The following is a 112,573-nucleotide window of genomic DNA, read 5'->3' as shown; positions in this document are numbered from 1 at the left end:
CAGTCCGTCGGCGAGCGCGAGCAGGGCGTCGCGTCGGTCTCCGCCCCCGTCCGCTCCCCCAGCGGCAAGGTCATCGCCGCCGTCTCGGTCTCCGGCCCCCTCGAGCGACTCTCGCGCCAGCCGGGCCGCATGCACGCCCCGGCCGTCCTGGCCGCCGCCGAGCGCCTGTCCGAGTCGCTGCGCCGCGCCGCCGCGGAGTAGCGGCCGCGCCCCCCGCGGGGGCTCAGCCGCCCGGCGTCGGCCCGCCGGCGACCCGGCCCTCCGCCACGGCGGCGAGCAGGAGCGCGGCGAGCGTCTCGCCGTCGGGGACCTCGCCCGCGGCGACCATCCCCAGCAGCTCGGCCCACGGCACGGCGCGCACCTCCGAGATGCCCTCGACGGCCTGCTCGACACGCTCGGGCGCCGGGCGCAGCCCCCGGGCGAGGAAGACCCGGCCGGGGGCACGGCAGACCCCGTTGAGCGAGGTGACGGGGCCGAGGTCCCGCCAGTGCTCGGCGACGAGCCCGGCCTCCTCCCCCAGCTCGCGGCGGGCCGCGGTGAGCGGGTCGTCGTCGTCCGCGCCGCCGGCGGGCACCTCCCAGCCGGGGCCGGTCGTGTAGCGGTCGCAGCGCACCAGCACCACCTCGTCGTCGTCGGTGATCGCGACGACGATGACGGCGGGGCTGCGCAGCTCCACCACGCCGTACGTCCCGGGCGTGCCGTCCGGGCGCACGACCTCGTCCTGCGTCACCACGATCCACGGGTTCTCGTGCACGACGCGGCCGGACACGCGCTGCCACCCCCTCGTCGGGCCCGGCATCAGAACAGCGCCCCCTGCTCGAGGTCGAGCAGCGCCTGCTTGCGCTCGACGCCGCCGGCGTACCCCGTCAGCGACCCGTCCGCGCCCACCACCCGGTGGCACGGCACGACGACGGGGACGGGGTTGCGCCCGTTGGCCAGGCCGACGGCGCGCGAGCCGTGGCCGGTGAGCCCGAGGGCGCGGGCCACGGCGCCGTACGACGTCGTCGCGCCGTAGGGGATCTCGGCCAGCGCGGCCCAGACCTTCTGCTGGAACGGGGTGCCGACGGGGGCCAGCGGCAGGTCGAAGCGGGTGAGGTCGCCCGCGAAGTACGCCGCGAGCTGGGCCGCCGTCTCGACCAGCACCGGCCGGTCGTCGTCGCGCCCGGGCGCGTCCTCGGGCGCGTCCTCGGGCGCAGCCCCGGGTGCCGCCCCGTCCGGCCGGGGCGGGCGGACGACGGCGGGGAACGGCGCGAACTCGATCGCCGTCACCGCCCCGTCGTGCTCCACCAGGCGCAGCTCGCCGATGGGCGAGTCGACCACGGTCCACATCTCAGGGTCCTTCCTGGCCGGCGTGCACCGGCGGCATGAGGGTGTTCCACAGGTGGAGCAGCGCCGAGGAGCGCCAGGGCCGCCACGCCGCCTCGACCTCCGTGGGCACGACGGCCGGGTGGCCGCGCGCCAGCAGCACGCGCCGCACGCCCACGTCGGTGGGCAGGAAGACGTCCGGGTCGCCGAGGGCCCGCATCGCCACGTAGTCGGCCGTCCACGGCCCGATGCCCGGCAGCGCCAGGAGCGCCGCCCGCGCCGCGGCCCGTTCGGCGCCGCGGTCGAGGCGCACCTCCCCCGTGGCGAGCGCCGTGCCGAGGGCCACGAGCGCGCGCCCGCGCGCCCGGGGCATCGGCAGCTCCTCGGGGTCCAGGGCCGCCAGCGCCGCGGGGTCGGGGAACAGGTGGGTCAGCCCCGGTACGACGCCCCGCAGCCCCGCGGGCAGCTCCCGGCCGTGGGTGGCGACCATGCGTCCGGCCACGGTGCGGGCGCCGGCGAGGCTGACCTGCTGGCCGATGACGGCCCGTGCCGCGACCTCCGCCCCGTCGACGGCGCCCGGCACCCGCAGGCCCGGGGTCGCGTGCACGAGGTCGCCCACGACGGGCGCGTCGGCGAGGTGGGCGTCGCTCGCCACGGGGTCGGCGTCCGCGTCGAGCAGCCGGCGCACCCGCTCCAGCGCCGCGGTGGTGTCGCGCAGGTCCGTCAGCCAGACGCGCAGGGGCACCTCGGCGACGGCGCCGGGGCCGCCGGGCACCGGGGACAGGTCCACGGCGAGCACGGCATCGCCGTGGGGCAGCCGCAGCGTGCGCGCGTAGGTCGCGCCGTGGACGACCTCGACGCCCGGCACGAGGTGGGCGTCGAGGAAGCCGAGCAGCTCGGGCGCGGCGTACGGCGTGCGCACCGCGACGCGCAGCCGCAGGGGCTCGACGACGCCGTCACCGCGGGGCCCGCCGGCGCCGGCCTCATCGGGACGCGCGCCCCGCGCCCGCCCCCGGCCGCGCAGCTCACCGGGCGTGGCGGCGTACACCTCCCGCACGGTCGCGTGGAACTGCCGCACGCTCGAGAAGCCCGCGGCGAACGCGACGTCGGTGACCGGGAGGTCGGTGGTCTCGAGCAGCACGCGCGCGGTGCGGGCCCGGCGCGCGCGGGCGAGCGCGAGCGGACCGGCACCGAGCTCGGCGTTCAGCAGGCGCGTGAGGTGCCGCGGCGTGTAGCCGAGAGCGGCGGCCAGGCCCTCGACCCCCTCGCGGTCCACCACCCCGTCGCCGATGAGCCGCATGGCCCGCCCGGCCACGTCGGCCGCCACGTCCCAGCCCGGGCTGCCGGGCACCGCGTCCGGCAGGCAGCGCTTGCAGGCCCGGAAGCCGGCCCGCTGCGCGGAGGCCGCGCTGGGGTGGAAGGACACGTTCCGGTACGCCGGGGTCCGCGCCGGGCACGAGGGCCGGCAGTAGATGCCCGTCGAGTGGACGGCCGTGAAGAACATGCCGTCGAAGCGGCCGTCCCGGCTGCTGGCCGCGCGGTAGCAGACCTCGGGGTCGAGGCCGGCGGGGGCGGGGCGGTCGGTCGGCACGCCCTCCATCCTGCCGCAGCGCGCCGACCCCGGCTGGCGGGAATCGGACACGGCAGCGGCCGCGCGCGGACGGTCAGGCGGAGCGCAGGCGCGTGTCGAGGTTGGCGAGCAGCTCGCCGTGGATGCGCTTGAGCCCGGCCGGCGCGAAGGTCCGCTCGAAGAAGCCACCGATGCCGGTGGCGCCCTCCCAGGTGGTGGTGGCGACGACCGCGCTGCCGCCGGCGGCGGGGGTGACCCGGAAGGTGGTGACCAGCGTCGAGTTGCGGTCCTTCTCGACGACCGTGTCGGCGGTGGTCTCGACGTCGGCGACCACGTGGCGCACGCGCTTCTTCGTGGCGTGCAGGTGCCAGGTCGCGACGGTGCCGGCGCCCGTGCCGCCCTCGGTCACGGCGTAGTCCGTGTAGTGCTCGGTGAGGATCGCGGGGCGCGTCTCCCGGTAGTCGGCGAGGGCCGCGAGGACGGCCTCCGGCGGGGCGGCGACGGTCGACTCGGCGGTGGCGGTGACTCGGGACACGGGGACGCACCTTCTCGTTCGTGACGGGGACGGACCGCGCCAGCCTAGTAGCGGCGCCGAACGGTTCCGGAGGTGACGAGAGGCCCGGGAACGGCGAAGGGCCCGGTCGGATGACCGGGCCCTTCGTGCCTGACGTACCCCCGACCGGATTCGAACCGGCGCTACCGCCTTGAGAGGGCGGCGTGCTAGGCCGCTACACAACGGGGGCGTGTCCTTCGGTGAGCCTCGCGGCTTCCCTCTGGCGACTCGGAGACTCTAGCGAAGCCTTCGTCTCACTCAAAATCCGGGCCCTGCGGCCCGGATCTCGCTGGGATACTAGGACTCGAACCTAGACTAACTGGACCAGAACCAGTCGTGCTGCCAATTACACCATATCCCATGGTCAGGCCCCTGATGGGGCCGAGGAGAGACCATACACGCGACCCCGGGACCTGATCAAAACGGCCGAGTCCGCGGCGCGTGCGAGCCCCATGCTGCGGTGCACCAGCACGGCCAGGCCGAGGTAGACGAGGGTCTGCGTGAGGGTGATCGGCAGGGTCAGCCAGCTGCCCCCGGTGGGCGTCAGCACCTCGTCCATGTCGCCCGCCGCGAGCGCGAGACCGAAGGCGAACCAGTTGTTCATCACGTGCATCGCGATGGCGGCCTCGAGGCCTCCGGTGCGGATCACCAGGTAGCCCGCCATCACCCCGAAGGCGAGCCGGTCGAAGAACACCGGCGGGCTCTGCGCCCCGTGGGCCAGCGCGAACAGCACCGCCGGGACGACGATCGCCACCGCCGTGGCGACCCGGGCCGAGGAGAACAGGCCCCCGACGACCTGGGTGAGGTAGCCGCGGAACAGGTACTCCTCCCCCGCCGCCTGGAACGGGGTCACGAGGAGCACCACGAGGAGGAAGTTCCGGGTGGTCTCCGTGAAGGCGTTGAGCGAGCCCGCCTCGGTGCCGTCGGGCACCGCACCCGGGTCGAGGGCGGCGACGAGCACGGAGACGAACATGCTGGCCAGCAGGGCCACCACCGACAGGCCGGCGCAGGCCAGGAAGTAGCCCCACCGCATGCGCGGCGCCACCGACGTCGTCCAGCGCGGCCTGAGCCCGTGCAGGTAGCGCGTCACGAGCCACACGACCGGCGTCAGCAGCGCCAGCGTCGAGAGCAGGTAGGCGAGCGAGAGCGGCGTCACCGCGTCGAGCGACAGCATCTGGTCGACGCCGTCCCCCACGTCGGCGCCGACCACGGCGAGGCCCAGCGCGAAGAGCGCGAGCGTCACCATCGAGAGCACGAGCACCATCGAGATCGCGGCGACGACCACGCCGACGACCGGGCGCCACCAGCCGCGGTCACCCGCCCGGTGCAGCCGGTGGTACTCCAGGGGCGGGTACGCCGCGGCGAACTCCTCCCCCGACAGCGTCCTCGCCCCCGCCGGGGCGGCCGGACCGGTGACCGGCACCGACGCGCCCGAGCCGGGCTCCGGCCCCGACGGGTGGGGATGCGGGTACGACGGGCCGGGACCCGGGGGCGGCGGACCCGGGGGCGGCGACGGGTGGCTCATCGCTCCAGCGCGCTCCGCAGCCGTGCGAGGCCGCGCTCGCGACCCAGCAGCTCGAGCGACTCGAACAGCGGCGGGGAGACGCGGCGTCCGGTCACGGCCACCCGCACCGGGCCGAAGGCGTTGCGGGGCTTGAGGCCCCGGCCCTCCACGAGGGCGAGGCGCAGCGCCTCCTCGATCGCGACGGTGGTCCACTCCTCCAGGGGCTCGAGGGCGTCGTACGAGGCCTGCACGACCGCGAGGCCGTCCTCGGTCAGCACCTTCTCGACGTCGGCGGGCTCGCGAGTGAAGGCGGCCTCGTCGACGAGGAGGAAGCCGAGCATGTCGACGACCTCGGTCAGCTTGTTGATCCGCTCGGCCACGAGCGGCATGGCGCCGGCCAGCAGGGCGGCCTGCTCGGGCGTGGGCGGGTCGGCGACGAGCCCGGCCCCGACGAGGAACGGCACGCACCGCTGCGTCACCTCGGGCACCCCGAGCATCCGCAGGTGGTCGCCGTTGATGGCCTCGCACTTCTTCAGGTCGAACCGCGCGGGGTTGGGGTTCACCCGGCTGATGTCGAACGCGTCGACCATCTCGTCGAGCGTGAAGACGTCCCGGTCCTCCGCGATGGCCCAGCCCAGCAGCGCGAGGTAGTTGAGCAGGCCCTCCGCGAGGAAGCCCTGGTCACGGTAGGCGAGCAGGTGGGCCTCGGGGTCGCGCTTGGACAGCTTCTTGTTGCCCTCGCCCATCACGTAGGGCAGGTGGCCGAAGCGCGGCGTCGTGCCGTTGCCGACCCCGACGGCGGCGAGCGCGTCGTACAGCGCCACCTGGCGGGGCGTCGAGGACAGCAGGTCCTCGCCGCGCAGCACGTGGGTGATCTCCATGAGCGCGTCGTCGACCGGCGCGACGAGGGTGTAGAGCGGGTCCCCGTTGGCCCGGCACAGGGCGTAGTCGGGCACGAACTCGGTTTCGAAGGTGATCTCGCCGCGCACGAGGTCGTCGAACGTGATCGAGCCGTCGGGCATCCGGAACCGCACGACGGGGGCCCGGCCCTCGGCGCGGAACGCCGCGACCTGCTCCTCGGTCAGCTCGCGGCAGAACCCGTCGTACCCCATGACCTTGGACCCGGCGGCCTTGCGGCGCGCGGTGACCTCGTCGCCTTCGCAGTAGCAGTCGTAGGTGTAGTTGCTCGCGCGCAGCCGGGCGAGGACGTCGCGGTAGATCTCGCTGCGCTCGCTCTGGCGGTACGGCGCGAACGGGCCGCCGATCTCGGGGCCCTCGTCCCAGTCGAGGCCGAGCCAGCGCAGCACCTCCAGCAGCGAGGTGTAGGACTCCTCGGTGTTGCGGGCGGCGTCGGTGTCCTCGATGCGGAACACGAACGTGCCCCCGGCGCCGTGGCGGGCGTGGTGGCGCGCGAACGCCCAGTTGAAGAGGGCCGTGCGGGCCAGGCCGACGTGCGGGCTGCCCGTCGGCGACGGCGCCATGCGCACGCGGACCGGGCGGTCGCTGGCCAGGGCGGGGGTCGTGCTCATCGGGAGACCACCTTGTTCGTCAGCGCGCCCAGGCCGTCGACGACGACCTCGACCTCGTCGCCGGGGAGCATGGGACCGACGCCCTCGGGGGTGCCGGTGAGGATGAGGTCGCCGGGCAGGAGCGTCATGACGCTGCTGACGTGGGCGACCAGGGCGGGGATGTCGAAGATCATGTCGGCCGTCGACCCGTCCTGCACGACGTCGCCGTTGAGGAAGGTGCGCACGCGGCGGCCCTGGCTGAAGTCGTGGGGGTCGAGGTCGGTCTCGACCCACGGGCCGACCGGGCAGAACGTGTCGAAGCCCTTGGCCCGCGTGAACTGCACGTCGCCCTTCTGCAGGTCGCGCGCGGTCACGTCGTTGGCGATGGTGTAGCCGAAGATGACGTCGGTGGCCTTCTCGGCGGGCACGTCGCGGCAGATGCGCCCGATGACGACGGCGACCTCGCCCTCGTACTGCACGTTCGTCGACTGCGACGGGTAGGCGATCGCGTCGCCCGGGCCGATCACCGAGGTGTTGGGCTTGAGGAACATCAGCGGCTCGCTCGGCACGTCGTTGCCGAGCTCGGCGGCGTGCGCGGCGTAGTTGCGCCCGATGCCCACCACCTTGCTGCGGGGCAGCACCGGCGCGAGGAGTCGCACGTCGGCGAGCCGGTGCTCCTCGTCCAGGAGCTTGATGCCGACGTAGAGCGGGTCGCCGGCGAGGGCCACGATGGTGGCGTCCTCGGCCAGCTGGCCGTGCTCGTCGAGGTCGCCGGTGACGACGCCGTACTGGGGGTCTTCTGAGGCTGCGAAGCGGACGATGCGCACCCGGTGAGCCTAGCGAGGTCGCGCGGGCGTGCCGCACCGATGCCTCCCGACCCCCGGCCCGCGCCTACCCTGGCTCCTCGTGGAGGTGCTGGACCCGGACGAGCTGGCCCGTCGCCGCGCGGCCCACGAGGCCCGCGTCGACGCGTTCACCGCTCCCCACCTGGCCCGGCGGGCGGAGCGCGTGAAGCACCCGGTGCACGACTTCCTCTTCACCTACTACTCCCAGCGACCGGCGCAGCTGCGGCGCTGGCACCCGGGCGCCGGCACGGCCGTGGTCGCGGCGGCGGGTGCGCCGTACCGGGGGCTCAAGGGGTACGGCGAGCTCGACGTCCCCGGCCACCCCGGCGCCCTGGGGGTCACCGCCGACCACGTCGCGGGGCAGCGTCCCCTCCTCGAGGGGCTGCTGCGGCTGCTCCGGGCGACGGCCGCGCGCCCGCCGAGTTTCGGCTGCTTCGGGCTGCACGAGTGGGCGATGGTCTACCGGCTCACCCCCGAGCAGGTGCGGCACGCGGACTGGCCGCTGCGGCTCGGCGCGGCCGGCACCGACGCGGTCGTCGAGGGGCACAAGGTGGCGTGCTCCCACTTCGACGCGTTCCGGTTCTTCACCCCGTCGGCCCGGCCGCTCAACCAGCTCTCCCCCGCCGCCGACGACCGGCCCGCGTTCGAGCAGCCGGGCTGCCTGCACGCGGGGATGGACCTCTACAAGCACGCGTTCCGGCTGAGCCCGATGATCTGCTCCGACCTCGTCGCCGACTGCTTCGAGCTGGCCCGCGACATCCGCGAGCTCGACATGCGCGCCGCCCCCTACGACCTGCGCGACCTGGGCTTCGAGCCCGTGCCGATCGAGACGCCCGAGGGCAAGGCGACGTACGTCGCGGCGCAGCGCGCCTTCGCCGAGCGCGGAGCGCCGCTGCGCGCGCGGCTCATCGAGGAGTGCGAGCGGCTGCTGGTCCTCGACACGAACGCGGGTGCGGACGACCGCGCCCGTGCGTAGCGTCGGTGCCGTGCCCCCGCCCGGCCTCTCCTCCCCCGCGGACCCCGCCGACCGGGGCCTGCAGCAGTTCCACGCCGACGACGCGTTGGTGACCCGGGACGCCAGGCGCTACTGGCGCTCGGGCGGCTCCGTCGACGTCGGCTGAGCCGGGGCCGGGCCCGGGAACAGGGCCGCCGGGGATCAGGGGACGGGGAGGATCCCGTCGTGCCAGCCCTCGAGCGGCCCGTCGGCCGCCAGCACCCGCACCAGCAGGGACGGGTCGGCCGGGCCCGGCTCCGGCACGAAGGTCCACTCGGTGCGGGCGAACGCGTCGACCAGGCTGCCGCCGGGCGCGCTGGGCAGGTGGAGCGCCGAGGCCCAGACCTGGCGCACCAGCTCGGTCGCGGCCTCGTCGCCGACGTACGGCGGACGCTCCGGCCCGGTGAGCACCAGCTGCACCCCGGGGGTCCCGCCCCGGACGAGCCGGGCCAGGGTCGTCAGCGCCGGCGTCTCCCACCCGGTGGTGGCGTCGGTGAGCACCACCACGACGGGGCGCAGCACCTGCTCGTCGAGGGCGTCGAACGCGCCCGCCTCGCGGGCCGCGTCGACGAGGGCGGTGCGCCGCTCGAGGTCACCGAGCAGGCGCGTCAGGGCCTGCGGGGTCGTCACCGGCGGCGCGGCGAGACCCGCGGGCAGCCCGAACGAGCCGCGCGTGCGGGCGAGGTCGACGAGGACGAGGCGCGGGCGCCCGGTGCGCATCGCGAGGGCCGCGCGCACGCCGAGGAGCGCCGCCACCCGGTCGGCCGCGCCCTCGCCACCGTCGTCGGTGGTCACGAGCACGGGCCGGGCGGGGACGGGGAGCACCATCGGCAGCGCGAACTCGACGTCCGGCAGGCCCGGGACCGTGAGGTGTCCCGCGCGGTAGGCCCGGGCGGAGACCCGCGGCCCCGGGGGCCGGGCCGCCACCACGTCCCAGCGCGCGAGGGCGGCGGGGAACGTGCGCTCGAGCCCCTCCACCTCCGTGCGGAGGGTCGCGAGGTCGCGCACGTGCGCCTCCCGGGCGCGGGCGACGAGGTCGTCGCGCCGGGCCTGCGCCGCCGCGCGGGCGGCGTCACCCGCGGCGGACAGGCGCAGGGTCGGGTCGCCGACGATGCGCTCCAGCTCGGCCCCGAGGGTGCGGTCCGCGAAGTCCGTGCTCGACTCGTACGACGCGCGGCTGCGGGCCGTGTCCTCGAGCACCATCCCGACCAGCTGCGCCGCGCGGTCGGGTTCCAGGAGGTCGCCGGCGGGCGGAGGGGCCGGCGTGAGGGGCGGGGCCGCGGCGACCGGCGCGGGCGGCGGAGGCGGGACCGATGGCCGGGCCGCCGGGGCAGCCGGCGGCGCGACGGCCCCGAGGTGGGCACCGTGGAGCGCCTCGACGGCGGCGGGGCCTCCGCCGTACGCCCGACCGAGGGCGCGGACCTTCCACCCGCCGTCGCGGCGGTAGAGCTCGACGAGCGCCACGGCCGCGCCCGCGCCGACCGGGGCCGGCACGAAGCGGACGGCGACCACCCCACGCCCGTCCAGCAGGTCGACGGGCGCGTCGACCCCGTCGAGCGAGGCCACCATCACGGTGGTCACCGCGGCCGGCAGCGCCGTGAGGTCGAGCCCCACCGTGCTGCGCCCCGAGCCGACCGCCTGCCCGGGCACGACGCGACCGTCGGGCCCGAGCGGGAGGGCGACCAGGAGCGCGCCGGCCACCTCCGTGGCGCACCACGAGGAGCCCCAGACGGCGTTCTGCCCGGCCACCAGCGTCTCGGTCACCCCGGTGCTCCTCGGTGTCGTCGGGCCCGCGGGCGGGTCAGAGGTACTTCGTCAGGCTGGGGATCGCCTCGCCCGGCACCTTCGCGTTGAAGCCGTCGCCGATGGCCTGCATCTTCCAGCCGCCGCCCTCGCGGAACACGCGCGCCATCGCCATGGCCGTGAACGGCATGCCACCGGTCAGGGTGAAGCGCGCGAGCTCGCCGTCGGCCTGGTCGACGAGCCGGCAGAACGCGTTCTGCACCTGCTCGAAGGTCTGGCCCGAGTAGCTGGTGACGATGAAGACCAGGTTGTCGACGTGCACCGGCACCCGGGTGAGGTCGACCAGGATCGTCTCGTCGTCGCCGGAGCCGTCACCTGTGCGGTTGTCACCCTGGTGCTGCACCGAGCCGTCGCGGGTGACCAGGTTGTTGTAGAACGCCAGGTCGACCGGCTGCTGGCCGGCGAAGAGCACCACGGAGGCGTCCAGGTCGATGTCGACCTCGCGCGAGCCGAAGATGCCGCCCTTCTTGATCGGGTCCCAGCCCAGGCCCATGCGGACCACCGTCAGGGCCTGCCCACCGTCCTTCGTCAGCCGGACGCGCTGGCCCTTCTGCAGCGAGACCGGCGCACCCTTGCGGAGGCTGACCTCGCCGCCCTGGCCGCCGGTCGGACCGCCCTGGCCGCCCTGTCCGGGCTGGCCGGCGGGCTGGCCGCCGCCGTACGCCGGCGCGGGCGGCGGCGTCGGGGACCCGCCGTACGCGGGAGCCGCCGGGGGCGGGGCGGGCGGGGTGGTGGGCGCGCCCCACGAGGGGGCGGCCGGCGGGGTGCTGCCGCCGAAGGCCGGGGCGGGCGGCGGGGTGCCGTACGACGGCGCCGCGGGCGGCTGCTGCGGGGCGGGGGGCGCAGGAGGCGCGGGCGCAGCGGGAGCGGCCGGTGCGGCGGGTGCGGCCGGGGCTGCGGGCGCGTCGTCGACGCTCACCCCGTGGTCGGCGATGAGGTCGCCGAGGCCGCCGTCGTACCCGCGACCGACGGCCCGGACCTTCCAGTCGGTGCCCCGGCGGTAGAGCTCGAGGGCCACGACGATCGTCTCGCGGTCGAGGCCCGTCATCGGGAACTCGGCGACGGGGCCGGTGTCGGCCGAGACGCGCGCGACGGGCTGGCCGACCTGGCCGAAGACCTTGCCGTCGTCGTCGAGCGAGGTGACCAGGCGCACGGCGTGCACGTCGGCGGGCACGGCGGCCAGGTCGACGTCGACCCGCCACTGTCCGCCCCCGGTCGGCGGCACGCAGGTCACGCCCGGGCCGCTGGGCTGGTTGTAGAACACGAAGTCGGCGTCGGTGCGGACCTTGCCCGCCTCGGTCACGAGGAGGGCCGAGAGGTCGGCCGCAGCGGCGACGTCGACGGTCACGGAGACGCGGGACACGGCGAGCGGCGCGTTCCCGCCCTTCGTCAGAGTGATCACGGAACGCGAATGTATCCGAACCCGGCTGATCTCAACCCTGCTCGGACGGATCCGTCAGGCGGCGCTGCAGCTCGACGTCCCGCTCGACGACCCGGAACCCCATCTGCTCGTTGACCGCCAGCATGGGGGCGTTGTCCGCGGCGTTCCAGGTGACGACCTCGGTCGCGTCCGGCCACACCTCCTGGGCCCGACGCAGGTTGGCCACCTTCACGGCGACCCCGAGGCGGTGACCGCGGTGGGCGGCGTCGACGATCGTGCTCCACTGCTGCAGCTGGTCGCGCCCGTCACCGCGCCAGAGCTCGGTGATCGCGACGACCCGTCCGCCTGCGTCGACGGCCGCGGTCGAGACGTTGCGCCGCCCCTGGCGCTCCGACTCGGCCTCGCGCTCGCGCCAGACCTCGACCGCCGGGGTCCGCGCCTCCACCTCGAGGCTCCCGCTGGGCGCCTCCACGTCGACGAGGGCGTCCATCCGCGCGTACCCCGCCACGAGGTCGTCGGGGACCGGCCCCTCCCAGGTGCGCAGGGTGTACGCCGTGTGGTGCGGCGCCGCGTCGGCGACCAGTCGGCCCAGGAGCGCGGGGTCCACCGGGAGTGCCACCCTGCTCTGCAGCCCGGCGAGGGCGACCTCGTAGCCGCGCGCCCGGGCGAACGGCAGCCCGCCGAGCGCGGCTTCCGCAGCCGCGTCGTCGCCGGTGTGGGCGTCGGCCTGCAGGACGTGGCGCCCCAGGTCGCGCACCGCGTCCTCCTGGGCCGCGGCGAGCGCCGTGCCGACGCCGTGGCGCCGCCAGCGGGCCGGCACCCACACGGAGACCGACGCGGTGTCGCGGTTGTCGAGCAGCGGGAGGGTGAGCAGGCCGGCGCCCACGACGGTGCCCGCCGGGGTGCCCGGGAGGGCGCCCTCACGGGCCCGGGCCGCCCAGGCGGTGCGCCGGGTGTGGGACGCGTCCGCGGTCAGGCTGACCACGAGCTCGTCGAGCCGCCAGGGGTTGGCCGTCGCCGCCCGCAGGTGCCGGGCCACCTCGTCGTACACGGCGTGCCACGCGGCCACGTCCTCGGACCAGGTGGGGGCGGTCGGGTCGAGGGGGACGACCTCGACGGCAGCGGCGCGCGTCATGGCCCGGGAGCCTAGGACGCGCGCCGCTGCGGGGTCGACGGGTTTTCGCCGGTCTCAGGCCCCGACGCCGCGCACCGTGACGGGGACGTTGCCCCGGGTCGCGCGCGAGTAGGGGCAGACCTGGTGCGCCTGCTCGACGAGGTCCTGCGCGGTGGCGTCGTCGACGCCCGGGATGGTGGCCGTGATGTCGACGGTCAGGGCGAACGACGTGGCGTCCGGACCGAAGCCCACCGCGATGTCGAGCGTCGAGCCGGAGGCGTCGACGCCGGCCTTCTTCGACACGAGCCCGAGCGCGCCCTGGAAGCACGCGCCGTACCCGACGGCGAAGAGCTGCTCGGGGTTGGTGCCCGTGCCCGGCCCGCCCGTCTCCTTGGGGGCGGTGAGCTCGAGGTCGAGCACGCCGTCCTCCGAGCGCGCGTGGCCGGAGCGGCCGCCGGTGACGGTGGCGCGGGCGGTGTAGACGATCTTGTCCGGTGTGTTGGTCATGGTGGCGACGCTACGGACCGACCGGTTGGGTGCGGGCGCACCCGGTGCGGCACCGGCCCGCCGGGTGCGGCACCGTGACCCCCATGACCACCGCGCGCCTCGTGCCCGTCACCACCGAGATGGACGGCGACGAGCTGGACGCCGAGGACGCGTTCCACCTGCTGCACCGCGTCGGGGTGCGCCGGCTGCTCGTCGACGCGTTCGTGCGGTTCCGGTACGGCGACGGGTTCAGCAGCAGCCGGGCCCTCGCCCTCCAGGCGACGCTGGCCGTGGTGCCCTTCCTGCTCGCCCTGACCGGGCTGGCGGCCGACCTGGACGCCGAGCGGCCCTCCCGGGTGATCGCGGCGACCGTGGACGCCGTCTCCCCCGGCGCCGCCGGGGACGACGCGCTGGTCGACGCCCTCACCCAGGCCGACGACGCCGACGGCGGTGAGGACCGGCAGGAGCTGGCGGGCGAGATCGCGCTCGGCGGCGGCCTGGCCTTCGCCCTGTTCTCGATGACCGTCGCGATGGCGCAGGTCGAGCGGGGCACCAACCGCATCTACGGCATCCGGCGCGACCGGCCCGCCCCCGCCAAGTACGGCCGCTCGGCCCTGCTGACCGCCTGCCTGGCAGGCCCGGTCGGCATCGGGTTCCTGCTCCTCGTCACCGGCCCCACGTTCGTGGAGGCGATGGCGACCGAGTACGGCTGGAGCGAGGCCGCGCAGACCACGTGGAGCGTCGGGCGCTGGCCCGTGGGGATCCTACTGCTGGTCGTCACCATCGCGGTGCTCCTCGAGCGTGCGCCGCGGCGGCGCCAGCCGGCGCTGTCGTGGGTCGCGTTCGGCTCGGCCGTGACGGTCGTGCTCGTGCTGGTGGCCTCCGGCGGCCTCGCGGCGTACGTCGGGGCGACGGGCTCGTTCAGCACCGTCTACGGGCCACTGACCGGCGTGATCGCCCTGCTGCTGTGGGCGCTGATGTCGGCGGGCGCGCTCTTCTACGGCGCCGCCGTCTGCGCGCAGATGGAGGCCTACCGCGCCGGCGAGCCCGAGCCGGCGTACGACGACCCGGGGCGTCCGCACGGCACGGTCGTGGCCGACTCGGACTGAGGTCCCTCCCCCGCCCGGACGCGCCGACTCCGGGCCCCCGTTCGGCACGGGGACCCGGAGTCGGTGGGTCGTCAGGTGCCTGCGGGCACCGGACGGTGGGTCAGCTCGTGGTCTCGGACTTCACGTTCTGCGCCGAGGACGCGCCTTCCTCCTGGACGTGCGTGGCCGCGTCCTGCGCGGTCTGGCGGACCTCCTCGACCGAGGAGGCGGCGCTGTCGCGCAGGCTCTGGCCCATGTCGGCGGCGGCGGCCTTGGCGTCGTCCACGAGGGGCGCCGCCTGCTCCTTCAGCGTGTCCGTGACCTGCGCCGCGGCGCGGGCCTCGACCTTGCTGGCCGGGATCAGCGCGGAGATGACCATGCCGAGGCCGAAAGCAGCCACACCCGCGGCGAGCGGGGCACCGTCGTACCGCTGCTGGGCGGTCTCGGCCGCCTGCGACGCGGCGTTGGAGGCGGCGTTGCCGGCGTCCTCCGCCCCGCCCGCGACCTTGTCACGGGCGTCGTTGGCGCCGCCCATGACCTTCTCGCGCACGCCCAGCACGCGCTGTCGGGCCGCGGCCTTCTTGCGGTCGACGATGGCGCTCGGGCTCACCTTGTCCTGCAGCTCGTCGAGGTCCGTGGCGAGGGCGCCGCGGGTCCGGGCGATCTCTGCGGTCAGCTCTTCTGGGCTCTGGCCCATGATGCGTCCTCCTTGAGGGTCTGCTGCGTCTGCGGCAGCTGGGGGTTGGCCTTCTTCAGCTCCGAACGACCGAGCGACGCCAGCACGGCGGCCGCAACGGCCCAGAGCAGGGTCGTGATGAGCGCGGCGAGCTCGATCGGCATCCAGTTGTCGAGCAGGAACATGAGCGTCAGGGACAGGAACACCAGCACGAGGTGACCCGCGACGGCGGCGCCGCCGAGCATCCCGGCGCCCTTGCCGGCCTGGGTGGCCTCCTGCTTCAGCTCCGCCTTGGCGAGGTCGAGCTCCTGCTTGACCAGCGTGCTGAGGTCCTGCGAGACGTCGCTGACGATCTCGCCGAGGCTCCGCTCCCCGCCGAGGCTGCGCTGGGCCGCGGGATCGTGGGGCGGGGGGTTGACGGGGGTGCTCACGCGGGCCCCTCGAGGCCGTCGCGGCGGCCGTAGCCGGCGGCGTTGGTGCCCATCGGCCCGTCGTCGTCGAGCGCGCGGCCCGGGTCGACCGTGCCGGGGGTCTCACCCGGCAGCGGCGGGAGCGGCGGGAGGCCCTGGCCGGGGTCGGCCACGTGCTGCGGGCGGGTGTCGCCGCCCAGCGGGTCGCTGCCGTAGTCCGGGCCCGTCACCGGGGTCGGGCTGACCGGCGGCGGCGGGTAGGAGCCGACGGCGCCGGGGGTCTCCCCGTAGCCGGGGGCCGCGTAGCCGGAGCCGTAGCCCGAGCCCGAGCTGTAGCCAGACGTGGGCGCGGCCACGGGAGCGACCGGCGTCGAGGGGGTCGACGAGGTGCCGGTGGAGCCCGCGTCGGGGGCGTCCTTGGCCCCGCGCACCACGCGGCCGGCGACGACGCCGGCGACCAGCGCGCCGAAGAGGAAGACGCCCGGGCGGCGACGGGCGAAGTCGCGCGCGTCGCCGAGGAGGTCGCTGGGCTCCCGACCGTCCAGGTAGGACTGCAGCGACCGCGTGCGGTCGGCGACCTCGCGGGCCGCCTGGACGGCGAGGCCCGAGCTGTCGCTCCGCTCGGCCATCTGCGACAGGTCGTCGCTGAGGGTGCCGAGGGTGTCGACCAGCTTGTCCCGCTGCTGCCGCGACTGGTCGTCGAGCTGCTGCGCGATCTGCTGGCGGGTCTCGCCTGCGAGCTGGCGCGTCTGGGCGGAGACCTCGGAGGCCACGTTCTGCGCCTCGTCCTTGGCGACGCCCGTGACGTGGCGGCCCTCGTCGACCGCGGTGGAGGCCGCGGCCTGGGCCTTCTCGGTGGTGGATGGGTCGGTCATCTGTTCCTCCTGGGTGGTGGACACATTCGGTTCCTGCCCTGCGGGGCGGTGGTGCTCCTCCGCAGGTGGGTGGGCGACGTCCTGTCGGAGGTCGTCACCCGGGGAGGCGGCGTCGCGCGTGCCGCGATTCGAGCTGGGTGTCAGTGCCGGACGACGGCCCGGTCGACGCGGTCGTGGTAACGGTGGCCGACCTTGCCGCCGAGGAAGGCGGCCAGCAGCGTGCCGAGGACGACCGCGAGCGCGGTGATCACGGCACCGATGCTGATGTCCTGCGTGGAGATGGGGATACGCGGCAGGTCGACGCGGTCGAGGATGTTGTACTGCGAGCCGAACACGGCGCCGGCGACCACGGCCGCGATCGTGACGACCAGGCCGATCACCCACACGCCGATGCCCTGGCGACCGCCGTCGAAGCGCGACATGCGCCCGGCGACGTAACCGCCGGCGTAGTAGCCGATCAGCAGCACGACCAGCAGCACGATCGCCGCAGCCACCCCGATGGTGCCGCTCTCGCGCTCGGCCTCGGTCTGCGTGATGCCGGTCGAGGACCCGACGGCCGCGACGACGGCGCCGACGATGCTGGTGAGCAGGATGGCCACGGCCACGGCCACCAGCCACCCGAAGAAGCACGCGCCCAGGTTCAGGCCCGCGAACCGCTCGCGCGCAGCGGAGTCGTCGACGGCGGTGCGACGCCGCTCCTGCACGGCGTCGAAGCTGGTCGCGCCGCCTGCCTCGGCCTGCCGTTCGTGCTTGTGGTGTCGTGTCACGTCGTACTCCTTCATGGATGCCGAGACACCTACCGGTTACCCGTTCAGCGCGGTTCAGCCGATCGGCCACCCGTTTCGTCCGTGTTTCGAAAATCCGTGCGGATCCCGTTCCGGCCACGGGGCAGGGGTACCGGGCCCGGTCAGCAACGGGGACCTCGGATCAGGAGAACCAGATGCTCAACGAGAACCAGGCACGCGACGCCATCGGCACCACCGCCTACACGCGCGACGGCGACAAGATCGGCAAGGTCGGTCAGCTCTTCCTCAACGACGCCACGGGCCAGCCGGAGTTCGTCACCGTCAACACGGGGCTGTTCGGCATGAAGGAGTCCTTCGTGCCGGTCACCGACGCGACCCTCGACGGCGACCGCCTGACGGTGCCGTTCACCAAGGACCAGATCAAGGACGCCCCCTCGATCGACGTCGACGGCGGCCACCTGGACGAGGCCGAGGAGGCCCGTCTCTGGCAGCACTACGCGGGCCACAGCGGCGGACACGCGGGCCACAGCAGCGAGCACGCGGGCGACGGCGGCGAGCACGCCGGCCACGCGGACACCACCCGGACCGCGGACACCGCCGCGGGTACGGCGGGCACCCACCACGACGAGACCGCCGTCCGCCACACGGGCGGTCACGACACCGACGCCACGACGGGCCGGGGCGCGGTCGGCCACGACACGTCGGGACGCACCACCGACGAGGCCATGACGCGCTCCGAGGAGCACGTCGAGGTCGGCACCACCACGCAGCAGACGGGCCGCGCGCGGCTGCGCAAGTACGTCACCACCGAGCACGTCACGCAGACGGTGCCGGTTCGCAAGGAGCACGCGGTGCTCGAGACCGAGCCCATCACCGACGCGAACGCCGGTCAGGCCCTCGACGGCCCGGCCATCTCGGAGGAGGAGCACGAGGTCGTGCTGCACGAGGAGAAGCCCGTCGTGCAGAAGACGACCGAGCCCGTCGAGCGGGTCCGCCTCGGCACCGAGACGGTCGTCGACGAGCAGACCGTCACCGAGGACGTCCGCAAGGAGCACGTCGAGGTCGAGGGCGACGTGGACGACCGCCGCCCCTGACCGCCCCCCGCACGAACCACAGGTGCCCCCGTCGGTCCGACCGACGGGGGCACCTCTGCGTGCGGCTGCCGGGTCCGGCGGCCGTCGTGCGGCTAGGTCAGCGACAGGCGCCGACGCACGACCTCGGCGAGCCGGTCCGCGACGTCGCGCGCCTCGGCGTCGGTGGTCGCCTCGACCATGACGCGCACGAGCGGCTCGGTGCCGGAGGCCCTCAGGAGGATGCGGCCGGAGTCGCCCAGCCGCTCCTGCTCCGCGGCGACCGCCGCCTGCAGCTCCTCGTCGTCGGTACGTGCCTTGTCCACGTCCGGCACGTTCACCAGCACCTGCGGCATGCGGGTCATCACCCCGGCGAGCTTCGCGAGGCTCTCCCCCGTGACCGCCATCCGCTGGGCGACGTGCAGCGCCGTGAGCAGCCCGTCGCCCGTCGTGGCGTGGCGTCGCATGACGACGTGGCCCGACTGCTCGCCGCCCAGCACACGACCGGCGGCGTTCATCTCCTCCAGCACGTAGCGGTCGCCCACCTGGGTGGCCGAGACCGCGATGCCGTGCTCGGCGAGCGCGCGGGTGAAGCCCAGGTTGCTCATCACCGTCGCCACCACGGTGTCGCCGGCGAGCTCGCCGGCGTCCTTCAGGGCGACGGCCAGGACGGCGAGGATCTGGTCCCCGTCGACGACCTCGCCGTCGGCGTCGACCGCGAGGCAGCGGTCGGCGTCGCCGTCGAGCGCGAACCCGGCGTCGGCGCCGTGCGCGAGCACGGCGGCGCGCAAGGGCCCGAGGTGCGTCGAGCCGCAGCCGTCGTTGATGTTGAGCCCGTCGGGCGAGGCGTGGATGGCCACGACCTCGGCACCGGCGGCGCGCAGCGCCGCGGGACCGACCTCGCTGGCCGCGCCCTCGGCGCAGTCGAGCACGAGGCGCAGCCCGCTCAGCGACGTGCCGAGCGTGCCGGCGAGGTGCGCGACGTACTGCTCGTGACCGCCCGGGTACGGCGTCACGCGGCCGACCGCGGCACCCGTCGGGCGCTGCCACGGCTCCCGCAGGCGGGCCTCGATGGCCCGCTCGAGGGCGTCGTCGAGCTTGACGCCGCCGCGCGAGAGGAACTTGATGCCGTTGTCGGGCATCGGGTTGTGGGAGGCCGACAGCATGACGCCGAGGTCGGCGTCGAGCGCGTCGGTCAGATGGGCCACCGCAGGGGTCGGCAGGACGCCCAGGAGCAGGACGTCCACGCCGGCCGACGCGAGGCCGGCGACGACCGCGGCCTCGAGGAACTGCCCCGAGACGCGCGTGTCCCGGCCCACGACGGCCAGCGGTCGGGACCCGTCGCGGTGGGAGAGCTCGCCGGACTCGGCGAGCACGTGGGCGGCAGCAACGGAAAGGTCCAGGGCCAGCTCAGCGGTGAGCACACCGTTGGCCAGGCCCCGGACCCCGTCCGTGCCGAAGAGTCGCGTCACGAAGGAAGACGCAGGACCGCGATCAGCGCTTGCTGAACTGCGGAGCCTTGCGGGCCTTCTTGAGACCGGCCTTCTTGCGCTCGATGACGCGCGCGTCGCGACGCAGCAGACCGGCCTTCTTCAGCGAGGCGCGGTTGGCGTCGACGTCGACCGCGTTGAGGGCGCGGGCCACGCCGAGGCGCAGGGCGCCGGCCTGACCGGTGATGCCGCCGCCGTGGATGCGGGCGATGACGTCGAAGCGGCCCTCGAGCTGGATCGTCGCGAACGGCTCGTTCACGACCTGCTGGTGCAGCTTGTTCGGGAAGTACGAGTCGAGCGTGCGGCCGTTGATCGTCCAGACGCCGGTGCCCGGCACGATGCGGACGCGCGCGACGGCCTGCTTGCGTCGGCCGGTGGCCGCCGCCGGGGCGATCGTGGCGATGCGCTCGGGAGCGTCGGCGCTGGGGGCGCTCTCGCTGCTGTAGGCGATGCCCTGCTCGTTGACCTCGAAGGTCTCCTCGACCTCGGTCTCGGAAGTGCTCACGGTGTTCCTCACTGATCCTGGGAAGTACGGGGGTGCGCGATGGCGGTGTCGGTGGAGGCCAGCGTCACTGCGAGATCTGGGTGATCTCGAAGGGCTTGGCCTGCTGGGCGCTGTGCGGGTGCTCGGGGCCGGAGTAGACCTTGAGCTTCTTCAGCTGCTGCCGGCCGAGGCGGTTCTTGGGGAGCATGCCCCACACCGCGTTCTCGATCGCCTTGCGCGCGTCCTTCTCCAGGAGCTCACCGATGGGGGTGGCCGTGAGGCCACCCGGGTAGCCCGAGTGACGGTAGGCGACCTTCGTCGTCTTCTTGTTGCCGGACAGCGCGACCTTCTCCGCGTTCACGATGACGACGAAGTCGCCCGTGTCGGCATTGGGGGCGAACTGCGGCTTGTGCTTGCCGCGCAGGAGGTTGGCCGTCTGGACGGCGAGGCGGCCGAGGACCACGTCGGTCGCGTCGATGACGTGCCACTCACGCTGGATGTCAGCGGGCTTCGGGGCGTACGTACGCACGATGAGCCTTCTTCTCGTTCGTCGGTCCCCGGCAGGACGTCCCTGCCGGGTGGGTGGAACCACGTCCTCTGACGAACACGGCCCGGCTCGACCCACGCAGGTGGGCCGTCCGGATCTGCACCGGGGTCGTCGTTCCCGGACGGATCCGGGCGACCTCGACGCGGCAGGGGACGCGACCGACAAGAATACGCAGCCCCGCGGGAGGGGGTCAAAACGACCGCGACCCTCCGTCGTACCGGTCGGTAGCCGACCCACCCCGACGGGCGTGGGGAACGAGGGCTAGGTTAGGCGACGATCCCATCCGGCAGGGTGCACCCCCGGGCGCGCCCGCCCGACCCGACGAGGAGTCGACGTGACCGACGCAGGAACTGCGGGCGCCTCCCTGACCATCCGTGACAACCGCACGGGTCAGGAGTACGACGTCCCCATCGTCGACGGCACCATCCGCGCCGCCGACCTGGGCAAGATCAAGACCGACGACGAGCAGCCCGGCCTGGCGGTCTACGACCCCGGGTTCACCAACACCGCCTCGTGCCGCAGCGCGGTGACCTACATCGACGGCGACAAGGGCATCCTCGAGTACCGGGGCTACCCCATCGAGCAGCTGGCCGAGAGCTCGACGTTCCTCGAGGTCGCCTACCTGCTCATCCACGGCGAGCTGCCCACCAAGGAGCAGTACGACGCGTGGGAGCACGAGATCACGTTCCACACGTTCGTCCACGAGAACGTCAAGTCGCTGATGCAGGGCTTCCGCTACGACGCGCACCCCATGGGGATGCTGATGTCGTCGGTGGGGGCCCTCTCGACGTTCTACCCCGCCGCGCGCGACATCGCGGACCCGGCGAACCGGCACATGCAGATGGTCCGCATGATCGCCAAGATGCCGACGCTGGGCGCCTGGTCGTTCCGGCACGCGCAGGGCAAGCCGTACGTCTACCCGGACAACGACCTGTCCTACACGGCCAACTTCCTCTCGATGCTCTTCAAGATGAGCGAGGTGAAGTACGAGCCGGACGAGCGCCTGGTGAAGGCCCTCGACGTGCTGTTCATCCTCCACGCCGACCACGAGCAGAACTGCTCGACGAACGCGGTCCGCTCCGTCGGCAGCTCGCAGGTCGACCCGTACTCGGCCGTGGCCTCCGGCATCGGTGCGCTCTTCGGCCCGCTGCACGGCGGCGCCAACGAGGCGGTGCTGCGGATGCTCAAGCGCATCGGCAGCAAGGAGAACATCCCGGCGTTCATCGAGGGCGTGAAGAACGGCAACGAGCGCCTCATGGGCTTCGGCCACCGGGTCTACAAGAACTACGACCCGCGCGCCCGGATCATCAAGAAGGCCGCCGACGACGTCTTCGAGGTCACCGGGGTCAACCCGCTCCTGGAGATCGCGCTCGAGCTGGAGAAGATCGCGCTCGAGGACGAGTACTTCGTCAAGCGCAAGCTCTACCCCAACGTGGACTTCTACTCGGGCCTCATCTACGAGGCGCTGCAGTTCCCGCCGGAGATGTTCACGGTCCTCTTCGCGATCGGCCGCACCCCGGGCTGGCTCGCGCAGTGGGACGAGCTCGTGCAGGACAAGGAGCAGAAGATCGCCCGCCCGAAGCAGGTCTACACGGGCGACCGCGGTCTCACCTTCACCCCGCGCCACGAGCGCTGGGCCTGAGGCTCCGGCACCACCAGCACCCCACGGACGCCGTGCGGGGGCGGGCCACGGCCCGTCACCGCACGGCGTCCGCCGTTCCCGAGGGGGTACGGCGGAGCGCCTGCGGGCCGGCGGGGCGGGGCGGGCTCAGACCGGCGGGGCCGGCAGGGCCGGGAGCTCCGCCTCGGTGAGCCAGGCGTAGAGCAGGACGCCGACGTCGGCCCCCGTCGAGGCGGACGCGTGGGCGAGGAAGTCCTCCGTCGTGACGGAGCCGCCCCGGTGCTCGGCGACCCAGGAGCGCAGCAGCGCGAAGAACGCCTCGTCCCCCACCGCGCCGCGCAGCACGTGCAGCGCCAGGGCGCCGCGCTTGTAGACGCGGTCGTCGAACATGAGCTCCGGCCCCGGGTCGGCGAGCACGAGGTCCTGGTCCTGCTCGGCCAGCCGGGCGTGGTGGTGCTCGGCCCACCACGTGGCGCTCTCGTGGCCCGACTCCTCCGACCACAGCCACTCGCTGTAGCAGGCGAAGCCCTCGTGGAGCCAGATGTCGCGCCAGCGGGCGAGCGTCACGGCGTTGCCGAACCACTGGTGGGCCAGCTCGTGGGCGACGAGGCGCACCTGGTCCCAGTCCTCGGAGACGAAGTTCTTGCCGAACGTCGACAGGCTCTGGCTCTCGAGCGGGATCTCCAGGTCGTCCCCGGTCACCACCGCGGCGTAGGAGGCGAACGGGTAGGGCCCGAACCACCCCTCGAACGCGCGGACCATGTCGGCCTGGCGGCCGAAGCCCGCGTCGTACGCCGCGCTGCGCTCGCGGGCCGTGCCCTGGGGCACGGCGGAGACCAGCGGGACGGGGGCGTCGTGCTCGACGATGTCGTAGCGCCCGATCTGGACGGTGGCGAGGTAGGTGGCCATCGGCGCGTCCATCTCGTAGGTCCAGGACTCCCCGCTCCCCCGACGGCGCCGCTCCACCAGCAGGCCGTTGGACACGACCGTGTAGCCGGCGGCGGTGGTGACGGTGATGCGGTAGGTGGCCTTGTCGTCCGGCCGGTCGTTGCAGGGGAACCAGGTCGGGGCGCCGTGGGGCTGGCCCGCGACGATGACGCCGTCGGTGAGCTCCTCCCACCCGGCGTCGCCGTGGTGCTTCTCGACGAGGGGCTTCGGGCGGCCGCCGTACTTGACGACGAGGGTGAGCGTCGCGCCCGCCTCGACGTCGTCGCGCAGCTTCACCACGAGCCGGTCGCGCCGGGTGCTGAACTTCGCGGGCGGACGGCCGTCGACGCTGACCTTGGCGACGTCGAGGCCGGCGAGGTCGAGCACGAGCCGGTCGGTGGGCTCGAGCACCTCGACCTCGATGCGCGCCTCGCCGTCGAGCCGGTTGCCCTCGAGGCCGTAGGTCAGGTCGAGCGCGTAGGACCGCGCGCCCCAGGACCGGTCGCCGTGGCCGGGCAGGTAGTCGTCGGCGCTGGGCAGGCTGCTCACGCGCTCACCGCGGCCGGCTCGGGCACGCCGCCCGCGCTCGGGGCCGGCGGCTCGGCCCAGGGGCCGATCGGGTTGCCGATCCAGACGGTCCCGCCGGGGACGGACTCACCACGCATGACCAGTGACACGGGACCGACCGTAGCGTGGCGGCCCAGCTCGGCCGCGGGCAGGATCACGCTGTTCGGCCCCAGGGTCGCGCCCCGGTGCAGCACCACGCGGTCCATGGTCAGCACGCGGTCGTGGAAGAGGTGGGTCTGCACGACGGTGCCGGCGTTGACGGTCGCCCCGTCGTGCAGGTGGACGAGGTCCGCCTCGGGCAGCCAGTGGGTGTCGCACCACACGCCGCGACCGATGTGGGCGCCCATCGAGCGGAACCACAGGTTGAGCAGCGGCGTGCCCGTCACGGTGCGCGCGAACCACGGCACGGCGAGGGACTCCACGAACGTGTCGGCGAGCTCGTTGCGCCACACGAACGAGCTCCACAGCGGGTGGTTGCCGGGGCGCATCCGGCCGACGAGCAGCCACTTGGCGCCCGTCGCGACCACCGCCGCGACGAGACCGCCCACGGCGAGCACCGGGCCGACGAGCAGCACGGCGAGGGCCACGCCGGCGACGGGGTGGCCGGTGTCGAGCACCGCCCCGAGGGCGACGACCACGCCGACGGTGAGGGCGACCGAGACCATCACGGGCACGAGGCGGCACAGCTCGACGAGGGCCCGGAAGACGTGGAGGCGCCGCGGCGGGGCGTAGGTGCGGCTGGCGTCGCCCTCCGCCGCGGTACGGCGCAGCGGGGCCGGCGGGCTGCCCAGCCACGAGGCGCCCGAGCGGGCCGTCTTGCGGCGCGGCGCGGCGGACAGGACGGCGACGAGCGAGGCCTTGGGGACCTTGCGGCCCGGGGCGGCCATGCCGGAGTTGCCGACGAAGGCGCGCTTGCCGATCTTGACCCGCTCGGCACGCAGCCAGCCGCCGCCCAGCTCGTAGCCCCCGATGAGGGTGTCGTCGGCGAGGAACGCGTGCTCGTTGACCTGCGTCAGCGACGGGATCATCAGCACCGTCGAGGCCTCGACGCCCCGGCCGATGCGCGCGCCGAGCGCCCGCAGCCACCACGGCGTCAGCGACGAGGAGTAGAGGCCGAACAGCCACGTGCGGGCCTCGTCGAGCACCCGCATCGTCGTCCAGACCGCGAGCGCCGGCCCGCTGCGCACGGGGTGGACGCCGGTGCGCACGCCGAGCGCGCAGACGCGCACGACGACCCAGACGAGCGCGGCGAGGACGAGCAGGCCCGCCAGCACCCCCAGGGGCACGCGCCACAGCAGGTGGGCGAGCAGTCCGCCGTACCCGTCGACGTCGCCGATCCCCGGCAGCGCGACGAGCAGCCCGACGAGCACCGCGACGGCCGGCAGCGTGCCGACCACGGCGGCGCTGACGGCGTACGCCGCCACCCAGGCCCGCGAGCGCGCCGGCCGGTCCTGCCACGGGCCCCGCGCGGCCTTGCGGCGGCGCCGGGCGGGCGAACCGGCCCAGAACTCCCCCGCGGGCACCGCACCGAAGACGGCGGACCCGGCGGCGACCTCGGCGTCGGCCCCGACGCTCGCGCCGGGGCACAGGGTGGAGCGGGCGCCGACGCGGGCGCGGGGGCCGACCTCGATGCGGCCGACGTGCACCACGTCGCCGTCGATCCACCAGCCCGACAGGTCGACCTCCGGCTCGACGGAGGCACCGCGGCCCAGGCGCAGCATGCCGGTGATGCCCGGCAGCGAGTGCAGGTCGACGTCGCGGCCGACGTCGGCGCCCAGCAGCCGGGCGTACCAGGTCATCAGCGGGGCCCCGGCCAGCGCCGTCGCCCCGATCTCGTCGGCCAGCCGGTCCGCCAGCCAGATGCGCAGGTGGACCTTGCCGCCGCGCGGGTAGGTGCCCGGCTCGACGCCCCGCAGCAGCAGGCGCGCCTGCCCGGCCGACAGCAGCATCCGCCCGGGCGGCGTGAGGGCCGCGAGCCAGACGAGCACCAGCACCCACCAGGGGTACGACGGCAGCCACCGCAGGTCGGCGACCTCGGCGAGCACGGTGGAGCCGATCATGGCCCACGCCACCCACCGCAGCCCGCCGACGGCGCGGGCGAGCAGGGTGCCGAGCACCTGGCCCCGCTGGCTCTTCGCGGGGATGGGTCGCACCGCGCGGTCGGTCGTGGTCGCGGACGGGCCGGCGAGGGTGTCGAGGTGGGCGGCGAGGACGCCGACCGTCGGGCGCTCGTAGACGTCGCCGACCGTGACCTCGGGGAACCGGGTCCGCAGGCGGGAGACGATCTGCGCGGCGGTGAGGCTGCCGCCGCCGAGGTCGAAGAAGTCGTCGGTCGGGGCGGTGACCTCGGCGCCGAGCACGTCGAGCCACAGCTGGGCGATCCACGACTCGGTGTCGGAGAGGTCCGCGCCCGCCCCGGCTCCCCCGGCCGCCCCCGGCAGCGGCCAGGGCAGGGCGTCGCGGTCGACCTTGCCCGACGTGCGGGTGGGGAGGGTGTCGACGACGGCGAGCCGCGGCACGAGCGCGGCGGGCATGGCGGCGCGCAGCCGGTCGAGCGCGGACGGCAGGTCGAAGGAGGGGTCGACGGCGACGTAGCCGACGAGCAGCTGGTTGCCCGCCGCCGTCCGACGGACCGCGGCCGCCGCGCCGTGCACACCGGGCAGGGCCAGCAGCGCCGAGTCGACCTCGCCGAGCTCGATGCGCCGCCCGCCCAGCTTCACCTGGTCGTCCGCGCGCCCGGCGAAGAGCAGGCCGGCGGGGTCGTTGACCACGACGTCGCCCGAGCGGTAGGCGCGCTCCCACCCGAGGGTGGGCATGGGGGCGTACTTCTCGGCGTCCTTCTCCGGGTCGAGGTAGCGGGCCAGGCCGACGCCGCCGATGATCAGCTCGCCCTGCTCGCCCTCGGCGACGGGCTCCCCGGTCGCCGGGTCGACGACCGCGAGGTCCCACCCGTCGAGGGGCAGGCCGATGCGCACCGGCGCCTCACCGGTGAGCTCGCAGCCGCAGGCCACGACGGTCGCCTCGGTGGGTCCGTAGGTGTTCCACACCTCGCGGCCCTCGCGCACGAGGCGGGCGGCCAGCTCGGGCGGGCAGGCCTCGCCGCCCATGATGAGCAGGCGGACGCGCTCGAGCGCCTCCGCCGGCCACAGCGCGACCAGCGTCGGCACCGTCGAGACGACCGTGACGCGGTTCGCGACCAGCCACGGGCCGACGTCGACGCCGGAGCGCACGAGCGCGCGGGGCGCGGGGACGAGGCACCCGCCGTACCGCCACGCGAGCCACATCTCCTCGCAGCTGGCGTCGAACGCGACGGAGAGCCCGGCCATCACGCGGTCGCCGACGCCCAGGGGGGCGGCGGTGAGGAACATCCGGGCCTCGGCGTCGACGAACGCGGCGGCGTTGCGGTGGGTGACGGCGACACCCTTCGGCGTGCCGGTCGAGCCCGACGTGAAGATCACCCAGGCGTCGTCGTCGGGCGTCGGCTCCTCGCGCTCGCGCGGCGGGGCGTCGCGTCGCACGTCGACCACGAGGTCGTCGCCGACGACGGCCGCGACCCGGGCCTCGCCGAACACGAGGCGGGCGCGCTCCTCGGGGTCGTCCGCGTCGACCGGCACGTAGGCGGCCCCGGCCAGCAGCACGCCGAGGATCGCGACGTACAGGTCCGTGGTGCCCGACGTGACGCGGATGCCGACCTTGTCGCCGGGCCCGATGCCCAGCCCCGCGAGCTCCTCGGCGAGCCCGTCGGCCGCCTCCTCGAGCTCGGCGTAGGTCAGCACCCCCGCCCCGGCGTCGACGGCCGGCTCCTCGGCCGCCTGGGCCGCGGTGTCGCGGAAGACGTCGACCAGGGTGCGGGGCGCGGGTGCGAGGTGGGCCCGCCGCAGCGGGTCGTGGAGGAGGTCGCTCACCCGGGCATTGTCCCTGTGCCGGGTGAACGGCCGGTGCCCCCGGCCTCACACGATCGTCGAGGTCCGCCCGTCCCAGTACGGCGCCCGCAGGTCCTTCTTGAGGATCTTGCCCGTGGGGTTGCGCGGCAGGGCCGGGAGGACGTCGACGCTTCGGGGGCACTTGAAGTGCGCGAGCCGCTCGCGGCAGAAGTCGACGATCTCCTGCTCCGTCGCCTCCGTGCCCGGCCTCAGTGCGACCACGGCCTTGACCGTCTCGCCCCAGCGGTCGTCGGGCACCCCGATGACGGCGCACTCGAGCACCGCCGGGTGCTCGGCCAGCACCCGCTCGACCTCCGGGCTGTAGATGTTCTCCCCGCCCGAGATGATCATGTCCTTGATGCGGTCGTGCACGTAGAGGAAGCCGTCGGCGTCCAGGCGGCCCACGTCGCCGGAGCGGAACCAGCCGTCGGCCGTGATGACCTTCGCGGTCTCCTCCGGCCTGCCGAGGTAGCCCTTCATCACCTGCGGGCCGCGCAGCCAGATCTCGCCGTTCTCCCCGACCCCGACGTCCTCCAGGGTCGCCGGGTCGACCACCCGCACCTCCATCTCGGGCAGCGGGACACCGGCCGAGACGAGCCGCTCGGGGTGCTCGGCGTCGCGGTGGTGCTCCGGCATCAGGTGCGTGGCGACGCCCGCCACCTCGGTGAGGCCGTAGACCTGGATGAAGTCGGTGGCGGGCCACGCCTCCATCGCCGCGCGCAGGAGCGGCGGCGGCATCGGGGCCGCGCCGTACGTGTAGCCCGTGAGGGCGGAGAACAGCTTGATCGCGTCGGGCCCGGACTGCAGCACCTGGGCGAGCACCGCCGGCACGAGGAACGTCTTGTTGGCGCCGGCCATGATCGCGCCGGCCAGCGAGGCCCCGTCGGGCTCGCGCGTCATGATCGACCGGATGCCGTCGTGGATGCCGAACAGCACGTACGACGAGCCGCCCACGTGGAAGAGCGGCATCGCCACCAGCGACACGTCGTCGGGCTCGAAGGTCCAGCCGTCGTGGCCGTTGACCGTGTGGCTGACCATGTTGCGGTGCGTCAGCATGACGCCCTTCGGCCGGCCCGTGGTGCCCGAGGAGTACATGACCAGGCAGGTGTCGTCGGGCTGGACGGCGGGGTCGCGGGGCCGCGGGGTCGCCGCGGCGAGCCACGCCTCGTACTCGTCCGGCTCGCCCGACGCCAGCACCCCGTCGGGCGTGACGACCACGATCTGCTCGACCGCCGTCAGCCGGTCGCGGATGGAGGCGATGGTGGGCAGCAGCTCCTCGCCGACGACCAGGAGGCGGGCGCCCGAGTCGTTGACCGCGTAGTCGACCTCGTCGCCCGCGCTGCGCCAGTTGACGATGGCGTTGGCCGCGCCCAGCGACGCCGCCGCCAGGGACAGCTCCACGCAGGCCGGGTGGTTCTTGTCGAGGAACGAGACGACGTCGCCGCGCCCGATGCCCGCGGCCGACAGCGCGCCGGCGAGCCGCCGGACCCGCTCGTCCCACTCCGCCCACGTCCAGGTGCGCTCGCGGTAGGTCATCGCCGGGGCGTCCGGCGTGTGCTCGGCCCACCAGGCGAGCCGGTCGTCGACCAGCACCGGCGCCGGCGCGTCCGCCGGGTCGCCGAGCACGGGGATCGGGGCGGTCGAGGTGCGCGAGGTGCTCGAGGTGCTCGAGGCGGTCGAGGCGGTCGGGGTCGTGTCCCCGGGTGCGGCGGTGGTGCTCAACGGGTGTCCCTCCGGCGTGGCCGCCGCCGGCGGGCGACCGTGTCGCGATTGTGACCGCGATCACACCTCACGGCAAGGCTCGGGCGGCCTCCCGGCGCAGGGCGCGGGCCTGCTCGGCGCCGACCCGCAGGGGCGGGCTCCACCGCTCGAGCACCCACAGCTGCGTCCCGGGGGCGTACGACGCGCGGCACCGCCCCGCCGCACCGTCGGCGTGCAGCACGACCAGCGCGGAGCCCTCCGTGCGGCGTACCTGCGACCCCCGGCCCGCCAGCAGCTCCTCGAGCCGCTCGGCCGCGGACGCGGCCTCCCCGGCCGGCACCGTGCGGGCCACCCGGGCGTGCCAGCGCACCGCGTCCGCCCGGCCACCCGCGAGCAGCCGCAGCGCCGGCTCGTCCGGCAGCAGCACACCGAGGCCCGCCGCCTCCAGGAGCCGCGGGACGTCGAGCGCGGTGCGCTCGCGCTCCTCGGCCACCGCCGCGGCGTCGAGCAGGTCGGCCCCGGCCTCCGGGCGGTCGGCCTGCTGGCCCTCAGCGGGGTCGGCAGGCCCGGCGGGGCCGGCGGGGCCGGCGGCCCGGGGGCGCAGCACCACGTCCATGGTCGGGTGGCGGCGGCGCACGAGGTCCCAGAACAGGTCGCCGGTGGGGGTGCCCGGCGCCACGACCCTCACCGGAACAGCTCCGGGTCGAAGGCGTCGCCGAGCCAGCCGGTGTCGGAGTGCGGCACCCGCTCCACGTCGTCGCCGCGCCCGCCCGTGATGAGCCCCAGGTTGTCGAGCGACTCGGACCCCTCGTCGAAGTACGACGTGTGGTGGTCGAGCGGGTTGGAGCTGCCCTCGGAGCGCTCGGCGCCGAAGCGCTGCGCCCCGAACGCCTCGCTCGTGGGGTCGGTGCCGAGCTGGCCCTCGGAGTCGGGGTAGAGGCCGGGCAGGTCGTCGCGCGGGTCGTGGTCCTCCCAGAGGTCGTCGATGGGGTTGATCTTGTCGATGAACTGGTCGACCGGGCCCTGCTGCAGCGGGCCGAGCGGGTTGGTGGGGTTGGGCAGCACGTCCAGGGGGTCGACGTTCGGCAGGATGCCGAGCCCCGGCGGCCCGAGCCCGAAGGGGCCGAGCTGGAACGGCAGGCTGGCGCCCCCCTCCCCCAGCACGGCGACCGGGTCCCGGCTGTCCTTGCCGGCCCACACGTTCTCGCGGTCGGTGTTCACGTAGTCCCCCGCGTCGTGGTCGTCGCCCCCGTCGCCGGGGCTGCCGAGGAAGACGAGCTCGTCGGTGTCGATGTGGTGGTCCTCGGCGGCGATGCCGACGGTCGTCGACCCGTAGGAGTGGCCGATCGTCGTCAGGTGGGTCTCGCCCGGCCCGGTGTAGGTGGCGCGCAGGCCGTCGATGGTCGAGGCCAGGCGCTCCGCGCCCCGGGCGGCGGCACCCTCGTCCCGCACGTTCACCATGTCGGAGTCGGACGGGGCGTCGTACCCGATCCACGCCACCGTCGCGACGCTCTCGTCGGCGCCGACGGCGCCCCGGGTGGACTCGTAGAGCGCCCAGGCGTCGTCGTGGAACCCGTCGATGCTCGCGCCCGTGTTGGTGATGCCCGGCACGACGACGCCGGTGTGGTCGGCGGTCGCGAGGTCGCCGTACGCCACGGCCGCCGCGCCGTCGCCGTCGAAGGCCGTGGGGTCGTAGACGAGCAGCGACGCCGGCACGGGGTCGCCCGTGACCGGGTCGGTGCGTTCGTCGGCCAGCGCCGACTCGGCGGCCTCGGCGTTGCGGAGCATCGCGCGCTCCGTGTCGGTGAGCTGGTCGTCGTCGAGCTCGCGCAGCGCCGCGAGGTCGCGGGTCAGGCGCAGCCGGTTGGCCTCGTCGCGGACCGACGGCGGCACGCCGTCGAGGTTGCCCACCGAGCCGGGCGAGGCGGCGAGGATCGCCTGCTGCTCGGCCGTGCTGAGCCCGGCCCACCAGTCGGCGACCTCCTCGGGGTCCGACCCGGGCGGCGGCATGCTCGCGAGCGCGGCGTCCGCAGGGTCCTCGACCCCGCCGTACAGCCGGTCGACCTGCTCGAGGTCCTGCACCCGGGCGAGCTCGGCGGTGTAGGCGGCCTCCTCGGCGTGGAGGTCGCGGTGCCAGGTGTCGATCCCCAGGTCGAAGACCTGGACCCACCGGGTCAGCCGCCCCGCCTCCTCGGCGAGCGCGACCGCGGCCGCCTCCGCCGCGTCGGCGGCCTCCGGGGTGAGCTCGACGCCGCGGGTGCGGACCAGGAGGGCGTTCACCCGCTCGGAGAGGTCCCGGATCTTGGCGACGAGCTCGGCGCGCTCGGCCTCGGCCGCGGTACGGCGCACCTCCAGGTCGCGCAGCACGTCGGCGTGCTCGTCGGTGCGGCGGCCGACGTGCCGCAGGGCGAGGCTCATCGCGTCCGCCTGCCGGCCGTACGGCGGGAGGCCCGCGTGGTACGACGCCGCCGTCGTCCCCTGCCACCCGTCGACCCGGGCCTCGCCGGCGGCGAAGGAGCCGACGTCGTCCACCTGGGCCGAGGCGGCGAGCAGCTCGACCGCCTGGGCGGCGACCCCGTCGGGGTCGGCGTCGAGGGTCGGCACGGTGCGCGGCAGCGGCGGCAGGACGATGGTGGTCATCGGCGCTCCTCGAGGGCGCCCCGCAGCACCATCGCCGCGGGGTCGAAGAGGAAGGTCGTGGCCTCGTCGGACTCGAGGTAGTCCCGGATCGCGTCGCGCATGCCGTCGGCGCGCTCCTCGGCGCCGGCGGCGAGCTCCTCGACGTGCCGGGTCCAGGCGGTGCAGAAGGTCGACACGGCACCCCGGACGGCCGGGGTGAACGCGGCGGTCGCACCGCCCACCCCGTCGACCTGGCCGCCGGCGGCCCGGAGGTCGACCGCCTGCTGGTCCCAGTCGCGGGAACGGCTCGCGACCTCGAGGTAGGAGACGTCAATCGTCACGACCGGCCCCCGTCCGCGAGGGGGACGGCGCGACCGGGCTCGCCCCGCCAGGGCAGGGGCTCGGCGGGCGGCACCTCGGGCCTCGTGTCGTCCCACGGCAGCGGCTGGGGCGCGGGCGGCACCTCGGGCGACGGGTCCCAGGGCAGCGGGCCCCGGTCGCCGGGCCCGGGGTCGGACGGGCGGAGCGGGGGCCCCGGCCAGCGCGGCTCGTCGTCGTCGGTGCGGCCGGGTCGGCGCGGGCCATCACCCGGGCCACCCGGGCCACCCGGGCCACCCGGGCCACCCGGGCCGGTGGGCCCCGTCGGGCCGACGGGGCCGTCGGGCACGTCGGTGAGGACCCCGTCGAGCACCTGCGCCATCCGCCGCTCCTCGGCGTACACCTCCTCCCACCAGCCCTGCACCCCGGCGTCGAACGCCTCGACGTCGCCGCGGTACGCCTCTACGACGGGCAGCAGGGTGGGCAGCAGCAGGGGCGAGGTCGCGAGCAGGTCGGCCTGGCGGGCCAGCAGGCCCTCACGGCGGGCGACCAGCTCGTCCCGGGCGCTGCGCAGCCGCTCGAGGCGGGCGCCGTGCGTCGTTGCCTCCTCGCCCAGCCGGCGCAGGGCCGCGGCCAGCGTCGCGGCCTGAGCCGCGATCGGCCCGTTCGCGTCGTGGTACGCCTCCGAGCCGCGACCCTGCCAGTCGTCGACCCGGGCTCCCCCGCGGGCGAAGTCGGCCAGGCCGTCGGGCTCCGCGGTGGCGGCGAGGTGCTGCTCGCCGTACGTCGCGACCGACGTCGGCTCGGCGTGCAGGACGGGGACCTCGACGGGCGTCGGCAGGACGATGCTCATCGCTCCTCCTCCAGCGGCTCGGCGCTCGCCGTGGCGGGCTCCCACTCGAGGCGCTCAGCGCTCGGGGTGGCCGGCTCCCACTCGAGGCGCTCACCGCTGGCGGTGGCCGGCTCCCACTCGAGGCGCTCACCGCTGGCGGTCGCCGGCTCCCACTCGAGACGGGACGCGAAGGCCGCACGGCCCTCACCCGACGGGGCGCCACCGGAAGGGGCGCCACCGGAAGGGGCGCCACCGGAAGGGGCGCCACCGGAGGGCGGGGGTGGTGGCACCGACGGGCTGCCGCCGCCGGGGGCGTCGCCGTACCGCGAGCCCTCCCCCGCGTCGGTGCCGACGAGGTCGTCGCTGAAGGCGTCGAGGCCGTCGGCCTGGACCCGGGCGCGCGAGGCGAGCCGGACGAGCGCGGCGGCCAGCGCCTCGGCGCACGCCGCGGCCTGTCCCTGCAGCGCCGGGGTGAAGCCGCCCGCGGGCGCTCCCTGCACCGTGCCCGACGCGACCAGCTGGCGGTCGGCCTGCGCCCGCCACTCCTGCGCGAGCGGCGCCAGCCGCTCCGGTCCGTTCACCACTGCCATCGCATCCCCCTCGAGAAGAAGGAGCGCCCGCGCCCGGCGAGCACCCGCCCGTAGGGGTCCCCCCGTGTGACCGGGGTCAAACGCGCGGGGAGGTGGTGTGCGGGTGGGTCAGTCGGCGAGCGCGGGGAACCAGAGCGCGATCTCGCGCTCGGCCGACTCGGGGCTGTCGGAGCCGTGCACGAGGTTCTCGCGGTTGGACAGCGACAGGTCGCCGCGGATGGTGCCCGGCGCGGCCTTGCGGCCGTCGGTGGCGCCGTTGAGCGCGCGCACGACCTCGATGGCCTCGTCGCCCTCGAGCACCGCGGCGAGCATCGGCCCGCTCGTGACGAACGTGCGCAGCGGCGGGTAGAAGTCGCGCTCGACGTGCTCGGCGTAGTGGGCGTCCGCCTGCTCGGCGTCGATGGTGCGGAGCTCCAGGGCGACGATCGCGAGGCCCTTCGCCTCGAAGCGGGAGAGGATCTCCCCGACCAGGCCCCGGCGCACGGCGTCGGGCTTGAGGAGGACCAGGGTGCGCTGCGTCATGGCGCTCACCCTAGCGAGGGCGCGCCACGGGTGCTCAGGCGCCGTCGGCCGCGTCGTACTGCTGCCAGGCGGCCGCGCGCTCGCGGTCGATCTTGCGACCGAGCAGGTCGGCCGTCGCCCACAGGCCCGCGAACAACCCGCCGAGGAAGAGCATGGCCGGCACGAGCACCGCGAGGCCGACGGCGCCGACCTGCAGCGCCCACCCGACGGCGTAGCCCCACGGGCGCCGCAGCAGGCCGCTCACGAGGAGGCACGCCAGCGCGAGGCCGCCGCCGAGCGCGGCCGCGACGCCGGGGTCGACGTCGGTGAAGCGGATGATCACCGGCACGGTCAGCGCGAGGGCGATGGCCTCGAGGAACAGGACGGCCGCGCACATGCCGCGACGCGGCGACTTGCCGCGCTCCGGGTCGTCGGGGGCCCCGGCGGGCACGAGGCGGGGGCCCTCCTCCGGCGTCGCGCTCACCTGGGGCCGCCGAGCAGCACCCGCGCCTCGCCGACCGTCACGACCGAGCCGGTGACGAGCACCGCGCCGGACCCGATGGACGCCCCGCCCTCGCCCGCCTCGGCGAGCGCGGCGGCCTGGTCGATGGCGTCGGCCAGGGTGTCGGCCACGGTCACGCGGTCCTCGCCGAACACGGCCCGCGCCTCCGTGGCCAGCGCCTCGGGGTCGAGCGAGCGGGGGGTCGAGTTGCGGGTGCACACCACGTGCGCCAGGTGCGGCTCGAAGGCGGCGAGCAGCCCCTCCAGGTCCTTGTCGGCCATGACGGCGAGCACGCCGACGAGCGGGGAGAACGTGAACGAGTCCTCCAGCGCCGCGGCCGTGGCCTCGGCACCCGCGGGGTTGTGGGCCGCGTCGAGCACGATGGTGGGGCTGCGGCGGATGATCTCCAGCCGGCCGGGCGAGCTGACGTCGGCGAACGCCGCGCGGACCACCTCGTCGTCGAGCGGGCGGTCGCCCACGAGCGCCTCGACCGCCGCCAGCGCGACGGCCGCGTTCTGGGCCTGGTGCGCGCCGTACAGGGGCAGGAACAGCTCGGAGTACGTCGCGTTCGCCCCCCGCAGCGTGACGACCTGGCCGCCGACGGCGGGGGCCCGGTCGACGACACCGAAGTCCACGCCCTCCGCGACGACGCGGGCGCCCACCTCGAGCGCGCGGGCCAGGAGCACCTCGGCGACGTCCTGCTCCTGGGCGGCGAGCACGACGACGGAGCCGGGCTTGATGATGCCGGCCTTCTCCTCGGCGATGGCGGTGGTCGTGCCCCCCAGGTACGCCGCGTGGTCGAGCGACACGGGGAGCACGACGGCGACGTCGCCGTCGGCGACGTTCGTGGCGTCCCAGGAACCGCCCATGCCGACCTCGACGACCGCGACGTCGACGGGCGCGTCGGCGAACGCGGCGAAGGCCATCCCCACGACCGTCTCGAAGAAGGAGAGCGGGTGGGGCTGGTCGGCGTCGACGAGGTGGGTGAAGGCCGCGACGTCGTTGAAGGCCCGCACGAACGCCTCGTCGTCGAGCTGCGCGCCGTCGATGCTGATGCGCTCGGTCATCCGCTCGACGTGGGGGCTGGTGAAGCGCCCGGTGCGCAGGTCGAGCGCACGCAGCAGGGAGTCGACCATCCGGGAGGTGGTGGTCTTGCCGTTGGTGCCCGTCAGGTGCACCACGCGGTAGGCGTGCTGGGGGTCGCCCAGCAGCTCGGTGAAGGCGCGGATGCGGTCGAGCGAGGGCTCCAGCCGCGTCTCGGGCCAGCGGGAGAGCAGCGCGTCCTCCACCTCGGCGTAGGTCCTCGCGGGGCGGGCGGCCGGGGAGTCCCCGGGAACAGAGTCAGTCATCGCGCGGACGAGTCTAGGCGCGACCCGCCCGCGCGCCGACTCACGCGTCGTCGCGGCTCGCGCCGTTGCCGCCGGCCTCGAGCCGGCGGGAGATGGCGGCCGCGCGGTTGACCAGGTGGTCGAGGGCGGCGAGGTCGTCGTCGTCGAGCTCGGTCGACGCGCCGGTCACCTTGCCCACGCCGTACGGGTTGCCGTCGGTGAACTTCAGCGGGTCCGTGTAGCCGGGCGCCACCACGATGCCGCCGAAGTGGTAGAAGCTCGTGTAGAGGCTGAGCAGCGTGGACTCCTGGCCGCCGTGCCTGGTCTGGCTGGCGGTGAAGCCGGCGTACACCTTGTCGGCGAGCTTGCCCTGGGCCCACAGCGGGCCGAGGGTGTCGATGTAGGCCTGGAGCTGGCTGGTGACGTGCCCGTAGCGGGTCGGCGAGCCGAACAGGGCCACGTCCGCCCAGTCGAGGTCGTCGGGGGTCGCCACCGGCTCGTCGGCGACGTCGCGACGGTGCTGGACCCACGCCTCCTGGCTCTGGATGGCCTCCTCGGGCGCGAGCTCCGCGACGTGGCGCAGGCGGACCTCGTGACCGGCCGCCTCGGCCGTCGCAGCCACGCGGCGCGCCATCGCGTCGACCGTGCCCGTCGAGGAGTAGTAGATGATCGCGATCTTCGTCATTCCACGTGCCTTCCGTCGTGTCGTCTTCTGGCTCCACCGACGGTAGCCAGCGGCCACGAACCGCACGGGCGGGCGACGCGCCGCACCCGTCCGCACGACACGCCACGCGACCAGCACGGATGCGGCGTCGTCCGGCGCGCCGCCCTTCCGTAGCATTCCGCCCATGACCGAGACCCAGAACGCCGAGCAGTCCCCGACGACGCCGGAGCCCCCGGCCGTCGTCGTACCGGACAAGCCGGCACTCGAGGGCCTCGAGGCCAAGTGGTCGCAGGTGTGGAAGGAGCAGGACACCTACGCCTTCGACCGCACGCGCCCGCGCGAGGACGTGTACTCCATCGACACGCCCCCGCCGACCGTCTCGGGGTCGCTGCACGTCGGGCACGTCTTCTCCTACACCCACACCGACGTCGTGGCCCGCTACCAGCGGATGCAGGGCAAGACCGTCTTCTACCCGATGGGCTGGGACGACAACGGCCTGCCCACCGAGCGCCGCGTGCAGAACTACTACGGCGTGCGCTGCGACCCCTCGCTGCCCTACGACCCCGACTTCACGCCGCCGGAGAAGCCGGACCCGAAGAAGCAGGTGCCGGTCAGCCGCCCGAACTTCGTCGAGCTCTGCTCGACGCTGGTCGAGGAGGACGAGAAGGTCTTCGAGTCGCTGTGGCGCACCCTCGGCCTCTCGGTCGACTGGTCGCAGCAGTACACGACGATCGGCCGGCCGGCGCAGACCGTCAGCCAGCGCGCGTTCCTGCGGAACCTGGCCCGCGGCGAGGCCTACCTGCAGGAGGCGCCCACGCTGTGGGACGTCACCTTCCAGACCGCGGTCGCGCAGGCCGAGCTGGAGGCGCGGGAGTACCCCGGCGCCTACCACCGCGTCGCCTACCGGCTGCCGTCCGGCGAGCCCCTCCACGTCGAGACCACCCGCCCCGAGCTGGTCGTCAGCGCGGTCGCCCTCATCGCGCACCCCGACGACGAGCGCTACCGCCACCTGTTCGGCACCACCGTCACCTCGCCGGTCTTCGGCGTCGAGATCCCCGTGCTCGCGCACCCCGCCGCCGAGCCCGACAAGGGCGCCGGCATCGCGATGTGCTGCACCTTCGGCGACCTCACCGACGTGCAGTGGTGGCGCGAGCTGCAGCTGCCCGTGCGCACCGTCATCGGACGCGACGGCCGCTTCCTGCGCGAGACCCCCGAGTGGCTGACCACGGACGCCGCCCGCGCCGCGTACGACGACCTGGCCGGCAAGACCGTGCACTCCGCCCGCGAGGCGACCGTCGCGAAGCTGCGCGAGAGCGGCGAGCTCGACGGCGAGCCCAAGGCGACCCAGCGCATGGCGAACTTCTACGAGAAGGGCGACAAGCCGCTCGAGATCGTGGCCACCCGCCAGTGGTACATCCGCAACGGCGGCCGCGACGCGGGCCTGCGCCGCGACCTGCTGGCGCGCGCGGAGGAGATCACGTGGGTGCCGACCCACATGAAGCACCGCTACGACAACTGGGTCGGCGGCCTCAACGGCGACTGGCTCGTCTCGCGCCAGCGCTTCTTCGGCATCCCGTTCCCCGTCTGGTACGCCCTCGACGCCGACGGCGAGCCCGACTACGAGCACCCCATCGTGGCCAGCGAGGCCGAGCTGCCGGTCGACCCCTCGACCGACGCCCCCCGTGGGTACGACGAGGCGCAGCGCGGCGTGCCCGGCGGCTTCGTCGGCGACCCGGACGTCATGGACACCTGGGCGACGTCGTCCCTCACCCCGCAGATCGCCGGCGGCTGGGAGTCCGACCCCGACCTGTTCTCCCGCGTCTTCCCGATGGACCTGTGCACGCAGGGCCACGACATCATCCGCACCTGGCTGTTCTCGCGCGTCGTGCGCGCCCACTACGAGTCGGGCGTCGCGCCGTGGTCGCACGCGCTGCTGTCGGGCTGGGTGCTCGACCCCGACCGCAAGAAGATGTCGAAGTCGAAGGGCAACGTCGTCGTCCCGACCGAGATCCTCGAGAAGTACGGCGCGGACGCCGTGCGCTGGCGGGCCGCCATGGCCCGCCCGGGCCTCGACTCGCCCTTCGACGAGACGCAGATGAAGGTCGGTCGTCGGCTGGCGATGAAGGTGCTCAACGCGTCGAAGTTCGTGCTCGGCAGCGTCGGCGCCACCGAGCTCAGCCGCTTCGAGGTCTCCGAGCCGATCGACTGCGCCATGCTCGGCCTGCTGCGCGAGACCCTCGCCCGGGCGACCGACGCCTTCGCCGCGTACGACTACGCCACGGCCCTCGAGACCGTCGAGCGGACCTTCTGGGAGTTCTGCGACGACTACCTCGAGCTCGTCAAGGAGCGGGCGTACGGCGAGGGCACCGGCGCCGCGTCGGCCCGCGCCACGCTCGCCATCGCCCTGCACGTGCAGCTGCGCCTGCTCGCGCCGTTCCTGCCCTACGTGACCGAGGAGGTCTGGTCGTGGTGGCAGGAGGGCTCGGTGCACCACGCCGCGTGGCCCGTCGAGGCCGACCTGGGCTCCGCCGCCGCCGCCTCCCCCGCGACGCTGCGCGCCGTCGCCAGGGCCCTCGCGGGCGTGCGGGGCGCCAAGTCGCAGGCGAAGGTCAAGATGCGGGCGGCCGTGGCGCGTGCCGAGGTCACGGGCCCCGAGGCCGAGGTCCGCGCCGCCGAGGCCGCCGCCCCCGACCTGCGGGCCGCCGGGGCGATCACCGGGGACCTGGTCTTCACCCCGAGCGAGTCCGGCGACCTCGCCGTCGCGGCCGAGCTCGCGCCGGTCGAGGACGAGCAGCCCCAGGGATGATGTCGGGCTGACGCCCGGCGCACCGCGCACGACGAAGCCCCGGTCCTCCTCGCGGAGGGCCGGGGCTTCGTGGTGTACCGGGGGGGGCGGACCGGTGGGCGCGGCGCGCCCTCGGCTCAGGCGGACTTCTTCTTCTTGGCCTCGGCCTCGCGCAGCACCAGGGTGGGCGGCACGTCGTGGAGCACCGACTCCTCCGTGACGACGACCGTGGCGACGTCGCCGCGCGACGGCACGTCGTACATGGCGTGGAGGAGGGTCTCCTCGATGATGGCGCGCAGCCCACGGGCGCCGGTGCCGCGCTCCAGCGCCTTGTCGGCGATGGCCTGCACGGCCTCGTCGGTGAACTCCAGCTCGACGCCGTCGAGCTCGAAGAGCTTCTGGTACTGCTTCACCAGCGCGTTCTTCGGCTCGGTGAGGATCTGCACCAGGGCGTCGTTGTCGAGCTTCTTCACGCTCGCGATGAGCGGGAGACGACCGATGAACTCGGGGATGAGCCCGAACTTCGTCAGGTCCTCCGGACGCACCTGCGCGAGCAGGTCGTCGGCCTCGCGCTCGGACTCGCCGCGCACCTCGGCGGTGAAGCCCAGCGACTTCTTGCCGACCCGCTGCTCGATGATGTGCTCGAGGCCGGCGAAGGCGCCGCCGACGACGAACAGGATGTTCGTCGTGTCGATCTGGATGAACTCCTGGTGCGGGTGCTTGCGCCCGCCCTGCGGGGGCACCGACGCGGTCGTGCCCTCGAGGATCTTCAGCAGCGCCTGCTGCACGCCCTCGCCGGAGACGTCGCGCGTGATCGAGGGGTTCTCCGCCTTGCGGGCCACCTTGTCGATCTCGTCGATGTAGATGATCCCGGTCTCGGCCTTCTTGACGTCGTAGTCCGCCGCCTGGATCAGCTTGAGCAGGATGTTCTCGACGTCCTCGCCCACGTAGCCGGCCTCGGTGAGCGCGGTGGCGTCGGCGATCGCGAACGGCACGTTGAGCATGCGGGCGAGCGTCTGCGCGAGGTAGGTCTTGCCGCAGCCGGTCGGGCCCACGACGAGGATGTTGGACTTCGCGACCTCGACCTGCTCGTCCTTGCTGTGCCGCCCGGAGGCCGAGCCGGTGGACTGCACCCGCTTGTAGTGGTTGTAGACCGCCACCGCGAGCGACTTCTTCGCCTGCTCCTGCCCGATCACGTACGAGTTCAGGAACTCGAAGATCTCACGGGGCTTCGGCAGCTCGTCGAGACCGACCTCGGCACCCTCGCCGAGCTCCTCCTCGATGATCTCGTTGCACAGCTCGATGCACTCCGTGCAGATGTACACGCCGGGACCGGCGATCAGCTTCTGCACCTGCTTCTGGCTCTTGCCGCAGAAGGAGCACTTCAGCAGGTCTCCTCCGTCACCGATGCGTGCCACGGGTGATCATCCTCCGGTCGTGCCCGGGGCGGTGTGCCCCGGACGGGTGGTGCGTCGTTCGGTCGCGGCGTCCGGGCCGCGGGGCCGATCGGCTGGTCGCCGAGGGCCGTCTGCGACGGTACCCCGCGCCGGACCGCTGCGCGGTCCGACACGGGGGCCCGTCCCCGCCGTTGTCGGCGGGGAGCCCTCAGACGAGGAGCGCCGCCTTGCGCGAGTCGAGCACGGCGTCGATGAGGCCGTACTCCACCGCCGCCTCCGCGGTCAGGATCTTGTCGCGCTCGATGTCGCGGCTGACCTGCTCGCGGTCCTTGCCCGAGTGCTCCGAGATCATGGTCTCGAGCAGCTCCCGCATGCGCAGGATCTCGTTGGCCTGGATCTCGATGTCGGAGGTCTGCCCGAAGGTGCCCTCCGTGTAGGGCTGGTGGATCAGGATGCGGCTGTTGGGCAGCGCCAGGCGCTTGCCCGGGGCACCGGCCGCGAGCAGGATCGCCGCCGCCGAGGCCGCCTGGCCCAGGCACACGGTCTGCACGTCCGGCTTGATGAAGCGCATCGTGTCGTAGATCGCCGTCAGCGCGGTGAACGAGCCACCGGGGCTGTTGATGTAGATCTGGATGTCCTGGTCGGGGTTCATCGACTCCAGGCAGAGCAGCTGCGCCATGACGGCGTTAGCGACGTCGTCGGAGATCGGCGTGCCGAGGAAGATGATGCGGTCCTCGAAGAGCTTGCCGTAGGGGTCGATGCGGCGGAACCCGTAGGAGGTCCGCTCCTCCCACTGGGGGATGTAGTAGTTCATCAGTCCAAGCCCTTCGCTCAGTCGTTCTTCCGGGCCGGACGGCCCTCGTCGGCGGCCTCGCGGGCGCTCGTGATGACGTGGTCGACCAGGCCGTAGTCCTTCGCCTCGGCCGCGGTGAACCAGCGGTCACGGTCGGCGTCGGTGGTCACCTGCTCGACGCTCTGGCCCGTGTGCTCGGCGATGAGCTCGAGCAGCACCTTCTTGATGTGCAGCGACTGCTGCGCCTGGATCTTGATGTCGGAGGCCGAGCCGCCCATGCCGGACGACGGCTGGTGCATCATGATCCGCGCGTGCGGGAGCGCGTAGCGCTTGCCCTCGGCGCCGGCGCACAGGAGGAACTGACCCATCGACGCCGCCAGGCCCATGCCCACGGTCGCGACGTCGTTCGGGATGTAGTTCATGGTGTCGTAGATCGCCATGCCGGCGTCGACCGAGCCACCCGGCGAGTTGATGTGGAGGAAGATGTCCGCCTCCGGGTCCTCCGCCGAGAGGAGCAGCAGCTGGGCGCAGATCGCGTTGGCGTTCTGGTCGCGCACCTCGGAACCGAGGAACACGATCCGCTCGCGCAGCAGCCGGGAGTAGATGTGGTCGTCGAGCGGGTTGAACCCCGCGGCACCGTTCATCTGTGGGTTCTGGTTCACGCTCGCGACACTAGCCCGGAGCGCTGACAGTTCCACGGGTTTCGGGGCCCTGTTCGCCGACAGCGGATTCGGGCGCCGGCCGGGCGCGACGAGCCGCCCCCGGTCCCCGCCGACCGGCCGCTCACGCGAGCCACCGGGCCAGGGCGCGGGCCACGTCGGGGTGGTTGACGAGCGCGAAGTGGTCGACGCCCCCCACGTGCAGCGTCTCGACGTCGGCGTCCGCGAACACGTCGTCGGCCCCCCTGCGCCGGCCGTAGGCCGAGTGCTCCCGCACGAGCAGGTCGCCCACGAGGCGCCCCAGCGGGTGCCGGGGCGAGCGGGTCAGCGTCGCCGACACCAGCCGGTAGCGCGCGTGCGGCAGCAGCGGGACGTCGTGGCCGAGGCCCTCGACCAGGTCGCGGATGCCCACCGACCGCTCGTCGAGGACCCGCCCGAACGCCCCGGTCTCCGCCAGCCCGCCGAGCAGGGAGCTGCCGTCGCCGACGAGGCCGGCGAGCGGCGCGCCCCGGTGCGGGGTGCCGAGGGTGACCACGTCGGTGACCCGCTCGGTCCAGTCCCGCGAGCCCGGGGCGTCCCCGGCCCCCGCGGCCCCCGCGGCCCCCTCGGCCCCCGCGGTCCGCACCGCCGACGCGGCGCGCACGACCAGGCCGCCCATCGAGTGCCCGACGAGCGCCACGCGCTCGACCGGCACCGGCCATCCCTCGACCAGTCGCGCGAGCAGCGCCGACAGGGCGACGCCGTTGACGCGCAGCCCGAGCCCCGTGTTCATCCGCAGCAGCACCGGGGTCCAGCCGGCGGCCGCGAGCTCCTCGGGGTACGTCGTGCCCCGCGCCTCGCGGCCCAGCGTCCAGATCGCCTCACTCTCCCCCAGCCCGTGCAGCAGCACCGCGACCCGGGGCTCCGCGTCCGGGTACGCCGCCGCGAGGGCCGGGCGCGTCGGCTCGACGTCGCGCCCGTCCACGCGCACCGCGAGCGGGATCGCCATCCGCCGGTCCTCGGCGGCCAGGCGGTCGCCGATGAGCCCGTTGACGGCGGCACGTAGGTGGCGCCCGGCCGGGTGCGCCTCGATCGCGGGACCCCGACCGCCGGCGGCGAGCGCCGTCGTACCCCGGGCGGCGGCGCGCAGGCCCGCGCCGATCCCGCCGTACACGCCCCCGGCGATGCCGTCGTGCAGGAGGCGGGGGCCGTCCGCGGCGCCGAGGGTGAGGCGGGCGGCCAGGCCCTGGGCGCGGTCGGCGACCGCGCGGTGGGTGTCCCGGGCGCCGCGCACGACCAGCTCGTCGGCGACCTCGAGGAGCAGGGCGAGGGCGTCGAGGACCGTCGGCTCGCGCGAGGCCGCCGCCGCCCGCTGGGCGGCCAGGGGGGACCGGCCGAGCCGCGGACCGGCGGGCAACCGCTCCGCACCGGTCACGGAGGCGGGGTCGGGCGACGGGACGGTCATGTCCCCAGGGTCCGTCGGGCACCGGTCGCGGTCAAGAGATCCAGTGCACACCCGTTCACCGAGAGGGGTCCCGCAGCCGCCACCAGGACGTCATTCCGCGCTCGGCCTGCGTTCGGACGCGCTGTGGTTGGATCGCACCCATGCTGCGCGTGACCCTGCGAGGGGCGGGACTCCCCACCGTCACGCTCGGGTCCGGCGAGACCCTCTTCTTCGGACGCTCCCCCGACCGCGCCGTGCCCGACGACAGCCCCGAGAACGCGCTGCGCGTCACCGCCATCGCGCTCCCCCGCTGCGCGCCCCACGTCTCCCGGGTCCTCGGCGAGCTCATCGTGGGCGAGGAGATCGCCCGCCTGCGCTGGCACGGCTCGGGCGAGACCCAGGTCTCCAGCCTGTTCGACGCCCCCGGGGGCGCCCGCCGGGTGACGCTCGCCGAGGGCATGTCGCTGCTGCTCGACGAGGGCGAGAACCAGCTCGTCGTCATGCGTGGCCGCCACGGCCCGGGCGGGGAGAGCACCTACGACGACCTGGCGGTCAGCATCGAGGTCACCCCGAGCGGCACCGGGCCCGTCGTGCCCCGGCCCCGGCCCGACGAGGACGACGTCGACGGCGGCGCCACCGCACCGGCTCCGATGCTGCCGCGCCTCGGCCGGGAGTGGTACGTCGCGCTCGCCCTCGCCGAGCCGTGGTTGACCGGCACCGACGACTACCCCCGGCCGCCGTCCAACCGCGAGATCTACGAGCGGGTGCTGCACTGGCACGGCTACGCCTGGAACCTCGAGCGGGCGCAGCGGGTCGACGACGCCATCCGCTCGATCTCGGCGCTGGCGTTCGGCCCCCGCGACGACCCCTTCCGCGCCGGCAGCGGCCGGGCCCAGAACGTGCGGTTCGCCATCGGTCGGCGCACGGCGGAGGTCCGTCTCGTCACCGCGGACGACCTCGCCGAGGTCGAGCGGGCCGCCGCGCGGCGGAACGTTCCACCCGCGCAGCCCTAGGCCGGCCCCGCCCGCGGTCCCTAGCCTCGGTGGCCACGACGCGCACCGCCCCGAGGAGGACACGTGAGCAGCAGCATGCAGGGCATGGACACCGAGTACGCCCGCCAGGTCGGCCAGAACATGGGCGAGCACGCCGGCCAGGTCGCCGGCGTCGTCTCCAGCATCACCGCCATGATCAGCGGCCTGAAGTGGCAGGGCCCCGACCGCCAGGGCTTCGAGTCCGACTGGACGGGCTCCTTCGCCCCCAGCGCGAACGCCGCGTCCGAGTCGCTGTCGGACCAGGGCCGCGTGCTCTGCGTGCACGCCGACCGCCAGGACGAGGCCAGCCGCTGACACCCGCCTGACGACCACCTCCACCGCCGAGCCGGCGGCCCCGCACGGGGCCGTCGGCTCGCTGCGTCCCGGGGCTGCCGGCGGGTCGCCGTCACCCCGGGCGGGCGGCCTCGACGGGGCGGAACCTTCCACCCGCCCGACCCTCGACCGGGGTGGACGGGCCGCCCTAGCGTCCTCGGCGCGACGACCCGACGGACGCCGCGGCCCACCACACGAGCAGCACCCGGCACCAGACAGCAGGAGGAGGGGACATGGCCCTGATCGGAGCGGACACCGACGAGCTCCGCGAGGCCGCGCAGATGTGCCAGGACGGCAAGGAGGTCACCGACCAGGTGATCACGTTCGTGAAGGCGCTCATCGCGCTGCTGCGGGCGGCCTCCTTCTTCACCGGCGGTGCCAGCGCGGCCTACGCGACCTTCCTCGAGACCCAGGTCCTCCCCTGGCTGCAGAAGATCTCCACCGCCCTCGGCATGTTCGCCCGGGTGCTCGGCGCGAACGCCGAGGCGCAGGACCAGATCAGCGCCGGCGAGACGGTCGACCTCTCGAAGCTCCCCACCTACACCAGCCCGCTGCAGACCGAGCAGTCGCGGGCCCCGATGACGGGCTGGCAGGGCGGCTCCATCGCCCCCACGCAGCCGCTGCTGCCCGGCACCCCCGGCACCACCACGACGACGACCTCGACGACCACGACGGGCGCCGACGGGGTGACGATCCCGGGCACCACGACGACCACGACCACGCCGATCGGGGCCAGCCCGGCCAGCACCTCGCCCACGTTCGGCGTGCCCTCCCTGGGCGCCGGCTCCGGGCTGGGCTCCGGGGTGGGCTCCGGGGTGGGCACCCCGGCCCCCGTCAGCGCCAAGCCGGAGATCGGCGGACTCCTGCCGGGGTCGACGTCGGGCTCCGGCGCCGGCTCGGGCTCGACCCCGGGCCTCGGCTCCGGTGGCGCCCTGGGCTCCGGCGGCGGCCTCGGCCAGGCCAGCGGCATCGGCGCCACGCCCACGGGCGGCGGCACGGGCGGCGGCACGGGCGGCGGGGCCCCGGCGCTCGGCGGCGGCAGCATCGACGGCGCCTCGGTGCCGGCCGGCGCCCCCGCCCCCTCCGACGTCACCCCGGCGAGCAGCACCACCCCCGGCGCCGACTCCCTCACCTCCGCGGCCCCCGCCCCCACGGGCGACTCGGTCACGAGCTCGGGCGACCGTCCGTCGTACGGCGCGGCTGCCGGTCTCGCCGGCGGTGCGGCCGCCCTCGGGCTGGGCGGCGCGGCCCTCGCGAGCCGCGGCTCCGGCGGCGACGCGGCCATCGAGAAGCTGGTCGGCGAGAACGGGCGCGGCAGCCGCGGCGAAGGCGTCCGCGAGCTGCAGCAGCGCCTCACGGCGGCCGGTTACGACACCCGCGGCGTCGACGGCCAGTGGGGCGGCAACACGCAGGCCGCCTACGAGGCCTGGCGCGCCGACCACCCGCTGGAGGTCGCGCAGGGCACGGGCTTCACCTCGCCCAGTGGCTACGACTACAACCAGATCCAGGGCGTGCAGGGCAACCGCAACGTCACGCCCGAGTTCCTCCGCGAGGTGGAGGCCGTGGCCGGCCGCGTCGGCGCGGCCCCCGAGCACCTGCTCGCCACGATGAGCTTCGAGACCGGCGGCCGGTTCAGCACCGACGTCGTCAACCCGCGCAGCGGCGCCACCGGGCTCATCCAGTTCATGCCCGACACCGCGGCCGGGCTGGGCACCTCCACCGAGGCCCTCTCCCGGATGACGCCGACCGAGCAGCTCGCGTACGTCGAGCGCTACTTCGAGCCGCACCGGGGACGGCTCGACACGCTGGAGAACGTCTACACCAGCGTGCTCGGCGGGCGCCCGATGGAGCCCGGCCAGACGATGTTCACCGAGGGCACGCAGGCCTACCACCAGAACCGGGAGCTGGACGTCGACCGTGACGGCCGCATCACCGCGGCCGAGGCCACCTCGCACGTCCGCTCGCGCATGGGCGGCTGACCCGCGCACCGGGCCCGCTCCCCCACCGACCGCACGACCCGCACGGCCCGCTCCACCGCAGGACCCCACCGCAGGACCCCACCGCAGCACCCACCGCACCCGAGCAGGAACACACGAAAGAGAAGGAGAACCGCCATGGCCATGAAGGGTATGGACATCGAGGGTGGACGTCAGTCCGCGCAGCAGATCACGCAGGGCGCCGGCGAGCTCGAGCAGCTGACCGGCCGTCTCACCCAGTCGCTCGAGAGCTTCGAGTGGGTCGGCCCCGACGCCGAGCGCACCCGCACGTCGTGGAACTCGGAGTACCGCGCGATGCTCACCCAGGTCGTCGCGCAGCTCAACGACTTCGCCACGCTCATCAACAACCAGGCGCAGGAGCAGGAGCAGGTCTCGGCCTGACCGACCTCCCCCGGGTCGCCCGGGACCGCGGGGCCGCCGGCACGTGCCGGCGGCCCCGCGGCGTACCCCCATCCGGCACCCACCCGGCACCCACCCGGCACCCGCCCGTCACCCGCCCGTGGGGTTCGGGTGGCCGCCGACGGGGAACGTCGCTCCCCGGCCCGCTCCCCACCCCGACCCGATCCCGACCCGCTCCTCGCCCCGACCCGCCCCGCCGACCCGGAGGACCACGACCGTGCAGCAGTGGACGCTCTCGCTGAGCACCCCGCCGGAGTCCGGCCTGCCGTCGGTCGACGTGACGGTGCACGCGAAGGACGACGCCACGGTCGCGGACCTCGCCCGGGCCTTCGGGCGCCACCTCGCGCCGCACCAGGCCAACCTCCTGCTCGTGCCCGTCGACGGCGGCCACCCCTGGCCCGCCGACCGCTCCGTCGCCGAGTGCGGCCTGCGCACGGGCGACCTGCTCGACGTCGTCACCGCGCCCGCCTCGTGGCTGCACCGGGCGAGCAGCACCGCCCGGCCGCGCGCCGTGCTGCGGGTGGTCGACGGCCCCGACTCCGGCCAGCGCCTCCACGTGCGCTCGAGCGCGCTGACCGTCGGGCGCGGCGCGACCTGCACCATGCGGCTCTCGGACCCGCTGGTCTCGACCCAGCACGTGCGGGTCGTGCTCGGCACCCGCCCCACCGTGTACGACGCGGGCTCGGCCAACGGCACGACGGTCGCCGGCGAGCAGGTGACCACCGGCCGGGAGGTCGACTGGGGCACGCCGATCCACCTCGGGCGCACGACGGTCGTCGTCGACCCCGGCGAGGTGCCCGTCGACGACACGGCCGTCTCGGTCTTCCGCCCGCCACGCTTCGGGGAGCCGCTGCTCGACGAGGTGCTCGACGTGCCCTCGCCGCCCAACCGCAACCGGCCCTCGCCGCTGCCGTGGGCGATGCTCGCGCTGCCGATGATCATGGGGCTGGCGATCTTCGCGCGCTCCCGCACGTCGTACGCGCTCGTCTACATGCTGGCCTGGCCGGTGCTCGGCTACCTCGGGTGGCGCCAGCAGCAGCGCGCCGCGCGCAAGCAGTTCGAGGAGGAGGCCGCGGAGTGGCGCACCGACGTCGACCAGCTGCTCGCGACCATCGACGACCAGGCGAGGCGCCAGCGCGAGCAGTTCCACGACGACTACCCCGACGCCGAGACCCTGCGCACCCGCGCGGCGCGCCGCGACCCCTACCTGTGGGCCCGCAGCGAGACGCGCCAGGCGTTCCTCCACACCCGCCTCGGCATCGGCACCGTGCCGGCCCTGCTGCGCGGGAGCATCAAGGACGGCGGTGACCGCCCCCTGCGCCGCGAGGCCGCCGCCGACCTCGCGCAGCGCGACACCCTCCCCGACATGCCGGTCGTCACCGACCTGACCGCGCACCCGCTGGTGGCGATCACCGGCCAGGAGGGCCAGGTCGACGACCTCGTGCGCGCCCTCGTGCTGCGCCTCGCCTTCGACCACTCCCCGGCCGACGTCACCGTCGCCGCCTGCCTCGGCCGCGGCCGCGCCCACCACGAGACGTGGCTGCGGTGGCTGCCGCACGCGACGGCCCGGGTGGGCGGGGAGCCGCCCGTGGCGGTCGGGCCCGGCGCGGCGACCGCGCTGCTCGACCACCTCGCCAGCGAGGACGGCGCCCGCGGCCACACGCTCTGCCTCGTCGACGAGGGGGCCGGCATCCCCCGGCGCACGCTCGAGGCGGTGGCCGGCGTGGCCGCGGAGCGCGGCCTGCACCTCGTGTGGCTCGGACGCAGCCGGGCCGAGGTGCCGGCGGCGACGAGCCTGCTCGTCGACCTCGCCGACGGCAGCGTCAACGTCGGCGACCGCGGCGGCGTCACCCGCGTCGACTCCCCCGACGCCGTCTCGCTGGCCCACGCGTGGCGCAGCGCCCGCACCATGACGGCGTACGTCGACGAGGCCGCAGTGCTCCCCGCCTCCACCTCCATCCCGGCCGTCGTGCGGCTCCCCGAGGTCAGCGGCGACCTGCAGGACCTCGACGACTCCGACGCCGTGCTGCGCCGCTGGAGCGCGAGCCGCGGGCTGCGGGCGCAGATCGGGGCGGGCATCGACGGGACGGTCACCATCGACCTGCGCGACGACGGCCCCCACGGCCTCGTCGCGGGCACCACCGGCTCCGGCAAGTCCGAGCTGCTGCAGACCCTCATCTGCTCCCTGGCGCTCAACAACCCGACGAGCCGCATCAGCTTCCTGCTCGTCGACTACAAGGGCGGCGCCGCGTTCCGCGAGTGCGCCGACCTGCCGCACACGGTCGGCTACATCACCGACCTCACCCCGGCCCTCGTGCAGCGCGCGCTCACCTCGCTCGGCGCCGAGATCACGGCCCGCGAGCACCTCCTGGGGCAGCACGGCGTCAAGGACCTCACCCAGCTCGAGCGCGAGCACCCCGAGGCCGCGCCGCCGAGCCTGCTCATCTGCGTCGACGAGTTCGCGGCGCTCACCGCCGAGGTGCCCGACTTCGTCGACGGCATGGTCAACATCGCCCAGCGCGGCCGCTCGCTCGGCATGCACGTGCTGCTCGCGACGCAGCGGCCCGCCGGCGTCGTCACCGGCAACATCCGGGCCAACACCGACCTGCGCATCGCGCTGCGCGTCTCGGCCCCCGACGACTCCCGCGACGTCATCGACGCCCCCGACGCCGCGCACATCTCCCGCCGCACCCCCGGCCGGGCGTGGCTGCGCCGCACCGGGCACGGTACGGCGGAGCTCGTGCAGTCCGCGTGGACCGGCGCGCGCCAGCCCATCGACGGCACGGGGGCGGCGGTGACCGTCGGGGCGTTCACGGCCGCGAGCGCCGCCCGCGCCGACACCACCACCGAGGCGCGCCTCGACCCCCGCACCGACCTCGAGCGCTGCGTCAGCACGATCGTCACCGCGTTCCGCCGCTCCGGCGTGCCCGCGCCGCCCAAGCCATGGCTGCCCCCGCTGCCGGCCGAGCTGCTGCTCGACGCCGACGAGCTCGTCCGCGAGGCCGCGACCCGGCCCTCGGGCCACCTCCACCTCGGCGGCATCGACGACCCGGCCCACCAGCGCCAGCCCCGCCTCGACCTCGACCTGTCCGCGGTGGGCCACGTGCTCGTGCACGGGGCGTCGGGCTCGGGCAAGACCGAGCTGCTGCGCACGGCCGCCCTCACCGCCTCGCTGGGGGACGCGGCGAGCACGCACGGGGTGGCGCCGTACGTGTACGCCGTGGACTACGCGGGCGGCGGCCTGTCGGCGCTGGCGGGCCTCCCGACGGTGGAGGCCGTGGTCGGCGAGACGCAGCAGGGGCGCGTCCTGCGCCTGGTGCGGCTGCTGCGCCGCACCGTCACCGACCGCAGCGCCGCGCTCGCCGCCAACGGGTGCGCGGACCTCGAGGAGCTGGCACGCGCCGGGCACGTGCTGCCCCGGGTCTACCTCCTGCTCGACAACCTGCCGTCACTGCTGGAGTCGTTCGAGAAGGCCGGCGGCCTGGCCCGCGACCACGTCGAGCACCTCCAGAACGTGCTGCAGAACGGCCGGCGTGTCGGCGTGCACGTCATCGCCACGGCCCCCGGCCGCACCGGTGTCCCCACCGCGATCGCGGCGTCCTTCGGTCGCCGCGTCGTGCTGCGCATGACGACGAGCGACGACTACCTGATGCTCGGCGCCCCCGGCAACGTCCTCGACGCCGAGACCACCCCGGGCACCGGGCTGCTCGGCAAGCAGGTCCTGCAGGTCGCGACCACCGGCGGGGCGGGCACGCCGCAGCAGGCCGACCTCATCCGCGCGGTCGCCGACCGCCTGGCCCCGGCCACCGCCGGCCGCGCCGGAGCGGCGGTCCCGCCGATGCCGGGGCACCTGCCCTCGGGCGCCCTGCCCGCGCCCACCGGCGCCCGGGTGCCGCTCGCGGTGGACGCCGACGCGGTCGCCGTGCTCACCGTGGACCTGCTCTCGGGACCCGTGCTCGTCGCCGGGCGCGCCGGCACCGGGCGCACCAGCGCGCTGCGCGGGGTCGTCGAGCTGGCCCGACGCTCCGACGTACCCCCGCGGGTGGTGTGGTGCGACGACCTCCTGGACGGCGTGGCCGGCGTCGAGGAGGCTCTCGCGGAGGCGGGCGCGGCCGCTCCCGGGGCGGAAGGTTCCTGGGTGCTGACCGTGGTCGACGACGTCCAGCGGTGGGACACTGCCTGCACGGACGACGCCCGCAAGTCCGCCCGCACCCGGTTGCTGGAGCTGCTCGAGACCTCCGCCGGACGGGTGGCCCTGGTGGCGTCGGTCGACGTCGCCGAGGCACGACGACCCGGTCTCCAGCCGGGCCTGGTCACGGCCCTGAAGCAGCGTCGCCGCGGGTTCCTCCTCCACCCGGAGTGGAACGAGGGCGACGTGCTCGGGGTCTCCGTGCCGACGAAGACGTTGGAGCCGCTCGCGGGCCCGGGCCGAGGCCTGTGGTGCGAGGGCGGGGCCGCGACGGTCGCGCAGCTCGTGGCCGGCGATGGTGACGAGGAGGGACGGGGATGACGTCGCAGCCGACACCGGGGACCGACCCGGGCCCGGGCGGGTCGCTGCTCGACCGCGCGCGCCGCCTCCTGCCCACCGGCCGACGCCGCCCGGACGGACGCGGGTCCGCCCGCCGCGGCTCGCGCGGCAGCGCCGAGCTGTCGGTGGTGGTCGTGGCCGCCTCGCTCGTGGCCGGGCTCGCCTTCGGCGAGGGTCTCTCGCGCACCGTCGTCGACATCACCGACGGCCTCACCTGGATCAGCGACGACCCGACCGGCGAGGTCATCCAGGTCAACCCCGCGACCGGCCGGCCCGAGAAGCGGCTGGCGGTGGGCGCGCCGGGCGAGGACCTCGACGTCAGCCAGGCCGACGGTCGCCTCTTCGTCACCAACCGCACGACGGGCGAGGTCTTCTCGATCGACCTGGCCTCGGTGCTCGTCTCGGGGCAGCGACGCGTCGTCACCGGCAACGCCTCCGACCTCCTCCTCCACGACGGGGCCGCCTTCCTCGTCGACCGCGCCAACGGCACCGTCTCCCGCATCGACCCCTCGACCACCGACGCGATCGGCGAGCGCTGGGTCGCCACCGAGGGCCTCGCCGACGCGACCATCGACGGCGAGGGCATCGTCTGGGTCATCGACACCACCGGCCGGCTCTCCCAGCTGCGGTGGTCGGACGGCGAGCGGCGCTTCGTCACCGAGGACAGCCGGCAGGTCGAGTACGCCGGCGACGGCTCCGTCCTCGTCGCGCACCCCGCCGGCGTCACCGTCTTCGGCCCCGACGCGGGCATCGTCGTGCAGGTCGGCACCGGCAGCGACGTCGTCGCCGACGCCCCCGCCCTCAACGGCGCCCTCCTCGCCCCCGACGACGCCCCCTCCGACCTCTCCCCCGTCGCCGCGCCGCAGACCGGATCCCTGGTGATCGTCGGCTCCGGCGAGCTGCGCGAGGTGGACCTGCGGGGCATCGGCTGCGGCAAGCCGGGCCGCCCGGCCGTGCACCGCGCCCTCGTCTACGTGCCCTGCGACGGCGACGGCCGCATCGTCGTGCTCGACCGCACCGGTCAGCGCGCCGCCCGCGACATCCCCGTCCCGGGCAACCGCGACGCCGAGCTCGTCGTCGACGACGGCAACCTCGTCGTCAACGTGCCGGGGGCGCAGGCCGGGCTCGTGGTGCGCGCCGACGGCCGCATCGACGACCTCACCCGGTACGACGAGCGCGTCGCCCCCACCCGGCTCGCGACCACGCGGCCGCCCGCCACCGCCACCGGCGCACGGGAGGCGGCCGACCGCGACCGCCGTCCCCCGGCGAGCGGGAACCGCCCCACCCCGCCGGCCGCCCCGCCCGCGCCGCCGACGGGCCGGGCCACCGGCGCGCCCACCGACCTCCCGGACCTGCCGGCGGACCCGCCGGCCGGCCTGCCCACGGGTCCGCAGACCGCCCCGCCGCCCGGTGGGGCGCCGGGCCTCCCGGGCGGACCCGGCGGCGGTCCGGGTGGCGGCCCGGGCGTCGGGGGCCCGGGCGCGACCCCGGGGACGCCCGGCACGCCACCCGCGAGCGGGCCCTCCACCCCGCCCGTGACCCCGCCGTCGACCCCGCCGTCGACGCCGCCGTCGACCCCGCCGGTGACCCCGCCGTCCACGCCGCCCGCCGCCGCCCTGCAGGCCCCGACCGGGGTGAGCGCGACCCTCGTCGCCGACGGCGTCGCGGAGGTGCGGTGGGCCCACGCCGGGCCCGCCGCCACCGCCTTCGAGGTCTCCGTCGTCGGCAACGGCACCCTCTTCGCCAGCGTCGGCGGCAACGAGCGCGCCGCCCGGCTGACCGTCCCCCTGGGCCAGCCGGTGCAGTTCGTCGTGACCGCCGTCGGGGACGGCGGCCGCCAGGCGTCCGCACCCTCGGCCCCCGTGACGGCGAGCAGCCCCCCGGGCGCACCGACCGCCGTCGGCGGGTCCGTCGCGACGGGCGCCCACGACGCCGGGTCCGTGACCGCGACCGTCACCTGGGGCGAGGCCGAGGCGTACGGATCGGCCGTCACCGGCTACACCGTCGTGCTCTCCAGCGGCGGGGCAGGCGGCGCCACGCAGACGCAGCGGCTGCCGGCCGACGCGCGCTCGGCGACGTTCACGGTCCCGTGCACCGACACGGGCGGCGAGCAGTGCGACCCCGGCACCACGAAGGCGAGCGTGCACGCGACGAACGCCGTGGGCGACGGGCCCGCGGCGACCGCCACCATCGGCGAGGGCGGATCGGGCGCTGCCCGCCTGCCGGGCGCGGGCCGCCAGCACGTCACCGGCCACACCGGGGGCGACATCACCTACGAGGGCTTCGGCGAGGTCACCCTGACCCTCGCGCCGCCGGCCGACTGGGCCGGGTTCGGGGGCGCGTGCAGCTACACGAGCAGCGACGGGACGTACGGCCTGCCGTGCGGCGAGACGTCGCTGACGATCCAGTACAACGAGCCGATCGCCTACGTCGAGTGCGGCCGCCCGGGCACCGGCGGGGGCAGTCAGCAGCAGCCCGTCACCCGCCAGCACCAGGTCGTCTTCACCGCCTCGAACGGGCAGACGGAGGCGAGGAGCGCGACGTACACCTGGACCACCCGGCAGGCGACGTGGTGCCGGGGCACCCCGCTCCCGTGACCCCGCTCCCGTGACCCCGCACCGCTCCGCCCCGATCCCCAGCCCCGAGAGGATCCACCCGTGACCGCCACCGCCGAGGGCCGGGCCCACCCGTCCCCGACATCCGTCTCCGAGGCCGACGTCGCCGAGTTCCGCCGCCTCCACCAGCGTCTCGGGGACGCGGTCGAGAGCGCCGTCCACGGCAAGCGCGCGGTGGTCGACCTCGTGCTCGTCGCCGCCGTGGCGGGCGGGCACGTGCTCCTCGAGGACGTGCCGGGCACCGGCAAGACCACCCTGGCCCGGGCGGTCGCCCGCGCGCTGGGCGGGGAGATGCGGCGCGTGCAGTTCACGCCCGACCTGCTGCCGAGCGACGTCACGGGCACGACGGTCTTCGACCCGGCGTCCGGGCAGGTGCGGTTCCGCCCCGGCCCGGTGTTCTCCCACGTGGTGCTGGCCGACGAGATCAACCGCGCGGCCGCGAAGACCCAGTCCGCGCTGCTCGAGGTGATGGAGGAGCACACGGTCACCGTCGACGGCTCCACGCGCGCCGTGCCCGACCCGTTCCTCGTCATCGCGACGCAGAACCCGATCGACCTCGACGGCACCTACCGCCTCCCCGAGGCGCAGCTCGACCGCTTCCTGCTGCGCACCTCGCTGGGCTACCCGGACGCCGAGCACGAGATCGACGTGCTCCGCCCCGGCAGCACCGCCGGGCGGGTGGGCGACGTACCGGTCGTGGCCTCCCCCGGCGAGGTCGCCGCAGCCGGTCGCCAGCTGGCGTACCTGCACGTCGCCGACCCGCTGCTGCGTTACGTGCGGGAGATCGGCGTCGCCATCCGCACGGACCCCCGGGTGCGCCTCGGCGCCTCCACCCGCGGGCTGCGCGCGCTGGTGCGCTGCCTGCAGGTGTACGCCGCCTCGCAGGGCCGGCACTACGTGGTGCCGCACGACGTGCAGCGCCTCGCCGAGCCCGTGCTCGCCCACCGCACGGTCCTGACCCGCGACGCGCTGCTCGCGGGCCACCGGCCGGTCGACGTGGTGCACGAGGTGCTCGACGGCGTCCTGCCGCCGCAGCCCGACCAGGGCTGAGCGTGGCCCGGCCCGCCCCCGCCGCCTGGCGGGCGCTCACGCCCCGTGGTCGGGGCACCGCCCTGCTCGCCGTCGCCGTGCTGGTCGTCGGTGTCGTGGCCCGCTACCCGGTCCTCGCCGGCCTCGGCGCCTGCCTGCTCGCGCTCGTGGTCGTCGAGCTCCTCGCCGTGCTGCGCCGCCACGCGCTCGCGCTGCGCCGTACCGTCGAGCCGGCCGTCGTCGTGCGGCACGAGCCCTGCCACGGCACCCTGCGGGTGGCCGGGCGACGACGCCGCGGCCTGGTGCGCACCGAGGCGGTCGACACCGTCGACGGCGTCCTCCACCCCGTCCGCATCCCCGACACCGACCGGGCGGAGGAGGTGCGCGTCGCGTACCCCGTGCCGACCCGGCGCCGCGGCGTCGTGCCGGTCGGCCCGCTGCTGCTGCGCCACCACGGGCTCCTGGGCCTGGCCTCCCACGGCACCGAGCACGGCGAGGTGACGAGCGTGCGGGTGCTGCCCCGGCGGGTGCCGCTGAGCCGCACCGCGCCCGGCACCCGGCGCGCCGTCGTCGGCGCGACCGAGGCCGTCGACGTCGGGGGCACCGACCTCGTCGGGCTCCACGAGTACACGGCCGGCGACGACCTGCGCCGCCTGCACTGGGCGACGAGCGCCCGCTCGGGGACGCTGATGGTGCGCGAGGACGCCGAGCCGGCCGAGCCGCACGTGTGCGTGCTGCTCGACGACCGCTCGGTCAGCTACCCCTCCGAGGAGCGCGACGACCTGTTCGAGGACGCCGTCGAGCTCGCCTCGGCGTTGTGCCGCGTCACCGTCGCGGCGGGCCAGCCGCTGCGCTTCCGGGTCGTCAGCGGGCGGTACGCCGTCGACGTGCCGGCGTCCCCCGCCGGGCTGCCGCGCCCCGAGGGCGACGAGATCGAGCTGCTGCTGGCGGAGATCGGCGCGGTCGGACCGGACACGGCCCCCGTGGACGTGCGCGGCGTGCGCGACGCCGACGTCGCCGTCGCCGTCTCGGGCGCCCGGGCCGACGACCGCGAGCTGGCCCTGCTCCTGGGCGACGGAGCCCGCCGGGTCGTGCTCTCCCTCGACCCCCGGCCGCTGGTGTCGTCGGGCCAGGTGGGCGACGTGCTCGTGCTGCGCGGCGGTGGGGCCCTCGGCCTGGCCGAGCAGTGGGACGTGGCGGTGGGCGCGTGAGCGGCCCGCGCCCGGCGGCGCCCGCACCCCGGGACCGCGCGGGCCTGCCCAGCGCCGCGGCGCTCGTGTGGAGCGCGAGCCTGCCGGCCGCCGGCGCGCTGTCGGTGGCGACGGCGTGGGGCGGGTGGCGCATGCCGCTGATCGTCGTGGCCGCGGTCGTCGTGCCGTTCGCCCTGCTGGTCACGGTGGTGCGGCTCGGGGTCGGCCGCTGGGCGGCCACCGCGACCCTGACGGCCCTCCTCGTGCTCGTCGCCTACGTGCTGGGCGCGGGAGCGGGCACCACGCTCGTGGGCACGGTGGGCGACGCCGTGCCCCTGCTCCTCACGGAGCCGCAGCCGCTCGCCCTGCGTGCGGACCTGCTCGTCGCGCCCGTGCTCGCCTGCGGGCTCGTGGGCCTCGCCGTCGGGCTGCGCTCGGTGCGCCCGACCCGGCTCGCGCCGCTGGTGGGCGGCCTCGTGCTCTACGCCGCGGGCGCCCTGCTCACCGGCGGCCGCGGGGACCGCGGCGGCATCGTGGCGGCACTGCTCCTCGTGCTGGCCGTGCTGGGCTGGTGCCTGCTCGACGAGATCGGCGAGCCGCGCCGCCGCCGCCTCGTGCTCGCCGGGCCCGTGCTCGTCGTCGCGGTCGGCGTCGTCGCCTCGAGCGCCCTCGTGCCCGTCAGCGGGGCGTTCGACCCGCGGACGGTCGTCGAGCCGCCCGTCGTGCGCACCGACGTGTCGAGCCCGCTGCCGCAGCTCGCCGCGTGGGCGGCGAACCCGGACGTCGAGCTGTTCACCACCGCCGGCGACACGGGCCCCACGCGCCTGGTGGTCCTCGACGAGTACGACGGCACGCAGTGGCGCGCCGCCACCCGCTACGGCCCCTTCGGCGCCACCGCGGACGACGTCCTGCCCGCCGGCGACGAGCGCCGCCGCTCCACCATGGCCGTGCGGGTCGCCGAGCTCGGCGGCAGCTGGCTGCCCGCCCCGGGCACCCCCACGGGCATCGCCGGGACCGACGCCCTCGTCGACCCGCGCACCGGCACCCTGCTCGAGCCCGCTGGCGCGGCCGACGCCGACTACGAGGTGACCGCCGAGGTCGACGACCCCGACCCGGCCCGCCTGCCCGAGGCCACGCTGCCCGACCCGTCCGCCGACCTGCCGCTGGAGCGCTACCTCGAGCTGCCCGACGTACCGACCGACCTGTGGGTGTACGCCGGCCAGGTCACCGCCGGCGCGACCACGCCGTACCAGCGGGCCGTGGCCGTCGAGGAGGCCGTGCGGGGCCAGCGCCGGGTCGCCGAGCGCGCCATCTCGGGCTCGGCCCTGTGGCGCGTCGAGGACTTCCTGCTCGGCGAGGTCGGCACCGCGGGCGCGCAGGAGGGCACCTCGGAGCAGTTCGCCACCGCGTTCGCCCTCGTCGCGCGGTACGCCGGCCTTCCCACCCGCATCGTCGTCGGCTTCGAGCCCGGCGACGAGCAGCCGGACGGCACCCGGGTCGTGCGCGGCGAGCACGCGCTGGCCTGGCCCGAGGTGTACTTCGACCGGCTGGGCTGGGTGGCGTTCTCCCCCACGCCCGACGCCGACCTCGGCGGTGAGCGCCCCGAGGCGCCGCTGGACCCGCCGACCGCGCCCCCGCCGGTCCCCACGCCCACCGCCGACCCGGCTCCCGAGCAGGTCGACGGCCACGCCGGGGACGACGCCGGCGGGTTCGCGCTGCCGCCCCGCGCCGGGTGGTACGCCGCCGCGGCGCTGCTCCTCGCCGTACCCCTCGCGCTGCTGCTCGCACGGGCCCTGCGCTCGTGGGGCCACCGGCGTCGCGGGGCGCGCGGCGCCTGGGCCGAGGTGCTCGACGCGCTGGTGCTCGCCGGCCGCCCCGCGCCGCGCAGCACCCCGGCGCCGGTGGTCGCCGACGGCGTCGCGATGCGGTACGGCGCGCCCGCCGCCACGCGCCTCGCCCGCGCGGCCGACCGGGCGGCGTTCGCGCCGGAGCCGGGTGGCGGGGCCCGGGGAGCTGGGGAGCGCGGGGCTGACGAGGGGTCCGACGCCCGGCGGGCGGTGCGCGAGGTACGCCGCGCGGTCCGCCGCAGCGTGCCGTGGTGGCGTCGCGCGTGGTGGTACCTCGACCCGCGGGTGCTCCGCCGCCGCTGACCCACCCGTTGACCCGCCGCCGCTGACCCGCTCGTCGTGGGCGGCGGCCTCAGGGCGTGGGGGCGGTGATGCAGCGGACCTCGGAGAGGCCGACCGGCCCGGTCGGCATGACGAGGAGGATGGCGTAGCACTGCCGTCCCCCCGCGGCGAGCGCCCCGGGCAGCACGACCTCCCGGGTGCCCGGCGCCAGCTCCGCCTCGTAGGAGACGACCGACCCCTGCGGGCCGGACGTGCGCGCGACGAAGAAGCGGGCCGTGCCCTCGCTCGGGTCGGTCCACGCCAGCTCGAGGTCCAGCCCGGAGGCGTCGAGGGTCTGGAAGACGACCGCGAGCTCGGGGTCGGGCCGCGGGTCGAGGGGCGGGTCCGCCGCCGGGGGCGTGCTGGCCGTCGGCACGTCGCCGACCGTCGGGGTCTGCTGCGGGCGCTCGGCCTCGTCGTCCCCGCCGCGCAGGCCGAACCCGACGACGCCGAGGCCCAGCCCCGCCACGAGGGCGAGGACGGCGAGCACGACCAGGGACCGGCGCCGTCGGGGCTCGTGCGGGTCGACGGGGCCGTCCTCGGCCGGTTCCCGGCGGTCCCGGCGTCCCCGTCTCCCGCCGCGGTCACCCCGGCCCCCGCCACCGTCGCCGCGGCCGGGCTCGCCGTCCGCGGCTGCCGGGCCGGTCGCGGCGGCGGGTGAGGCGCCCGTGCTCGTCGGGGCGGCGTCGGGGGTGGTGTCCACGGGGGCGTGGGCGAGCGCGGAGAGCGCCAGCGGCTCGGGATCGGCGGACGCGCCGGGCGCCCACCCGGGCTCGACCGGGGCCGGGGCGACGACCGGGGGCACGGTGGCCGGCGCAGCGGGGGGCGCAGCGGGGGCGGCCGGGACCGGTGACGGTCCCGAGCCCCCGTGCGGGCGAGGAGCGGTCGGGGTCGGGTCCGTCGGTCCGGTGGGCGCCGGGGCCGGCTCGATCGGCTCGATCGGCACGGCGGGCCCGGCGGGGCGGGCCGGGCCGGCAGGCTCGACCGACGGCAGCCAGGCGGACGTGCGCAGGGCGCCGAGGGCGTCGCGCAGCTCACCCGCGGTGGCCCAGCGCTCCTCGGTGGGCTTGGCCAGGCACCGGTCGATGATCCCCGCGAGGCGTTCGGCGCCGGGCACGTCGAGGGTGCGGTGGGGCTCGGTGCGGGCGCGGCGGATGTAGGCGAGCGCGGAGTCCTCGTCGGGGTCGTCGCTGGCGAACGGCGGGCGCCCGTCGAGGAGGGTGAAGAGCGTCGAGCCCAGCGACCACAGGTCGTCGGCGCGCGACGGCTTCATGCCGTCGAGCACCTGCGGCGCCGCGTGGCGGTAGGTGAACGTCTCCACCGAGGACGTGTGCTCCGAGCCCGCCATGCGGGCGATGCCGAAGTCGGCGAGCACCCAGGAGGTCGGCAGCACCAGGACGTTCTGCGGCTTGACGTCGCGGTGCAGGACGCCGCGCTCGTGGGCGAAGGCGAGGGCGTCGGCGAGCACGTAGCCGAGCTCGACGACCTCGTGGACCGGGAGCGGGCCGTGCGCGCGGAGCCGGTCGTGGACGGTGCCCGCCTCGACGAAGTCCATGACGAGGTAAGGGCGGCCGGCTCCCGTCGTACCCACGTCGAGGAGGTTGACGATGTTGGGATGCTGCCGGCCGAGCTCGATGGTGATCTCGACCTCGCGGCGGAAGCGCGCGGCGCGGGTGGGGTCGTCGGTGCCGAGCACCTTGATGGCGACGACCCGGTGGGGCGAGACCTGGCGGCCGCGGTAGACGACGGAGTCGCCACCGCGGCCGACCTCGGTCAGCTCGACGTAGCCCGGGACGTCCTCGGGCTCCGTCGTGGGTGGACGTGCCGGGGAGGCCGGAGGGCGCCAGGCGCCGTCCGTGCGCTCCTCCCCGGTCATCGCGTCACACCCGGTGGGGCATCAGCTCTTCGCCGCGTCGCCCTCGGCGGCCTCGTCGGCCGTGTCGTCGGCGGACCCGGCGTCGTCACCCTCGACGGCGTCGACGGTCTCGTCGGCGTCGGCGGCCGCGTCGGCCTCGGCGGCGTCGTCGCCCTCGGGCTGCGGCTCGCCGATGGTGCCGTCGGGCAGCAGGTTCTTCAGCTCGACCGGGTTGCCGGACGCGTCGGTGACGACGGCCGACTCCACGATCGCCGCGAGCGCCTTGCCGCGCAGGATCTCCTGCACGAGCTCGGGGATGTGGTTGTGCTCGAACATGTGGTTCGCGAACTCCTGCGGGTCCTGGCCGGACTGCTGGGCGCGACGCACGATGTGCTGGCTGAGGTCCTGCTGCTCGACGCCGAGCTCCTCCGCCTTGGCCACCTCGTCGAGGAGGAACTGGGCGGCGACGGCGTCACGCACGCGGCGCTCGAGGTCGGCCTCGAACTCCTCGATGGTCTGGCCCTCGTCCTCGAGGTACTTCTCCATCGTGATGCCGGCCATCGCGAGCTGCTGCTCGACGCCCTCGCGACGCGAGTTGAGCTCGTCGGCCACCAGCGTCTCGGGCAGCGGGATCGACACCTTGTCGAGGAGGGCCTCGAGGACGGCGTCGCGAGCGGCCGCGGCCTGCTCGAGGCGCTTGCCCCGGGTGAGGCGCTCGCGCACGTCGGCGACGAGCTCGTCGACGGTGTCGAACTCGGAGGCCATCTGGGCGAACTCGTCGTCCAGCTCGGGCAGCTCCTGCTCCTGCACGGCGGTGACGGTGACCTTGACCTCGACGTCCTCGCCCACGAGGTCGCCCCCGACGAGCTGGGACGTGAAGTCCTTCGAGTCGCCGGCGGACAGGCCCTCGATGGCCTCGTCGAGGCCCTCGAGCATGCCGCCGCGGCCGACCTTGTAGGACATGCCGGCGACCTCGGCACCCGGGACGACCTCGCCGTCCTTGGTGGCCACGAGGTCGATGGTCACGAAGTCGCCGTCGGCGGCGGGGCGCTCGACGTCGATGAGGGTGCCGAAGCGCTCGCGCAGGTTCTGCACCTGCTCCTCGACGTCCTCGTCGGTGACCTCGAGGTCCTCGACGGAGGCCTCGATGCCCTCGTACTCGGGCACGGTGATCTCGGGCTTGACGTCCACCTCGGCCGTGAACTCCAGGAGCTCACGGTCCTCCAGGCGGGTGACCTCGATGTCGGGCTGGGCCAGGGGCTCCAGCGAGTTCTCGCGCAGCGCCTCGACGTACACCTTCGGCAGGGCCTCGTTGATGGCCTGGTCGAGGACCGCCCCGCGGCCGACCTGGCGGTCGATGACCGCCGCCGGCACCTTGCCGCGGCGGAAGCCGGGCACGTTGATCTGCTGGGCGATCGTCTTGTAGGCCTTGTCGAGGCTCGGCTTGAGCTCATCGAAGGGCACCTCGACGGTGAGCTTGGCCCGGGTGGGGCTCAAGGACTCGACGGCGCTCTTCACAGGTGGTTCTCCTCGTCGGTCGACATGCTGCAGGGTTCGGATCAGTCGGGGCGACAGGACTCGAACCTGCGATCTCCTGCTCCCAAAGCAGGCGCGCTAGCCACTACGCTACGCCCCGCCAAGAGGGCCTCCGACATCCCGGCCGCAGGCGTCTGACCTGCGGCGACGGAGCTGTCGTCGACCACACTTGGAGCGGATGACGGGAATCGAACCCGCGTAGCCAGTTTGGAAGACTGGGGCTCTACCATTGAGCTACATCCGCCTGCGCGCCGCAGCGCCCGGACCACTCGCCCGGGCGCAGACACGCGGACGTCATGGTGCCACACGCCGCCCACGGCGCCCCAACCCAGGTGCCGCGCGGCCTCAGGTGCGCCGGAGCACGAGCAGGGCGCAGTCGTCGGCCCCGGGACCCAGGTCGGCCACGACCCGGTCCCCCAGCCCCACCAGGCCCGCGGGGGCGTGGCGCAGCAGGTGCTCGCTCAGCAGCGCGATCCCGTCGTCGATGTCGGTGCCGCCGTCCTCGACCAGCCCGTCGGTGTAGAGCACCACCGCGTCGTCGACGTCCAGGTGCAGCCGGGCCGGCGGGTAGTCGGCCCCCGGCACGACGCCGAGCAGCGGGCCCGACAGGTCGACCCGCTGCACCTCGCCGCAACGACGGATGACCAGGGCCGGCGGGTGGCCGGCGGTGAAGACCTCGACGTCGCCCGTGCGCAGGTCGACCGAGAGGTGGACCGCGGTCGCGAACCCCTCCGTCCAGCCCTGGCGCAGCAGGAACTCGTTCGCGGCCGGGACCAGCTCGGCCGGCGGCACCGCGGCGACGAGGCCGTTGAGCGCGCTGGAGAGCTGCAGCGCCCGGGTGCCGGCCTTCACGCCCTTGCCGGAGACGTCGACGAGCACGACGTCGAGCCGGTCGCCCGCGTCCGTCGCGGAGAAGCAGAAGAAGTCGCCACTGAAGGCCGTGCCGTCGGCGGTGCGCACCATCCGGTCGGCCGCCCAGCCCTCGGGCAGCTCCGGCAGGCGGCCCTGCGCCTGGATGCGGTCGCGCAGGTCGAGGAGCATTGCCTCGCCCTCGGCGCCGCCGAGGCCGAGCCGCACCCGGCGCAGCGACGTGACGAGCACGAGCAGCCCGATGGTCGTGTAGACCGCCACCGACGCCCACAGCCGCGGCGTGTACGACGACTGCTGGGTCAGCGCGAGGCCCATGACGGCCATGGCGAACACGATGTAGCCCGCGAGGTGGCGCGGGCGCAGGAAGAGGGTCGAGGCGACCATCGGCACGGTCAGGATGTTGAGGGGGAAGTTGTCCGGCCAGAGGGCGATCAGGCAGCCGACCACCACCGTCGACACCACGAGCGCGACGAGCGCCCGGTGTGCGACGAGGTAGCGGCGCGCGTCACGGAGCACGAGGCTCCGGGGGCGCCGGGGGCGGCCCCTACCTTCCGTCCGAGACGACGCGTGCAGAGCGGTCATCGTGCCCTTCCACGTCGGATTCTCCCGTCACTGTACGCCCCGCGGCACGTGGCGCCGTTGGCAGCGACCGCACCAGTAGAGGTTGCGCTGGGCGAGCTCGGCCCGGCGCACCGGAGCGCCGCAGACCAGGCACGGCCGGCCGTGGCGCCGGTAGACGTAGACCTCGCCGCCGTGGTCGTCGACGCGCGGCGCGCGCCCCATCGCCTCCGGCGTGTGCTCGGGGCGCACCGTGTCGATCCGGCCCGTCCGGACGCCCTCGCGCATGAGGTCCACGAGGTCGGCCCACACCTCGTCGTACCGGCGGCGCCGCAGGCTCTCCCCCGGGCGGTAGGGGTCGAGGCGGTGCCGGAACAGCACCTCGGCGCGGTAGACGTTGCCGACCCCCGCGAGCACCTTCTGGTCCATCAGGAGGGCCGCCAGCGGGGCGCGGCTGCGCCCGATCCGCGCCCAGCCGCGGTCGGGGTCGGCGTCGGCGCGCAGCGGGTCGGGGCCGAGGCGGTCCGCCACGGCACGCACGCCCTGCCCGGTCACCAGCTCGCAGGCGGTGGCCCCGCGGAGGTCGGCCCAGGTGGCGCCACCGTCCTCGCGGCCCGCGACCAGGCGCAGGCGCACCTGGCCCACCGGGGCCGGCACCTGCTCCGGGGCCGCGGCCGCGCCGAGCACGAAGGTGCCGTAGAGGCCGAGGTGGACGTGGACGAAGCGGTCGGCCCCGAGGTCGAGGAAGAGGTGCTTGCCCCACGCCTCGGCGCCGCACAGGACGGCACCGTCGAGCCCGGCGGCCTCGGTGGCGAAGCGCCCCTGGGGGCTGCTGACCCGCACGACCCGGCCCGCGAACGCCTCGCGGAGGTCACCGGCCAGCCGGTGGAGGGTGTGGCCCTCGGGCATGCTCGCCCGGTCCGGTCAGGAGGCGCCGGCGCTGCCCGCGTCGTACCCGGGGAGGGCCGAGGCCGGCAGCGGCGGGAGGTCGCGGGTGACCTCGTAGTCGCCCAGCTGGGCGATGCGGCGCACGTGGCGCTCCTCGTCGCTGAACGGGGTCGTGAGGAACACCTCGACGAAGCGGGTCATCTCCTCGAGGGTGTGCTGGCGCCCGCCCACGGAGATCACGTTGGCGTCGTTGTGCTCGCGCGCCAGCACCGCGGTGGCCTCGGACCACACGAGGGCGGCGCGCACGCCGATCACCTTGTTGGCGGCCATCTGCTCGCCGTTGCCGGAGCCGCCGATGACGATGCCCAGGCTGTCGAGGCCCTCGGCCTGGTCGGCGGCGACGCCCTCCGCGGCCCGCAGGCAGAACACGGGGTAGTCGTCGACGGCGTCGAAGACGAAGGGGCCGTGGTCGACGGCCTCGTAGCCGTTGTCGGCCAGCCAGTTCAGCAGGTGGTCCTTGAGCTCGAGGCCGGCGTGGTCGGAGCCGAGGTGAACGCGCATGGCGGCAGTCTCTCAGGCGTGCTGGCGCAGGAAGCCCGCGACCTGCCACATGAGCGGCTCCGCGGCGTCGTACGTCGCGGTGTGGCGCCAGAAGCCGTGCAGCTGGCCCAGGTAGCGGGTGCCGACCACCTGCACGCCCTCCTCGGCGAGCCGGGCGGCGAGGTGCTCGCCCTCGTCGCGCAGCGGGTCGTGCTCGGCGGTCACGACGAGCGTCGGCGGGAGGGTCCCGAGCCGGTCGGAGCGCAGCGGCGCCAGGTCGGGGTGGTCGAGGTCGGCGGGGGTGGCGGCGTACTGCTCCCAGTACCAGGCCGCCTCGCGCGGGTCGAAGCCGTGGGTCTCGGTGGCGAACGAGCCGAAGCTGCCGTGCGGGTCGAGGAAGGGGTAGATGAGCACCACCGCGGCGAGCCGACCGGGGTTGCGCAGCGCGGCCACCAGGGCGAGGTTGCCGCCGGCGCTGTCGCCGTGCACCGAGACGGGTCCTGCGATGCCCTCGGCCTCCGCGTGGGCCCCGAGCCAGGCGAGCACCGTGTCGACGTCGTCGGGCGCGGCCGGGAACCGGTCCTCGGGCGGTCGCCGGAAGTCGACGCTCAGCACCGCGACGCCCGCGCGGTTGGCGAACATGCGCACGGCGGCGTCGTGCACGTCGACGTCGTTGAGCACGAAGCCGCCCCCGTGGAGGTGGACGACGACGCCCGGGCGCGCGTCCGCCGGGCGGTAGAGCCGGCAGGGCACCCCGTCCGCGTCGACGTCGCGGACCTCGGCGACGTCCTCGCGCGGCTGCGCGAGCGCGGCCTCGCGGTCGGCGGCCCGGGCGGCCACGACGTCGAACCCGGGATCGATGACCGACTGCTCGTCGGCCGAGGACTCGAGGGCGCGCCGCGCCTGGGGGAACAGCATGGCGCCAGCCTACGGGCGCTCAGACGCCGAGGCGGGCGAGCTCCTCGTCGACGATCGCCGGGTCGAGCTTGGTGAAGACCGGCGTCGGCTTGGCGACCGGCGTGCCCACCTCGACCGGGGTACGCCGCCACGCCCGTGCCGCGGCGTACTCGCCCGTGATCGTGGGGTAGGACCGCGACGGGTCGTCGAGGTCGTCGACCTCCTCGATGCGCGGCATGGGCTGGACGTCGCCCGCCCCGCCGAGCACCCGGTCGACCTCGTTCGCCGAGAACGGCAGGAACGGGGACAGCACCGTGTTGAGGTCGGCCACGCACTGGGTGAGCACGTGCAGCACGGTGCCGAGGCGCTCGCGCTGGTCGTCGCCCTTGAGGGTCCACGGGGCGGTGTCGGTGACGTACTTGTTCACCTCGCCGACCGTGCGCATGGCCTCGCCGATCGCTGCCTTCTGGCGGTGGCGGCCCAGCAGGTCGCCGACCGTGGTGAAGGTCTGCTCGACGAGGTCGAGGAGCGCGGCGTCGCCCTCCTCCAGCGGGCCCGCGGGCGGGATCGCGCCGAAGTTCTTGGCCACGAGCGTCGCGGTGCGGTTGACCAGGTTGCCCCAGCCGGCGACGAGCTCGTCATTGGTGCGGCGCACGAACTCCGCCCAGGTGAAGTCGCTGTCCTGGTTCTCCGGCCCGGCGGAGGCGACGAAGTAGCGGAACGCGTCGGGCTGGTAGCGCTCGAGCAGGTCGCGCACGTAGATGACGACCTTCTTCGACGAGGAGAACTTGCGGCCCTCCATCGTGAGGAACTCGCTGGAGACGACCTCGGTGGGCAGGGCCAGCTCGCCGTACTCCCCCGGGCTGCCGCCCTTGTCGCCCCTCCCCGCGTAGGCGAGGAGCTCGGCGGGCCAGATCTGGCTGTGGAACGTGATGTTGTCCTTGCCCATGAAGTAGTAGGCGAGCGCGTCATCGCCGCCCTCGGGCGCCGGGTTCCACCACGCGCGCCACGCCTCGGGGTCGCCCGTGCGGCGCGCCCACTCGATGGAGGCGGACAGGTAGCCGATGACGGCGTCGAACCAGACGTAGAGCTTCTTCGTCGGGTTGTCGCGCCAGCCGTCGAGCGGCACGGGGATGCCCCAGTCGATGTCGCGCGTCATCGCCCGCGGCCGGATCTCGCCCAGGATGTTCTTGGAGAAGCGGATGACGTTAGGGCGCCACGTGCCCGAGGCCTCCCGCTCGTCGAGCCACTCCCCCAGCGCCTCGGCCAGCGCGGGCAGGTCGAGGAAGAAGTGCTGCGTCTCGACGAACTCGGGCACCTCGCCGTTGATGCGCGAGCGGGGCTCGAGCAGGTCCGCGGGGTCGAGCTGGTTGCCGCAGGCGTCGCACTGGTCGCCGCGCGCGCCCGGCGTGCCGCAGATCGGGCAGGTGCCCTCGATGTAGCGGTCGGGCAGCGTGCGGCCCGTCGACGGCGAGATCGCGCCGTACGTCGTCTGCTCGACGAAGTAGCCGTTCTCGTGCACCCCGCGGAAGAGCTCCTGGACCACCGCGTGGTGGTTGCGCGTCGTCGTGCGGGTGTAGAGGTCGTAGGAGATGCCGAGCGCGGCCAGGTCCTCCACGATGAGGCGGTGGTTGCGGTCGGCGAGCTCCTGGGCGCTGACGCCCGCCTCGTCCGCGGCGATGAGGATCGGGGTGCCGTGCTCGTCGGAGCCCGAGACCATGAGGACGTCGTGGCCCGCCATGCGCATGTACCGGCTGAACACGTCGGAGGGCACGCCGAAACCGGCCACGTGGCCGATGTGGCGCGGGCCGTTGGCGTACGGCCAGGCGACGGCGGACAGCACATGAGTCATGGGGGCGATCCTAGGCGTCACCCGTCGCCGATCCGGCGGAGGTAGGCGTCGCGCGACGGCTGCAGGTGCACGGTGCACAGCTCGACGAGCCGGGGCGTGTCGCCGTCGCGCAGCGCGCGGATCATCCCGCGGTGCTCGTCGCGCGCCCGGCGCAGGTGGGCGTCGTCGGTGACGGTGATGGAGCGGATCGGCGAGGCCATGCGGGCGTGGCGGCGGACGGCGTCGACGAGCACCTGGTTGCCGGCCAGCCCGAACAGCACCTCGTGGAACGCGAGGTTGGCGCGCAGCGCGCCGCGCCGGTCGCCCGCGTCGACGGCCCGGTCGTGCTCACGCTGCACCTCCTCCAGCGGGGCGAGCACGTCGTCGGCGAGCGGGACCTCGATGGCGCGGGCGCAGCTGACCTCGAGCAGCTCGCGCACGTCGTACAGGTCGCGGACCTCCTTCGCCGAGTACGAGCGCACGAAGGCGCCGACGTTGGCGCGGCGCTCGACGGCGCCCCGGGCCTCCAGGCTCGCCAGGGCGCTGCGCACCACGTGCCGCTTGGCGCCGAAGCGCTCGATGAGGGTGTCCTCGACGAGGCGCTCGCGGGGGTGGAGGCGCCCGAGGGCGATGTCCTCCTCGAGCTCGCGGGCCACGTCCTCGACCATCCCGGCGGAGCGCTGGCGCAGCACGCCGTCCCCGCCCCGCGGGCCGCCCTCCCGCGTGTCCCCGCTGCCGGTCGCCTGCGCCACGATCGCCCTCCCTCACCGCCGGACGGGATGCTGCCACACCGACCCGACGGTCCCGGTGGGTGTTGCGCGCGTCTCACCCGTGTGGTGTGATGCCGGTCGCACCCGGATTATCAATAAAAAGGATGATGACACGTGAGCGACGAGACGCCGACCGGCCTCCGGTCGAACCTGACCAGCTACGGCGACCCCGAGTTCGCCCTGTTCCTGCGCAAGGCCTTCATCAAGGGCGCGGGCTTCAGCGACGACGCGCTGGACCGCCCGGTCATCGGCATCGTCGACACCGAGAGCGGCTTCAACCCCTGCCACGGCAACGTGCCGCAGCTCATCACCGCGATCGAGCGCGGCGTGATGCTGTCGGGCGGCCTGCCGCTGACCTTCCCCACCATCTCGGTGCACGAGAGCTTCGCCCACCCCACCAGCATGTTCCTGCGCAACCTGATGGCGATGGACACCGAGGAGATGCTGCGCGCCCTGCCCGTCGACGCGGTCGTCCTGATCGGCGGCTGCGACAAGACGGTGCCGGCGCAGCTGATGGGTGCGGTGTCGGCGGGCAAGCCCGCGATCCAGCTCGTCACCGGCTCCATGCTGACCGGCTCCCACCGCGGCCGGACCGTCGGCGCCTGCACCGACTGCCGCGCCTTCTGGGGCCGCTACCGCGCCGAGGAGATCGACACCGAGGAGATCACCGAGGTCAACGGCCGCCTCGTCGGCAGCGTCGGCACCTGCTCCGTGGCGGGCACCGCCAGCACCATGGCGGCCGTCAGCGAGGCCATGGGCATCGCGCTGCCCGGCAGCGCCACCCCGCCCGCCGTGACCGCCGACCGCATGCGGGTCGCCGAGGCCACCGGTCGCCGCGCCGTCGGGATCGCCACCGAGCGCCTCACCCCCGACCAGGTGCTCACCCCCGCCGCCTTCGACAACGCCTTCCGCGTGCTCCTGGCGATGGGCGGCTCCACCAACGCGCTCGTGCACCTGGCGGCCGTCGCCGGCCGCTGCGGCTACCCCCTCGACCTCGAGGCCTTCGACCGGATGGGCCGCGAGACCCCGGTGCTCGTCGACCTCAAGCCGTCCGGAGACCACTACATGGAGGACCTGCACCGCGCCGGCGGCGTGCAGCGCCTCCTGCTCGAGCTGCGCGACCAGCTCGAGCTGTCGGCCCTCACCATCACCGGCCGCACGCTGGGCGAGGAGCTCGAGGACGCGCCGGCGCCCTTCCCCCAGGACGTGATCCGCACCCGCGAGGACCCCATCCACAGCGGCGGCAGCATCGCCGTGCTGCGCGGCAACCTCGCCCCGGCCGGCGCCATCGTCAAGCAGTCGGCGGCGACCCCCGCCCTGCTCGAGCACCGCGGACGGGCGGTCGTCTTCGAGGACGCCGCCGACATGGCCGAGCGCATCGACCGCGACGACCTCGACGTCGACGCCTCCGACGTGCTGGTCCTGCGCAACATCGGGCCCGTCGGCTTCCCGGGCATGCCGGAGGCCGGCTACATCCCGATCCCCCGCAAGCTGGCCCGCGCCGGCGTCAAGGACATCGTGCGCATCTCCGACGGCCGCATGTCCGGCACCGCGGCCGGCACGATCGTGCTCCACGCCTCCCCCGAGGCCGCGATCGGCGGGCCCCTCGCGCTCGTGCGCACCGGTGACGTCATCGCCCTCTCGGCGAGCGCCCGCACCCTGCACCTCGAGGTGGACGACGAGGAGCTCGCGCGCCGGGCCGCCGACGTCCCCGAGCGTCCCCGCCCCGCCCGCGGCTACGCGAAGCTCTACGTCGACGAGGTCACGCAGGCGGAGGAGGGCTGCGACTTCCGCTTCCTCCAGGCCGTCGAGACCCGGGAGAGCGTGCCGACCCGCCCCGACCGACCCAGCGTCGGCTGACACCGTCCCCGTCCACCCACCAGGGAAGCCACCACCATGAGCCATGAAGCCTGGGTCGTCCTCGCGGCCGTCCTCGCCGTCGGCGTGCTCCTCGTCCTCATCATCGTCGCGAAGGTGCAGGAGTTCCTCGCGCTGCTGCTGACGACGATCGCCTTCGGCCTCGCCGTCGGGAACACCCCGCCGGACCTGATGGAGCTGATCGTCGCCGAGATGGGCGACTCGCTGGGCCAGCTCGCCATCGTCATCGCCCTCGGGGCGATCTTCGGCATGGTCCTGCAGCGCGCCGGCGCCGCCGAGCGCATCGCCGTGACGCTGGTCGAGAAGTACTCCGACCGCACCATCTCCTGGGGCCTCGGCGCCGCCGGGTTCCTCGTCGCCACCTCGGTCTACATCGACGTCGCGATCGTGATCCTCGTGCCGATGCTGTACGGCGTCGCGCACCGCTCCGGGAAGTCGCTGCTGCACTACGGCATGCCGCTGTGCGCGGGCCTGAGCGCGGCGTACACGTTCATGCCGCCGGCCCCCGGGCCGCTCGCCGCCTCGGAGATCATGGGCGCCGACATCGGTCTCGTCATCCTCTTCGGCGTCGTCTGCGGCATCCCGGCCGTCGCCGTCGCGGGTCCCCTGTTCGGGCGCTGGATCGCCAAGCGCATCCACGTCGTGCCGCCCGCCCCCGCCGTCCCCACCGGGCCGGGCTCGGCCGTCGGGTCGTCCGCCACGCCCGCCGCGGGCGGTCCCGCCGGCTCGGCCGGTCCTGCCGGCTCGGCCGGTCCCGCCGGGTCGGCCGGTCCCGCCGGGTCGCCCGGCGACAGCACCGTGCCGGGCGCCGTCGACACCGAGACGCGGGTCGACACCTCGCACCTGCCGAGCTTCGGCGCCGTCGTGGCCGCCCTGCTCATGCCGCTGCTGCTCATCCTGGTCGGCACCGCCGGCCGGCTGCTGGGCGGCGACTCGGCGGCGGTCGAGCTGCTGACCTTCGTCGGCCACCCGGTCATGGCGCTGCTCATCACCGTGCTCTACAGCATGTGGGCCTTCGGCCTGCGCCGCGGCGTGGGCCGCGACGAGCTCCAGCAGCTCGCCAGCACCGCGCTGGGCCCGGCCGGCAACATCATCCTCGTGACCGGCGCCGGCGGCGTGTTCGGCGGCGTGCTGGTCTCCTCCGGGCTGGGCGACACCCTCTCGGGGGCCATGGAGGACGCCAGCATCCCGCTCGTCGTCTTCGGGTTCGTCGTCTCCGCGACGATGCGGATCTCGCAGGGCTCCGGCCTCGTCGCGATGATCACCGGCGCCACGTTCAGCGCCCCGCTGGCCGAGTCGCTCGGCGCGAGCCCGGCCACCGTGGCCCTGACGTGCATCGCCATCGCCTGCGGCGGCGCCGGCTTCTCCCACGTCAACGACTCGGGCTTCTGGATGGCCAACCGCTACTTCGGGATGAGCGTCGCCGACACCCTCCGGTCGTGGACGGTCATGAAGTCGCTGGTCGGCCTCACCGGCTTCGTCGTGGTGCTCGCGCTGAGCCCGTTCGTGCCCTGAGGCACCCCGCCGCACCCGCGGCCCCGTGACCACGGCCCCGTCGTACCGAACCCCCCCACCGGTACGACGGGGCCGTGCCACGTCAGCGCTGCTGCACCGTCCAGGTCGCGCGACCGGTCGAGGGCCGGCTCGTCGCGGTGCCGAAGTAGGTCACCTGCACGGTGTGCACGCCGACCGCCGGTCGCATCGTCAGCCCGAGCGTGCCGTAGCCGTCGACCAGCGTCGCGTCCTGCACCCGCACCCCGTCGACCGCGACCCGCACGCGGCCCTCGGCCGAGGTCCCGTCCGTGTTCGCCACCGCGAACCGCACCCGGTTGACGCCGCCGCGCAGCGTCGTCGGCGCGTCGAGGCGCACGTAGGTGCGGGTGTCCTGCACGCGGGCGGCGTCGATGCGGTCCTGCGTCTGGCGACGGATGCCGTCCATCGACGCGTACACGTGCCGGCCCGGGCAGGCCGTGTCGTTGGTGTCGCGGTGCCCGTCCATCGCGGGCAGGCGCACCGTGGTGCCCGCCGGGAACTTGTCGCTGCCCTCCGACACCACCTCCACCTCCGCGAGGGGGCTGAGACCCGCCTGGTCCAGCTTGTACGCCGCGAGCGAGGTCAGCTGCGTGATCGCCGCCGCGCTCGGCCGCGCGCCCTCGTGGTTGCCGATGAGCGCGATGCCGCAGGACGTCGCGTTGAACCCCAGGGTGTGGGCGCCCCGCACGAGGCGCTTCACGCCGCCGGCCCGCCCCTCGAAGGCCCGCCCGAACTTGTCGACGAGCAGGTTGTAACCGATGTCGGACCAGCCGAGGGTCTGGGTGTGGTACGCGTACATCGCCCGGATGATCCGCGGCACGTCCTCCGCGCCGTACCCGTTCGCGCCGGCCGTGTGGTGCACGTGCACCTGCTCGAGCCGGTCGCAGTAGCGCAGCGAGCCGTCGCGCAGGGACTCGTCCGCGCCCCAGTCGGCGCGGGAGTGGACGAAGGACATGGGGGCCGTGCGGTCTGTGCGCCGCACCGGCACCGCCTGGGCGTCGGCGTCCAGCAGCTCGAGGGCCAGACCCGTGACCGGGCCGTCGGCGGCCACCTCGACCGCGTCCGCGTCGCCGACCCACAGCAGGTCGCTCGCCCAGGTGCGCCGGGCGGCGCGGCCCTCCTCGCTGTCGGGGCTCGGGCCGTCATGGAGGTGGCCGACCGCCTGCCAGCTGCCCCAGGCGCCGTCGAGGCCGCGCACCCGCACCGAGAGGGCGGGCGAGCCGGTCGCCCACGTCAGCGCGACGAGGGCGAAGCGGTCCCCCGTCACCGTCGTGGACCGGGGTGCACCCCGCCCTGCGAGCGCGAGCGGCACCCGCGCGCGGCGCACCCCGCCCGCGCCGAGCCGCTGCAGGCGGGCCGGCGGTGGGCCTGCCGGTACGCCGGGGGCCGGGCCCTGGGGAGCCGCGCCGGAAGCGACGGCGGGACCGGCCGTGAGCGCGGTGGCAGCACCCGCAGCGAGGCCGGCGCCCAGCAGGAGGGAGCGCCGGGAGGGGACGGGCCGCACGCGGCCGGCGTCGATGTCCGAGACCATCGCACCATCGTGGACCACCCCGCCGACGACCGCGGAGGTTTCCGCGAGGTCGTCGTTGAACCGGCCCGACGGGCGCGCTTCGATGGGGCGCATGACGCTGATCGCGGAGGACCTCCTCCTGCTCCTGCTCGACGACGAGGACGGCACCCTGCTGCAGCAGTCGTTCCTCGACCAGGCCCTCGCCGGAGCGGTCCTGGCCGAGCTCGCCGCCGAGCGGCTCGTCGAGCTCGGCGAGGAGCGGCGCTGGGGCGCGAAGCCGCACGTGCTGCCCGTGCGGGGCGCGCGCACCGACGACCTGGTGCTCGCCACGGCGCTGGAGCGGGTCGCGGAGAAGCCGCGCGACGCCCAGGGGCTGCTCCACCCGCTCGGCAAGGGCCTGCGGGACACGCTGCTCGAGCGGCTCGCGGAGCGCGGGCTGCTGCGCCGTGAGGAGGGCCGGGTGCTGGGGCTGTTCCGCCGCACCACGTGGCCCGCGGTGGACTCGGCGCACGAGGAGCAGGTGCGCGACGAGCTGGAGGCGACGCTGGTCCACGGGCGCCCGGCCGCGCCCCGCGCCGCGGCGCTCATCGGCCTGCTCCACGCCATCGGGGTGGTGCACCGCGTCGTCGACCGCGAGGGCGTGTCGGCGTCCGAGGTGAAGCGCCGCGCGAAGGCCGTCGCCGAGGGCGAGCTCGCCTCGGAGGCCGTCGGCTCCGCCGTGCAGGCGATGTACGTCGCGATCTGGACCGCGACGCTCGTGCCCGTCATCACGACGACGTCGAGCTGAGTGGCGGGTTCCCCCGGTGCACCGGGGAACCCGCCACTTACAGCGCGAAACTTCCCACCGGAAGTGGTGGGTTCCCCGGTGCACCGGGGAAACCGCCACCCCGGCTCAGCTGAAGTCGAGGTCCCCGGTGCGGGTGCGCTTGAGCTCGAAGAAGTAGGGGAACGACGCGACGGTCACCGAGGCGTCCCACAGCTTCCCGGCGTCCTCGCCGCGCGGGATCTTGGTCAGCACGGGGCCGAAGAACGCGGTGCCGTCGATGGAGATGACCGGCGTGCCGACCTCCATGCCGACCTGGTCCATCCCGGCGTGGTGGGAGGCCTTGAGGGCCTCGTCGTACTCGGTGGAGTCGGCGGCGTCGGCGAGCTCGAGCGGCAGGCCGGCCTCCTCGAGCGCCTCCTCGATGACCTCGCGCGTGAAGTCGCGCTGGTTGAGGTGCCGGCGGTTGCCCAGCGCGGTGTAGAGCGGCAGGAGCGCGTCCTTGCCATGGGCCTGCTCGGCGGCGATGCAGACGCGCACCGGGCCCCAGCCGGTCGAGAGCATCTCGCGGTAGTCGTCCGGGATGTCCTTGTCCTGGTTGAGGTAGGACAGGCTCATCACGTTCCACGACACCTCGATGTCGCGCACCTTCTCCACCTCGAGGATCCACCGCGAGGTGATCCAGGCGAACGGGCAGAGCGGGTCGAACCAGAAGTCCGCGCGGGACCTGTCGGCGGTGGGCACGGCTGCGGCTGCGTCGGTCGTCATGCCTGCGGCAACCTCCGCGGGGCTCGCTCCATTCCCCCGCGCCGGCCACGGACCGGCCGCCGCCCGCGCGTCCCGGCCCCCGCCGTACCCGGGTCGGTGGAAGGATCGGTCCATGCCTGGAACCAACCTGACCCGTGACGAGGCCGCCACCCGCGCGGCGCTGCTGTCCGTGGAGTCCGCGAGCGTCGAGCTCGACCTGACCGTCGGTGACGAGACGTTCGCGAGCACCACCGTGCTCCGCTTCTCGAGCACCACCCCCGGGGTGACGACGTTCGCCGACCTGGTCGGCGCGACCGAGCTCTCCATCACGCTGAACGGGGGCGAGCTGGACCCGGCGGAGGTCTACCGCGACAGCCGCATCGAGCTGGTCGGGCTGCAGGAGACGAACGAGCTGCGGGTCACCGCGCGCCTGCCCTACAGCCGCACCGGCGAGGGTCTGCACCGCTTCGTCGACCCGGCCGACGGGCGCGTCTACCTCTACAGCCAGTTCGAGGTGCCGGACGCCCGCCGCGTCTACACGACCTTCGAGCAGCCCGACCTCAAGACCGTCTTCACGTTCACGGTGCGGGCGCCCGAGGCGTGGAAGGTCGTCTCGAACGCCGTGACGCCCGCCCCCGAGCCGGCCGGCGACGGTGCCGCCACGTGGGCCTTCCCGCCCACCGAGCGGATGTCGACGTACATCACCGCGCTCGTCGCGGGCGAGTACGTCGAGGTGCGCGACACGTACGCCGGCAGCCACGGCGAGATCGACCTCGGTCTGTTCTGCCGCGCCTCGGTGCAGCCCTACCTCGACGCGGACGAGCTCTTCGAGCTGACGAAGCAGGGCTTCGCGTTCTTCGAGGAGAAGTTCGACTTCCCCTACCCGTTCGGGAAGTACGACCAGCTGTTCGTGCCGGAGTACAACATGGGCGCGATGGAGAACGCGGGCTGCGTGACCTTCCGCGACGAGTACCTGCCGCGCTCGCGTCAGACCCACGCGTTCTACGAGCAGCGCGCCAACACGGTGCTGCACGAGATGGCGCACATGTGGTTCGGCGACCTCGTGACGATGAAGTGGTGGGACGACCTCTGGCTGAACGAGTCGTTCGCGGAGTGGGCCAGCCACTGGGCGCTCGTCGAGGCCACCCGCTACACCGAGGCGTGGACGGGCTTCACGAACGCCCGCAAGAACTGGGCCTACCGCCAGGACCAGCTGCCCTCCACCCACCCCATCGCGGCCGACAACCACGACCTCGAGGCCGTCGAGGTCAACTTCGACGGCATCACCTACGCCAAGGGCGCCTCGACCCTGAAGCAGCTCGTCGCGTGGGTGGGCATCGACGGGTTCCTGGCCGGCCTGCGCGCCTACTTCAAGGCCCACGCGTTCGGGAACTCCACCTTCGCCGACCTGCTCGCCGCGCTCGAGCGCGAGTCGGGCCGCGAGCTCGGCAGCTGGGCGCAGGAGTGGCTGCAGACCTCGGGCGTCAACACCCTGACGCCGGTCGTGACCTCCGGCGAGGACGGCACCATCACGGCGTTCTCGGTGCGCCAGAGCGCGGCGGAGGAGTACCCGACGCTGCGCCGCCACCGCCTCGGCATCGGCCTCTACGACCTCGTCGACGGCCGGCTCGTGCGCCGCGCGGCGGACGACGGTGTCGGGGGGTACGTCGAGATCGACGTCCGCGGGGAGGAGACCGAGGTCGCCGAGCTCGTCGGCGTGCGGCGTCCCGACCTGCTGCTGCTCAACGACGGCGACCTGACCTACGCCAAGATCCGCCTCGACGAGGTGTCGCTGGCGACCACGGTGGCCCACGTCGACACGATCGACGACACCCTGGTGCGCGCGCTGCTGTGGGGCGCGACCTGGGACATGACGCGCGACGCCGAGATGGCGGGCAGCGACTTCGTCGAGCTCGTCCTGCGCGGCCTGGCGACGGAGACCGACATGACCGCGGTCGGCCGGCTCCCGACGTACGCCGGCACCACCGTCGCCTACTACACGGACCCGGCGCACCGCGCGGCCGTGAAGACGCGCTGGGAGGAGGGCCTGCGCGGGCTGCTGGAGTCGGCCGAGCCCGGCTCGGACCGCCAGCTGGCCTTCGCCCGGGCCTTCGCGGGCGCGGCGCACTCCGACGCCGCGCTCGACCTCGTCGCGGCGCTGCTCGACGGCAGCACCACGGTCGAGGGCCTGGTGGTCGACACCGACCTGCGGTGGGCCCTGCTGACCTCGCTGGCCGCCTCGGGCCGGGCCGATGAGGACGAGATCGCGGCCGAGCTGGAGCGCGACACCACCATCTCGGGCCAGGAGCGGGCGGCCGCCGCACGCGCCGCCCGGCCGACCGCGGAGGCCAAGGCCGCCGCGTGGCGCGACGCGGTGGAGCGCGACGACGTGGCGAACGAGACGCAGCGGCAGGTGGCCTACGCGTTCTGCCGCTCCGACCAGGCGGACGTGCTGGCGCCGTACCTCGAGCGCTACCTCGAGACCGCCGAGCACATCTGGGAGTCCAAGGGCGTGCAGCGCGCCTCGACCGTGCTGATCGGCATGTTCCCGCTCCCCCTCGTCTCCCCGGAGACGCTGGCGCGGGTCGACGAGTGGCTGGCGTCCTCGGGCGCGAACCCCGCGGCGAAGCGGTACGTCGCGGAGGGCCGCTCCGACATGGCGCGGGCCCTGCAGGCCCAGGCGCGAGACGGCCAGGCGCGGGACGGCCAGGCGGTCAGCGCCGGCTGAGCCGAGCGGCGCCGGACGGCGCCGGAACGCGACGCGCCCCGTGGGTCGGACCCACGGGGCGCGTCGTACGTCTGCCGGCTGCCGGAGCCGGAGCGGGGCTCAGACCCGGTTGTCGCTGTCGAGGTCGGGCTCGGCACCCGCGGCGGGGTCGCCCGCCGCCGCGGACCGGCCGGCCTTGGCGGCCTCCGCGAGATGGGTGATGCCCCGGTTGATGCCGCCGACGACGTCGCCGTCGGCGAAGGCGGACTGCATGGCCGCGACGGTGCGCAGCACGACGGTGTCGTCGAGGACGACGCGCACCTTGCCGCCCGTCACGATCTCCAGGACCCGCTCGGTCGGGTCGACCATGATGAGGATGCTCTTGGAGGGCACGACGAGCGAGTTGTGCAGCTGCGTCGCGAAGGAGCGGGGGTCACCGTTGACGTGACCGACGTAGACGGAGAACTCGAACCGGCACAGCTGCTCGGCGGCGCGGATCGTCGCGTCGACCTGCTGGCGGTCGTGCTTGGAGAAGACCTCACCACCGGCCACTTGCGCCACCCGCCTGCGACTCCTCGTTGTCGGGCGCGGCGAGCTCCTCGGGGGCGCGGCGCGGGCCGCCGAACCACTCCGCCTCGACGGCGTGGGCGGAGCCGGGGCGCACGTCCTTGCCGCGGGCGATCGCGGGCAGGTAGACCGCCGCCGCGATGAGGAGGATCAGTCCGAGCGGGATGCCGACGAGCAGCCAGAGGACGTGGAGCGGGTCGACCGACTCCTGCGCGGGGTCCCAGCCCAGCGGCACGTCGGCGTGGGCGGGCCCGGCGGCCAGGAGCACGGTCAGCGCCGGCGCCGCTGCGAGCACGGCGACGCGACGGGCGGTGCCTCGGGAGGTACGTCGAGCGGGGCGGAGCTCAGGGTGCGCAGTCACGCACCCGAGGATATCGGTGCGGAGCGCCCCACCGATACTGGGCACCATGTTCTCCGTCCCGCTCCCCCTGGTCGAAGACGTGTCGCAGTGCGCCCCCGAGCAGACGATGTCGTGCCGCCTGACGTGGCAGGTCACCGAGAACGAGGTCGTGGCGGACGTGACCAGTGCGGTGGTCGGCGGCATCCTGGCGCTCGGCGGCATCTTCCTCATCGCGTGGGTCGCGCGGTGGCTGGCGCACCGGGCCATCGACCGGATGGTGACGCGCGCCGCCTCCGGCGTGCTGCCGACCGGCCTGGGCCGGCTCAGCAAGGGCGACCGCACCACCGGGGCGAGCGAGAGCAGCCCGATCGCGACCTCCCGGCGGGCGCAGCGCACGCGGACGACGGGCTCGCTGCTCAAGAGCATCGTCAGCGCCATCATCGGCACGATCGTCGTGATCATGTCGCTCTCGGAGCTGGGCTTCGACGTGGCCCCGCTCATCGCCAGCGCCGGCGTCGTGGGCGTCGCGCTCGGCTTCGGCGCGCAGAACCTCGTGAAGGACTTCCTCACCGGCGTCTTCATGATCTTCGAGGACCAGCTCGGGGTCGGCGACGTCGTCGACGTCGGCACCGTGTCCGGCACGGTGGAGGCCGTCGGCCTGCGCATCACGCGGCTGCGCGACACCGACGGCACGGTCTGGTACGTCCGCAACGGCGAGATCCTGCGCGTCGGCAACAAGTCGCAGAACTGGGCGCGCGCCATCATCGACGTCGCCCTCCCCTACGCCACCGACGTCCACCAGCTCACCGAGGTGCTCCGCGCCACCGGCCACGACCTGTGGGAGGACGACGACTTCCGCGGCGTCCTCATCGAGGAGCCGGAGGTGTGGGGCGTCCAAGAGCTCACCCACGACCTGCTGACCGTGCGCATGACCGTCAAGACCGCCCCGCTCGAGCAGTGGCGGGTCTCCCGCGTGCTGCGCGAGCGGATCAAGGTCCGCCTCGACGCGGCGGGCATCACCGGTACGCCGCTCCCCTGAGCCCGACGCCCGCCCGTCGGGCAGGATGGACACGATGACTTTCTACGACGAGATCGGTGGCGAGGCCACGATCACGACGATCGTGCGCCGCTTCTACGAAGGCGTGGCAGAGGACCCGCTGCTGCGTCCCATGTACCCCGACGAGGACCTCGGCCCCGCCGAGGAGCGCTTCCGGCAGTTCCTCGTGCAGTACTGGGGCGGCCCCACGACGTACTCCGACGGCCGGGGCCACCCCCGCCTGCGCATGCGCCACGCCCCGTTCGCGGTGACTCCCGCGGCCGCCGAGCGCTGGCTCGTGCACTTCCGCGCGGGCCTCGACGCCGTCGACCTGACCCCCGAGCAGGACGAGAAGTTCTGGGGCTACGTGACGCACGCGGCGCAGTTCATGGTGAACAAGATGGAGGACGTCACGCCCTGAGGGCGTGGGGGTCGCGGTACGCCGGCGGTCGGGGTGGCCGCGCTCTTCCGGTGGTTGAGGTGGCCGCGGTACGCCGGTGGTCGAGATGGCCGCGGTACGCCGGTGGTCGAGGTGGCCGCGCTCTTCCGGTGGTTGAGGTGGCCGCGGTACGCCGGTGGTCGAGATGGCCGCGGTACGCCGGTGGTCGAGGTGGCCGCGCTCTTCCGGTGGTTGAGGTGGCCGCGGTACGCCGGTGGTCGAGATGGCCGCGGTACGCCGGTGGTCGAGGTGGCCGCGCTCTTCCGGTGGTTGAGGTGGCCGCGAGGTACGCCGGTGGTTGAGGTGGCCGCGCCTCGCCGGTGGTTGAGGTGGCCGCGCTAGCGGCCCTCGAAACCACGATCGTCGGCCCTGACAGATCCGACCCGAGGTCGCTCGAAACCCCTCAACATCTCTTTCCCCAGCCCCCGGCTTCGGGCCGAGAACTGTCGGTGGTCGCCCCTAGCGTTGTCCGTATGAACCACCCGAGCACCGCAGTCGTCGAGGCCCCGCCGGCCCTCGACACGACGGCGCTGCTCGCGACGGCCCGACAGGCGGCTGCGGCGCAGATGGCCGCCGAGGTGGCCACTTTTGTCGCCGTCGCGGACTGGGCCGACGCCCACACCGAAGGCGCCGTGGGCGACCCCGTCGGACCCCTCGGCCTGTGGCACGAAGACCCCCACGCGGTCCCCGGCGGGGACCGGTTCCTCGAGCTCGGCGGACCCGGCGCACCACTGGTGTCGGAGTTCTGCCTGTACGAGATCTCCGCCGCCCTCGGCCGCTCCGTCTCCTCCTGCCGACCCTTGGTCGGTGACGCCATCGAGCTGCGCCACCGACTTCCCCGCCTCTGGGCGCGCGTGCTTGCCGGCGCCGACCCGGCGACGCAGAAGCGGGCACTGCCGGTATGGCGGGCCCGCAAGATCGCCGCCCTCACCCGCAGCCTCCCGGCGGAAGGCGCCGACTTCGTCGACCGCAATCTCGCCCCCGTCGCGCACCGGGCCACCATGCCGACCGTCGAGCGGCTCGTCGCCGAGGCCATCGCGCGGTTCGACCCAGAGAACGCCGAGCTCGACCGCGCCGACGCCGACGCGAGCCGGTACTTCACCATCGAGACCACCCCGGTCGACGCAGCATCACCGTGGACCGGTGTCGTCCCCGTCCACGGCACCCTCGACCTGGCCGACGCCCTCGACCTGCAAGACGCCGTCCAGAGGGTCGCGGCCGATCTCGCCGCAGCCGGTTGCGACGCAGACCTCGACGTCCGCCGCTCTATGGCCGTCGGCGAGCTCGCGCGCCGCCAGACCGCCCTCGACCTCGGCGGCGTAGACCCGACGAACGGTGGAGCCGGCGACGTGGCGCGAGCCGACTCCACCCGGACGCCCGCGCGACAGGTCGTGCTCTACGTCCACCTGTCCGACGCCGCCATCACCGCCTACCGATCCGGCCCCGGCATCGACCCAGCCACCGGCGCCACGGGCATCGACCTCGCCCGCCTCGAGAACACCCGCAGTCTGATCACCGTCGACCAGGTTCGCGACTGGTGCAGGACACCCGGCACCAACGTCGTGGTCAAGCCCGTCATCGACCTGGCCGAACACATCGCGGTCGACGCCTACGAGGCTCCCGACCGCATCGCCGAGAGGGTCCGGCTTGACCGACCCAGCTGCGCGTTCCCCTACTGCGGGCGACCAGCCAGAGGCCTCGACCTAGACCACATCGAGCCGTATCGGTCGAACGCAGCACCGGGCGCGGCGCAGACCTCGACCGACAACCTCGCCCCGCTTTGCCGGGGCCACCACCGCGTCAAGACCCACCCATCACCGACCGGCGTCAGTCCACCCGATGTCCTCGGTGATCCAGACCCACCCGACCGGCGATGGCGCTACCACCGCGACCCGCTCGGCACCTATGCCTGGATCAGCCCCCACGGGCTCCGGTACGCCGTCGACCCCACCGGCACGACGCCGCTGAACTAGCCGCAGCCACCCGCAGCATCGCCGACCCCGCCACAGCACCACCGTGTCGGGGCCACCGGCATGCCCCGGCGTGGTTTCGAGGGCCGCTGGCGCGGCCACCTCAACCACCGACGTACCAGCGCGGCCACCTCAACCACCGACGTACCAGCGCGGCCACGACATCGGTGGTTGAGGCGGGTGCGCTAGCACCCCTCGAAACCAGCCAGAGCTCGAGCGACACGAGGTCGCGGTGCCAGCGGTAGTCATCCACTACCGCTCCTACCGCGACCCGACCCACATCAGCGTCTCAGCGTGGTTTCGAGGGCCGCTGGCGCGGCCACCTCAACCACCGACGTACCAGCGCGGCCACCGCAACCACCGACGTACCAGCGCGGCCACGACATCGGGGGTTGAGGCGGGTGCGCTAGCACCCCTCGAAACCAGCCAGAGCTCGAGCAACACGAGGTCGCGGTGCCAGCGGTAGTCATCCACTACCGCTCCTACCGCGACCCGACCCCACACCGCGTCTCGACGTGGTTTCGAGGGCCGCTGGCGCGGCCACCTCAACCACCGACGTACCAGCGCGGCCACCTCGACCACTGGCGTACCGCACAGCCCACGAGAACCAAGCGCACGGGGTCGCGGTGGGGGCGGTAGTCGTCGACTACCGCTGATACCGCGACGGGCTCACGCGAGCAGAGCGCAGGCTCAGGTGCGCAGGTTGTCCAGCAGCGCCTGGCGGAACTCGGGGGGCGGGGAGGCCGCGCGCTGGGTCGTCGCGTCGAAGGCGACGAGGGTGCAGCGCGAGCGGGCGAGCAGGGTGTCGCCGTCGCGGATCTCGGCGGACACGTCGTACGACGACGTGCCGACCCGGGAGATCCAGCTCCACGCGTCGTAGGGCTCGGGGCGGAAGAGGATCGGCCGCTTGTACTCGACGTCCATCTGGGCGACGACGACGTTCAGGCCGTGGTCGGCCTTCATGTCCGCGAACAGGCGGTCGAAGACGACGATGCGGGCCTCCTGGAAGTACTCGAAGTACTTCACGTTGTTGACGTGGCCGTAGACGTCGACGTCGGAGAACCGCACCGGCACCGCCCAGTGGCCCGACGGGTCGAGCTGGGACGGCGGCAGGGACAGGCGCTGCGCGGGCTCGCCCGGCTCGAGGAAGCGGGTGAGCACGGTGCGCTCGGCGTCGGTCAGCCGGCGCGGCCGCTCCTCCGCGAAGACGAACGGCGTCAGCAGCGACGTCGCCCGGAGGTAGACGATGCGGTCGCCGTTCTCGTCGGTGTCGAAGACCTCGTAGGCGAGCGTGAACGACGCCGCCCGGATCTCGGTGACCCACACCTCCACCGCGACGCTCTCGCGCAGCGTCAGCGGCCGGAGGTAGGTCACCCGGTTGCTCGCCACGACCACGCCCTCCGCCAGGGCGTCCGCCCGCGGGTCCGGGCTGTGCGTGCGGAGCATGTCGACGCGGGCCTCCTGGAGGTAGTCCACGTAGATCACGTTGTTGACGTGCCCGAGCATGTCGAGGTCGGCCCACCGCAGCGGGCACACGTAGAGGTGGCGCACCTGCGTGATGCTGCCAGAGCCCGCGCCCGGGCGCGCGGCGGCGGCCGTGACACCCGTCACCCCACCCGTCCGCGCCGCCCCGGCCCTCGTGCGGGCAGCGGCGCGACGACCGACGACCCCGCCCGGGCCTGTCGGCTCGGACCGCACCACCCCCGCCGTGCCGTCCAGCGCGATCCGCACACCCCGGACCGGCGCGGAGCAGGGCCTCGTAGGATCGGGGGCGTGACGGAGGAGCTCGCGGACGAGACACGCTGGCTCGCGCCCGACGAGCAGCGGTCCTGGCGGGCCCTCCTCATCGGGACGACCCTGCTGATGGACCAGCTCGACGAGGAGCTGCGCTCGGAGTTCTCGCTGTCGCTGACGGAGTACGAGATCCTCGTGCGCCTCTCCGAGACCCCCGAGGGCTCGATGCGGATGGCGCTGCTCGCCGACGCCGTGCGCCACAGCCGCAGCCGCATCACCCACACCGTCACGCGCATGGAGAAGGCGGGCCTCGTCGCCCGCAGCACGTGCGTCGAGGACGGGCGCGGGGTGCTCTGCGTCATGACCGAGCACGGCTGGGACGTGCTGCGCCGCGCCGCCCACGTGCACGTGCGCGGCGTGCGACGCCACCTCGTCGACATCGTCGACCCGGCCGACTTCGCCGCCATGGGCCGCGTCATGGACGCCGTCGCCGACGCCCTCATCGGCGCCCGCCCCGGCCTCGAGATCCGCTGAGCCGGACCCGCTGATCCGGGCCCGCTGAACGCTCCCCCGCACGCGCCGAGGGGCCGTACGGCGGGTGCTCCCCGCCGTACGACCCCTCCGGTCGTGTGCCGCGCGCAGCTGGGCGCGGCGGCTCAGTCGCGCGTGAGGCGACGGTGCGTCACGCGGTGCGGACGCGCGGCCTCGGCGCCCAGGCGCTCGATCTTGTTGGCCTCGTACGAGGCGAAGTTGCCCTCGAACCAGAACCACTTGGCCGGGTTCTCGTCGTCGCCCTCCCACGCCAGGATGTGGGTCGCGACGCGGTCGAGGAACCACCGGTCGTGGGACGTGACCACGGCGCAGCCGGGGAAGTCGAGCAGCGCGTCCTCGAGCGCCGACAGCGTCTCGACGTCCAGGTCGTTGGTCGGCTCGTCGAGGAGCAGCATGTTGCCGCCCATCTTCAGCGTCAGCGCCAGGTTGAGGCGGTTGCGCTCACCACCGGAGAGCACGCCGGCCTTCTTCTGCTGGTCGGGGCCCTTGAAGCCGAACGACGCGACGTACGCCCGCGAGTTCATCTCGAAGTTGGCGACCTTGATGAAGTCCAGCCCGTCGGAGACGACCTCCCAGACGTTCTTGTTGGGGTCGATGCCGCCTCGGCTCTGGTCGGCGTAGGAGATCTTCACCGTCTGGCCGACGGTCAGGACGCCGCCGTCGGGCTCCTCGCTGCCCGTGATCATCCGGAACAGCGTCGTCTTGCCGACGCCGTTCGGGCCGATCACGCCGACGATGCCGGCGCGGGGCAGCGTGAAGGAGAGGTCGTCGATGAGGGTGCGGCCCTCGAAGCCCTTCTCGAGGCCCTTCGTCTCCAGCACGATGTCACCGAGGCGCGGGCCCGGCGGGATGTTGATGTCGGAGGTGTCGATCTTGCGGGCGCGGTCGGCCTCGGCCGCCAGCTCCTCGTAGCGCGCCAGTCGCGACTTGCTCTTCGTCTGGCGGGCCTTGGCGTTGGAGCGGACCCACTCCAGCTCCTTCTCGAGCATCTTGGCGCGCTTCGCGTCCTTCTGCCCCTCGATCTTGAGGCGCTCCTTCTTCGTCTCCAGGTACGTCGAGTAGTTGCCCTCGTACCCGTGGATGCGGCCGCGGTCGACCTCGGCGATCCACTCGGCGACGTTGTCCAGGAAGTACCGGTCGTGGGTGATCGCCAGGACGGCGCCCTTGTAGGACTTCAGGTGGCCCTCGAGCCACTGCACCGACTCGGCGTCGAGGTGGTTGGTGGGCTCGTCGAGGAGCAGCAGGTCGGGCGCCTGCAGCAGCAGCTTGCACAGCGCGACGCGGCGGCGCTCACCACCGGAGAGGTTGTCGACCAGCGCGTCCGGCGGCGGGCAGCGCAGCGCGTCCATCGCCTGGTCGAGACGGCTGTCGAGGTCCCACGCCTCGGCGTTCTCGAGGTCGGTCTGCAGGTCGCCCATCTCGGCCATGAGGGCGTCGAAGTCGGCGTCCGGCTCGCCCATGAGCTCGCCGATCTCGTTGTAGCGGTCGAGCTTGCCCTTGATCTCGGCGACGGCCTCCTCGACGTTCTCGAGGACCGTCTTGCCCTCCGTCAGCGGGGGCTCCTGCTGGAGCATCCCGACCGTCGACTCGGGGTCGAGGAAGGTGTCACCGTTGTTGGGGTGCTCCAGGCCCGCCATGATCTTGAGCAGCGTCGACTTGCCCGCACCGTTCGGACCGACGACGCCGATCTTGGCGCCCTTGAGGAACGACTGCGACACGTTGTCGAGCACGACCTTGTCGCCGTGGGCCTTGCGGACGTTGCGCAGGGTGAAGATGAAGTCGGCCATGACGGCGAGCCTAGTTGAGGTGCCGCCCGGCGCGCGCCTCGGTGTCCCCACCCCGCGCCCGTCCCCGGCGCGCCGGCGCAGCGCTCACGCAGCGCGCTCGGTCGCCCCCGCGGCCGGCTCCGCGCCCGCCACGACGTCGGTCGCCGCGTCGGTCCCGACGTCGGTCGCCACGTCGGTCCCGGCGTCGGTCACCGCGTCGACGGCGGCAGGCCGCTCGCGGGCGGGCGACGAGCGGTGGAACCGCGCCGTGCCCTTCGTCAGGTCGTGGCCGAGCGCCGTGGCCTCGATGACGTGGCGCGTCGCCGTGCCGCCCTCCTGGCGCTCCCAGGTCTCCACGACGAGGCGGCCCGTGACGACGACCGGCTGGCCGCGCAGGACGGAGTCGGCCACGTGGTCGGCGGTGTGGCGCCAGGCCTTCACCGTGTACCACGCCGTCTCGCCCGACTGCCACGACCCGTCGCGCGCCTGGCGCTGCGGCGTCGACCCGAGCCGGAAGGAGGCCACCGGCGTGCCGCCGGCGGACACGGAGTGGTTGACGTCGCTGCCGACCCAGCCCTGGACCGTGATGTAGGTGCTGCTCACGGGTGTTCCCCTCTCGATCGCGCCCGGCCCCGTGCCGGGCGACGCGTCGAGCCAACCGCAGGGTCCGCCGTACGCGTGGGGGCGTCGACGGGCCTGGGGACGGGCGGACGCCAGGGGCGTCCTGGGGACGGGAAGTGGCGCGCTCAGCGGCGGCGCAGCTGCGCGGCGGTGACCCGCTGGCGCACCCGGCGGTACGCGTCCAGCTCGTCGCGCACGGGCGACAGCACGTGCCGCTCGACCGCCTGGTCGCTGGCGCCCCGCAGGTCGTCCTCGACCTCCTCGGCGGCCCGCCGTCCCGCGCCCGCGGCCGCGCTCCGGCCGACCAGCGCGAGCACGACCGACAGCACGAGCGCCACCACGGCGAGCAGGAACCCGGCCGGCACGCCGCCGACCTCGGGCGAGGCGACCGCGCCGGCGAGGTCCAGCACGCCCCAGACCAGGCCGCCGAGGGTCGCGAGGAGGAGGAGCCACTGCGCGACGCGCGCCGCCTTGGCCCAGCCGGGCAGCCGGCCGGTGCGCAGGTCGCTGCGCCCGAGGGCGCCGTCGATCTCGGCGACGAGCTCGTCGACCTGCCCGGTCGCGGCGTGCTGCACCGACTCGGCCCACGCGGGCACGAGACCGTCGGAGACGCGGTCGCCCAGCGAGCGGGCGGCCATCTCGACGCGGGAGCGCTGCACGGTGCCGGCGGCCGGGGCACGGTCGCCGGTGAGGAGCGCGGCGGCGTCGCCGAGGTCCACCTCGACGCGGCGCAGCGGGTCGCGGCCGAACCAGGCGACGGGCGGCCAGGCGGTGGCGCGGCGTACCCGGCCGGTGACGACCGTCTCGACGCTGCCGACGAGCGCGGGCACGCCCGCGGCGGTCGCGACGGCGGTCTGGATCTCGTCCACCGTGGCGCCGGACAGCTCCGGGGCGGGGGCGTCACCGGTCGCCGCGGCCAGCTTGTCAGCGGCCTCGACGATGTCGGCGTCGATGCGGGCGACCATCGCCTTCTTGGCCTCCACCCGGTCGACGATCTCGGCGCGCAGCTCGTCGACGCCCCAGCCCTCGCGGGCGCTCATCGGCAGCACCGGGACACGCGTCAGCCCGTCGTCGTCGAGCAGCTGGCGCACGTCGGCCAGCATCGCGTCGCGCCGGTCCTCCGGCACCGCGTCGATCTGGTTGAGGACGACGAGCATGACGTCCTGCTGCGCGACGTACGGCTTGAAGTAGCGCTCGTGGATGGCGGCGTCGGCGTACTTCTGCGGGTCGAGCACCCAGATGAGCAGGTCGGTCTTGGTGACGAGACGCTCCACCTCGAGGTGGTGCGAGACCTCGGTCGAGTCGTGGTCGGGGAGGTCGACGAGCACGACGCCCTCGAGGTCGTTCGCCTCGCGGCTGGAGTCGAGCATCGAGTCGCGGCTGGTCTGGTGGCGCGGCGGGATCCCCAGCCACTCCATGAGCTCCTCGGCGCCGTCGGCACCCCAGATGCACGCCGTGGCCCACGACGTGGTCGGGCGGCGCACACCGACGGAGGACAGCTCGAGCCCCGTGAGCTGGTTGAACGTCGAGGACTTGCCGGAGCCGGTCGCGCCGGCGATGCCGACGACCGTGTGCGCCGCCGAGAGCCGGATGCGCGTCGTGGCGCGCGCCGCGACCTCCTCCACGTGCGTGACGAGGGCGTCGTCGAGGCGGCCGCGCGCCGTGGCGGCGGCCTCCTCGAGCGCGGTCACGCGGGCGCCGAGGTCGGCGGCGGGCGTCGACGGGCCGGAGGAGGTGGTGGGGGGAAGGGGCGAGCTCATGATCTCCCTCGGGCGGGTGGTCTCGAGGTACGGCGGCGGGCGGGCCCCACCCTAGGGCACGGGCCGTTCAGCGCCGGGTCGCCTTCAGGGCACCGCGGTCGGCGAAGCGCAGGTCGTCGACCCGCCGCGAGGCGGAGCGGACCCGCGCAGCGGCGTCCTCGCTGACCTCGAGGCGGTCGACGACCCCGGCGTACCGGGCCCGCTCCCCCTCGAGCACGACGCGGACGCGCTCGCGCAGCGCCGTCGTCGCGGACTCCACGAGCCGGGCGGTGGACTGCGGGCCCAGCACGGCGTCGAGCAGCTGGCGCCCCGGGGACGTGGGGTCCCCGGAGAGCACGACGACCGCGAGGGTCGCGCCGATGCCGTCGACGCCGAAGGCGAGGAAGCGGGCGGACGTGCGCTTGTCGCCGGACTCCTCGCGCACCAGGTCGGTGACCTCGCGCTGCCACTCGCGGACGGTGCGCTCGGCCTGGCGGGCCACCTCGCGGGCCGGACGCTCGAGGCGGTCGCCGTCGCGCACCAGCCCGGCTCCGGCCTCCGACTCGCGCCAGCGGGCGACGAGCGCGGTCGTCGCCCGCTCCGCGTGGGCCACGACCTCCGAGCCCACCGTCGAGGCGACCGCGGCGGCGACCTGCTCGGCCTGCTGCGGCTTGCCCTTCACGGCGTTGACGATGCGGTCGCGGATGAGGCCGACCCGGGTCTCCAGCGAGCGCAGCAGCTCGCCGTTGCCGACGAACTCCTGCCAGCGGGCCTCCAGCTCGCCCGCGACGAGGGAGCCGTCGGTCAGCGCCTGCTCGGCCTCGAAGACGACCTCGTCGAAGACGCTGTCCACGCAGAAGCGGAGCCGCCGGGCCTCGTCGACCTGGACCTCCGCGGCGTCGGCGATGCTGTGGCTGCTCAGCGACAGCGTGCGCACCGTGCCCGAGAGCGTCTGGCGCACCACGGCCTCGCGGGCCTTCTGGTCGGCGGCCAGGCTGGCGAGCCAGGTGACGACGTCCCCGACCTCGTCGGGCGCCAGCACGCCGTCAGGACCCACGTCGCCCTCGTGCACGATGAACAGCGGCGAGTCCTTGAGGCCCCGGCTCGCGAGCATGCGGGCGAGGTGCGCGGCGACGGTCTCGACCGCGTCGGCCGGCGTGCGGTCGAGCACGATCGCGACCGCGGTCGAGCGCTCCCCCGCCTCCTTCAGGAACTCCCACGGCACCTGGTCGGCGTAGCGGGCGGCCGAGGTGACGAACAGCCACAGGTCGGCCGCCGCCATGAGCTGGGCGGCGAGCTCGCGGTTGTGCTTGTCGACGGAGTCCACGTCGGGGGCGTCGAGGATCGCCAGGCCCTTGGGCACGGCGTCGGTGCCGACGAGCTGGAGGCAGCCGGGGTCGGTCGTCGGGTCGGTGACGCGGCGCAGCTCGGGCAGCAGGCGGTCCGGCCCGAACCACGAGCCGTCGTCGGGGTGGTGCACGAGGACGGCCGAGCGCGTCGTGGGCCGCAGGACGCCGACCTCGGAGACCTTGTGCCCGACGAGCGAGTTGACGAGCGTGGACTTCCCGGCGCCGGTGGAGCCGGCGACGACGGTGAGCAGCGGCGCCTCGACGGCCATGAGCCGCGGGATCGCGTAGTCCTCGAGCTGATCCACCATCTCGGCGCGGGCGTCGCGCGCCGTCGCCACCCCGGGCACGTCCAGCGGCAGCGCCACGGCCTGCAGCGCGCTGCGCAGCTGCACGAGCGCGGTCAGCATCGGGGCGTTGCCGCTCTCGCCGAGCCCGCCGGCACCCCCGGACACGCTGCGGTTCGACCGCGAGCCCGCGGTCGGGGAGGACCCGTTGTCGGGAGGAGTCATCGAGCGGTCACCACCTGTGGAGGGATCGGGATCTGCGGGCGGGTCGCCGTCATGCGGCGCAGGTGCGCCTGTCCCCGCCGGACGTAGTCGTCGGGTGCCGTGCCACGGAGGACACGGTGGTGCAGGAACCCCAGCTCCACCGCCGCCTCCTGATACTCCCGCACCACGCCCTCGGCCACGACGCCGCCTCCCCGGCGGGCGTCGCGCCGTACCTGCCGGCGCAGCCGGAGGTCCGCGATCCAGGGGATGTCGGAGGCGGGCAGCAGACCGCGGGCGGCCGCGTCCTGCAGGGCGGTGGTCAAGACCCTCCGTTCCGCCGAGCGGCACCACACGGCGGCCGCGACGAGGGCGAGGAAGGCGGGGAACATGAGCAGGGTGTAGGTGCCGAGGAAGCCGACCGGCAGGGCGCTCGAGGCGTTCCACAGCGCGTGCCACCCCACCGCGACGGCGTACCCCACCAGCGGGGCGGCCAGGCGCACGAAGCCCGAGCGCGACCCGACCGCGACGCCCACGCCGATGCCGATGAAGGCGGTGAAGAAGGGGTGGGCGAACGGGCTGAGCAGGCAGCGGACGACGAACGTGCCGGTCAGCGCGACCACGCCGCCCGGGCCGACGTCGGCTCCCCCGTCGTACGCCGAGGCGAGGTAGAGGATGTTCTCGGTGAAGGCGAAGCCGACGCCGACCATCCCGGCGTACACGATGCCGTCGAGCACGCCGTCGAGCTCGTGGCGGCGCCACCACAGCAGCAGCACGAGGAAGAGACCCTTGGTCGCCTCCTCCGTCACCGGCGCCACGAGCACCGCCGAGGCCACGCGGTCCATCGGCGCCACGAGGCCGCCGACGCCGCCGAGCACCACGGCGGCCGTGGTGGCCACGAAGGCGCCCCACAGCAGGCCCGCGACGAGGAGGTTGCGGGGCTCGGGCTCGTAGCGGTCGAGCCACAGGTAGACGGCGACCACGGGGCCGACCGGTACGGCGGCCAGCACCGTCGCCAGCAGCAGGGTGTCCGGCGCGCCGGAGAGCGCCAGCAGGGCGAGCACCGCGAGGGCGCCCAGGCCCACGAGCGACCACACCACCACCGTGAAGGCGACGTTGTCGCGGTGGCGGGTGGGCATGCCCGCAACCCTATCCGAGCAGGGGCCCCGCGCGCCGGGCGTGGAGAACGCCCCTCCCCAGGTCAGCGGGCGGGTCGGCGGCCAGGTCAGCGGCCAGGTCGGCGGCCGGGTCGGCGGCCGGGTCAGCGGACCAGGTCATCGGTCCGGGCGCCCGGCCGCGCGTACCCTGGCCGCCATGGGTGAGGACAGCGCACAGGGCCCCGACGTCACGACCACCGCCGAGCAGGGCGAGGACCTCAAGGTGGAGTCGCACGACCCGGCGGTTCCGGAGGCCTACGCCGCCTTCATGCGCACCGGCTGGGCCGACGTCGAGCGCGAGCTGCCCGCGCACCCGGTGGTGCCCCGGGCGGGGCTGCGCCGCGCCCGGCTGGCCGAGGCGTTCCCCGGCGAGCGGCTGGTGCTGCCGGCGGGCACGTTCAAGGTGCGCTCGAACGACACCGACTACCGGTTCCGTCCCGACACGGCCCACACCTACTTCTGCGGCAACCAGACGACCGACGCGGTGCTGGTGGTGACCGACGGCGAGCCGGTGCTCTACGCCCGCCCCCGCTCGGGGCGCGACTCCGACGAGTTCTTCCGCGACCGGCAGTACGGCGCGCTGTGGGCCGGCGAGCGCCCCTCGCTGCGCGAGCTCGAGCAGTCCCTGGGCCTGCCCGTGCGCCACCGCGACGAGCTGGAGGCCGAGCTCGCCCGCACCGGCACGAAGACCCGCGTGCTGCGCGGCCTCGACGCCGAGGTCGACGCCGGCACCGCCCCCGACGAGGCCCGCGACGCCGAGCTGGCGCGGGTCGCCTCCGAGCTGCGCCTGGTCAAGGACGCGTGGGAGGTCGACCAGCTCCAGGAGGCCTGCGACATCACCACGCTCGGCTTCGAGGACTCGGTGCGCGAGTGGGACCGCGTCCGCGAGTTCGGCGAGCGCTGGCTGGAGGGCACCTTCTTCCGCCGGGCGCGGGCGATGGGCAACGACCTCGGCTACGACTCGATCGTCGGCGCCGGCTCGCACGCCACGACGCTGCACTGGATCGACAACACGGGTCCCGTCCTGCCGGGCCAGCTGGTCCTCCTCGACATGGGTGTGGAGAACCGGAACCTCTACACCGCCGACGTCACCCGCACCCTCCCGGTCGACGGCACGTTCACCCCGCTGCAGCGCGACCTCTACGAGCTGGTGCTGGCGGCGCAGCAGGCGGGCATCGACGCGGTCCGCCCGGGCGTCGCGTTCACCTCGATCCACCAGGCGTCGATGACGGTCCTCGCCCACGGCCTCGGTGACCTCGGCCTGCTGCCCTGCTCCCCGGAGGAGGCGCTGGCCCCGGACAGCCGGGTCTACGCGCGGTGGACGCTGCACGGCACGAGCCACATGCTCGGCATGGACGTGCACGACTGCGCCCGCTCCGCGCCCGAGGTCTACCCGCGCGGCGACCTCGCGGAGGGGATGTGCCTGACGGTCGAGCCCGGCCTGTACTTCCAGGCCGACGACCTCCTGGTGCCCGAGGAGCTGCGGGGCATCGGCATCCGCATCGAGGACGACGTGCTCGTCACCGCCGACGGCAGCCGCAACCTCTCCGCGGCCCTGCCGCGCACCGTGGCCGACGTCGAGGCGTGGATGGGGTCCCTGCTGCCCTGACGACCCCTCCCGCCCCCGGCGGGGGTACGGCGGGCTCAGGCCAGGCCGCGGGCCAGCGTGCAGAAGCGGCCGACGGCCAGCTCGCAGGCCCGCGCGAGCTGGTCGCGCGTGCCGGCGTCGAGGCCGGGCTCCGCGAGCCCGGTGAGCACCGACGTCGCCCAGGCCGAGCGGCGGGCCACGTCGGGCTCCGTGGAGACCTCGGCGTCGTCACCGACCACGTCGCACGCCAGGGCGCCCTCGACGCAGAGGTCGACGAACCGCGACCGGGCGGTCGCCACCGGTCGCACGAGCTCGTCGACGGCGCGGGTGACCTGCTCGACGAGCAGCACGTGGAGGGCGATCGCGTCCATGCCCGCCCCAACGAGGGACGCGGCCCGACGTCACCGCCCCGTGGGCGGCGTCCGCGTCACACGCCCGGTGGCCGGGCCGGCCGCACCGGGCCGGCCTCACCGGGCCGGCCTCACCGGGCCGGGGTCACCAGGGGCTGGGCTCGTAGTCCTTGAGGAAGCAGCCGAACACGTCCTCGCCGGCCTCTCCGCGCACGATCGGGTCGTAGACGCGGGCGGCGCCGTCGACCAGGTCGAGCGGCGCGTGCCAGCCCTCGGCGGCGATCCGCAGCTTCTCGTGGTGCGGGCGCTCGTCGGTGATCCAGCCGGTGTCGACGGCGGTCATGAGGATCCGGTCGGTCTCGAACATCTCCCCCGCGCTGGTGCGCGTGAGCATGTTGAGCGCCGCCTTCGCCATGTTGGTGTGCGGGTGGCCCGGGCCCTTGTAGCGCCGCGAGAACTGGCCCTCCATGGCGGAGACGTTGACGACGTACGCGCGGCGGGCGCCCCGCCGTACCGCCTCGCGCATCGCGGGCCGCAGCCGGCTGATGAGCAGGAACGGCGCGACCGAGTTGCAGAACTGCACCTCGAGCAGCTCGAGGGGGTCGACCTCGTCGACGACCTGGGTCCAGGAGTTGTTGGTCTGCACGTCGGGCAGCAGGCCGCCGGCGTCGACGGCGGTGCCGGCGAGGTGCGCCTCGAGGCTGGCGTTGCCGGCCTTGAGCGCGAGCGCCGTCATCGTCGCGGCGCTGTGGGCGGCCAGGGCGTGCTCGGTGGACTCGCCGTCGTGGTGGGCGACCGCGACGTCGGCCAGCGCGCCCGCGATGGCCGCGGGGTGCGCCTCGGAGACGCGGTCGAAGGTGACCATCTCGGGCAGCACGCGGTCGGTGGGCAGCGGGGCCTGCTCCATCTCGACGAGCTGGGAGTAGGCACCGGGGCTGCGCCGCACCGTCTGGCAGGCGTTGTTGACGAGGATGTCGAGCGGCCCGTCGGCCATCACGTCGTCGGCCAGCGCGAGCACCTGGGTGGGGTCGCGCAGGTCGATGCCGACGACCTTGAGGCGGTGCAGCCAGTCGTCGGAGTCCTCCAGCGCCGCGAACCGGCGCACGGCGTCACGGGGGAAGCGGGTCGTGATGGTGAGGTGGGCGCCGTCGCGCAGCAGGCGCAGCGCGATGTACATCCCGATCTTCGCCCGGCCGCCGGTCAGCAGCGCGCGGCGACCGGTGAGGTCGGTGCGCTGGTCGCGCTTGGCGTGGCTCATCGCGGCGCAGCGCGGGCACAGCCAGTGGTAGAAGGCGTCGACGAGGGTGAAGTCCTCCTTGCAGATGTAGCAGCCGCGCGCCGTGATGAGCTCACCGGCGAACGCCCCCTTCGCCGTCGAGACCAGCGGGATGCCGGCGGTCTCGTCGTCGATCCGCATCGCCGACCCGGTGGCGGTGCTCTCGATGATCCGCTGGTCGTGCACCTGGCGGGTCATGCGGATCTCGGCCCGGCGGGTCTTCTTGATCAGCTTGTACATGTACGACGCCGCGCGCTTCACCGTCGTCACGTCGGGGTGGTCGGGCGGCAGGTCCGCGACCTGCTGCAGCACCCGCAGCGCGGTCGCCATGTCGGCGGGGTCGATGCCGGCAGGACCGGCACTGGGTACGGCGTCACTCACCGGAGGATGGTAGGGCGCCGGGCGCCGACGGGAGGAAACGGCGACTCAGCCCCGCGCCACGCCCCGCAGCGAGCCCTCGACGAGCTCCTCGCTCGAGGCGAAGCACGCCACCCGGCGCTCGCCCGCCTCCCAGGCGTCCTCCGTCGGGGGCACGAACGCCGGCCACGTCGTCTCGGCCCCGGCGTAGTTCGCCTCGCCGGCGTAGGCGTAGTAGAGGTCGTCGCAGTCGACACCGACCTCGTCCCACAGCGTGTCCTCGTCGGGGTAGTCGTCGCCGTCGACCTCCACGAAGCCGGTCAGCTCGGCGTCGTGCCACCCGGCACAGTCCACGGTCGCCGCGACCGTCGTGAGCGGGTCGCCCCACCACACCTGGTAGTTCAGCTCGGGGTCGAGCACGCAGGCACCCACGGCGAGGTCGACGACCGCGACGTCCGCGGCCAGCGGCTCCACCGAGGCCCGCTCCTCGGCGTCGCCGAGCTCGGAGGGGTCGAAGTCCTCCTCGAACCCCGCACCGAAGCCTTCCTCGAACCCGAGGCCCACCTCGTCCAGCTCGCCCTGCAGGTCCCGCAGGTCGCCCTCGAGGCGCTCGACGGCCGCGTCGCGCCGGGCGGTGTCCGCCTGCTGCACGAGCAGGAGGGTGCCGACGACGGCCGCGGCGGCGAGCCACGCCGTACCGACCACGAGGGCGGCCACCGCCATCCCGCGACCGGCCCGCCCCCGCGGGCGGGAGCCCAGGCCGATGGCGCCGAGCACCACGCCGAGCAGGTTGGTGACCACGAGCGGGACGCACGCCAGCGCCAGCGCCAGCGTCGGCACGAGGCCGGCGTCCTCGCGGGCGGGCTGCTGCCACGGCAGCGGGTACGGCGGCTGCTGCGGGTACGGCGGGTGCTGCTGCTGCTGCGGCTGCTGCTGCGGGCCCGGCGCGGTCGGCTGCTCGGTGCTCACGCGGAGCCCCCGCCCGCGAGGGAGCCGACCTCGAGCTCGTCGGTGGCGCCCACGCAGACGACCTCGCGGTCACCCGCGAACCAGGACTCCTTCGTGGGCCAGTAGAAGGTGATCCACACGTCGTGGTCCCAGGCGCGCTCGCCCGCGTACTCCTCCAGCATCGTCCAGCAGCGCTCGTCCAGGTCGGCGAAGAACTCGTCGTCCTCGACGGGTCGCTCGGTGAGGTCGAAGGCGCCGATGACCTCGAGCGGGTGCTCGTCGGAGCAGGCGACCCGCTCGACGTCGAACGACTCCGTGAGCTCCCCGTCGGTCTCGTACGGGCCGTCGAAGAAGCAGTCGCCGACCGCGAGCTCGATCAGCTCGACCGTCTCGCCGTCGACGTCCGTCGCGTACCAGGGGTCGCTCGTCTCGCTGGTGACGCTCGCGGTCTCGAGCTCGAAGGACGAGAACGCGAGGCCGACGCCCGCGACGACGAGCCCGAGCACCGCGACGCCCGCGACGACCAGGCCCACGACCAGACCGGTACGACGGCGCCGCGGCGGGGGCGGCACGTGGGGGCCGGGGTACGGCGCGCCCCACCCCCCGGCGTACGGCTGCTGCGGGTGGAACGGCTGCGGGAACGGCTGCGGGGCCTGCTCGGGCGGCAGCGGGCGCGCGGGCTCCGGGGCGGGTCCGGGCGGCGGGTACTGCGGCTCGTCGGGCATGGGTCGTCGGTCCCCTCGGCTCGTGGTGCGGTCGTACGAGCCCCTCCGGCGTCGCAACGCCCGCATGCTGCCACCCGGCGCGGGCGCGCGCGGGCGGAACCGGGGAAGAGGTCGGGCCGGTGGCGGTGATCCGCGCGACAGCCCTCAGCGCAGGACGACGGTGCCGCGCGCCCGGCGCGCCGGCTCCCACCAGTCGCGCAGCCCGGAGAACGCGACGACGAGGAACAGCGCCACGCCCACCGCGAACACCACGACGCCCCAGCCGGGGCCGACGTCCTCGGCCGACAACGAGAGCAGCGCGAAGATCCCGGCGACGACGGTGCCGACGACGAGCAGCGTCGCGGTGACGCCGATGACCCGCTGGGTGCCCTGCGTGGCGGAGCCGGAGGCGATGAGGGACAGGAGGTAGAGGGCGACGACGGTGACGAGGAGGAGGCCGAGGAAGCCGATCCCGGCGGCGATGGAGAACCCGTCGGTCTCGCCCTCGCTGTCGCGGAAGGCCAACGCGCGGAAGCCGGCTGTCAGCAGGCTGGCCATGACGTCCTCCTCGTCGGAGTCCTCGTTGACGGGGATGAAGGGCAGCAGCTGGCCCAGCACCAGGCAGAGCGCACTGGCCCACGCCACCGTCCTCACCACCAGGCCCTCCAGCCGCTCGACCCGCTGCCCCAGCAGGCGCAGCTCGCGCTCCACGATCGTCTCCACCGGCTCCACCCCTGTCGTCGCGGCCCCGGCACGTCCGGGCCGCGCGTGCCCCTACCCCGCGGGCGACGTGCCCATGCCGGTCCCGCCCACGCGGTCGTCCGCGGCCCTACACTGCTCCCGGATCGGCACCCCGGCCGGCGGACCCCTCGGTCCCGTCCCGGACACGATCCCCGCCTCCGTAGCTCAGCTGGATAGAGCAGCGGCCTTCTAATCCGCCGGTCACAGGTTCGAATCCTGTCGGGGGCACCGCTTGACCTGGGCGTTCGGACGCCCGGCCCGCCTGGACACCCGGCCGTGGGAGCAGCTCGGGAGCAGCTCGCTCTCAGGTCGCTGCGGACCCGGCGACGCTCACTCAGGCGCCCTCGGACCAGTCGAGCGCCGACTGGTCCTCCTCCCCCACCTGGTCCATGTGACGGTTGAAGGCAGGCAGGCCCCGCACGTCGCCGTACGCGTTGCGCGACCAGGTCCCGTCGTCCTCGTCGTCGTCGAAGTGGCGGGCGATCGCGTCGGCGACCTGCTCGCGGGCGATCGCCACCCGCTCCTCGTGCTCCTCGACCGCGGCTCGCACCTGGGCCTTCGTGAGCTTCCCCGTGTCTCTGCTCATGGCCGGCGAGCGTAGGTACGACGACCGACGGTCTCGGCCGATCGGCTCATGCGCTCGGTGACCACACGCGGTCGAGGCGCGCCTCGATGTAGCGGAGCTCGGCGAGCGTGAGGTTGTCGATCCGGTCCCACAGGACGTCGACGTCGACGTCGAGCTCGTCGGCGGCGTCGGACACCCTGCGCTGCGCCCAGGCGAGCGCCTCGCCGATCGCCACGACGTCGGGCAGGAGCTGCTGAGCCGTCCCCCGGCGAACGGCGAGCTCCTCGCGCTCGACGAGGTTGTCGAGCGTGGGGCCCCGCTCGGCGTGGATCACCTCGTGCAGGAGCGTGCCGTCGTACTCGACCCGGAGCAGGTCGTCACGCAGGCTGATCACCCGTTCGTCGTGCAGCGTGATGCCCATGGGGCCGCCGCGGTGGCGCGCGAGGATCCAACCGCCCAGCAGGCGGAAGCGTCGGATCGGGTTCGGGCGCCCCATGGCGGTCACCGTAGGGATGGCGACCGACATCTCAGACCTCGTCCGGGCGCGACTTCTTCTTCGCCGTGCGCGCCGCGGCCGAGGTGGACTCGGGCACCGGGGTGCGCTTCGGGAAGGCGACCACCGTGCCGGCGTCGGCGGCTTCGCGGGCTCGGCGCACCAGGTCGGCCGGGTCGACCTCGAGCGCGCTGCAGATCGCGGCGAGGTCGCGCACGGTGAGCGTCACGCGCTTCCCGGTCTTTGAGCTGCCGCCATCGAGCCGGTCGGACATGTACGCCGACGACTTCCCGATGAGGCGCCCGAGCGCACGAGATGACAGGTCGCGCCTGCCCGCTTCCGCCTTGATCTCTGACACCAGCGCGTCCGAGAACCGAGCCGCTGCGGCTTCGATGGCCGCCACGCTGGTCGAGGTATCCATACTGCGCAGCCTGACAGTTGCATGGATCAGCGTCAAGATGCATGGAATTCTTGACAGTGGCAGAGCCACATGGGACCTTCTGTGCATGGAAAACCATGCAGCTTCCGCGGAGCAGGTCGCGGACCGCGTTGCCGCCTCGATCCGGGCAGCGATGGCGTACCAGAAGAAGAAGCCGGCTGACCTCGCCGCGGTGCTCAACCTCACGCCCCGCACCGCCGCGAAGCGCCTCGACGGCGAGCTGCCCGGCTTCGGTGTCATCGAGCTCTACCTGGTTGCCGCCTGGCTCGGCACGACGCCCGAGGCCCTGCTCGTCGGCGACTCGCACAGCGAGCGGGTGGCGGTGTGAGCCTCACGCAGACCGCGGAGTCGCTGCAGGAGACCGCCGACGAGCTCCGCTCCATGCTCACCCAGCTCGCCGCGGCGCGCTGGAGCCAGACCCAGCAGGGCGCCGAGCCCCCGCGGATGCTCTACGGCTACGCCGAGGCCGCCGACGCGCTGTCCGTCTCCGCGAAGCAGATCGAACGCCTGGCCGCGGCCGGCTACCTCGAGACCGTCCCGCTCGGTCGACGCCGCCTCATCCCCCACTCGTCCCTCGACGAGCTCGTGAAGCGCCTGCTCGCCGGCGAGCCCATCGCCCTCTGACCTACGCCACCCACCACCTTGAGGAAGGCCCCACCTCATGACCACCACCACCGCCCCCGCCCCCGTCGCGACCACCGACGCTGCCCGCCGGCTCCTGGCCGCGGCGCTCGTCGAGTTCGCCGACCGTCACGAGGCGGCGCTCGCCTCGCAGATGACCGACGAGGCCCGGCTGCTCGTCCAGGCTGACGTCGCGCTCGCGCGGTCGATGGCCGCCCACACCACGGGCTGGACCCACACGACCCGGCTGCGCGAGTTCCTCGAGTCGGCCACGGCCCGCGAGGAGGTCGACGCGCACGTCGACGCGCTCCCGGCCGGCCCGACCTCAAGGATCACGACGCCCTTCTCGCTGTACCTCGAGGTCATCAGCGCGGTCGCGACCGACGGGGAGGGCCACTACTGGGAGAGCGCAGAGGCGGAGTTCCGCAGCAACGTCGACCTCGAGCTGCTGCACCCCGAGCAGGGCGCCCGCGCACCGATCGCCGAGCTGGACCTGCTCCGGGCCGCGGTCCGGGTGGCCCAGGCCCAGGGGCACACCGTGCCCGAGCGGGCCCTCGCGGCGGTGTCGGCGTGAGCGCGGCGGCCGCCACGGCGCCCGAGCCGAGGACGCCCGGGATGGTCGACCTCGCCGGCGGCGTCAGCGTCGTCCCCGAGATGGTCCGCGTCATCGCGGCCCACGGCGCCGGCACCCGCGTCTACCTGCGCGGCACGGTCGCGCCGGACGTCGAGCACGAGCTGCTTCACGCCGACGCCCACGGCCCCTTCCTCGAGGTCGACCTCCCTATCGCGGACGTGATGAAGGCCCTGAACCCCGCCACCTGACCCACCCCTGCTCGACGGCCGCCCCAGCCGACCGCCCCCACCACCCCAGGAGGACCGATGTCCACCAGGTTCCGGACGCTCCCGCTCACCGAGCTCACCGTCCACCCGAAGAACCCGCGCCGCAGGGCCACACCCGACGACGAGCTCGTCGCGTCCATCAAGGAGCACGGCCTCGTGCAGCCCCTCGTCGTCGCGCCGGCGACGTCGCCCGGCGACGGGTTCGTCATCATCGCCGGCCACCGCCGCCACGCAGCCGCGAAGAAGGCCCGGCTGAAGGAGCTACCCGCCGTGGTGCGCGAGGACCTCGACACCGAGGCCGCGCAGATCCAGGCGATGATCCTCGAGAACAGCAGCCGGGTCGACCTGTCCCCGATCGAAGAGGCCGAGGGCTACCAGACCCTGCTCGAGCTCGGGCTGAAGCAGAAGGACATCGCCCGGGTCACCGGCCGCGCCCCCAAGACCGTCAGCGCCCGCCTGCGGATGCTCAAGCTCGCCGCGTCGACGCAGAAGAAGGTCCACGCCGGCCAGATCACCATCGACGACTCGATGGCGCTCGTCGAGTTCTCCGACGACCCCGACCTCACGAAGAAGCTCGAGAAGTCCGCGGGCACCTACAACTTCAGGTACGAGCTCCAGCAGGCCCGCGCCGAGCGCAAGGCCCAGGCCGAGGCCGCCACCAAGGCCGCGGCGCTCGAGCAGGACGGCATCACGAAGGCGTTCGACGCCACCAAGGGCCGCAGCTGGTGGGACGAGCTGCGCGAGCACGGCGTGATGGAGATCCTCGAGGAGAACCTCGCCGACCACCCGGAGTGCGCCGCGTACGCCCTGCGGCCGCCGGCCTACGGTCACGAGGTCACGCGTTTCGCGCTGCTGTGCACGAAGCCGGACTCCCACGTCGACGTCGACCCCGACGAGGCCGAGCGTGCGGCCGAGATCGCGCGGCGCCGGGAGGAGCAGGAGCAGCTGCGCGTGGCCCGCGCTTCGGCGCGCACCGTGCGCCTCGACTCGGTCGGCGAGGACGCCGCGGTGGCGCTCGCCGCGCTCACCCCGGCGGGCCTCGCGTTCCTGCACGCCACCCTTCCTGCGCTCGGCCAGGCGCTCACCGCGCACTCCCAGGTCGACCCGGCGGCGTACGCCGAGCGGCTGGGCCTGCCCGGCGGTACGTACAACCAGCACATGGCCGCGGGCGAGCGGGCCTGGTTGGACCACTTCGACGACCTGGCGGACGCCTCGCCGGCGCGGATCGCTCGCGTGCTCGTCGACCTGCTCGCGATGAACGCCGACGCCCGCTTCACGAGCCCCGGCTACACCGGCGCGGTCGTCGCGACTGCCGCCGCCCGTCCGTACGTCGAGCTGCTCGAGGAGCTGGGCCACGAGTGGCAGGACGTCGAGACCGAGTACGTCGACCGCGTCCGCGCGACCGCCGCCGACGTCGAGACCACCGAGGACCAGGACGGTGCGGCGTGATGGACCCCAAGCTCGACCGTCCTAGCGACGACGTTCGAATCCAGGTCGACGGGCGACCCACTGTCGCTGGCGGCGACGCCACCAACCTGCTCATCAGCATCTGGTTCTGCGCCGTCGCCAACGGCATCGCCATCGGGCTCCGCAAGCCGGAGCGTGCGTCGACCGACAGCGAGGCGTGGACCGAGGCCATGTACCTGACGCGACACCTCGAGGCGGACCCCGTGCGCGTCGAGCAGGCACGCGATCACGTCACCCTCCACCTCCTGCGCCTCATCCCTGGCGGTGCGCTGTGAAGGCCCGCGTCAGCGCCACCACAGCGCTCGGCGACGCCATCGGGTACGCCGCCGGCGCGCTCCGCCCGGGCGCCACCGTCCGCCTCACCGCGGCGGAGGGCGAGCTGGTCATCAGCGGCCGCGAGCCGGGCATCTCCCGCTCGTTCACACTCGCCGCCGACGTCGACGACCCCGGCGAGTGCGTCGTCTCCGCGCGGGCCGCGTCCGCGGTCCTCACGGCGGCGGCGCACATCGGCGTCGACCTGGTGCTCGAGCCGGAGGACCAGCGCCTGTGGGTCACCGCAGCCGACCACGTCGGCGCCGACCTGTCGATCGACGTGGCCGAGCCGTACGCCGTCGTGCCCGGCCCGGAGGTCGAGTGGATCTCTCACGGCACGGTCACGCCCATCCTGCTGAACGCCGCGGTGGCGGCGGTGGGCAGGCTCGCCGAGGTCGACGGCATGCACGCGGTGCTGGGAGGCGTGCACCTGGTGATGGCGGACGGAGCCCTGACCGCCACGGCGAGCGAACGGCACCTAGTCGGCAGGCGCACCGAACCGCTCGCTGCGGACGCCGGCGCGCCGCTCGACCTGGTGCTCCCCGCCCGCGAGCTGCAGCAGGCCGTGGGCGCGATCCACCGCCACACGGTGCGCGGTGCGCCGACGTACTCGAGCGTGCAGGTCGACAGCGCGGTGGTCGACCGCGCTACCTGGCTGCGCCTCACCACGGAGCACGCCTCCGTCACGCTGCGCGCGATCGACCAGCCGTACCCGACGATCCCGCCGGCGCCCGCGCCGGTCGACCACACCACGGTCGTGATCGCCACCCTGCTCGCGGCGCTCGACAACGCGGCCGCGGTCAGCCCGCACGTCGCGGTCAGCTCGGTCGGCGCCGGAGTACTCCTCAAGGCGCAGGGCCCCGCCGGCACCCTCGCCCAGCTCGTCCCCGCGACGTCCTGGTCGGTCCCCGGCTCGGTCACCGTGACCGTCGAGCACCTGGTGCTCGCGCTCGAGTTGTTCGAGGACGACATCGAGCGGGTCGTCCTCGCGGCCACCGGCCCGACGAAGCCGCTCGTGCTGTCCGACCAGGGCCCGGCCGGCCCGTGGACCGTCACGGTCGCCGCGCGACGGGACCTGCAGCGATGAGCGGCACGTTCCGGGCCATCTGGCCGATCGTCGACGAGTCCCGCACGTACGCCGCGTTGTGCCGCGAGGCCGCACGCGAGGTGCCCGAGATCGCCGCCCGCTCCCGGGCGCGCCTGACCGGCCCGGGCCGCTTCTCGGTCGCCCCGTCCGAGTCGGTGCCTGGATCGGGCCGGCTCACGGACTCGGTGCTCGTGTACGAGGCGCCCGCCGAGCCCTCGCTCCGCCCGCTCCTCGGTCCTCAGCGTCTCGAGGTCGCGTCATGACCCAGGCCGACAAGGAGTTTCTGGTGTGGCTGCTGCTGTGCGGCGTCGTCGTCTCGGCGGCCGCGCTGGTGATCCACGACGTCGTCATGTCGGTCCTCGAGACGCGGCTGAAGCGCTACCGCGACGAGCGCGACGGGTCGCGGCCGTGACCCGCCGCGCCCGCCCGGGCCGCACCCGCGTCTCCGCGCTCATCGACACCGCGCTCTGCGCGCTGTTCGGCCACGAGGACATCCACGTGCCCGGCCGGCAGTCCGAGTGCGTCCACTGCGGCCGCCTCGACGGCCACACCCGGAAGAGGCGATGACCCGATGCCCCCGATCGAGACCCGCAGCCGCGTCGAGCGCCTGCAGGCGTTGAAGGCCCGCACCGAGCACGAGCTGGCCAGCGCACGGCGCCGCGAGGACCCGCTGGAGGTGAACCGCCTGCGCCAGCTGCTCGACGAGGTGAGGCACCAGCTCGCCACCGTCCCCGACCCGAACCACGTCCCTGCTGAGGAGCGGCCCGTGCTCTCCGTCGCACCCCCCATCCCGACGGACCCTCCGGTCCCGTCGACGACGCCCGCGAGTTCCACGCCGCGGCCGCCGGCTCCGTCCCCGGCCCGCGTCGCCGCGGCTGCCGCGACCCGCCCGGTGCTCGTCGACGTGCCGCTGACCGAGCTGCACCCGGACCCCGACAACCCACGCGAGGACGTGGGCGAGGTCGCCGAGCTCGCCGACTCGATGGACTCGGTCGGACTGCTGCAGCCGATCGTCGCCCGTCGCGACGACGAGGGCCGCCTGGTCGTCGTCGCCGGCCACCGCCGCCTCGCGGCCGCGCAGCACCTCGGCTGGGCCAGCGTCGCCGTGGTCATCCGCCGCGACCTCGCGCCCGACCAGGTCCTCGCCGCGATGCTCATCGAGAACAGCCACCGGCGCGACCTCGACCCGATCGAGGAGGCCCGGGCGCTGTCGAAGATCTCCACCGACCACGGTGCCCGGACGCACGCCGAGCTTGCCGCGCTAGTTGGCCGCACCCAGGTCCACGTGTCCCGCCGTCTGTCCCTGCTGTCGCTGCCCATCGAGGAGCAGGACGCGATCCGCGCCGGCGCGATGAACATCAGCGACGGGGTACGCCGCGGCCGCCTCGCCTCGGGCCGGGTGCGTGAGCTCGGGTCGACCGGTCACCCCCACCTCGGCGTCGAGCACGACCTCGCCTCGCGGGCCCGCGCCCGCTGCAAGCGGCTGCAGCACAGGGGCCGCGGTCGCAACTCGGTCGGCGGCGTCGCCTGCGGGGAGTGCTGGGAGTCCGTCATCCGCGCCGACGAGCGCGAGCACCTCGAAAAGACGTCCAACGAACGCGGTCGCTGCGTGCTGTGCGACACCGCCCAGGAGGGCCGCCGATGATCACGCACGCCGTCCCGCGCGCGCTGGAGAGCGACTGGCCCGCCGAGCGCGCCATCGTCACCAAGGTCCTCGTAACCGAGCTCCGGTGGCCCGCCCCCCAGGCGGCCGGCCTCGCCGGCGAGGTCCTCCTCGCTCTCGGCATCGACGAGTGCCGGGTCTGCCGCTGCACCGACGCGAGCGCCTGCCAGGGCGGCTGCGCCTGCCACGCGCCCACCGACTCGATCGGAGAGCACGCATGAGCGGCCGGCCTCGAGGCCTTCAGCCCTTCCGCTGCATCGCTGAAACGATGAACAGGAGAAGCGCGGAGATCGCGACCCCCGCGAGCCCTCCCCAGTACACCCACCAGGCCGCGTTCTGGTCGCTGTTGATTCCAATCACGACGTCGAGGGCTGAGGTCGAGTACGCGCTCGCTCCGATCATGGCCAGCCACCCGGCGGTGATCCCCAGCCGGCAGCGAGACGCGAACTCCTCGAGCGGGTCTGCCCTGTGCCGGTACAGGTTCGTTGTGAGAAGGAGTTGGTCCTCCCACCGCTCGCGCGTGACCGATCCCGGCTCGAACAAGTCGCGAACCTCGACCTCCTCGCGAACCTGTCGGCGCAGGCGTGCCTTCGAGCTGCTGAACGCGCCCGCTGACACCGCGGCAACGAGCACGCCTCCGAGCGTCGAGATCAGCACGGTCCACATGGACGCGAATCGTACGGCGCTCGTCGCCGCCCGAGCAGGCAATCATGGCTGAGATCCGACCGTGTTGGGGCGGTGGCAACGGCTGCGCGGGTCCCGTGCGGACGTTCAAGGACGGGCCGGCGTGCGAGCTGGTCCACTCGCCGGCGGCGCTCGCTGGCCGCACCGTCCCGGTGCCCGACCCGGCTGTGACGATGGCGGGCCTGCTCGCCGCCGCGGCGGCCGCTCGGGAGGCCGCCAGCGCGCCCCTGGCGGCCCCTGAGCCGATCCCGGCACCCGCGACCGACCCGTTCGTCGGACGCGGCGCTCAACGGACCTACGACGGGCGCCCCGGCCGCCTGTTCACCGGCGAGCAGGTCGACCAGCTGCGCGTGCGCAAGGCGATGGCCCGGGTGGGTGGGGAGATCCGCGAGGAGCGCGCTGCAGCGCGCTCGGCTCGTCGCGCGGAGCGGGTGATGTCGTGAGCCCTCGTCGACGTCGCGGCAGTCCTGGCCCGCCCCGCTGCCAGGACTGCCGGGCCCCGATCACGTTCTTCGGGTCCCCGCACACCGGCGCCGGTCGGCCCTTCGACCCGCGGCAGCTGTCCGGTCGCGACTCCGTCTCGGCCGCGGTCGGGTTCCCGGTGTTCGGCGGCCGCGCCTGGCGCGTAGTCGACCTGGTCGCCGAGCTGATGGTGCAGCGCTCCTGCTCGTCGGCCGAGGCCGAGTCCGAGATCCGCGACCTGCCCTGGCACCGCCCCCACCGCTGCCCCCCTGCCCCCAGCACGACCGAGGAAGGCCCCACGCAGTGAGCATGCACCTCGTCGAGTGCGTCCGCGCTCTCGACCTCCCACCCAGCCACAAGCTCGCGCTGGTGGCGTTCGCCGACTCCGGCGACACCGACAGCCGCCTGGCGATGCCTGGCTTCGACGCCGTCCAGCAGTGGGCCGGTGTCTCCCGCAGCCGCACCTTCGAGCTGATCTCCGACCTCAAGGAGTGGGGCTACGTCCGCCAGGAGTCGGCGGGCCGCAGCGGCCGCCGGGCGACCTACACGGTGTTCCCGACGGGCTGCTGCGAGCTGCACCGCGAAGTCCTCGAGGAGATCTCCACGAACCCCGACGAGTCGCTGCAGGCGGCCCTCGCCGCGCTCACCGCGTCGGGTGTCGAGCTGACCGACGAGCAGCGCCGCGCGTTCGTCACCGCAGGGTCCGGCACGTCGGACCCTGACGACCGGGGCGACCACGAACCCGCAGGTCAGGACGACGACTCCGCCGCCAGGGTCCAGCCCGCCGGACCCTACCCGCCCACCGCTGCCCAGGGTCCGACGCAGGGTCCGGCCCAGATCGGACCCTCCGCGTCCGGAGGGTCCGATCAGGGTCCGGCCCAGGGCGGACCCCTTCCTAGCTTCAAGAACATCCCCCTAACCCCCAGCGAGGCTGGGGGGACCGAGCCGCTGGCGGCGAAGTGCCCGAAGCACCCGGCAGGCGACGGCGTCCGGTGCCGCCCCTGCGGCACGACCCCGCGCCAGCTCGCCGCAGCCGCGAAGAAGGCCGCGGCCGCCGAGCGCCGCCGACGCCACCTCGAGGACCAGGCCCGCGCCCAGCAGGAGCGGGAGGCCAAGGCCCGACGCACCGACGACGTCGACCCCGCCGTCCGCGAGACGCTGCGCGCCAGCGTCCGAGCCGCCCGCACCGGCACCGAGCGGGCCGCGTCGTGAGCCCCCTCGAGCGCCGTACCCCGAAGCGCGCCGCCCGACGCCGCGACACCGGCCCCGACACCGCGGTCCGCGCGATCGTCGACCAGCGCTGCGGCGGCCGCTGCGAGCTCTGCGACCGGCCCCTCGCCGGCACGCCCTGGTCGCGGCACCACCGCCACCCACGCCGCATGGGCGGCACCACCCGGCTGTGGGTCAACGCCCCCTCCAACCTGCTCGTCATCTGCGGCACGGGCACTACCGCCTGCCACGGCGTCGTCGAGGCCAACCGCCGGGTGTCGCTCAAGGCCGGCTTCCTCGTCCGCGACGGCGTCGACCCCCGCACCGTGCCCGTCGAGCTCGCCCGCGGCCTCACCTGGCTCGACGACGACGGCATGTACCTCGACCAGCCCCCCGCCCCGCTTCCCCACGCACCAGGAGCACCGTGACCCGCAAGCAGGCCCCTCGCGTCCCCCGCCCCGACGACGTCGAGCAGCCCAGGACCCGCGCCGAGCAGCTCGAGGACCTGCTGCTCGAGGCATCCGTCCTCCTCGGCCGGATCCGCGCCCAGGCCGACCTCATCGAGCACCTGGCCCTCACCCGCCAGCCCCGCACGCCGTACGTCGCCCACTCCACCCGCGAGGCGGCCGGCACGGCGTACGCCGCCCACAAGCGCGACGCCAAGGTCGCCCAGGCCGCCGGCTTCACCGCGCTCCCGGAGGCCCCGGCACCGGGCAACTTCGGCGGCTGGGCCACCGCGGCCGAGATCGACCTGCTGCTGCGCGACCAGCTGCGCCGCCTCGTCGACGCCCACATGCGCGCCGGCGTGTGCCTGCTGCCGTCGGTGACGTCGCCGGCGACCCGCGGCGTCGACGGCCGACCGCACACCCGCGTGCTCGTCGACGTCGTCCGAGAGGTGACCTGGTCGCTGCCGAGCCTGCCGGCCGCCGAGCGCCTGGTCCGCGACCTGCAGCACGCCGTTCAGCTCGGCACGCACCTCCTCGACGGCGAGGACAAGCTCGACCTCGGCGCGCCCTGCCCGCACTGCGAGCGCCGCTCCCTCGTCGTCTACCTCGAGACCGGCGTCATCGTCTGCGAGCGCCCCAAGGGCCCGGACGGCACCCGCCCCGTGTGCCAGTGCAACCGCCCCATCTGCCTGTGCCGGGAGGAGCCCCGGCACGAGCACACCTGGCTGCGCGACACCCGCCGCCACGAGGACTCTTGGCAGGCGCTCGCCGGCCGCCTCAACGTCACCACCCTCGCCCGGAAGGACCGCCGCTCATGACCGCCACGACCACCATCCCGACCTCCGTGCTGTACGCCTGCGCCCACGCCGCCCTCGACGGCCAGGCGGTGCTCGTCGTCGGCCCGGGCGCCGACGTCCAGCCCGCCTTCGACACTTCGGTGCAGCTGACGCCCACGGTCGACGTGTCGAAGATCGTCCGCGTCCGTGGCCGCCAGGAGATCTCCTACCGCAGCGGCGGCCGCGTGCTGTTCCGGCACAGCGAGCTCGGCGCCCGCGGCTTGACGCCGAACCTCACCGTCACCACCTTCACGAGCGAGTACGACCTCGCCTCGCTCGAGGCCGGACTCGTCAGCTCGGGGACGCTCGTGTCGGTCCGCGGTGGTGCAGCGTGAGCACCGCGGCCGCGCGCCCCGCCGGCGTCGAGCGTCAGGCGCTCGCCGGCTCCGCCTACGAGTTCGCCCGCAGCATGGGGATGACCGTCCTCGAGGACCCCGAGCTGACAGCCGGTGAGGTGCGGTCGTACCGCGAGCGCGACGACGCTGGCCGGCCCGGACGCCTGGTCGTCGCGATCGGCACCCGCCCCGAGACCGAGCTCGCGTTCGCCGGCCGGTGGGTCCGGTGGCACGTGCGCCGCGGCTACGCCCGCCACGGCATCCTTGCCTGGATCGGCGAGGCGGGCCTCGACGGGCCCGAGCCGGTCCGTGGCGACCTCGAGCAGCGCGTCGAGCGCATGACTGGCTGGACGCTCGGTGGCGACGACTGAGGCCCGCGTGCACGACCTCCCGCCCCGCTGGGACGGCTTCCCGGTCGTGTGGGGTGAGTGGACCGACGAGATCCCGTCGACGTACCGCCTTCACGCGGAGGACCTCGGCGCCTGCGGCCGATGCGGGAGCCTCGCGCCCATGGAGCACAGCCGCGGCACCGTCGACGTCCCGGACCGCCGGCCGCTGGCCCTCTTCGTCACCAGGTGCACGGACTGTCGGCACGACGTGGTGCTGGATGCCGACGACGTCGCCTGGGACCTTGAGCCCGCCGACTACACCGACGGGGGCAGTGAGCGCCCCGCCGGCCCGCCCCCGGCACCTCGGCGGTTCCCGCCGCGCCGACCCGCACCACCGCCGCCCGCTCCTCGGCCGACCGGCCGACCGCTGCCCGCCGACAGCACACCGTGCGGCCGCTGCGGTGCCCGCATCGTGTGGGCCATCACCGTCGCCGGACCGAACGGCCGCGGCGGCAAGTCCCAGCCCCTCGACCCTCACGAGCACCCCGACGGCAACGTCGCCGTTTCGTCCCCGCGCCGTGGCAGGCTCCTCGCCCGCGCACTGATGGCCGACGAACAGCACGACCCGCACACCGAGTTCCTCGCCATGCCCCACGCCGCGACCTGCAGGAGGACGACGTGACGACCATCTTCGAGCTGCGCGCCGCCGAGGCCGCGACGCTCCCCACGCCACTGCCCGGCCTGGTGCTCACCACCGACGACCTCACGGACCAGCACGGCTTCCGCGACGGGCAGACCCCGACCGACTACCTCGACTGGTGCGACGACCACAGCACGCCGTACCCCGACCGCCGCATGTGGAACGACGTGCTGCGCGTCGCCGTCCGTCGAGTACTTCTCCCGCGCCTCGAGCCGTCGCTCGTCGAGGTCCGCGACGTCGACGCCATCGTGCACACCCCGCTCCGCCTCGAGCGCGTCGACGGCCGACCCGTCACCTGGCAGGGCCGCCGCTGCTCGCCCGGCCTGCCCGACGTCGAGGTCACCATCCCGTGGGTGAAGGTCGCCGAGCTCGTCAGCCGCATCGACCGCGGCGACGTCGCCGGCGAGGGGTGGACGCTTTGAGACCGGTCGAATTGGTCACCATCTCTGAGGCCGCGCGACGGATTGGCATCCCGCGCACGACCGTACGGAACTGGGCGACGCGAGACGGTCTGTTGAACCCGCGCGGGCTCGACCGTGACGGCATGAGGTTGTACGACCTTGCGCTCATCAGAGACGTTGCGGCAGCAAGAAGGTGCGCCGAGCGCCCGCGCACGGGGTGATCCATGCTCTAAGGTCGACCGCATCTCTGCCGATGGAAGCGACACAGGGGGCCCCACGCGTGGCGAAGCCGGAGCGAGAGGTCTCGTTGACGCGCAAGGAAGCAGCGGATCTCCACAGGTACAAGGTGTTCACCGACGCCGAGCACAAACAGCAGATGATCCAGTGGGCGGGCCGCGTGGCCGTAGCGCTGGCGCTCGCGGTCCCGCTCTGGGTACTCGGCTTCCTGGTAGAGGACCTGGCTGGGAAAAACACCGATGTAACTATCTCCATGACGATTACGATCGCGATTAGCGTTGTTATCGGCGGTGCATACTGGAACCAGGTCAGGAAGAACAAGGCGCAGGCGACCGAGCTGACTCGGCTGCGGGGGCGTCTCGAACAGATCGACAGCGGTCGATCTGGTACATCACCAACTTCATCGTGAGAGGGCGTCGGTCATGGTCGTCTCTACGTCGGTGCTGATCCTGCTGCTCGTGGCAGGCCTTGGCCTGTCTGCCGTTGCATTCCGGAGCTCCTTGTCCTCGCTGGCGATCGCTCGGATGCGGTTCAAGATGTGGGCCACACACGACGACATCATCGATGCGCTCGTTGAGGGGCGCTACGCCAGGCCTGACCTGGCTGAGGGGCTTCTCAAGAGAGTGCGGGTGGGCATCGACGGCGCGCCCGAGTGCACTTTCTACCGGGTGGTCAGCCTCTACTACTTCGCGCGCGCAGACTGGGATGAGCTGCAGGAGGGCCTGGAGCCTACGTTCTACGACATCGACGCTTCGGATGACCCCGTTCTCGCCCAGCACGTCCACGACTATCAATCGGCAGTCGTGTACGGCACGTTCCGAACCAGTCTTCTGGGTCGCATCGCGCTGGTCGCGCTGCCGCCCGCCGTCTGGCTGGTGGGTCGTCTCAAGGGCCGACAGACCGACCTGAGGGAGCCCGAAGATATCGCGGTGGGGTTGGTGACTGTCGACGTCGAGGCCGAGTTCTACAACTACCTCGCGCGCTACCCGCGTGTGGGGCGTGGCAACCTGGCTTCAGCCGCCTGCTGAGATCGGGGGCCCAGCACCCGTCGTCGCTACCCGCCGTGGCCACTGGCCTTGGCAGGGGGCAGGCGCTGCTGAGGGTGGCCTGCGGCTCAGCCCTCGTCGTCGATCTTGATCCTCGTCCACAACGGAGCCCACTCACCGCTGTCGTCCACGTAGTACGAACCGCCCCACTCGACCATGTCGACGAACAGCGTCTCGGCCTGCTCCGCCAGCGCTTCGAGCCTGTCGGCAGTTGCATCTAGGTCCTCAGCTGTGGCGTGCAGGTCGACCTCGTCGTCCGACATGCCGGTCCGCTTGCGCGTGTAGATCGCTGGCACCAACCCGTCGTCGCCGAAGGAGACCATCCACTCGCCGTGAAGCAGTTTGTTGCGCTCACGCATCGCGGCCCTCGCTGCGTCTGCCCACGTCTTGTACAACGGCCAGGCGCCGCCTGGGCGCTTCAACTCGACGAGCTTCCCAACGGTCTCGAGCTTCGCCTCGAAGCGGGCGGCGCCCAACAGAACGCGAACGACGTTGGGGTCGGAATGAACGACCGCCTCGGCCATCTCGTGAAGCCTGCCCTCGAGGCGGCCGGCGGCGACGGTGATCCGTCCCACCGCCATGAGGTGCTCGTCTGACAGGTCGCCCACGTCCACGACGGGTCATCTTTCCACGGGTGCTGCGCTGCTAACTCCGGATGTGATGACAGGAGCGCCACTCCCGCGCGACACTCGTTCCCCGAGCTAACACCACCGATCAGGGGGACGACATGGACGCATGGCGCGAGGTCTGGCAGCGCGAGGACAGGAAGTGGGCGTGGCGTCTGGTGGTCAACGGCCGCATCGTCGCAACCGACCACGGCCAGGGTTACGAGAACAAGAGTGATTGTGTCGACATGGCCGATCGGATCCTCGGGGGTCAGTTCAGCACGGTGAAGAAGTACGAGACGCCG

Annotated in this window: 112 protein-coding genes and 5 tRNA genes (2 of these 117 cut by a window edge); 51 read left to right on the top strand and 66 right to left on the bottom strand. The window is 74.3% G+C overall.

The genetic code is table 11. The features are described from left to right. Positions 1-201, top strand: the 3' end of a protein-coding gene (locus ACOACO_RS18110; RefSeq protein WP_277500365.1) for an IclR family transcriptional regulator. Its footprint begins 522 nt before the window's first position; only the last 201 of its 723 coding nucleotides appear in the window; the start codon falls outside the window, past its left edge; it ends in the stop codon at positions 199-201. 22 nt (positions 202-223) lie between these two features. Here the strand turns inward: ACOACO_RS18110 and ACOACO_RS18105 are convergent, their stop codons facing one another. The 9 genes from ACOACO_RS18105 to ACOACO_RS18065 all read right to left on the bottom strand — a co-directional run bounded on the left by ACOACO_RS18105 (position 224) and on the right by ACOACO_RS18065 (position 7,267). Beyond that, positions 224-769, bottom strand: a complete 546-nt coding sequence (locus ACOACO_RS18105; protein ID WP_420297681.1) for an NUDIX domain-containing protein — start codon at positions 767-769, stop codon at positions 224-226. 29 nt (positions 770-798) lie between these two features. Continuing rightward, the gene (locus ACOACO_RS18100) at positions 799-1,329 is read right to left on the bottom strand and encodes a methylated-DNA--[protein]-cysteine S-methyltransferase (protein ID WP_420297680.1); all 531 of its coding nucleotides are present in this window, start codon (positions 1,327-1,329) and stop codon (positions 799-801) included. Between the two features lies 1 nt (position 1,330). Beyond that, positions 1,331-2,896, bottom strand: a complete 1,566-nt coding sequence (locus ACOACO_RS18095) for an AlkA N-terminal domain-containing protein (protein ID WP_420297679.1) — start codon at positions 2,894-2,896, stop codon at positions 1,331-1,333. 73 nt (positions 2,897-2,969) lie between these two features. Then, positions 2,970-3,410 carry an SRPBCC family protein gene (locus tag ACOACO_RS18090; RefSeq protein WP_420297678.1) on the bottom strand — a complete coding sequence of 147 codons (441 nt, stop codon included), beginning with the start codon at positions 3,408-3,410 and terminating at the stop codon, positions 2,970-2,972. Positions 3,411-3,545: 135 nt separating this feature from the next. After that, positions 3,546-3,618 (bottom strand) — tRNA-Glu (locus tag ACOACO_RS18085). Positions 3,619-3,717: 99 nt separating this feature from the next. Then, a tRNA-Gln gene (locus ACOACO_RS18080) sits at positions 3,718-3,789 on the bottom strand. 3 nt (positions 3,790-3,792) lie between these two features. Further along, complete coding sequence (locus ACOACO_RS18075) at positions 3,793-4,953, bottom strand: CPBP family intramembrane glutamic endopeptidase (RefSeq protein ID WP_420297677.1); 1,161 nt, start codon at positions 4,951-4,953, stop codon at positions 3,793-3,795. Then, the gene (gltX, locus tag ACOACO_RS18070; protein WP_420297676.1) at positions 4,950-6,461 is read right to left on the bottom strand and encodes a glutamate--tRNA ligase; all 1,512 of its coding nucleotides are present in this window, start codon (positions 6,459-6,461) and stop codon (positions 4,950-4,952) included. Before gltX ends, ACOACO_RS18075 begins: the two co-directional genes overlap by 4 nt. Beyond that, positions 6,458-7,267 carry a fumarylacetoacetate hydrolase family protein gene (locus ACOACO_RS18065; RefSeq protein WP_420297675.1) on the bottom strand — a complete coding sequence of 270 codons (810 nt, stop codon included), beginning with the start codon at positions 7,265-7,267 and terminating at the stop codon, positions 6,458-6,460. The genes gltX and ACOACO_RS18065 overlap by 4 nt, the downstream gene beginning before the upstream one ends. Before the next feature lie 79 nt (positions 7,268-7,346). On the opposite strand from ACOACO_RS18065, the gene ACOACO_RS18060 reads away from it, so the two are divergent. Together ACOACO_RS18060 and ACOACO_RS18055 are read left to right on the top strand one after the other, a co-directional pair. Then, positions 7,347-8,261, top strand: a complete 915-nt coding sequence (locus tag ACOACO_RS18060) for a 3-methyladenine DNA glycosylase (RefSeq protein ID WP_420297674.1) — start codon at positions 7,347-7,349, stop codon at positions 8,259-8,261. Positions 8,262-8,271: 10 nt separating this feature from the next. Next, complete coding sequence (locus tag ACOACO_RS18055; protein WP_420297673.1) at positions 8,272-8,406, top strand: hypothetical protein; 135 nt, start codon at positions 8,272-8,274, stop codon at positions 8,404-8,406. Positions 8,407-8,441: 35 nt separating this feature from the next. On the opposite strand, the gene ACOACO_RS18050 is transcribed toward ACOACO_RS18055, so the two are convergent. Genes ACOACO_RS18050 through ACOACO_RS18035 form a run of 4 tightly spaced genes read right to left on the bottom strand, consistent with a single transcriptional unit; the run spans position 8,442 to position 13,084 of the window. Then, positions 8,442-10,043, bottom strand: coding sequence for a hypothetical protein (locus ACOACO_RS18050; RefSeq protein WP_420297672.1), 1,602 nt, complete (start codon positions 10,041-10,043; stop codon positions 8,442-8,444). Between the two features lie 37 nt (positions 10,044-10,080). Next, positions 10,081-11,484: a TerD family protein gene (locus tag ACOACO_RS18045; RefSeq protein WP_420297671.1), complete on the bottom strand. Its 1,404-nt coding sequence runs from the start codon at positions 11,482-11,484 to the stop codon at positions 10,081-10,083. Between the two features lie 31 nt (positions 11,485-11,515). Continuing rightward, positions 11,516-12,598 carry a GNAT family N-acetyltransferase gene (locus tag ACOACO_RS18040; protein WP_420297670.1) on the bottom strand — a complete coding sequence of 361 codons (1,083 nt, stop codon included), beginning with the start codon at positions 12,596-12,598 and terminating at the stop codon, positions 11,516-11,518. 54 nt (positions 12,599-12,652) lie between these two features. Further along, complete coding sequence (locus tag ACOACO_RS18035; RefSeq protein ID WP_420297669.1) at positions 12,653-13,084, bottom strand: organic hydroperoxide resistance protein; 432 nt, start codon at positions 13,082-13,084, stop codon at positions 12,653-12,655. 83 nt (positions 13,085-13,167) lie between these two features. On the opposite strand from ACOACO_RS18035, the gene ACOACO_RS18030 reads away from it, so the two are divergent. Then, complete coding sequence (locus ACOACO_RS18030; RefSeq protein ID WP_420297668.1) at positions 13,168-14,172, top strand: YihY/virulence factor BrkB family protein; 1,005 nt, start codon at positions 13,168-13,170, stop codon at positions 14,170-14,172. A 100-nt stretch (positions 14,173-14,272) separates the two neighbouring features. Here the strand turns inward: ACOACO_RS18030 and ACOACO_RS18025 are convergent, their stop codons facing one another. From ACOACO_RS18025 to ACOACO_RS18010, 4 genes are all read right to left on the bottom strand, one after another. Further along, complete coding sequence (locus tag ACOACO_RS18025) at positions 14,273-14,848, bottom strand: DUF3618 domain-containing protein (RefSeq protein WP_420297667.1); 576 nt, start codon at positions 14,846-14,848, stop codon at positions 14,273-14,275. Beyond that, entirely contained in the window at positions 14,824-15,258 is a 435-nt protein-coding gene (locus ACOACO_RS18020) for a phage holin family protein (protein WP_420297666.1), read from the bottom strand. Before ACOACO_RS18020 ends, ACOACO_RS18025 begins: the two co-directional genes overlap by 25 nt. Beyond that, positions 15,255-16,112: a hypothetical protein gene (locus tag ACOACO_RS18015; RefSeq protein WP_420297665.1), complete on the bottom strand. Its 858-nt coding sequence runs from the start codon at positions 16,110-16,112 to the stop codon at positions 15,255-15,257. The genes ACOACO_RS18020 and ACOACO_RS18015 overlap by 4 nt, the downstream gene beginning before the upstream one ends. Before the next feature lie 140 nt (positions 16,113-16,252). Further along, positions 16,253-16,894, bottom strand: a complete 642-nt coding sequence (locus tag ACOACO_RS18010; protein WP_420297664.1) for a hypothetical protein — start codon at positions 16,892-16,894, stop codon at positions 16,253-16,255. Between the two features lie 158 nt (positions 16,895-17,052). On the opposite strand from ACOACO_RS18010, the gene ACOACO_RS18005 reads away from it, so the two are divergent. Further along, positions 17,053-17,952, top strand: a complete 900-nt coding sequence (locus tag ACOACO_RS18005; RefSeq protein ID WP_420297663.1) for a DUF2382 domain-containing protein — start codon at positions 17,053-17,055, stop codon at positions 17,950-17,952. Positions 17,953-18,044: 92 nt separating this feature from the next. Here the strand turns inward: ACOACO_RS18005 and glmM are convergent, their stop codons facing one another. The 3 genes from glmM to rplM are packed head-to-tail and all read right to left on the bottom strand — an operon-like array spanning position 18,045 to position 20,431. Beyond that, the gene (gene glmM / locus ACOACO_RS18000; RefSeq protein WP_420297662.1) at positions 18,045-19,400 is read right to left on the bottom strand and encodes a phosphoglucosamine mutase; all 1,356 of its coding nucleotides are present in this window, start codon (positions 19,398-19,400) and stop codon (positions 18,045-18,047) included. Positions 19,401-19,422: 22 nt separating this feature from the next. Beyond that, positions 19,423-19,935, bottom strand: coding sequence for a 30S ribosomal protein S9 (gene rpsI / locus ACOACO_RS17995; protein ID WP_420297661.1), 513 nt, complete (start codon positions 19,933-19,935; stop codon positions 19,423-19,425). A gap of 52 nt (positions 19,936-19,987) precedes the next feature. Beyond that, positions 19,988-20,431: a 50S ribosomal protein L13 gene (gene rplM / locus ACOACO_RS17990; protein ID WP_277500282.1), complete on the bottom strand. Its 444-nt coding sequence runs from the start codon at positions 20,429-20,431 to the stop codon at positions 19,988-19,990. Between the two features lie 352 nt (positions 20,432-20,783). Between rplM and ACOACO_RS17985 the strand changes: the two genes are divergently transcribed. Beyond that, positions 20,784-22,091 carry a citrate synthase gene (locus ACOACO_RS17985; protein ID WP_420297660.1) on the top strand — a complete coding sequence of 436 codons (1,308 nt, stop codon included), beginning with the start codon at positions 20,784-20,786 and terminating at the stop codon, positions 22,089-22,091. Positions 22,092-22,217: 126 nt separating this feature from the next. Here ACOACO_RS17985 and ACOACO_RS17980 read toward each other — a convergent pair whose 3' ends face one another. The 12 genes from ACOACO_RS17980 to wrbA form a co-directional block, all read right to left on the bottom strand. Continuing rightward, positions 22,218-23,546: a M1 family metallopeptidase gene (locus ACOACO_RS17980; protein ID WP_420297659.1), complete on the bottom strand. Its 1,329-nt coding sequence runs from the start codon at positions 23,544-23,546 to the stop codon at positions 22,218-22,220. Continuing rightward, the gene (locus tag ACOACO_RS17975) at positions 23,543-27,469 is read right to left on the bottom strand and encodes a Pls/PosA family non-ribosomal peptide synthetase (protein WP_420297658.1); all 3,927 of its coding nucleotides are present in this window, start codon (positions 27,467-27,469) and stop codon (positions 23,543-23,545) included. The genes ACOACO_RS17980 and ACOACO_RS17975 overlap by 4 nt, the downstream gene beginning before the upstream one ends. Before the next feature lie 45 nt (positions 27,470-27,514). Next, a complete protein-coding gene (locus ACOACO_RS17970) occupies positions 27,515-29,209 on the bottom strand; it encodes a long-chain-fatty-acid--CoA ligase (RefSeq protein WP_420297657.1) in 1,695 nt (564 codons plus the stop codon). 67 nt (positions 29,210-29,276) lie between these two features. Further along, positions 29,277-29,876: a hypothetical protein gene (locus ACOACO_RS17965; protein WP_420297656.1), complete on the bottom strand. Its 600-nt coding sequence runs from the start codon at positions 29,874-29,876 to the stop codon at positions 29,277-29,279. Then, complete coding sequence (locus tag ACOACO_RS17960; protein WP_420297655.1) at positions 29,873-31,828, bottom strand: alpha/beta hydrolase; 1,956 nt, start codon at positions 31,826-31,828, stop codon at positions 29,873-29,875. Before ACOACO_RS17960 ends, ACOACO_RS17965 begins: the two co-directional genes overlap by 4 nt. Continuing rightward, positions 31,825-32,148: a hypothetical protein gene (locus tag ACOACO_RS17955; RefSeq protein ID WP_420297654.1), complete on the bottom strand. Its 324-nt coding sequence runs from the start codon at positions 32,146-32,148 to the stop codon at positions 31,825-31,827. Before ACOACO_RS17955 ends, ACOACO_RS17960 begins: the two co-directional genes overlap by 4 nt. Then, entirely contained in the window at positions 32,145-32,978 is an 834-nt protein-coding gene (locus ACOACO_RS17950) for a hypothetical protein (protein ID WP_420297653.1), read from the bottom strand. Before ACOACO_RS17950 ends, ACOACO_RS17955 begins: the two co-directional genes overlap by 4 nt. Beyond that, positions 32,975-33,547 (bottom strand): hypothetical protein, encoded by a 573-nt coding sequence (locus ACOACO_RS17945; RefSeq protein ID WP_420297652.1) that lies wholly within the window; start codon positions 33,545-33,547, stop codon positions 32,975-32,977. Before ACOACO_RS17945 ends, ACOACO_RS17950 begins: the two co-directional genes overlap by 4 nt. Before the next feature lie 108 nt (positions 33,548-33,655). Then, positions 33,656-34,069, bottom strand: coding sequence for a nucleoside-diphosphate kinase (gene ndk / locus ACOACO_RS17940; protein WP_420297651.1), 414 nt, complete (start codon positions 34,067-34,069; stop codon positions 33,656-33,658). Between the two features lie 34 nt (positions 34,070-34,103). Next, positions 34,104-34,532, bottom strand: coding sequence for a DUF4233 domain-containing protein (locus tag ACOACO_RS17935; protein ID WP_420297650.1), 429 nt, complete (start codon positions 34,530-34,532; stop codon positions 34,104-34,106). Beyond that, positions 34,529-35,899 (bottom strand): bifunctional folylpolyglutamate synthase/dihydrofolate synthase, encoded by a 1,371-nt coding sequence (locus ACOACO_RS17930; protein WP_420297649.1) that lies wholly within the window; start codon positions 35,897-35,899, stop codon positions 34,529-34,531. The genes ACOACO_RS17935 and ACOACO_RS17930 overlap by 4 nt, the downstream gene beginning before the upstream one ends. 40 nt (positions 35,900-35,939) lie before the next feature. Further along, entirely contained in the window at positions 35,940-36,563 is a 624-nt protein-coding gene (gene wrbA, locus ACOACO_RS17925) for an NAD(P)H:quinone oxidoreductase (protein WP_420297648.1), read from the bottom strand. A gap of 163 nt (positions 36,564-36,726) precedes the next feature. Here wrbA and valS point away from each other — a divergent pair, with 163 nt between their 5' ends. Beyond that, positions 36,727-39,348 carry a valine--tRNA ligase gene (gene valS, locus ACOACO_RS17920; protein ID WP_420297647.1) on the top strand — a complete coding sequence of 874 codons (2,622 nt, stop codon included), beginning with the start codon at positions 36,727-36,729 and terminating at the stop codon, positions 39,346-39,348. A 116-nt stretch (positions 39,349-39,464) separates the two neighbouring features. Here valS and clpX read toward each other — a convergent pair whose 3' ends face one another. From clpX to ACOACO_RS17900, 4 genes are all read right to left on the bottom strand, one after another. Further along, positions 39,465-40,745, bottom strand: coding sequence for an ATP-dependent Clp protease ATP-binding subunit ClpX (clpX, locus tag ACOACO_RS17915; protein WP_420297646.1), 1,281 nt, complete (start codon positions 40,743-40,745; stop codon positions 39,465-39,467). 187 nt (positions 40,746-40,932) lie between these two features. Next, a complete protein-coding gene (locus tag ACOACO_RS17910) occupies positions 40,933-41,538 on the bottom strand; it encodes an ATP-dependent Clp protease proteolytic subunit (RefSeq protein ID WP_277500265.1) in 606 nt (201 codons plus the stop codon). Positions 41,539-41,555: 17 nt separating this feature from the next. Next, complete coding sequence (locus ACOACO_RS17905; protein WP_420297786.1) at positions 41,556-42,161, bottom strand: ATP-dependent Clp protease proteolytic subunit; 606 nt, start codon at positions 42,159-42,161, stop codon at positions 41,556-41,558. 139 nt (positions 42,162-42,300) lie between these two features. Then, on the bottom strand, positions 42,301-43,620 hold the full coding sequence (locus ACOACO_RS17900) for an esterase/lipase family protein (RefSeq protein ID WP_420297645.1): 1,320 nt from the start codon (positions 43,618-43,620) through the stop codon (positions 42,301-42,303). Positions 43,621-43,760: 140 nt separating this feature from the next. Here ACOACO_RS17900 and ACOACO_RS17895 point away from each other — a divergent pair, with 140 nt between their 5' ends. From ACOACO_RS17895 to ACOACO_RS17855, 9 genes are all read left to right on the top strand, one after another. Beyond that, the gene (locus ACOACO_RS17895; protein ID WP_420297644.1) at positions 43,761-44,612 is read left to right on the top strand and encodes a hypothetical protein; all 852 of its coding nucleotides are present in this window, start codon (positions 43,761-43,763) and stop codon (positions 44,610-44,612) included. 63 nt (positions 44,613-44,675) lie between these two features. Next, positions 44,676-44,945 carry a hypothetical protein gene (locus tag ACOACO_RS17890; protein WP_277500262.1) on the top strand — a complete coding sequence of 90 codons (270 nt, stop codon included), beginning with the start codon at positions 44,676-44,678 and terminating at the stop codon, positions 44,943-44,945. A 251-nt stretch (positions 44,946-45,196) separates the two neighbouring features. Further along, a complete protein-coding gene (locus tag ACOACO_RS17885) occupies positions 45,197-46,942 on the top strand; it encodes a peptidoglycan-binding domain-containing protein (protein ID WP_420297643.1) in 1,746 nt (581 codons plus the stop codon). Positions 46,943-47,077: 135 nt separating this feature from the next. Further along, entirely contained in the window at positions 47,078-47,341 is a 264-nt protein-coding gene (locus tag ACOACO_RS17880) for a hypothetical protein (RefSeq protein ID WP_420297642.1), read from the top strand. A 235-nt stretch (positions 47,342-47,576) separates the two neighbouring features. After that, a complete protein-coding gene (locus ACOACO_RS17875) occupies positions 47,577-51,869 on the top strand; it encodes an FtsK/SpoIIIE domain-containing protein (RefSeq protein ID WP_420297641.1) in 4,293 nt (1,430 codons plus the stop codon). Beyond that, positions 51,866-54,484, top strand: coding sequence for a hypothetical protein (locus ACOACO_RS17870; RefSeq protein WP_420297640.1), 2,619 nt, complete (start codon positions 51,866-51,868; stop codon positions 54,482-54,484). Before ACOACO_RS17875 ends, ACOACO_RS17870 begins: the two co-directional genes overlap by 4 nt. A gap of 60 nt (positions 54,485-54,544) precedes the next feature. Beyond that, on the top strand, positions 54,545-55,552 hold the full coding sequence (locus tag ACOACO_RS17865; RefSeq protein ID WP_420297639.1) for an AAA family ATPase: 1,008 nt from the start codon (positions 54,545-54,547) through the stop codon (positions 55,550-55,552). A gap of 2 nt (positions 55,553-55,554) precedes the next feature. Continuing rightward, positions 55,555-56,742, top strand: a complete 1,188-nt coding sequence (locus tag ACOACO_RS17860; RefSeq protein WP_420297638.1) for a DUF58 domain-containing protein — start codon at positions 55,555-55,557, stop codon at positions 56,740-56,742. Beyond that, complete coding sequence (locus tag ACOACO_RS17855) at positions 56,739-58,871, top strand: DUF3488 and transglutaminase-like domain-containing protein (RefSeq protein WP_420297637.1); 2,133 nt, start codon at positions 56,739-56,741, stop codon at positions 58,869-58,871. Before ACOACO_RS17860 ends, ACOACO_RS17855 begins: the two co-directional genes overlap by 4 nt. A 49-nt stretch (positions 58,872-58,920) precedes the next feature. On the opposite strand, the gene ACOACO_RS17850 is transcribed toward ACOACO_RS17855, so the two are convergent. The 10 genes from ACOACO_RS17850 to ACOACO_RS17805 form a co-directional block, all read right to left on the bottom strand. Further along, positions 58,921-60,765: a serine/threonine-protein kinase gene (locus tag ACOACO_RS17850; RefSeq protein ID WP_420297636.1), complete on the bottom strand. Its 1,845-nt coding sequence runs from the start codon at positions 60,763-60,765 to the stop codon at positions 58,921-58,923. Between the two features lie 21 nt (positions 60,766-60,786). Next, on the bottom strand, positions 60,787-62,262 hold the full coding sequence (gene tig, locus ACOACO_RS17845; protein WP_420297635.1) for a trigger factor: 1,476 nt from the start codon (positions 62,260-62,262) through the stop codon (positions 60,787-60,789). 45 nt (positions 62,263-62,307) lie between these two features. Beyond that, a tRNA-Pro gene (locus ACOACO_RS17840) sits at positions 62,308-62,380 on the bottom strand. Positions 62,381-62,450: 70 nt separating this feature from the next. Then, a tRNA-Gly gene (locus tag ACOACO_RS17835) sits at positions 62,451-62,524 on the bottom strand. A gap of 101 nt (positions 62,525-62,625) precedes the next feature. Beyond that, on the bottom strand, positions 62,626-63,666 hold the full coding sequence (locus tag ACOACO_RS17830; protein WP_420297634.1) for a PP2C family protein-serine/threonine phosphatase: 1,041 nt from the start codon (positions 63,664-63,666) through the stop codon (positions 62,626-62,628). A 93-nt stretch (positions 63,667-63,759) separates the two neighbouring features. Further along, positions 63,760-64,617 carry an Fpg/Nei family DNA glycosylase gene (locus tag ACOACO_RS17825; RefSeq protein ID WP_420297633.1) on the bottom strand — a complete coding sequence of 286 codons (858 nt, stop codon included), beginning with the start codon at positions 64,615-64,617 and terminating at the stop codon, positions 63,760-63,762. Between the two features lie 15 nt (positions 64,618-64,632). Next, complete coding sequence (locus ACOACO_RS17820; protein WP_420297632.1) at positions 64,633-65,157, bottom strand: ribose-5-phosphate isomerase; 525 nt, start codon at positions 65,155-65,157, stop codon at positions 64,633-64,635. Positions 65,158-65,169: 12 nt separating this feature from the next. Next, positions 65,170-66,054 (bottom strand): alpha/beta hydrolase, encoded by an 885-nt coding sequence (locus ACOACO_RS17815; RefSeq protein ID WP_420297631.1) that lies wholly within the window; start codon positions 66,052-66,054, stop codon positions 65,170-65,172. Between the two features lie 19 nt (positions 66,055-66,073). Continuing rightward, positions 66,074-67,885, bottom strand: a complete 1,812-nt coding sequence (gene metG, locus ACOACO_RS17810; protein WP_420297630.1) for a methionine--tRNA ligase — start codon at positions 67,883-67,885, stop codon at positions 66,074-66,076. A gap of 17 nt (positions 67,886-67,902) precedes the next feature. After that, entirely contained in the window at positions 67,903-68,616 is a 714-nt protein-coding gene (locus tag ACOACO_RS17805; RefSeq protein ID WP_420297629.1) for a GntR family transcriptional regulator, read from the bottom strand. A 132-nt stretch (positions 68,617-68,748) separates the two neighbouring features. Between ACOACO_RS17805 and ACOACO_RS17800 the strand changes: the two genes are divergently transcribed. Both ACOACO_RS17800 and ACOACO_RS17795 read left to right on the top strand, forming a co-directional pair. After that, positions 68,749-70,494: an IlvD/Edd family dehydratase gene (locus ACOACO_RS17800; protein WP_420297628.1), complete on the top strand. Its 1,746-nt coding sequence runs from the start codon at positions 68,749-68,751 to the stop codon at positions 70,492-70,494. A gap of 36 nt (positions 70,495-70,530) precedes the next feature. Then, a complete protein-coding gene (locus ACOACO_RS17795) occupies positions 70,531-72,027 on the top strand; it encodes a GntP family permease (RefSeq protein WP_420297627.1) in 1,497 nt (498 codons plus the stop codon). Positions 72,028-72,109: 82 nt separating this feature from the next. Here the strand turns inward: ACOACO_RS17795 and ACOACO_RS17790 are convergent, their stop codons facing one another. After that, positions 72,110-73,669 carry an N-acetylmuramoyl-L-alanine amidase gene (locus ACOACO_RS17790; protein ID WP_420297626.1) on the bottom strand — a complete coding sequence of 520 codons (1,560 nt, stop codon included), beginning with the start codon at positions 73,667-73,669 and terminating at the stop codon, positions 72,110-72,112. Here ACOACO_RS17790 and ACOACO_RS17785 point away from each other — a divergent pair. Further along, on the top strand, positions 73,668-74,342 hold the full coding sequence (locus tag ACOACO_RS17785) for a GOLPH3/VPS74 family protein (protein WP_420297625.1): 675 nt from the start codon (positions 73,668-73,670) through the stop codon (positions 74,340-74,342). The genes ACOACO_RS17790 and ACOACO_RS17785 overlap by 2 nt on opposite strands. A 105-nt stretch (positions 74,343-74,447) precedes the next feature. Here the strand turns inward: ACOACO_RS17785 and ACOACO_RS17780 are convergent, their stop codons facing one another. Continuing rightward, complete coding sequence (locus ACOACO_RS17780; protein ID WP_420297624.1) at positions 74,448-75,086, bottom strand: disulfide bond formation protein DsbA; 639 nt, start codon at positions 75,084-75,086, stop codon at positions 74,448-74,450. A gap of 112 nt (positions 75,087-75,198) precedes the next feature. Between ACOACO_RS17780 and pepN the strand changes: the two genes are divergently transcribed. Then, entirely contained in the window at positions 75,199-77,793 is a 2,595-nt protein-coding gene (pepN, locus tag ACOACO_RS17775; RefSeq protein ID WP_420297623.1) for an aminopeptidase N, read from the top strand. 99 nt (positions 77,794-77,892) lie between these two features. Here the strand turns inward: pepN and ACOACO_RS17770 are convergent, their stop codons facing one another. Further along, positions 77,893-78,333: a DUF5130 family protein gene (locus ACOACO_RS17770; protein WP_420297622.1), complete on the bottom strand. Its 441-nt coding sequence runs from the start codon at positions 78,331-78,333 to the stop codon at positions 77,893-77,895. Next, the gene (locus ACOACO_RS17765; RefSeq protein WP_420297621.1) at positions 78,311-78,700 is read right to left on the bottom strand and encodes a hypothetical protein; all 390 of its coding nucleotides are present in this window, start codon (positions 78,698-78,700) and stop codon (positions 78,311-78,313) included. Before ACOACO_RS17765 ends, ACOACO_RS17770 begins: the two co-directional genes overlap by 23 nt. 46 nt (positions 78,701-78,746) lie before the next feature. Between ACOACO_RS17765 and ACOACO_RS17760 the strand changes: the two genes are divergently transcribed. The 3 genes from ACOACO_RS17760 (at position 78,747) to ACOACO_RS17750 (ending at position 82,127) form a co-directional block, all read left to right on the top strand. Further along, a complete protein-coding gene (locus ACOACO_RS17760; protein WP_420297620.1) occupies positions 78,747-79,718 on the top strand; it encodes a mechanosensitive ion channel family protein in 972 nt (323 codons plus the stop codon). Positions 79,719-79,752: 34 nt separating this feature from the next. Beyond that, complete coding sequence (locus ACOACO_RS17755) at positions 79,753-80,136, top strand: globin (RefSeq protein WP_420297619.1); 384 nt, start codon at positions 79,753-79,755, stop codon at positions 80,134-80,136. A 491-nt stretch (positions 80,137-80,627) separates the two neighbouring features. Next, entirely contained in the window at positions 80,628-82,127 is a 1,500-nt protein-coding gene (locus ACOACO_RS17750) for a hypothetical protein (protein WP_420297618.1), read from the top strand. A 687-nt stretch (positions 82,128-82,814) separates the two neighbouring features. On the opposite strand, the gene ACOACO_RS17745 is transcribed toward ACOACO_RS17750, so the two are convergent. After that, the gene (locus ACOACO_RS17745) at positions 82,815-83,735 is read right to left on the bottom strand and encodes an acyl-CoA thioesterase (protein WP_420297617.1); all 921 of its coding nucleotides are present in this window, start codon (positions 83,733-83,735) and stop codon (positions 82,815-82,817) included. Between the two features lie 162 nt (positions 83,736-83,897). Between ACOACO_RS17745 and ACOACO_RS17740 the strand changes: the two genes are divergently transcribed. Further along, entirely contained in the window at positions 83,898-84,392 is a 495-nt protein-coding gene (locus ACOACO_RS17740) for a MarR family winged helix-turn-helix transcriptional regulator (protein ID WP_420297616.1), read from the top strand. 122 nt (positions 84,393-84,514) lie between these two features. Here ACOACO_RS17740 and ettA read toward each other — a convergent pair whose 3' ends face one another. The 5 genes from ettA to ACOACO_RS17715 form a co-directional block, all read right to left on the bottom strand. Beyond that, the gene (gene ettA / locus ACOACO_RS17735) at positions 84,515-86,197 is read right to left on the bottom strand and encodes an energy-dependent translational throttle protein EttA (protein ID WP_420297615.1); all 1,683 of its coding nucleotides are present in this window, start codon (positions 86,195-86,197) and stop codon (positions 84,515-84,517) included. A gap of 84 nt (positions 86,198-86,281) precedes the next feature. Continuing rightward, on the bottom strand, positions 86,282-86,779 hold the full coding sequence (locus ACOACO_RS17730; RefSeq protein ID WP_420297614.1) for a single-stranded DNA-binding protein: 498 nt from the start codon (positions 86,777-86,779) through the stop codon (positions 86,282-86,284). A gap of 143 nt (positions 86,780-86,922) precedes the next feature. Further along, positions 86,923-88,557 carry a GTPase family protein gene (locus tag ACOACO_RS17725; protein ID WP_420297613.1) on the bottom strand — a complete coding sequence of 545 codons (1,635 nt, stop codon included), beginning with the start codon at positions 88,555-88,557 and terminating at the stop codon, positions 86,923-86,925. Positions 88,558-88,624: 67 nt separating this feature from the next. Then, positions 88,625-90,394, bottom strand: a complete 1,770-nt coding sequence (locus ACOACO_RS17720) for a dynamin family protein (RefSeq protein ID WP_420297612.1) — start codon at positions 90,392-90,394, stop codon at positions 88,625-88,627. After that, the gene (locus ACOACO_RS17715; protein WP_420297611.1) at positions 90,391-91,509 is read right to left on the bottom strand and encodes a PrsW family intramembrane metalloprotease; all 1,119 of its coding nucleotides are present in this window, start codon (positions 91,507-91,509) and stop codon (positions 90,391-90,393) included. Before ACOACO_RS17715 ends, ACOACO_RS17720 begins: the two co-directional genes overlap by 4 nt. 175 nt (positions 91,510-91,684) lie before the next feature. On the opposite strand from ACOACO_RS17715, the gene ACOACO_RS17710 reads away from it, so the two are divergent. Next, complete coding sequence (locus ACOACO_RS17710) at positions 91,685-93,136, top strand: aminopeptidase P family protein (RefSeq protein WP_420297610.1); 1,452 nt, start codon at positions 91,685-91,687, stop codon at positions 93,134-93,136. 35 nt (positions 93,137-93,171) lie between these two features. Here ACOACO_RS17710 and ACOACO_RS17705 read toward each other — a convergent pair whose 3' ends face one another. From ACOACO_RS17705 to ACOACO_RS17685, 5 genes are all read right to left on the bottom strand, one after another. Next, positions 93,172-93,486 (bottom strand): hypothetical protein, encoded by a 315-nt coding sequence (locus tag ACOACO_RS17705; protein WP_420297609.1) that lies wholly within the window; start codon positions 93,484-93,486, stop codon positions 93,172-93,174. Between the two features lie 124 nt (positions 93,487-93,610). Beyond that, entirely contained in the window at positions 93,611-95,122 is a 1,512-nt protein-coding gene (locus ACOACO_RS17700; protein WP_420297608.1) for an SDR family NAD(P)-dependent oxidoreductase, read from the bottom strand. A gap of 45 nt (positions 95,123-95,167) precedes the next feature. Further along, positions 95,168-96,067, bottom strand: a complete 900-nt coding sequence (locus tag ACOACO_RS17695) for a septum formation family protein (protein WP_420297607.1) — start codon at positions 96,065-96,067, stop codon at positions 95,168-95,170. Next, the gene (locus ACOACO_RS17690) at positions 96,064-96,771 is read right to left on the bottom strand and encodes a septum formation family protein (protein WP_420297606.1); all 708 of its coding nucleotides are present in this window, start codon (positions 96,769-96,771) and stop codon (positions 96,064-96,066) included. The genes ACOACO_RS17695 and ACOACO_RS17690 overlap by 4 nt, the downstream gene beginning before the upstream one ends. A gap of 144 nt (positions 96,772-96,915) precedes the next feature. Continuing rightward, complete coding sequence (locus tag ACOACO_RS17685) at positions 96,916-97,473, bottom strand: hypothetical protein (protein ID WP_420297605.1); 558 nt, start codon at positions 97,471-97,473, stop codon at positions 96,916-96,918. 172 nt (positions 97,474-97,645) lie between these two features. Here ACOACO_RS17685 and ACOACO_RS17680 point away from each other — a divergent pair. After that, positions 97,646-97,719 (top strand) — tRNA-Arg (locus ACOACO_RS17680). Between the two features lie 106 nt (positions 97,720-97,825). On the opposite strand, the gene ACOACO_RS17675 is transcribed toward ACOACO_RS17680, so the two are convergent. Genes ACOACO_RS17675 through ACOACO_RS17665 form a run of 3 tightly spaced genes read right to left on the bottom strand, consistent with a single transcriptional unit; the run spans position 97,826 to position 99,006 of the window. After that, positions 97,826-98,077, bottom strand: coding sequence for a hypothetical protein (locus ACOACO_RS17675; RefSeq protein WP_420297604.1), 252 nt, complete (start codon positions 98,075-98,077; stop codon positions 97,826-97,828). Positions 98,078-98,123: 46 nt separating this feature from the next. Next, positions 98,124-98,552 (bottom strand): hypothetical protein, encoded by a 429-nt coding sequence (locus tag ACOACO_RS17670; protein WP_420297603.1) that lies wholly within the window; start codon positions 98,550-98,552, stop codon positions 98,124-98,126. A 31-nt stretch (positions 98,553-98,583) separates the two neighbouring features. Further along, on the bottom strand, positions 98,584-99,006 hold the full coding sequence (locus ACOACO_RS17665) for a helix-turn-helix domain-containing protein (protein ID WP_420297602.1): 423 nt from the start codon (positions 99,004-99,006) through the stop codon (positions 98,584-98,586). 49 nt (positions 99,007-99,055) lie between these two features. Here ACOACO_RS17665 and ACOACO_RS17660 point away from each other — a divergent pair, with 49 nt between their 5' ends. Genes ACOACO_RS17660 through ACOACO_RS17605 form a run of 12 tightly spaced genes read left to right on the top strand, consistent with a single transcriptional unit; the run spans position 99,056 to position 105,199 of the window. Beyond that, positions 99,056-99,316, top strand: coding sequence for a hypothetical protein (locus ACOACO_RS17660; protein WP_420297601.1), 261 nt, complete (start codon positions 99,056-99,058; stop codon positions 99,314-99,316). Next, complete coding sequence (locus tag ACOACO_RS17655; protein WP_420297600.1) at positions 99,313-99,612, top strand: helix-turn-helix domain-containing protein; 300 nt, start codon at positions 99,313-99,315, stop codon at positions 99,610-99,612. The genes ACOACO_RS17660 and ACOACO_RS17655 overlap by 4 nt, the downstream gene beginning before the upstream one ends. 37 nt (positions 99,613-99,649) lie before the next feature. Further along, positions 99,650-100,183 carry a hypothetical protein gene (locus ACOACO_RS17650; protein WP_420297599.1) on the top strand — a complete coding sequence of 178 codons (534 nt, stop codon included), beginning with the start codon at positions 99,650-99,652 and terminating at the stop codon, positions 100,181-100,183. A 41-nt stretch (positions 100,184-100,224) separates the two neighbouring features. Further along, positions 100,225-100,431, top strand: a complete 207-nt coding sequence (locus ACOACO_RS17645; protein ID WP_420297598.1) for a hypothetical protein — start codon at positions 100,225-100,227, stop codon at positions 100,429-100,431. Between the two features lie 57 nt (positions 100,432-100,488). Continuing rightward, on the top strand, positions 100,489-101,898 hold the full coding sequence (locus tag ACOACO_RS17640; protein WP_420297597.1) for a ParB/RepB/Spo0J family partition protein: 1,410 nt from the start codon (positions 100,489-100,491) through the stop codon (positions 101,896-101,898). Further along, positions 101,895-102,191 carry a hypothetical protein gene (locus tag ACOACO_RS17635; protein WP_420297596.1) on the top strand — a complete coding sequence of 99 codons (297 nt, stop codon included), beginning with the start codon at positions 101,895-101,897 and terminating at the stop codon, positions 102,189-102,191. The genes ACOACO_RS17640 and ACOACO_RS17635 overlap by 4 nt, the downstream gene beginning before the upstream one ends. Then, positions 102,188-103,315 carry a hypothetical protein gene (locus ACOACO_RS17630; protein ID WP_420297595.1) on the top strand — a complete coding sequence of 376 codons (1,128 nt, stop codon included), beginning with the start codon at positions 102,188-102,190 and terminating at the stop codon, positions 103,313-103,315. The genes ACOACO_RS17635 and ACOACO_RS17630 overlap by 4 nt, the downstream gene beginning before the upstream one ends. Beyond that, on the top strand, positions 103,312-103,578 hold the full coding sequence (locus ACOACO_RS17625) for a hypothetical protein (protein ID WP_420297594.1): 267 nt from the start codon (positions 103,312-103,314) through the stop codon (positions 103,576-103,578). Before ACOACO_RS17630 ends, ACOACO_RS17625 begins: the two co-directional genes overlap by 4 nt. Continuing rightward, positions 103,575-103,727, top strand: a complete 153-nt coding sequence (locus ACOACO_RS17620; RefSeq protein WP_420297593.1) for a hypothetical protein — start codon at positions 103,575-103,577, stop codon at positions 103,725-103,727. The genes ACOACO_RS17625 and ACOACO_RS17620 overlap by 4 nt, the downstream gene beginning before the upstream one ends. Next, complete coding sequence (locus ACOACO_RS17615; protein WP_420297592.1) at positions 103,724-103,882, top strand: hypothetical protein; 159 nt, start codon at positions 103,724-103,726, stop codon at positions 103,880-103,882. Before ACOACO_RS17620 ends, ACOACO_RS17615 begins: the two co-directional genes overlap by 4 nt. 4 nt (positions 103,883-103,886) lie before the next feature. After that, on the top strand, positions 103,887-104,960 hold the full coding sequence (locus ACOACO_RS17610) for a ParB/RepB/Spo0J family partition protein (protein ID WP_420297591.1): 1,074 nt from the start codon (positions 103,887-103,889) through the stop codon (positions 104,958-104,960). Further along, on the top strand, positions 104,957-105,199 hold the full coding sequence (locus tag ACOACO_RS17605; RefSeq protein WP_420297590.1) for a hypothetical protein: 243 nt from the start codon (positions 104,957-104,959) through the stop codon (positions 105,197-105,199). The genes ACOACO_RS17610 and ACOACO_RS17605 overlap by 4 nt, the downstream gene beginning before the upstream one ends. 19 nt (positions 105,200-105,218) lie before the next feature. Here the strand turns inward: ACOACO_RS17605 and ACOACO_RS17600 are convergent, their stop codons facing one another. Then, positions 105,219-105,644: a hypothetical protein gene (locus ACOACO_RS17600; RefSeq protein WP_420297589.1), complete on the bottom strand. Its 426-nt coding sequence runs from the start codon at positions 105,642-105,644 to the stop codon at positions 105,219-105,221. 44 nt (positions 105,645-105,688) lie between these two features. Between ACOACO_RS17600 and ACOACO_RS17595 the strand changes: the two genes are divergently transcribed. Genes ACOACO_RS17595 through ACOACO_RS17540 form a run of 12 tightly spaced genes read left to right on the top strand, consistent with a single transcriptional unit; the run spans position 105,689 to position 111,645 of the window. After that, positions 105,689-106,105: a hypothetical protein gene (locus tag ACOACO_RS17595; RefSeq protein WP_420297588.1), complete on the top strand. Its 417-nt coding sequence runs from the start codon at positions 105,689-105,691 to the stop codon at positions 106,103-106,105. Next, a complete protein-coding gene (locus ACOACO_RS17590) occupies positions 106,102-106,431 on the top strand; it encodes a hypothetical protein (RefSeq protein WP_420297587.1) in 330 nt (109 codons plus the stop codon). The genes ACOACO_RS17595 and ACOACO_RS17590 overlap by 4 nt, the downstream gene beginning before the upstream one ends. Next, the gene (locus tag ACOACO_RS17585) at positions 106,428-107,336 is read left to right on the top strand and encodes a hypothetical protein (RefSeq protein WP_420297586.1); all 909 of its coding nucleotides are present in this window, start codon (positions 106,428-106,430) and stop codon (positions 107,334-107,336) included. Before ACOACO_RS17590 ends, ACOACO_RS17585 begins: the two co-directional genes overlap by 4 nt. Continuing rightward, a complete protein-coding gene (locus ACOACO_RS17580) occupies positions 107,333-107,761 on the top strand; it encodes an HNH endonuclease (protein WP_420297585.1) in 429 nt (142 codons plus the stop codon). Before ACOACO_RS17585 ends, ACOACO_RS17580 begins: the two co-directional genes overlap by 4 nt. Further along, a complete protein-coding gene (locus ACOACO_RS17575) occupies positions 107,758-108,597 on the top strand; it encodes a hypothetical protein (RefSeq protein WP_420297584.1) in 840 nt (279 codons plus the stop codon). The genes ACOACO_RS17580 and ACOACO_RS17575 overlap by 4 nt, the downstream gene beginning before the upstream one ends. Beyond that, a complete protein-coding gene (locus tag ACOACO_RS17570; RefSeq protein ID WP_420297583.1) occupies positions 108,594-108,950 on the top strand; it encodes a hypothetical protein in 357 nt (118 codons plus the stop codon). Before ACOACO_RS17575 ends, ACOACO_RS17570 begins: the two co-directional genes overlap by 4 nt. Beyond that, the gene (locus tag ACOACO_RS17565; RefSeq protein WP_420297582.1) at positions 108,947-109,321 is read left to right on the top strand and encodes a hypothetical protein; all 375 of its coding nucleotides are present in this window, start codon (positions 108,947-108,949) and stop codon (positions 109,319-109,321) included. Before ACOACO_RS17570 ends, ACOACO_RS17565 begins: the two co-directional genes overlap by 4 nt. Then, positions 109,308-109,961 (top strand): hypothetical protein, encoded by a 654-nt coding sequence (locus tag ACOACO_RS17560; RefSeq protein ID WP_420297581.1) that lies wholly within the window; start codon positions 109,308-109,310, stop codon positions 109,959-109,961. The genes ACOACO_RS17565 and ACOACO_RS17560 overlap by 14 nt, the downstream gene beginning before the upstream one ends. Continuing rightward, complete coding sequence (locus tag ACOACO_RS17555; RefSeq protein WP_420297580.1) at positions 109,958-110,401, top strand: hypothetical protein; 444 nt, start codon at positions 109,958-109,960, stop codon at positions 110,399-110,401. The genes ACOACO_RS17560 and ACOACO_RS17555 overlap by 4 nt, the downstream gene beginning before the upstream one ends. Next, positions 110,329-110,601, top strand: a complete 273-nt coding sequence (locus ACOACO_RS17550) for a MerR family transcriptional regulator (protein ID WP_420297579.1) — start codon at positions 110,329-110,331, stop codon at positions 110,599-110,601. The genes ACOACO_RS17555 and ACOACO_RS17550 overlap by 73 nt, the downstream gene beginning before the upstream one ends. 59 nt (positions 110,602-110,660) lie before the next feature. Then, positions 110,661-111,026, top strand: a complete 366-nt coding sequence (locus ACOACO_RS17545; RefSeq protein WP_420297578.1) for a hypothetical protein — start codon at positions 110,661-110,663, stop codon at positions 111,024-111,026. Between the two features lie 31 nt (positions 111,027-111,057). Continuing rightward, a complete protein-coding gene (locus tag ACOACO_RS17540; protein ID WP_420297577.1) occupies positions 111,058-111,645 on the top strand; it encodes a hypothetical protein in 588 nt (195 codons plus the stop codon). Positions 111,646-111,731: 86 nt separating this feature from the next. On the opposite strand, the gene ACOACO_RS17535 is transcribed toward ACOACO_RS17540, so the two are convergent. Then, positions 111,732-112,277, bottom strand: coding sequence for a hypothetical protein (locus tag ACOACO_RS17535; protein ID WP_420297576.1), 546 nt, complete (start codon positions 112,275-112,277; stop codon positions 111,732-111,734). A 113-nt stretch (positions 112,278-112,390) separates the two neighbouring features. Between ACOACO_RS17535 and ACOACO_RS17530 the strand changes: the two genes are divergently transcribed. Beyond that, on the top strand, positions 112,391-112,573 hold the 5' portion of the coding sequence (locus ACOACO_RS17530; RefSeq protein ID WP_420297575.1) for a DUF1508 domain-containing protein. It continues 12 nt past the right edge of the window; the window shows 183 of its 195 coding nt (coding positions 1-183); the start codon lies at positions 112,391-112,393; its stop codon lies beyond the right edge, outside the window.

The organism is Nocardioides sp. CPCC 205120, from assembly GCF_048654585.1.
GTDB lineage: Bacteria > Actinomycetota > Actinomycetes > Propionibacteriales > Nocardioidaceae > Nocardioides.
This window is presented reverse-complemented; position numbering and strand designations above follow the sequence as displayed.

Excerpts from the sequence above, each read along its gene's own strand:
- ACOACO_RS18100 (WP_420297680.1), bottom strand. The coding sequence starts at position 1,329 with ATGTGGACCGTGGTCGACTCGCCCATCGGCGAGCTGCGCCTGGTGGAG.
- ACOACO_RS18075 (WP_420297677.1), bottom strand. The coding sequence starts at position 4,953 with ATGAGCCACCCGTCGCCGCCCCCGGGTCCGCCGCCCCCGGGTCCCGGC.
- gltX (WP_420297676.1), bottom strand. The coding sequence starts at position 6,461 with ATGAGCACGACCCCCGCCCTGGCCAGCGACCGCCCGGTCCGCGTGCGC.
- ACOACO_RS18040 (WP_420297670.1), bottom strand. The coding sequence starts at position 12,598 with ATGACGCGCGCCGCTGCCGTCGAGGTCGTCCCCCTCGACCCGACCGCC.
- ACOACO_RS18035 (WP_420297669.1), bottom strand. The coding sequence starts at position 13,084 with ATGACCAACACACCGGACAAGATCGTCTACACCGCCCGCGCCACCGTC.
- ACOACO_RS18030 (WP_420297668.1), top strand. The coding sequence starts at position 13,168 with ATGACCACCGCGCGCCTCGTGCCCGTCACCACCGAGATGGACGGCGAC.
- ACOACO_RS18025 (WP_420297667.1), bottom strand. The coding sequence starts at position 14,848 with ATGGGCCAGAGCCCAGAAGAGCTGACCGCAGAGATCGCCCGGACCCGC.
- ACOACO_RS18015 (WP_420297665.1), bottom strand. The coding sequence starts at position 16,112 with ATGACCGACCCATCCACCACCGAGAAGGCCCAGGCCGCGGCCTCCACC.
- ACOACO_RS18010 (WP_420297664.1), bottom strand. The coding sequence starts at position 16,894 with ATGAAGGAGTACGACGTGACACGACACCACAAGCACGAACGGCAGGCC.
- ACOACO_RS18005 (WP_420297663.1), top strand. The coding sequence starts at position 17,053 with ATGCTCAACGAGAACCAGGCACGCGACGCCATCGGCACCACCGCCTAC.
- ACOACO_RS17960 (WP_420297655.1), bottom strand. The coding sequence starts at position 31,828 with ATGACCACCATCGTCCTGCCGCCGCTGCCGCGCACCGTGCCGACCCTC.
- ACOACO_RS17950 (WP_420297653.1), bottom strand. The coding sequence starts at position 32,978 with ATGAGCATCGTCCTGCCGACGCCCGTCGAGGTCCCCGTCCTGCACGCC.
- ACOACO_RS17945 (WP_420297652.1), bottom strand. The coding sequence starts at position 33,547 with ATGGCAGTGGTGAACGGACCGGAGCGGCTGGCGCCGCTCGCGCAGGAG.
- ndk (WP_420297651.1), bottom strand. The coding sequence starts at position 34,069 with ATGACGCAGCGCACCCTGGTCCTCCTCAAGCCCGACGCCGTGCGCCGG.
- ACOACO_RS17930 (WP_420297649.1), bottom strand. The coding sequence starts at position 35,899 with ATGACTGACTCTGTTCCCGGGGACTCCCCGGCCGCCCGCCCCGCGAGG.
- wrbA (WP_420297648.1), bottom strand. The coding sequence starts at position 36,563 with ATGACGAAGATCGCGATCATCTACTACTCCTCGACGGGCACGGTCGAC.
- valS (WP_420297647.1), top strand. The coding sequence starts at position 36,727 with ATGACCGAGACCCAGAACGCCGAGCAGTCCCCGACGACGCCGGAGCCC.
- ACOACO_RS17910 (WP_277500265.1), bottom strand. The coding sequence starts at position 41,538 with ATGAACTACTACATCCCCCAGTGGGAGGAGCGGACCTCCTACGGGTTC.
- ACOACO_RS17905 (WP_420297786.1), bottom strand. The coding sequence starts at position 42,161 with ATGAACGGTGCCGCGGGGTTCAACCCGCTCGACGACCACATCTACTCC.
- ACOACO_RS17900 (WP_420297645.1), bottom strand. The coding sequence starts at position 43,620 with ATGACCGTCCCGTCGCCCGACCCCGCCTCCGTGACCGGTGCGGAGCGG.
- ACOACO_RS17895 (WP_420297644.1), top strand. The coding sequence starts at position 43,761 with ATGCTGCGCGTGACCCTGCGAGGGGCGGGACTCCCCACCGTCACGCTC.
- ACOACO_RS17885 (WP_420297643.1), top strand. The coding sequence starts at position 45,197 with ATGGCCCTGATCGGAGCGGACACCGACGAGCTCCGCGAGGCCGCGCAG.
- ACOACO_RS17880 (WP_420297642.1), top strand. The coding sequence starts at position 47,078 with ATGGCCATGAAGGGTATGGACATCGAGGGTGGACGTCAGTCCGCGCAG.
- ACOACO_RS17870 (WP_420297640.1), top strand. The coding sequence starts at position 51,866 with ATGACGTCGCAGCCGACACCGGGGACCGACCCGGGCCCGGGCGGGTCG.
- ACOACO_RS17850 (WP_420297636.1), bottom strand. The coding sequence starts at position 60,765 with ATGACCGGGGAGGAGCGCACGGACGGCGCCTGGCGCCCTCCGGCCTCC.
- ACOACO_RS17825 (WP_420297633.1), bottom strand. The coding sequence starts at position 64,617 with ATGCCCGAGGGCCACACCCTCCACCGGCTGGCCGGTGACCTCCGCGAG.
- ACOACO_RS17820 (WP_420297632.1), bottom strand. The coding sequence starts at position 65,157 with ATGCGCGTTCACCTCGGCTCCGACCACGCCGGCCTCGAGCTCAAGGAC.
- ACOACO_RS17815 (WP_420297631.1), bottom strand. The coding sequence starts at position 66,054 with ATGCTGTTCCCCCAGGCGCGGCGCGCCCTCGAGTCCTCGGCCGACGAG.
- metG (WP_420297630.1), bottom strand. The coding sequence starts at position 67,885 with ATGACTCATGTGCTGTCCGCCGTCGCCTGGCCGTACGCCAACGGCCCG.
- ACOACO_RS17795 (WP_420297627.1), top strand. The coding sequence starts at position 70,531 with ATGAGCCATGAAGCCTGGGTCGTCCTCGCGGCCGTCCTCGCCGTCGGC.
- ACOACO_RS17785 (WP_420297625.1), top strand. The coding sequence starts at position 73,668 with ATGACGCTGATCGCGGAGGACCTCCTCCTGCTCCTGCTCGACGACGAG.
- ACOACO_RS17790 (WP_420297626.1), bottom strand. The coding sequence starts at position 73,669 with ATGCGCCCCATCGAAGCGCGCCCGTCGGGCCGGTTCAACGACGACCTC.
- ACOACO_RS17780 (WP_420297624.1), bottom strand. The coding sequence starts at position 75,086 with ATGACGACCGACGCAGCCGCAGCCGTGCCCACCGCCGACAGGTCCCGC.
- pepN (WP_420297623.1), top strand. The coding sequence starts at position 75,199 with ATGCCTGGAACCAACCTGACCCGTGACGAGGCCGCCACCCGCGCGGCG.
- ACOACO_RS17760 (WP_420297620.1), top strand. The coding sequence starts at position 78,747 with ATGTTCTCCGTCCCGCTCCCCCTGGTCGAAGACGTGTCGCAGTGCGCC.
- ACOACO_RS17755 (WP_420297619.1), top strand. The coding sequence starts at position 79,753 with ATGACTTTCTACGACGAGATCGGTGGCGAGGCCACGATCACGACGATC.
- ACOACO_RS17750 (WP_420297618.1), top strand. The coding sequence starts at position 80,628 with ATGAACCACCCGAGCACCGCAGTCGTCGAGGCCCCGCCGGCCCTCGAC.
- ettA (WP_420297615.1), bottom strand. The coding sequence starts at position 86,197 with ATGGCCGACTTCATCTTCACCCTGCGCAACGTCCGCAAGGCCCACGGC.
- ACOACO_RS17725 (WP_420297613.1), bottom strand. The coding sequence starts at position 88,557 with ATGAGCTCGCCCCTTCCCCCCACCACCTCCTCCGGCCCGTCGACGCCC.
- ACOACO_RS17720 (WP_420297612.1), bottom strand. The coding sequence starts at position 90,394 with ATGACTCCTCCCGACAACGGGTCCTCCCCGACCGCGGGCTCGCGGTCG.
- ACOACO_RS17715 (WP_420297611.1), bottom strand. The coding sequence starts at position 91,509 with ATGCCCACCCGCCACCGCGACAACGTCGCCTTCACGGTGGTGGTGTGG.
- ACOACO_RS17710 (WP_420297610.1), top strand. The coding sequence starts at position 91,685 with ATGGGTGAGGACAGCGCACAGGGCCCCGACGTCACGACCACCGCCGAG.
- ACOACO_RS17705 (WP_420297609.1), bottom strand. The coding sequence starts at position 93,486 with ATGGACGCGATCGCCCTCCACGTGCTGCTCGTCGAGCAGGTCACCCGC.
- ACOACO_RS17690 (WP_420297606.1), bottom strand. The coding sequence starts at position 96,771 with ATGCCCGACGAGCCGCAGTACCCGCCGCCCGGACCCGCCCCGGAGCCC.
- ACOACO_RS17675 (WP_420297604.1), bottom strand. The coding sequence starts at position 98,077 with ATGAGCAGAGACACGGGGAAGCTCACGAAGGCCCAGGTGCGAGCCGCG.
- ACOACO_RS17670 (WP_420297603.1), bottom strand. The coding sequence starts at position 98,552 with ATGGGGCGCCCGAACCCGATCCGACGCTTCCGCCTGCTGGGCGGTTGG.
- ACOACO_RS17660 (WP_420297601.1), top strand. The coding sequence starts at position 99,056 with ATGGAAAACCATGCAGCTTCCGCGGAGCAGGTCGCGGACCGCGTTGCC.
- ACOACO_RS17650 (WP_420297599.1), top strand. The coding sequence starts at position 99,650 with ATGACCACCACCACCGCCCCCGCCCCCGTCGCGACCACCGACGCTGCC.
- ACOACO_RS17645 (WP_420297598.1), top strand. The coding sequence starts at position 100,225 with ATGGTCGACCTCGCCGGCGGCGTCAGCGTCGTCCCCGAGATGGTCCGC.
- ACOACO_RS17640 (WP_420297597.1), top strand. The coding sequence starts at position 100,489 with ATGTCCACCAGGTTCCGGACGCTCCCGCTCACCGAGCTCACCGTCCAC.
- ACOACO_RS17625 (WP_420297594.1), top strand. The coding sequence starts at position 103,312 with ATGAGCGGCACGTTCCGGGCCATCTGGCCGATCGTCGACGAGTCCCGC.
- ACOACO_RS17620 (WP_420297593.1), top strand. The coding sequence starts at position 103,575 with ATGACCCAGGCCGACAAGGAGTTTCTGGTGTGGCTGCTGCTGTGCGGC.
- ACOACO_RS17610 (WP_420297591.1), top strand. The coding sequence starts at position 103,887 with ATGCCCCCGATCGAGACCCGCAGCCGCGTCGAGCGCCTGCAGGCGTTG.
- ACOACO_RS17605 (WP_420297590.1), top strand. The coding sequence starts at position 104,957 with ATGATCACGCACGCCGTCCCGCGCGCGCTGGAGAGCGACTGGCCCGCC.
- ACOACO_RS17600 (WP_420297589.1), bottom strand. The coding sequence starts at position 105,644 with ATGTGGACCGTGCTGATCTCGACGCTCGGAGGCGTGCTCGTTGCCGCG.
- ACOACO_RS17595 (WP_420297588.1), top strand. The coding sequence starts at position 105,689 with ATGGCTGAGATCCGACCGTGTTGGGGCGGTGGCAACGGCTGCGCGGGT.
- ACOACO_RS17570 (WP_420297583.1), top strand. The coding sequence starts at position 108,594 with ATGACCGCCACGACCACCATCCCGACCTCCGTGCTGTACGCCTGCGCC.